Genomic DNA, 113,668 nt, shown 5'->3' on the forward strand with positions numbered 1-113,668 from the left:
GTCCCGGCAACCATTATTAACGGATGCCAAAACAATCACAATTGGCACTGGCTTATCAAACACCCTGTTGAGTTCTCAAAGAACAAACACACACCATGAAACTGGCTCGTTTCCGAGCCCGCATCGTGGGGCTTTGTTTTACCGCTGTGGTGTCCGGCGCTTCCGCGCTGGGCACTTTTACTACGTTACCTGGTCCGTTTGGCGTTGTCAACCCGGTGTTTCCCGGTTTGTCATGCCTTGGGCAGGTTTCCCCGTTGCGGGCGCGCAGCAGTCAACCTGCCGAACGTCGCTCAAGGGATTTGGTAGGCCGGCCGCCGCGACTCTCGTCGCATGCTCGCCCGGTGCCCTACCGGCTCGCAAAGCTTACCCCGTCGGTTTCGCCTCACCAAATCGACCCGTTGTCCGGATCGTTCCGTGTTGCTCCCGCCGTGCAGAGAGAAAGATACGCAGCCCCCGAGTTGAAGGTCAAATCGGGGGCCTGCGTCCCGCGTCACACGACCGCGGAGGTCGGTCAGGAGACCCGCTCGACGCCGGCGAACGTGCGCTTCCCTCGCCGCAACACCAGGAATCGCCCGTGTAGCAAGGCATCCGCGGGCACCGTGGCCTCCACATCGGACACCCGCTCGTTGTTGACGTAGGCACCACCCTCGGTGATCGCCCGCCGCGCCTCGTTGAGGCTGCCCACCAGCCCGGAGTCCCGGAACAGCGCCGCCACCGTCGGCAGCTCGCCCCGCACCTCGACCAGGCCGGCCTCGGCCAGGGCCGACCGCAGCGTCGAGGCCTCCAGCTCGGCCAGCGACCCCCGCCCGAACAGCGCCTGACTGGCCGCGAGCACCTGCTCGGTCTCGGCGGCACCGTGGACGAGCGTGGTCAGCTCCGCCGCCAGGGCCCGCTGCGCCTCCCGGGCCCCCGGCCGCTCGGCCGTCGCGCGTTCGAGTTCCTCGAGCTCGCCGTGCGAGCGGAAGCTGAAGTAGCGCAGGTAGCTCGCCACGTCCCGGTCGTCGGTGTTGAGCCAGAACTGGTAGAAGGCGTACGGGCTGGTCAGCTGCGGATCGAGCCAGACCGAGGCACCCTCGGTCTTTCCGAACTTGGTCCCGTCGGCCTTGGTCACCAGCGGCGTCACGAACGCGTGCACCGGCCCGCCACCCCGCCGGCGGATGTAGTCGACCCCGGCGGTGATGTTGCCCCACTGGTCGGACCCACCGAACTGCAGCGTGCACCCGTGCCGCTGGTGCAACTCGAAGTAGTCGTGCGACTGCAGCAACTGGTAGCTGAACTCGGTGAAACTGATCCCCGACTCGAGCCGCGCCCGCACCACTTCACGGGCCAACATCTTGTTGACCGGAAAGTGCTTGCCCACGTCACGCAGGAAGCTGATCGCCGACATCGACCCGGTCCAGTCCAGGTTGTTGACCAGCGTCGCCGCGTTGTCACCGGCATAGGTGACGAACGGCCGCACCTGCTCGCGGATCTTGTCGACCCACCCGGCCACCACCTCAGGTGGGTTGAGGTTGCGCTCGCTGCTCTCCCGCGGGTCACCGATCTGGCCCGTGGCCCCGCCAACCAACAGCAACGGCCGGTGCCCCGCGAGCTGCAGCCGCCGGGCGGTGAGCACCTGCATCAGGTGGCCGAGATGCAGGCTCGGCGCCGTGGGGTCGAAGCCGACATAGAACGTCACCTGCCCCGAGTCCAGATGCTTACGCAGCTCGTCGAGGTCGGTGGAGTCCTGGATAAGGCCCCGCCACAGCAGGTCGTCGATGAATTCGCTCACGCCTGGATTGTCTCCCACCACCCGCCGGCGGCCGCACCCGGTTTACTGCACGGACAGCACGTCGACGACGAAGCGCAGCGCCCCCGCCGGGTATCCGGACGGCGCGTTGTCTCCGTACGCCATCGCGGCGGGGATGTCGAGCTGCAGCCGGCTACCGGCCTTGGCCCCGACCAGCCCCTTGTCCCAGCCCTCGATCACGCCGCCGGACCCCAGCTGCACCGGGAACGGCTGCCCCGAGTTCCAGGACGCGTCGAACTCCTCGCCGGTCTTGTAGATCACGCCCACGTAGTTGACGGTGACGGTCTGCCCGTTCCGCGCCGCCGGCCCCTTGCCCTCGATCAACGGCGTCACCTTGAGCGCGGTCACGTCGCCCTCCCCCGCCTTCACGACAGGCTTGGTCTTCAGCGCCGGGTCGACATCGGCCGGGATCCCGTTGGCGGCCGGCGCCGCGGCCGAAGCACTGGGCGCGGCCCCCGCGGACGACGCGGTGGGACTGTCGTCACCGCCCTTGGTGAACAACACGATGGCCAGGACGATGGCCACCACAGCCAGCCCGGCAAGCACGACCGCGAGCTGCTGGCGACGCCGCTTGGCCCTGGCGGCCCGCTCGGCGGCGGCCTTTCGGGCCGCTTTGACTGCGGCCTTCCGGTCGTTCCTGGTCTCGACCACCCGGTTGCTCACGGTTGTCAAATCCTCACAGGTAGTGCCCGGCCGACCCGGACCGCTCCGGACACGGTACCGGCGCCAGCTGGGCATCGGCAGGGCCAAAACAGGCCAAGTCCGAATGAGAATCCAACCCGCCACACCAGTCACAGCAACCAGCGGTTCGATCAGCTTCGTGTCGCCCAGCCGCACCGCGGCCCACGGCGTAGGCGGAGTACTTCTCCACTCTCGTACCCAACATGTCTGGGTTTTGGGCTTGCGATTATCTGGTCTGAGGAGTATAGAATTTTTCTGTCCGTTGGAGGTGAGCATCGATGGCCCTGCTCGTTCCAGCCCATTACCACCGTCGTCGGCGGACGCGGCTCGACTACCGCCGCCCGCCCAACCGGCGGCACTGAGCTGACGCCGGACATCCCTCGAGTTCCACGACGACCCAGAGTCGTCGCCCACCAGGTATGGAGGTGTGTTGGTCATGCAGACCCTGCGTTTCGATCCGTTCCGCGACTTCGACCGGCTCGCCGCCGAGGTGCTCGGCACCGCGCGCACGCCATCGCTGATGCCGATGGACTGCCTGCGCACCGGCGAGGCGTTCGTCTGCCGCTTCGACCAGCCCGGCATCGACCCGGAGTCCCTCGACGTGTCCGCGGAGAACGACACCTTGACCGTGCGGGCCGAGCGGCACCGCGAGGACCCGGAGGATTCGACCTACCTGGTCTCCGAGCGGCCCTCGGGCGTCTACAGCCGCCAACTGGTCCTCGGCGACGGCCTCGACGTCGAACAGATCCGCGCCGACTACCGCGACGGCGTCCTGACGCTGACGATCCCGGTGGCGGAGCGGGCCAAGCCCCGCAAGATCGAGATCAACCGCGGCGAATCCACCGCGGTCGGCTCCCACGAGGGCCACAAAATGATCTCCGGCGAGACGGGCGCGGAGGGCGCCGCTACCGACCGCCAGCAGGCCACCGCTTCCCGCTGACGACCCGACCTGACAGCGGCGGCCGGGCAACGTCAATGCCGACCGCCGCCGACCGGACCTGCGACGCCCGACCGCCGCGGACCCGGACCTGCGGAAGCCGGGCGCCCGGGCCGACCCTCGGCTCTCGACTGCTGGACGCCTTACGATGAACGCCTTCGCGATTGCCACTGGGGCGTCGGGGGCTGCCCGGTCACGCGGGACCCACGGGCCCGACCCGGGTCACGCGGACCCCGCATGGCCGGGCCCGACCTCGTCACGCGGACCCCGCGTGACCGGAGCCCGACGCGCGCGGCGGGCGGCCGAACCCCGGCAGGACGGCGACCCCACTGCCCGACCTGCTCTGCCGGACGGCCGGACCTCACCACACCGGCCGAACCGCCGGCGGTGCTCGAGTCGGGATCCGCGTCCGGGTCAGGCCGGGCTCGTGGGTGGCGTCGCCGGGAGGGGCTGGCGGCCGGTGGCTGTCCAGCCACGCAGTGACCAGCGGCGCGCGAGGATCGTGGCGCCGGCCAGAGCCGCCGCGACCATGCCGCATTCGATCGCGACCACCGGCAACGCGTCGCTGTAGTCGACCAGCGCGGCGAAGCCCATCGTCACCGGCGTCACCAGGACACCGGCCAGCGGCACCAGCAAGGCCATCCCGAGGACGGTGTGCCCCATCGACGGCAGGTCCCGCAACCGGAACCACACCGTGAGCAGCGACGAGACGACCACGAGCGCCGCCAGCACGGTGTACGCGGTCAGCACCGCACCGGTCCCCGGCTGCTGCGTCTGCAGAGCCGGCACCGGGATATGCGCGAAGACGATCGCGTAGCCGATCAGGATCCCGGGAAGCGCACCCACCACCGCGGTCAGCAGCAAGCGCCGGAACTCGAAGGGAACCCGCGCCACCCGCGCCTCGTCGGCCAGGCGGCGAGCGAAACCGCGCACATCCGTACCGATCAACTCCGCCGGACCGACCCCTTCGGCCCAGGCCGCGGTCAGGTCGTCACGCAGGTCCCGGCTGAGCCCGGCCAGGTCGGCCGGGTGCACATGTAGGCGGCGCCATTCGCGCTCGGCCCCGGCCATCGCCTGGTCGATCGTCCACAGTGGGATCTCACTCATGGCCGCCTCCTGCGTTGTCGGCGAGGGTCGCGTTGACGGTGTTGACGAACCGTTGCCATTGGGCCTGCCAGGCGGCCAGCCGCTGGTGGCCGGCCGGGGTGACGGCGTAGACCTTGCGGCGCGGGCCGCTCGGGCTTTCCTGCACCTCGTCGACGACCAGGCCCAGGCCGCGCATGCGGGTCAGCAGCGGATAGACCGTGCCGTAGCCGCCCGCGTCCAGACCGGCCTCGTCGAGGCGGCGGACCAACTCGTAACCATGCGCCGGCTCCTTGGCCAGCAACGCGAGCATGCACATGTCGAGGGCGCCGCGCAGCAACTGGGTTTGCCGCTCGGAGCCCTCGACAGGTGTCATGCGAGACATACTAGTGACCGCTATTAGGCGCCGTCAAATAGTGGCCCGCTCGCGGCCGGGCAGCAGCAGCGCGGACAGCGCGGCCGCCCCGACGACCGCGGCCCCGACGAGGACCGCGGGGACCACGCCGTCCACGTACGACTGCGGGCTGGTGTAGCTGCCCTGGCCGGCGAAGACCGAAGCCAGCGCGGCCACGCCGACCGCCACCCCGAACTCGCGGACGGTGTTGACCGTGCCGGACGCGACGCCCTGGGAGGCCGGGTCGACGCTGCTCAGCGCGACCGTGCTCATCGGCGCGAAGGTCAGCCCCATGCCGATCCCGGCCAGGACGAACGCCGGCACCACCGAGCCGAAACCGACGCCGACCGTGGTCTGCAGCGCGACCCAGAGCAGGCCGAGGGCCAGCAGCGCCTGGCCGAGCACGATCAGCACCCGGGGGCCGACCCGGCCGACCAGCAGGCCGGCGATCGGCGCGACCACCATCGGGGCGGCGGTCCAGGGCAGCGTGCGGATCCCCGAGCCGAACGGGCCGTAGCCCTGCACCACCTGGAAGAACTGGGCCAGCAGGAAGACCGAACCGAAGACGCCGGCGGAGAACAGGAACGCCATGATGTTGACCGAGGTGAAGGCCCGCGAGCGGAACAGGCGCAGCGGCAGCATCGGCGCGGGCGCCTTGCGCTCCCAGCCGACGAACGTTGCGAGCAGGGCGCCCCCGGCGATCAGCGTGCCGAGCACCGACAGCGACGTCCAGCCGTCGTCCTGACCGTGCACGACGCCCCAGATCAGGCCGAGCATGCCGACCGAGACGAGCACCAGGCCGAGCGGGTCGAGCTTGCGCGCGCCGCCGTGCGACTCGTTGAGGACGAGCCGGACGAGCACGATCGCGACGACGCCGACCGGCACGTTGAGCCAGAAGATCCAGGTCCAGTGCAGGCCCTCGGCGACCGCGCCGCCGACGACCGGGCCGACCGCCACGCCGAGGCCGCTGATCCCGCCCCAGATGCCGATCGCGGCGTTGCGCATTTTCTCGGGTACGGCGGCCGCGAGCAGCGTCAGCGACAGCGGCATGACCGCGGCACCGCCAATGCCCTGCACCGCGCGGGCGGCGGTCAGCATCCACGGCTCGGTGGCCAGCGCGCAGGCGGCCGAGGCGAGGGTGAACAGCGCGATGCCGGCGACGAAGAGGCGGCGGCGGCCGATCCGGTCGCCGACGGCGGCGGCGGTGAGCAGCAGCGCGGCGAACGGCAGCGTGTAGGCGTTGACGAACCACGACAGGTCGGTGAGCGACGCGCCCAACTCGGACTTGATCACCGGCAGCGCGGTGGTCACGACCAGGTTGTCGAGCGTCACCATGAACATCGGCACACCGACCGCGAGCAGCACGGCGGCCAGCGAACGGGTCCGCGCGCTGGACGGCGCGGCGGCCACGGGTGTGGCGGTGGTGGTCATGACAGCGGCTCCCCTTGTTGTTATCCACTGATAACTTGGAGAGTAGTAATCGACTGATAACATGTCAACAGACTTCGAGGAGGATCCCGTGACCCGCACCCGGCTCACCGCCGCCGAGCGCAGCGAGCAGCTCATCGACGCGGCGATCGTCGCGTTCGCCAAGGGTGGCTACGCCGGCACGACAACCGACGACATCGCGCGCCTGGCCGAGGTTTCCCAGCCCTACGTCATCCGGCTCTTCGGCTCGAAGAAGGCGCTGTTCATCATGGTGATCGAGCACGTCAGCGGCCGGATCCAGCAGGCGTTCCGGGATGCCGCGCCGGCCGAGGGCGCCCAGCTCGCCGACCTGGCCAACGGCTTCGACACGCTGCTGGCCCGGCGTCACCTGCTGCCCGTGCTGCTGCACGGGTTCGCGGCGGCCAACGCCGACGACGAGATCGGCCGCGTGGCCCGCGCCTGCTACGGCGACATCTACACGCTCGTGCAGGAGCTGACCGGCACGACCCCGGCCGAGGCCCGCGACTTCATCTCCACCGGCATGCTGCTCACGGTGCTGGCCTCGATGCGGGTGATCGGCCCGGAGCCGGTCGCCCAGGAGCCGTGGATGATCCAGATGATCGACAGCTTCGAGCACGGCGGCCGCTACAAGCACTGACCGCCCGTCGACACTCGACGGGCGGCCAGGGCGAGCGGTGGGTCAGCGCACCGGACGCGGCAGCCCCATCGGGCTCTCGTTCCACAACCGGTCGAGCGCGGTCACCACGTAGGTGTAGCGCTGGCCGGGTCGGGCCGATGCGTCCACATAGGAGTCGGCGCGGACGGTGCCGATCAGGTGCGTGGCGTCGGCCAGGTCGCAGGCGTTCGGGACGTGCGTGCCGTCGAAGCGGTAGACGGCGTACGACGTCGCCTTGCCGAATGGCCCGACCCCGTCGAGCGGTTGGTGCCAGCGCAGGGTGACCGCCCCCGCGCCGTCGCGGGTGGCCGAGGTGACCACCGGGAACATCAGCGGCTTGTGCGGCAGGTGGGTCATCGTGGGCACCAGCGCCGGGTGGGCGTAGTGCTCGGCCGCGTAGATGTCGGTGGCGCCCAGCTTGTTGGCACGCACCTGCACCGCGCTGAAGTGCACGTGCCCGGAGACGTTGTAGTCCTGCGCGAACGCCAGGTGGTCGGTCATCTCGCGGGGGTCGTTCCAGTTGGTGTCGGCGTTGGCGGCGATCTTGTAGTCGGCCTCACCGATGTAGAGCTGCACGTCGGTGCCGGCGACCACGTCGGACCACCACGGGATCAGCTTGGCGTAGTCGGCCACCGTGAACCCGATGCTCCAGTAGATCTGCGGCACGATGTAGTCGATCCACCCCTCCTTGACCCACTTGCGGGTGTCGGCGGAGATGATGTCGTAGGACTGCGACCCGGCCGTGTCGGAGCCGAGCGGGTCGGCGGTCTTGTTGCGCCAGATGCCGAACGGGCTGATTCCGAACTTCACCCACGGCTTGACCCGCTTGACGGCCGCGCCGAACTCGCGCACCAGCAGGTTGATGTTGTCGCGCCGCCAGTCGGCCTTGTCGGTGAAGCCCCGGTTGTACGCGGCGAACGTCGCGTCGTCGGCGAAGTCCTGGCCGGCCGCCGGGTAGGGGTAGAAGTAGTCGTCGAAGTGCACGCCGTCGACGTCGTAGCGGGCCACCGCGTCGAGCATCGCGGTCTGCACGAACGCGCGTACCTCAGGAATGCCGGGGTTGTAGTAGAGCCGGGCGCCGGCGGCGTTGACCGGGTAGGCCTGCACCCAGTCGGGGTGTTGCCGCACCGGGTGGTCGGGCGCCAGCTTGTTGATGTCGACGCCGGCACCGTCGGGCATCGACACGCGGTAGGGGTTCATCCAGGCGTGGAACTCGAGGTTGCGCTTGTGCGCCTCGTCGATCAGGAAGGCCAGCGGGTCCCAGCCCGGGTCCTGGCCGCGGACGCCGGTGAGAAACTCCGACCAGGGCTCGTGCGGCGACGGCCAGAACGCGTCGGCGGTGGGCCTGACCTGCACGATCACCGCGGTGTGGTGCAGCCGCTGTGCCAGGTCGAGCCAGCCGAGGTATTCGGCCTTCTGCGCGGCGATCCGGTCCGGCGCGGTCTGCGACGCCTTGGTCGGCCAGTCGATGTTGACCACCGACGAGATCCACATGGCCCGGAACTCACGCTTGGGCGCGGCCGGGTTGGTCACGCAGTCGGTCGACGACCGCGTGGGTGCGGCGGACGCCGGCGCGGGCGCGACGGCGAGCAACGAGACGGTCAGCACGGCAGCGCTCAACGCCGCGCCGAGGGGGCGTGTCATACGTGCGTACCTCCATTGAAGATTTTCGCCGTCAGTGACAATCCACTGAAGGAAATCTTCACGGGAAGGGCACCCGAAAGCAAGACCTACTTAAATACGTGTCCTGGGTACGTGCCGGCGGTAGGCGCTGACCGTCGGGTCGCCGGCGATCCAGAACCGCCACTCCAGGTCGTGTGCGCCGGTCACGCCGACCCGGGGTCCGGCCGCGATGGCCGTCGGCGGGACAGGGTCCGGTCCCCAGGACAGTCGCACCGGGCTGGCCCGGTCGAGCAGGTCGAGCCCATAGGCCGAGCGGTCGATACCCAGCGCCGAGCAGAGCCGGGCCGGGCCGCGGGCCAGGTCGACGTCGCGGCGCACGGCGGTGCGGCGGGCCCGAGCGGCGTCCAGCCCGGACACCACCTCGCCGGCCCGCAGCAGCACCGCCGAGGCCACACCGGGGGTGCCGGTGACCACGTTCATGCACCAGTGCATGCCGTAGGTGAAGTAGACGTAGGCGAACCCGGCCGGGCCGAACATGATCGCGTTGCGGGTGGTCTGGCCGCGGTGGGCGTGCGAGGCCGGGTCTTCCCCTGTCCCCGCGTAGGCCTCGACCTCGGTCAGCCGGACGGTGACCCCGCCCGCGGACAGGTGACACCCGAGCAGCTCGCGCGCCGCCTGGTCGCCTCCCCTGGTCAGCACCTCTCGCAGATCCTCCACCAGGCGATCAGATCACAGCCCGGGCCGGCCGCCGCGACCGGCGAGCGTCACCGTGCGGCCGGTCGTGACCGGCTCGAGGTCGGCTCAGCGCGGCACGACGCGCTGCGCGGCCCACTCCCGCCAGCCTTCCAGCTTGTCCTGCACGGACGCCAACTGGTCGGCGACCGGGCCCGGGCCGGTCGAGCCCGGCGTGGTCCGCGACGCGAGCGCCGACTCGACCGACAGGACCGTGCGCACCTCGGGGTCCAGCAGCGGGCTGACCTGACGCAGGTCGTCGTCCGAGAGTTCGTCCATCGCGCAGTCGCGGGCCACGCACAGCGAGACCAGCTTGCCGGTCACCTCGTGCGCGTCGCGGAACGGGACACCCCGCCGGACCAGCCAGTCGGCCACCTCGGTGGCCAGGGTGAAGCCGACCGGTGCGGCGGCCGCGAGCCGGTCGGAACGTACGGTCATCGTCGCGATCATCCCGGCCAGCGCCGGCAGCAGCAGTTCGAGCGTGTCGACCGCGTCGAAGACCGGCTCCTTGTCCTCCTGCATGTCGCGGTCGTAGGTCAGCGGCAGGCCCTTGAGCATGGTCAGCACCGTGACGAGACCGCCGACCAGCCGGCCGGACTTGCCGCGGGCCAGTTCGGCGATGTCGGCGTTCTTCTTCTGCGGCATGATCGACGAGCCGGTCGCGAAGGCGTCGTCGAGCTCGACCCAGCCGAACTCCTGCGAGGTCCAGAGCACCACCTCCTCGCCGAGCCGGGACAGGTGCACCCCGGCCAGCGCGGTGATGAACAGGAACTCGGCCACGAAGTCGCGGTCGGCGACGGCGTCCATCGAGTTGGCCGCCGACGTGGTGAAGCCCAGCTCCTTGGCGACCACCACCGGATCGAGCGGCAGCGACGAGCCGGCCAGCGCGCCGGCGCCGAGCGGCGAGATCGCGGTGCGCTTGTCCCAGTCGCGGAGCCGGTCGAGGTCGCGCAGCAGCGGCTGCACGTGCGCCAGCAGCCAGTGCCCGAAGGTGACCGGCTGGGCGTGCTGCACGTGCGTCATACCCGGCGCCGGGGTCTCGACGTGCTGCGCAGCCTGCTCGACCAGCGCCCCGGCCAGCTCGACCAGCCGGGCGGCGACACCGCGCGCGTGATCGCGTAGATACAGCCGCAGGTCGGTGGCGACCTGGTCGTTGCGGGACCGGCCGGCCCGCAGCTTGCCGCCGAGCGAGCCGAGCCGTTCGAGCAACCCGCGTTCGAGCGCGGTGTGCACGTCTTCGTCGTCGACCGTCGGCCGGAACGACCCGGAGGCGCAGGCGGCCTCCAGGTCGTCGAGCGCGGCCAGCATCTGGCCCAGCTCCTCGGCGTCGAGCAACCCGGCGTGCGCGAGCACCCGGGCGTGTGCCCGGGACCCGGCCAGGTCGTAGGGCGCGAGGCGCCAGTCGAACTGGACGCTCACCGACAGGCGGGCCAGCGCTTCCGCGGGGCCGCCGGCGAACCGGCCGCCCCACAGGCTGGTTCGCGACGCACCAGGATCGTGATCAGTCACGGACACCATTGTGTCGGTCACGCCGACGGGCCACCGAACCGGGCATCCCGGGCGGCCGCCATCCGCGACGGCAGGCCCCAGAGCTGCACGAAGCCCTTGGCCAGCGACTGGTCGAACGTGTCGCCGGTGTCGTAGGTGGCCATGCCGAAGTCGTAGAGCGACGACTCCGAGCGCCGGCCGGTGACGACCGCGCGGCCGCCGTGCAGGGTCAGCCGCACCTCGCCGCTGACGAACTTCTGGCTCTCGTCGATGAACGCGTCCAGCGACGCCTTGAGCGGCGAGAACCACAGCCCGTCGTAGGCCAGTTCGGCCCAGCGCTGGTCGACGCCCTTCTTGAACCGGGCCACGTCCCGCTCGACGGTGACCGCCTCGAGCTCCTGGTGCGCGGTGATCAGCGCGATCGCCCCGGGCGCCTCGTAGACCTCGCGGCTCTTGATGCCGACCAGCCGGTCCTCGACCATGTCGAGGCGGCCGACGCCCTGGGCACCGGCGCGCCGGTTGAGCTCGGCGACGGCCTGGAACGGCGTCACGGTCTCGCCGTCGATCGCGACCGGCACGCCGGCGTCGAAGGTGATCACGACCTCGTCGGGGTCGCGCGGCTCGGCCGGGTTGGCGGTGTAGGAGTAGACGTCTTCGATCGGGGCGTTCCAGATGTCCTCCAGGAAGCCCGTCTCGACGGCGCGACCCCAGAGGTTCTGGTCGATCGAGTACGGCGACTTCGCCGACACGTCGATCGGCAGGCCCTTCTCCTCCGCGTACGCGATCGCCTTGTCCCGGGTCCAGGCGAAGTCGCGGGCCGGGGCGACCACCTTCAGCTCGGGCGCGAGCGCGCCGAGGCCCACCTCGAAGCGGACCTGGTCGTTGCCCTTGCCGGTGCAGCCGTGCGAGACGATCGTGCCGCCGTGCTTGCGCGCCGCGGCCACCAGGTGCTTGACGATCAGCGGCCGGGACAGGGCCGAGACCAGCGGGTAGCGGTCCATGTAGAGCGCGTTGGCGCGGATGGCGGGCAGGCAGTAGTCGGCGGCGAACTCGTCGCGCGCGTCGACCACCTCGGACTCGACCGCGCCGCAGTCGATCGCCCGCTGGCGGATCACGGCCATGTCCTCGCCGCCCTGGCCGACGTCGACCGCCACGGCGATCACCTCGGCGCCGGTCTTCTCGGCGAGGTATGGAATGGCGACGGAGGTGTCGAGACCTCCGGAGTATGCGAGGACGACGCGCTCGGTCATCAGGTGGTGCTCCCTTCGAGTGGTTCTCCGGCCCAGCCGGAAAGCTTGTCGGCCAGGGCGGCTCCGCCCATGGCGTCACGAGAGACGACGAGGATGGTGTCGTCGCCGGCGATGGTGCCGACGACCTCGGGAAGCCCGGTGCGGTCCAGCGCGCTGGCGAGGAACTGCGCCGCACCGGGCGGGGTTCGCAGCACGGCGATGTTGCCGCTCGCGTCGACCCCGGTGAGCAGTTCGCGCAGCAGGCGGATCAGCCGGGCCGACGCGGCCTCCGCGTCGCGCAGCGGTCGCACGCCGTCTTCGGGGATCACGTAGGCGGCCGGGCCGTCGGCGCCGCGCACCTTGACCGCGCGCAGCTCCTCGAGGTCGCGGGACAGCGTCGCCTGGGTGACCACCAGCCCGTCGCCGGCCAGCAACTCGGCCAGCTCGGTCTGCGAGCGGATCGCCTTGGCCCGGATCAGCTCGACGATCCGGGCGTGCCGCGCCGCGCGGGTGACCGGCGACGTCATGCCGACTCACCCAGCAGGAACGCGAGTAGGGCCTTCTGCGCGTGGAGGCGGTTCTCGGCCTGGTCGAGGACCGCGCTCTGGGAGCCGTCGAGCACCTCGTCGGTGATCTCGTGGCCGCGGTGGGCGGGCAGGCAGTGCAGCACGACGGCGTGCGCGGCGGCCTCGGCCACCAGGTCGGCGTCGATCCGGTAGGGCAGGAACGGCGCCATCCGGTCGTAGCCGTCGTCTTCCTGCCCCATCGAGGTCCAGGTGTCGGTGGCCACCACGTCGGCGCCCTGGACGGCGACGTAGGGGTCGGTCATCGTGCGCACCGAGCCGCCGGTCTGCGCCGCGATCTGGGTGGCCCGCTCGAGCACCGCCGGGTCGGGCGTGTGCGCGTCGGGGCCGGCGACCCGCACGTGCATCCCGGCGGTGGCGCCGGCCAGCAGGTAGGAGTGGGACATGTTGTTGCCGGTGTCCCCCAGGTAGGCCAGCACCCGCCCGTGGGTGCCGCCGCAGCGTTCGCGCACGGTCAGCAGGTCGGCGAGCAGTTGGCACGGGTGGAAGCCGTCGGTGAGCGCGTTGACGACCGGCACGGTGGAGCCGGCGGCGATCTCGGCGAGGTGGCTGTCGGCGTACGTGCGGACCACGATCGCGGAGACGTAGCGGGACAGCACCCGCGCGGTGTCGGCGGCGGTCTCGCCGCGGCCCGCGTGCGTGCCGCCGCTGTCTATCACGATCGGGTTGCCGCCCAGTTCGGCGATGCCGGCCGCGAACGACACCCGGGTGCGCAGGCTCTGCTTGTCGAACAGCACCGCGACCGACTGCGGCCCGTCGAGCGTGCGGAACTTGAACCGGTCGGCCTTCATGGTGGCCGCCAGGTCGAGCACTGCCGACTGCTCGGCCGGCGTCAGGTCGTCGTCGCGGAGGAAATGCCTGGTCATGCGAGTACCTCGGAAAGGGCGGAGACGAAGGCGTCGGCCTGGTCAGCGGTCAGGATCAGCGGGGGCGCCAGCCGGATCGCGTCGGGCTGCACGGGGTTGACCAGGAAGCCGGCATCGCGGAGCCGGCCGGCCAGCTCACCGGACACGGGCGAGGTGAGCACGATGCCCAGCAGCAGGCCTTCGCCGCGCACCTCGGCGACCAGCGGGTGGTCGAGCGCCTCGATGCCGCGGCGGAGCCGCTCGCCGACCCGCTTGACCGAGTCGAGCAGGCCCTCGTTGGCGATCGTGCCGATCACGGCGAGCGCGGCGGCGCAGCTGACCGGGTTGCCGCCGAACGTGGTGCCGTGCTGGCCCGGCGCCAGCAGGTCGCCGGCCGCGCCGAACGCGACGCAGGCACCCAGCGGTAGCCCGCCGCCGAGCCCCTTGGCCAGCGTGATCACGTCGGGCTCGACGCCGTCGGCCTGGTGTGCGAACCAGTGGCCGGTGCGGCCGATGCCGGTCTGCACCTCGTCGAGCACCAGCAGCGCGCCGTGCTTCGTGGTGATCTCGCGGGCCGCGGCCAGGTATCCGGGCGGCGGCACGATCACGCCGTTCTCGCCCTGGATCGGCTCCAGGATGACCATCGCGGTCTCGCCCGTGACGGCGGCCGCGAGCGCCGCGGCGTCGCCGAACGGCACGTGGGTGACCTCGCCGGGCAGCGGGCGGAACGGGTCGGCCTTGGCGGGCTGCCCGGTCAGCGCGAGCGCGCCCATCGTGCGGCCGTGGAAGCCGCCCTGGGTGGCGACCACGTGGCCGCGGCCGGTCAGCCGGGAGAGCTTGAAGGCGGCCTCGTTGGCCTCGGCACCGGAGTTGCACAGGAACACCCGGCCCGGCCGGCCCGCCAGCGCCAGCAGCAGTTCGGCCAGGGCGACCGGCGGCTCGGCGACGAAGAGGTTGGAGACGTGGCCGAGGGTGGCGACCTGGCGGCTGACCGCCTCGACCACCGCGGGGTGGGCGTGGCCGAGCGCGTTGACCGCGATGCCGCCGAACATGTCGACATAGGATCGGCCGGCCTCGTCGGTGACCACCGCGCCGGCGCCGCGCACCAGCGCCAGCGGCGGCGTGCCGTAGTTGTCCATCATGGACCGCTGCCAGCGGTCGACCAGGGTCATGCGTTCACCACCATGGTTCCGAAACCTTCCGACGTGAACACTTCGAGCAGCGTGGAGTGGGCGACCCGGCCGTCGACCACGTGCGCGGCCGGCACACCGCCGCGGACCGCGCGCAGGCAGGCTTCCATCTTCGGCACCATGCCGGCCGCCAGGCTCGGCAGCAGCCGCTCCAGGTCGGCGGAGGTGATCTGGGAGACCAGGCTGCCGGTGTCGGGCCAGTCGGCGTAGAGGCCGGCGACATCGGTCAGCACGACCAGCTTGCGGGCCTCCAGCGCGATGGCCAGCGCGGCCGCCGCCGTGTCGGCGTTGAGGTTGTGCAGCACGCCGTCGACGTCGGGCGCGACCGTGGAGATGACCGGGATCCGGCCGGCCGCGATCAGGTCGGTGACCGCCGAGGTGTCGACCGTCGCGACGTCACCGACCTGGCCGACGTCGACCGCCTCGCCGTCGACGAACGCCGGGCGGCGCACCGCGGTGAACAGCCGGGCGTCTTCGCCGGAGAGCCCGACGGCGAACGGGCCGTGCTCGTTGATCAGGCCCACCAGCTCGCGGCCGACCTGGCCGACCAGCACCATCCGCACCACGTCCATCGCCTCGGGCGTGGTGACCCGCAGGCCACCGCGGAACTCGGTGACGATGCCCAGCCGGGCCAGCATCGAGGAGATCTGCGGGCCGCCGCCGTGCACGACGACCGGCTTGAGGCCGGCGTAGCGCAGGAAGACCATGTCGGCGGCGAAGGCCCGCTGCAGCTCGGGGTCGACCATCGCGTTGCCGCCGTATTTGACGACGACGGTCGCGCCGTGGAAGCGCGCCAGCCAGGGCAGCGCCTCGATCAGCGTCGCGGCCTTGACCTGTGCGTCGCTCAGGTCGCGGGACAGGGACGCCGTCATGTCGAGTAGGCCGAGTTCTCGTGCACGTACCCGTGTGACAGGTCGTTGGTCCAGATGGTCGCCGCGGCCTCGCCGGCGTGCAGCTCGACCTTGACGGTCACGTCACGGCCGGTGAGGTCCACCTTGGAGCGATCCTCGGCGGCCCCGCCCGCGCGGCAGACCCAGACGCCGTTGACGGCGACGTCGAGTCGGTCGGGCTCGAACGTGGCGGCCGTGGTGCCCACCGCGGCCAGGATCCGGCCCCAGTTGGGATCGTTGCCGAACAGCGCGGTCTTCACCAGGTTGTTGCGGGCGACCGCGCGCCCGACCTCGACCGCGTCGTCGTCGGAGGCAGCGCCGGTGACCTCGATGGCCACCTTCTTGGTCGCGCCCTCGGCGTCGTCGACGAGTTGGTCGCACAGGTCGCGGCAGGCCGCGGTCACCGCGGTGGTCAGCTCCTCGACGGTCGGCTCGATCCCGCTGGCGCCGCTGGCCAGCAGCAGCACGGTGTCGTTGGTCGACATGCAGCCGTCGGAGTCGACCCGGTCGAAGGTGAGCCGGGTGGCCTCCCGCAGCGCCGCGTCGAGCGTGTCGGTGCCGGCGACCGCGTCGGTGGTCAGCACGCAGAGCATCGTGGCCATCGCCGGCGCGAGCATGCCGGCGCCCTTGGCCATGCCACCGACCCGCCAGCCGCCGCCGTCGACCACAGTGGACTTCGGCCGCGTGTCGGTGGTCATGATGGCCCGCGCCGCCGCGTCGCCGCCGTCGCGGGCCAGGCCCTTGACCGCCGCGCGTACGCCCGGAAGCAGTTTGTCCATCGGCAGCCGCTCGCCGATCAACCCGGTCGAGCAGACCGCGACCTCGCTCGCACCGATCAGCAGCCGCGGCGCGTGCTCGCTGACCAGCGCGGCGGTCTGCTCGGCGGTGGTGTGGGTGTCCTGGAAGCCGAGCGGACCGGTGCAGGCATTGGCGCCGCCCGAGTTGAGCACGACGGCGCGCACCACTCCCCCGCGCACGACCTGCTCGCTCCACAGCACCGGCGCCGCCTTGACCCGGTTGGCGGTGAACACACCGGCGGCGGTCGCGTCGGGGCCGTCGTTGACGACGACCGCGACGTCGAGCACGCCGGCCACCGACTTGAGACCCGCCGCCACGCCGTGCGCGCGGAAGCCCTTGGGTGCCGTAACAGTCATGGCATGACTCCGAAAGCGGACAGGCCGGCGGTCTCCGGCAGGCCGAGCATGAGGTTGGCGCACTGCACGGCCTGGCCGGCGGCGCCCTTGCCGAGGTTGTCGAGCGCGCTGACCACGATCACCCGGCCGGAGTCGCGGTCCACAGTGGCCTGCAGGTGGCAGGCGTTGGAGCCGAGGGTGGCCGCAGTGCGCGGGAAGACGCCCGAGGGCAACACCGTGACGAACGGTTCACCGGCGTACGCGGCCGCGAGCACGTCGGCGGCGTCGGCCACACCGGTCGGCCGGGCGGTGACGGTGGCCAGGATGCCGCGCGGCATCGGCGCCAGCAGCGGGGTCAGCGACAGCGAGCGGGCGCCGCTGGCCTGCTTGATCTCCGGCACGTGCTGGTGCACGCCGGTCTTGTAGGTGGACAGGTCGCCCATCACCTCGGTGGCCAGCAGGTGCGGCTTCGCCGCGCGGCCGGCGCCGCTGGTGCCCGAGGCCGCGACCACGACGACGTCGTCGTCCTCGACCGCGCCGGCCGCGATCAGCGGCGCGAGGGCCAGCGTGATCGTCGCGGCGTAGCACCCGGTGTTGGCGACCCGGGTGGCCGCGGCGATCGCCGCGCGCTGGCCGGGCAGCTCCGGCAGCCCGTAGGTCCAGGTGCCGGCGTGCGGGCCGCCGTAGTAGCTGGCCCACGCCCGTGCGTCGGAGAGCCGGAAGTCGGCGCCGAGGTCGACGACCCGGACCGACTGGGGCAGCTGGGCCGCCACGGCCGCCGACTCGCCGTGCGGAAGGGCCAGAAACACCAGGTCGGCGTCGGCCAGCGCGGCCGGGTCGGTGGCGGTGAGGGTCAGGCCGAGCCCCGCGAGCTGCGGGTGGACGGCCGACAGGGGCGCGCCGGCCTGGCTGTGCGCGGTGACGGCGACGAGGTCGAGCTCGGGGTGCCCGGCGATCAGGCGGACGAGCTCGCCGCCCGCGTACCCACTCGCCCCGGCCACCGCGACCCGGATGCCCATGTCAACCTCCGCATGTCTATGCGGAGAACGGTATCAGCACCCGCTCGCGGATCGCAAGATCATGCAGTCGGGTGTATGGCCAATCACGCGTTCGGACGACGGCGGCGGATCAGCACGCCGGCGCCGATGCCGATCAGCACGACCAGGCTGAATCCGGACAGCCAGGCACCGACGTTGTGCATGGGCATCCGGTAACCGAGCCGCACCGTGTGGGTCCCTTCCGGCACGGCCACCGCCACCAGGCCGTTGTCGGCCGGCACCAGCGGGGCCGGAGCGCCGTCGACGGTCGCCACCCAGCCGTGCTGCAGCGCGTCGGCGACGACCAGGTAGCCGGCGCCCTGCGCGCCGACCCGGGCGGCGATGTCGTCGGTGCCGTCGTCGGTCACCTCGACCGTGGCCGGCCGGCCCGCCGGCGCCACCGGCGGCGCGCTGTCGAGCACCACCTCGTCGGGCCGCAGGCCGGGACCGGTCAGGGCAGACATCCGGGCCGCCGGGGTGGCTCCCACGTAGACGCCGCTGGCCCAGCGGATCCGCGGCAGCGCGGTGGCGCGGCTCCAGACGACCGAGTTTCCGGCGTACGCGATCTTCAATCCGTCGGCGGCCGAGCCGACGACCGAGACGGCCGGCGCCGCGCCGGCAGCGGCGACGGTGAGCGGTTCGTCGACGCCGACCACGGCGACGGTCGGGGTGCCGGCCGGGATGTCGTCGCCGGCGACCGCGACGTAGCTGGGCCGGCCGGCCTGGGTGTCGCGCAGCAGCCGGCTGCCCTTGGCCAGTTCGTGGCCCTGGCGGTCGCGCACGCTGACGTCGATCCGGGCGGTCTTCGGCGCGGCGGCCGGCAGGGTCACGGCGACGCCGCGGACCGGGCCGGTGACCGGCAGGTCGACGGACTGCGGCCGGCCCGGCCGGAGCGTGACCGTCGACCCGTCACCGGCGGTGATCCGCTCGGGCCCGAAGATCCGCGCCTGCGGGGTGGTGACGAAATAGCGCACCGAGAGCCGGTCGAGGACCGGGCTCTGCGCCATCTCCTGGGTGGCCGGCAGCCGCAGCAGCGTGGTGCCGAACTTCTCGCCGGGCAGCCCCTGCACGGTCTGCGCGAACCGCTTGTCGAAGAACCCCTCGCCGGTCAGCGAGCGCAGCCCGGCCGCGCTGTCAGCACCCGGATACATGCCGCCGTCGGCGGACGCGAACCGGTCGTGGCCCAGGTTGGCGGCCAGGTAACGGTGCACGTCGGTCTGCGGGTACCAGGTGTCGCGGTCGACCCGCGGCCAGTAGCCATAGACCGTGAACAGCGCCTGCACCAGGACCAGCAGCGGCACCGCGACCGCCGCGGCCGGAGTCAGCCAACGCCGCCGGACGGATGGCCGCCAGAGCGACCACAGGGCGAGCGCGGTGGCCGCGATGATTGCCAGCCCGGCCGCGCAGCGCACCGCGAAGCTGAGCGGTCGCAGGTCGCTGCCGGGAGCGGCGACCACCCGCCAGCCGTCGAAGAGGGTCAGCGCGAGCGCGAGCACGCCGACCGCGCCGACGCCGATCGCCCAGCGCCGGTGTGCCGCCGGCAACTCGGCGGCCTTGGCCTTGCGCAGCGCGATCTCGAAGCCGACCGCGATCAGCATCGCGATCAGGAAGCCGAGCACGCTGCGGGCCCGGCCGACGAAGTTGTCGGCGAACAGGACGGGCAGCTTCTGCAGGATCGACAGCGGCGGGCCGCCGAGGTAGATCAACGCGGCCCAGACCACGGTGGCGGCGACCAGGTAGGTCCAGACGCCGCGGGGCAGGAACGAGCGGGCGGCCGCCGGCAGCGCGACGGCCAGGAAGAACAGCACCAGGCCGGCGGCGCCCACGTACGAGAGCGCCTCGACGGCGTTGTGCTGCAGCGCGAAGCTGTTGACCCGGCCGAGCGACCACGGCGCCCACGACGTGATCAACGCGGCCGGCTCGAGGTGGTCGGCGCCTGTCTGGCCGCGGTAGCTGAGCTTGGCGTTCTGCATCGAGGCCACGAACGGCAGCAACTGGATAGCGGTGATCATGACGGCGCCGGCCACCGCGCCGGCGGCGGCGAGGATCGGCGCGACGGCCCGCCTCCGGCCCTGGGCCAGCGCCCGCACCACCAGATAGCCGCCCGCGGTCAGCACCGTGTAGCCGGTGACCGCCGGGAAGCCGCCGAACAGCATGCAGGCCAGTGCGACGGCGAGCAGCGCGCCGTCGCGGACCCGCCGTTCGGTGACCAGCCGCTCGGTGGCCCAGAAGACCGCCGGGATGAATGCCGCGACCCGGGTCTGCGGCCAGTTGGTCCAGACGATCATGAACGCGCTGGTCACGAACGCCAGGCCGCCGAGCAGCGCCGCGGCCCTGCCCAGCCGGAGCCGGCGCAGGAACAGGTAGCAGCCGCCGGCGGCGACCAGGATCTCGAGCAGCTTGACGAACGCGGGCGCCATCGACGACGGCAGCACGTAGTAGGGCAGGGTCAGCGGCGACAGTACGGCGTAGTTGGGCACCGACCCGAGCACCCCGCCGCCGCCGACGTAAGGGTTCCACGCGGCCAGGTGGCCCTGCTTGAGTTGCTCGGCGAACAGCGACGTGCCGGGCAGCACCGAGGCGACGATGTCGTTGGCGATGGTGCTGGTGACCTCGGGCTGCGACAGGCCGGCGCCGGCGTAGGGGCTGCCGGAGACGAGCAGGTCGGTGTTGGCCAAGGTGGTCAGGCCGAGCAGCGGGGTGCCGATGCCGACCAGCGCGAAGAGCACCACCGCGGCCAGGGCCACCCGGTCGACGAGTCGGCCCAGGCCGGCGCGCGACGGTGCACCGGCCTCGGCGCTGTCGCGGTCCTGGTCTGCTGACGTGGTCAACGCAGCCGGTCGCATGGGATGTGTACCTGCCCGTAGGGAGCTCCGCGCGGACCGGACAACAGTATCGCCTCAGCTGCGGAGGAATGGGCGCGGCACGCGTGCCTGGCGGTGTGGACCTGTGCCGACCAGCTGGGCGTCGATGGCGTACGGATCTGGTGAACGACCCGGTAGTTGGCGACCGAGGTGACCGCGAGCAACAGGCCGAGGACGACCAGTGGTGCCCACCCGGCCGGCCCGGCGCCGGCCCGTGGCCGCAGCAGCGCGACGAGGGCGACGACGATCAGCATCGACGGCGCGACCAGATAGCGGTTGGGCACCCGGCCCAGCAGCATCGCCTCGGCCGCGTAGAGGCCGGCGGCGTGCAGCAGGGCCAGCACGGCCAGCGTGATCCGCGGCCCACCCGGCTGTCGCCGGCGCAGCAGCGCGCCGGCGCCGGCGCCGAGCAGCGGCACCAGGGCGGCCGCGATCAGCCACGGGTGGTCGGACACGGTGCTGATCGGGTGGGTGATCCAGCGCTCGCCGAAGAACGTCTGCGGCAGCAGCCGGTCGAACACCGAGCCGCCCACCCACAGCGGGTCGACGCGGGTATGGCCGATGCCCCCGCGGTCGGCCTTGCCGGAGGCGAGCCCGGCCAGTTGGATGCCGATGCCGACGACCAGCGCGCAGGCGGCGGCGATACCGGACCGGTCCCGGCGGACGGCGGCCCGCAGCAGCGCCAACGGGAGGAACACGACGGCCAGGGTGCTGGTCAACGCCGCGAGCGCGACCGCGACCGGTGCGCCGATCCGGCCGAACCGGGTGCGCGGCACCGCCAGCAGGATCCAGAACAGCGTGTAGAGCATCGGGAACTGGAGCGTGGCGTTGTTGTTGACGGCCTCGCCGTTGGCCACCCACTGCAACACCACCGGCGCCGCCACGAACAGCCGCAGCGCGGGGTGCGGCAGGAAGCCGGCGGCGCACCGGTAGACGATCGCGGCCAGGCCCAGCGTGCTGCCGATCACCAGCGCCGTGTTGACGGCGGCCCACCAGGAGACCGGGAAGCTGGTGACCACCTCGGCCACCAGTCGGCTGTAGACGCAGAAGTAGCCGTTGATGGTGGTGGTGATCGCGTCGACGAGGGAGCGGTTGGCGGCGTCGCCGAGGAAGTTGGCACCGTCTTCGGCCCACACCGTGTCCCAGGCGCCGACGCCGGAGGTGCGCCAGGCCGGGTAGATGACGCCGCAGAGAAGCACGGCCAGCCCGAGCGGTCGACGGAGCCCCGCGACGCCGGTGGCGGAGGACTCGGGAAACAGCGTCGCGGCCGGTGTCCGCGGTGCCGGTGCCGAGGCTTCTCCCGGCCCGCTGACCCGCTCGTCGACGGTCACAGCGCCGGACCATACGCGATTCGGGCGCGCGCGGGGTACCCGGCCCATCGACGCTCGACTTTCGGCTGTCGCCGACCACCACTACAGTGGCCCGAATGGCCGTCTGCAACGAGACCGACCTGTCCGGCGACGAACTGGCCCAGCTCTACGACGACCGCTTCGACGCGGCCGAGCTGGAGAGCAAGCGCGTGCTGTGGGAAGCACTCTGCCGCGGCTTCTTCGACCGCTACGTCGATCCCGACGACACGGTCGTCGACCTGGCCGCCGGCACGTGCGAGTTCAGCAACGCGATCCGGGCCAAGCGGAAGATCGCCGTCGACCTCAACCCCGACACCCCCAAGTTCGCCGTCGACGCCGACGTGGTGGTCGCACCGAGCGACGACATCGCGGCGATCGACGACGGCACCGCCGACGTCGTGTTCACCTCGAACTTCTTCGAGCACCTGCCCGACAAGCGGGCCCTGCTGCGCACCCTCGGCGAGACGCGGCGGATCCTGCGACCGGGCGGCCGGCTGCTGGTGCTGATGCCCAACCTGCGCTTCGTCGGCCAGCGTTACTGGGACTATTTCGACCACCACCTGCCGCTGACCCACCTGAGCCTGGTCGAGGGGCTGGGGCTGGCCGGCTTCGAGACCGACGAGGTGATCCCCCGCTTCCTGCCCTACACGGTGAAGGACTCCCCGGTGCGGGTGCGGCCCGCGTTCGTCCGCGCCTACCTGCGACTGCGGCCGGCGTGGCGGGTGTTCGGCCGGCAGATGTTCGTCGTGGCCCGCCGGCCGATGCCCCGCTGAGCCCGGCCTACCAGTTCACGATCCGCACTGCCGGCTCGCGGCCGGACGGCGTCGACCGCACCGTCAGATCGGCGAACTCGGCCTTCCAGGCCGCCTTCTCCTCCTCGGACTGGTGTGACCGGATCACCCAGACGACCGCCTCGGGGCTCGACTTGTCGGCCAACCCGATCGCTTCCAGCACGGCCGCGTGGATCGCGGCCGGGTCGCGACCGCCACTGACCACGATCGCGTCGTCGGCGTACGTCGGCCGCCAGCCGACCGCCGAGTTCGGGTCGGGGCGGTGACCCGGTCGTTCCGGCCAGTAGAACGCGAACCCGAACATCGCCGAACCGCTGACCAGCACGATGTCGCCCGGTCGGCGGTTCGCCCAGACGTACGCGGTCGGTCGCCGGGTGTCCTCCGACGTCGCCGAGACGCGTACGCCCAGTTCCGGGTCGTTGCCGTTGAACCGCAACCAGTCCGCGGTCGCCCAGAGGTAGCCGCCGAGCGTCGCGAGGGCCAGCACGGCGGCGACGGCCGTCGCACCAGCCCGCGAACGGCGGGCCAGTAGGCCGCCGGCCGACGTGGCGATGCCGACGACGCCGAGCGCCGCGAAGGCGGTCAGGCAGACCAGCAGGAAGTGTGACGTGCGCAGGTCGAGCAGCGGGTAACGGTGGGCCAACCCGGCCAGCACGCCGGCCGGGAGCAGCAGGGCACCGGCCAGGGCCAGTGCCGGTCGCCCCGACCGGGCGACGGTGACCAGACCGGCGGCGGCCAGCAGGAGCAGCAGCGGCCAGGGCATGCCGAGGAACGGCCGCAGGCCCGTCAGCCTGCCGCCGAGGAAGCCGGGCAGCTGCCCGAAGGTCGGGAAGAAGGGCTCCCAGAAGCTTTCCATCGCGCCGTTGGCTCCGTTGCGGGCCAGCCCGACATAGGCGGCCGCGGACACCGCCAGCATCAGCGCACCGGTGACCGCGGCCTCGACGGCCTGCCGGCGCTGGCCGCGGACCAGCGCGGTGATGACCAGCGCGCCGGCCACGCAGCCGCCGACCAGCACGGTCGGGTGGCTGATCAGAGTCCCGAGGGTGAACGTCGCCAGCAGCAGGCCCAGCCGCCGCCGCGAGTAGGAGGCCTCGACCAGCCCGCCGACCGTCAGCAGGAGCAACGCGACCGTGGCGTCCGCGGTGTACTGCTTGAGGTCGTGGCGCACCTGCTGGGCCGGCAGCAACGCGACCGCGAGGCCGGTGACCAGCCCGGCGACGACCCGGTGGGCCGGCGACGGCCAGCGCGGCACGGCCGCCAGCGCGTAGCCGGCCAGCACCGAGAGCACCAGGAAGCCGATCGGCACCAACCGGAGGTCGTCGACGTCGGGCACGAGACGCAACAGCGCGGTCCAGCCCACCGGTGTCGACCCGGTCACCGCCGACAGGTCACCGAGCGGGAACCGGACCGAAGCGGCGACCCACGCCTCGTCGAGCCAGTAGGGCAGGGCCAGCGCCGCCCGCACGTCGTGGATGGCCAGCGTGGCCGCGATCAGCGCGAGCGGCGGGAGCCCTTCGAGCAGCCGGATCCCGCGCCTGCCCCACGAACCGCCCCGGACGCTGGTGGTCACCGCAGTCGTCTACAGGGGATCCTGACCGTCCACCAGGTGTGTCTGTAGTCGAACCACGGCTTCCCGGGCTGGGCGGCACAGGCCGCCGTCGCCTGGCGGACGGTCTCGTCCCAGCCCTGGCTGGTCGAGCGCCCGTTGGGACCACGCAGGTTGACGGCACAGACCACGGCCAGCAGGACGACGAGGCCGAAGACCGGCACCCGGGTGGCCAGTCGCGGGCGCGCGTCCGTCGCCGCCGGCGCGGCCGCGGGCACCGGCCGGAGCAGCGCGACGAGGGCCACGTAGAGCAGCAGGGCCACCGGGATCACGTAGCGCGGCTGGGTCCAACCCATGTTGGAGACCGCGGCGGCGAAGAACAGCCCGCCGGAGACGATCGCGGCGACGGCCAGCGGCCAGTGCGGGTTGGTCACCCGGCGCACGGCGAGCACCACGACCGTGGCCACGAGCGCCCAGGCGACCAGCGTCAGCACGAGGTGGGCGGCGCCGCTGATCGTCCACGGGACCGGCCAGCCGCTGATGTCGGTGCCGGGACCGCCGAGCCACTTCTCGCCGAGCACGGCCCGCGGCACCGCGCTGTCGGCGTATTCCTTGAGCAGCCACAGCGGGTTGTAGCGGGGTCGACCGACGCCGGCCCGGCTCGAGTCACCGGTGAGCATGAAATAGCCCTGCAGCCCGAGCCCGAAGAGGTAGGCCACGGCCACGGCCCGGGTCACCCAGTCGCGCACCGCCCAGAGCCGCAGCAGCAACAGCGGCAGCAGCACGACCGGCAGGATGCTGCTGGTCGTGGTGTAGAGCGCGACGGCAACGACGACGACCTTGCCGACCGGGGTACGCGGACGCCAGAGCAGCGCCCAGAACAGCGCGTAGAAGGCGAAGAACTGCACGGTGGCGATGTCGTTGTCGGCCTGTGTGTGGCCGACCGGCACCATCACCACCGGCACCGCGACCAGCGCGCGCAGCCACCACTGCTGGAAGAAGCGGCCGCTGGCGGTGTAGGCGACCGCGGCGGCCGTGGTGATCAGGGCGACCGCGATCAGCGTGAGCACCGGCGCCGCCCAGCGCACGCCGAACAGCGTGGCGATCTCGGCGGACAGCCGCGGCCCGACGTGCAGGTAGCCGTTGAACGGGGTGAACACGACCTCGCGGGCCGGTTGGGAACCCAGCGCGCCGGTCAGGAAGCGCTTGGCGTCTTCGATCCAGGTCGAGTTGAGCGCGCCCGGGCCGCCGGTGCGGGAGATGCTGACCCCCATCAGGGCCAGGAAGCCGAGGACGCCGAGCAGCAGCGCCCGGGCGGACGGGCCGGCGGCGGCCGGCTCCGGGAACAGCGACCGGATCCAGGCACCGCGCGGCGGCGAACCGCCGGCCGCCGAGCCCGCGGGCTGGCGACCGGCCTCGGTGGCCTCGGCCAGGCTCACAGCCGACCGTCGTGCACGGCCTGGGTGACCCAGGGGATGACCTCGTCGAGCATGGTCTCGAGGCTGGTCGTGGCTTCGAAACCGAGGACCTCGCGGGCCTTGGTCACGTCGGGCACGCGCTTCTGCACGTCGTACTCGTAGGGGTCGTCGGAAACGACCTGGAACGGCACGTCGGGGCCCTTGATCTTGCGCCAGATCACCTCGGCCAGGTCGAGCACGGTGGTCGACTCGGCGGTAGAGAGGTTGAAGTCGTCGTTGGTGGCGGCCTCGTGCTCCATCGCGACGACGATGCCGCGGGCGAGGTCACCGCCGTAGGTGTAGTGCCGGACCTGGTCGCCGGAGCCGAGGATGTGCAGCGGGTCCTGGCCCTTGACGATCTTCTGCACCAGGTCGGGGACGACGTGCGACATCGCCAGCTTGACGTTGCCGGACAGCACCTCGACCTCGCCCAGAGCCCGGCCCTCACCGACGCCGACGCAGTTGAACGGGCGCACGATCGTGTAGGGCAGCTGGTACTGGTCCCAGGCGGCCCTCGCGTAGTACTCGACCGCGAGCTTCTGGAAGCCGTAGGACGACAGCGGCGGCGGCACCTTGCGCTCGTCGCCCTCCTTGCTCGGCCACGTCTCGGTCGACTCGAAGACCATCGACGACGACATGTAGGTGACCTTCTTGAGCTTGCCGTCGCGGTGTGCCGCGATCGCCGCGTCACACGAGGAGGCCATGATCCGCTCGTTGGTGGCCAGCAGGTCGTAGGCGTAGGCGTGGAAGTAGGAGATGCCACCGATCATCGCGGCGCCCGCGATGAGGTGGTCGCAGTCCATGAGCAACTTGGTCATCAGGTCGACGTCGCGCGCGTCGCCCTCGACGAAGTGGTAGCGCGGGTGGTCGTCGTAACTGCGCGACACCGGGCCGTACTTCGAGTAGTTGTCGAGGCCGACCACCTCGTGACCGCGGCCGAGCAGTTCCTCGACCACATACCCGCCGATGAACCCGGCCGAACCGGTAACCAGGACCTTTGCCACTGCGAGTGCTCTCCTCTATCGAGTTTTCTGGAGGTCGTCGGACAGCGCCGTGCCGGCGCCGCGTTGCGTGGGAGCCTTGGCGCCGAGGCGATCCGGGGTGAGCCGGCGGCCGTAGGCGAAGAAGTACCACCGCAGGTAGCCGGGCATGAACCGGCCGAGGTCGAAGCGGGACTCGCCGAGCTGGCGGTCGAGCCAGATCGTCGGAATCTCGGCGACGGGCCGGCGCAGCCGGGTCGCCTTCGCGGTCAGCTCCAGGCCGATCTCGAAACCGGTCCGCGACTCGATGCCGACCTCGCGGACGAACGCGGTGTCGTAGGCCTTGAAGCTGTTCGTCGCGTCGCGGGTGCCGGCGCGGGCGAACATGTGCAGGGTGCGCCCGGCCCACTTCGACATCAGCCGCTTGAACCGGGGCCCGCCGACCTGCTGGCCGCCGGGCATGTAGCGGGACGCGGCCGCGACGACCACGCCGCGGTCGACCAGCCGGGCCAGGTCGTCGATCTGCCGCGGGTCGTCGCAGCCGTCGGCCATGGTGACCACGGCGACGGGTGCCTGCGCCGCGTCGATGCCGAACCGGATGGCGTTCGCGGGGCCGCGGCCGTAGGTGTTGAGCACGGTGCGGACGCGCGGGTCGTGCCGGGCGATCTCCTGCGCGTACGGCACGGTCGTGTCCTCGGGCATGTCGTGCACCACGAGGACCTCGGCCGGCAGCAGCACCTCGCGCAGGATCCGGTCGAGACAGCGGGTGATGTTCTCACCCTCGTTGTAGACCGGGATGACGACCGAGACCCGCGGCGTCATACCAGCACGCCCCGCCCCGTCAGCCCCCACATGTCGACGATCGGGATGTCGGTGTCGAGGGCCGCGTATTCGGCGTGCGGCGACGCGATCACCAGCAGGTCGGCCCGCTTGAGCACCTCGTCGAGCGGGGTGAACCGGTCGTCGACGATGTGCGGGTCGGTGCAGAGCGTCTCGCGGGTCTTCAGCGACAGGATCTTGCGCAGCTTGTAGGCCAGGCTCTCCCGCGGGTCGTCGCTGCCGCCCTTGAACGCCATGCCCAGGATGCCGACGGTCAGCTCGCCCAGGTTGTAGCGCTCCTCGAGGCGGGAGACCAGGTAGAGCGGCAGGCCCTCGTTGATCAGCATGGCCGAGTGGCCGAGCACGAAGTTGTTGCGGTTGAACGCTGCCAGCTGCATCGTGTCCTTGAACAGGCACGGCCCGGCGGCGAAGCCCGGCATCGGGATGTCGGCCGCGCGCGGGTAGTCGAACGCGATCGCGTGCCGGATCCGGGCGAAGTCGAGCCCGAAGTCGTTGGCCATCATCCAGAACTGGTTGGCCGTCGCGAACTTGATGTAGCGCCAGGTGTTGGTGAACAGCTTGGCCAGCTCGGCCTCTTCGGGCTCGAGCGGCACGATCCGGGTGGTCAGCTTGCGGAACAGCGCCTCGGCCCGGGCCAGCGCCGTCGGGTTGCGGGCGGCGACGATCTGCGGCAGCTCGAAGAGCTCGGTCATCGCCTTGCCCTCGGCGATCCGCTCGGGGCAGAACGCCACGTCGGCGCCGATGCCCTTGCTGGCCAGCAACTTCTCGGTCAGCGCGGTGACGCCCGGGTAGACGGTGCTGCGCAGCACCACCAACTGGCCGTCGCGCAGGTGCTCGGCGCAGCGCTCCAGCGCCCGCGGCACGGCGCCGAGGTCGGGGTTGAGGTGCTCGTCGACCGGGGTGCCGACGACCACGACCAGGTTTTCGGCGGAGCCGACGCTGGCCGGATCGGTGCTGGCACGCAGGCGCCCGGCCGACACCACGTCGGCGAGCACGTCGGCCGCGCCCTCCTCGGCGAACGGCAGCGTGCCCGAGTTGACCACGTCGACCGCGTCGGCGTTGATGTCGTAGAGCACCACCGACAGGCCGCGGGACGCGAGCGCGATGCCGAGCGGGAGGCCGACCCGGCCACATCCGCCGACGACGCAGACGTCTACATCGAACCCGGTAGCCGGCTCATGGGCAGAGGCCACGTGATCTCCCGTGAAAGGTGCGGATGACGACACGCCATTCGGATCGACAACCAACGCAGGCTAGCCGAACGTGAGAGAGCGGTCCAATCCCGCATCCGGCTAACGTCACCACTCTTTCGTGATTCGGCCGCGCACGCGCGAACGGCTGCCGGGATTCATCCGTCCGGCAGCCGCTTTCTCGTGGTCAGGCGCCGCGCAACGTGGCGCCGAACCGGTTGGCCGCCTCGGCGACCGCGGCGTCACGCGCGGCGACCGCCTCGTCGACGGTGAGCGTGCGGTCGGGCGCGCGGAAGGTCAGCTTGTAGGCCAGCGACTTGCGGCCGGCACCGAGTTGCTCCGACGCGTAGACGTCGAACAGCCGCACCGACTCGAGCAACTCGCCCGCGCCGTCGGCGATCGCCCGCTGCACGTCGGCGGCGGGGACGCCGTCGCCGACCACCAGCGCCACGTCGATCAGCGCCGGCGGGAAGCCGGAGACCCGCGGCGCCGGTGCCACCGGCGCGGCCGGGACCGCGTCGAGGTCGATCTCCGCGGCCACGGTCCGCTTGGGCAGGTCGAGCGCGGCCACCACGGCCGGGTGCAACTCGCCGGCCCAGCCGACCACGACGTCGTCGACCGCGATCTCGGCGCAGCGGCCCGGATGCCACGGTGCCACCGCCGCCGACCGCACGACCACCCGCTCGGCCGGGATGCCGGCGGTGTCGAGCACCGTGCGGGCGGCTTCGACGGCGTCGGCCCAGCTGGCCGGGCGTCCGCCGCCCCACCAGCCGGCCGCCTCGGCCTCGCCGGCCAGCACCACGGCGACGTGCCACGGCTGCTCCGGGACAACCGCGTCGGCGGCGGCGAAGACCGACTCGGCCGGCCGGTCGTCGACGCCCATCACGGGCGGCGCGCCGGCGCCGCTGCGTGCCTGGAAGACCACGCCGACCTCGTAGAGCGCGAGGTCGCGGGCGCCCCGGCCGACGTTGCGGCGCAGCGTGGCCAGCAGCGGCGGCAGCAGCGTGGTGCGCAGGTAGGGCTCTTCGTCGGAGAGCGGGTTGGCCAGCCGCACCAGGGCCCGCCGCGGGTCGTCGTCGGGGATGCCGAGCGCGTCGAGCGCCGCGATGCCCACGAACGGGTAGGACAGCACCTCGACGTGGCCGGTCTCGGCCAGCGCGCGGGCCACCGAGCGGCGCCGGCGCTGGGCGTCGGTCAGGCCGCGACCGGCCGGCGCGAGGGGCAGCCGCCCCGGCACCTTGTCGTAGCCGTCCAGCCGGACGACCTCTTCGACCAGGTCGGCCGGGTCGGTGAGGTCGGGCCGCCAGGTCGGCGGCACGGCGGATAGCCGCTGGCCGTCGACGGTGACCGTGCAACCGACGGCTTCGAGCAGGGCGACCACCCGGGCCGGCTCGTAGGGCACCCCGACGCGCCGGGTGGGCAGGTCGACGGCCATCTCGATCGGGCGGCGGGGCTGGACCGCGTCGAGGTCGAGGATCTCGTCGCCGACGGTGCCGCCGCCGTAGGTGGTCATCAGCTCGACCGCCCGCTGCAGCGCGACCAGTGGCAGCGCCGGGTCGACGCCGCGTTCCCAGCGCTTGGCGGCCTCGCTGAACAACTTGTGCCGGCGGGCGGTGCGGCCGACCATCACCGGGTCCCAGTGCGCCGCCTCGAAGAGCACGTCGGTCGTGCCGGGGTGCACCTCGCTGGTCTCGCCGCCCATCACCGCGGCCAGCGAGATCGGGCCGGTGTCGTCGCAGATCACCATGTCTTCGGCGTCGAGCGTGCGGGTGACGCCGTCGAGCGTGGTCAGCTTCTCGCCCGGCGTGGCCCGGCGGACGACCAGCGGGCCGCGCACCCGGTCGAGGTCGAACGCGTGCATCGGCTGGCCCAGCTCGAGCATCAGGTAGTTGGTGATGTCGACCGGCAGCGAGATGGTGCGGATGCCGGCCTGGGCGAGCCGGCGGACCATGAACGCGGGCGTCACGGCGGCCGGGTCGACCTCGCGGACCGCGCGGCCGGCGTACCGGTCGCAGCCGACCGGGTCGCGCACCTCGACCGGGTAGGCCGGCTCGGCCGTCGCGCCGGGCGCCGGCACCAGGGCCGGGTCGCGGAACGGCACGCCCACGGCCAGCGCCAGCTCGCGGGCGATGCCGCGGACCGACATGGCGTACCCCCGGTCCGGGGTGATCTCGACCTCGACCACGACGTCGTCGAGCCCGACCAGCGGGCGGGCGTCGTCGCCGGGCACCGCGTCGGTCTCCGGCGGCAGCACGATGATGCCGTCATCGCGCGCGCCGGCGGCACCGCCGTCGCCCAGTCCTAATTCACTTGCTGAGGTGATCATGCCGGCCGACATGTGGCCGTAGGTCTTGCGGGCGCCGATCTCGAACCCGCCGGGCAGCACGCCGCCGGGCAGGATCACCACGACCAGGTCGCCGGGCGCGAAGTTGCTGGCGCCGCAGACGATCTCCTGTGGCGCGCCGGTGCCGTTGGCCGGACCGACGTCGACGGTGCAGAACCGGATCGGCTTCTTGAAGCCGGTCAGCTCCTCGACGGTCAGCACCCGGCCGACCACCAGGCCGCCGGTCACCGAGCGGCGGAGGTCGACAATGGACTCGACCTCGATGCCGAGGCCGACCAGGGCCGCCTCGAGGTCGTCGGCGGACAGGTCGGCCGGCAGGTCGACGTGCTCGCGCAGCCAGGACAGTCCGACCCGCATCTACAGCTCCATCCCGAATGCGCGCGTGAAGCGCACGTCACCCTCGACCATGTCGCGCATGTCGCTGATCCCGTGCCGGAACATCAGCGACCGTTCGATGCCCATCCCGAACGCGAAACCGCTGAACTCGTCCGGGTCGATGCCGCAGGCGCGCAGCACCCGCGGGTTGACCATGCCGCAGCCGCCCCACTCGACCCACTGTGGACCGTCGCGGTGCTCCGGGAACCAGATGTCGAACTCGGCCGACGGCTCGGTGAACGGGAAGTAGTGCGGGCGGAACCGGGTGCGCGCGTCGGGCCCGAACATCGCCCGGGCGAAGTGGTCGAGCGTGCCGCGCAGGTGGGCCATCGTGATGCCGCGGTCGACGACCAGGCCCTCGACCTGGTGGAAGACCGGCGTGTGGGTCGCGTCGAGCTCGTCGGTGCGGTAGACCCGGCCGGGCGCGATCACGTAGATCGGCGGCGTGCGGGTCAGCATCGCCCGCGCCTGCACGGGGCTGGTGTGTGTGCGCAGCACCAGGCCACTGCCCTCGGGCCCGATGTGGAACGTGTCCATCAGCCCCCGCGCCGGGTGGTCCGGCGGGATGTTGAGCGCGTCGAAGTTGGTCCACTCGAGCTCGGCCTCGGGACCCTCCGCGATCTCGTAGCCCATCCCGACGAACAGGTCGCCGATCCGCTCCATCAGCGTGCTCAGCGGGTGCCGGGCGCCGCGCGGTCGGCGGGCCCAGGGCAGCGTCACGTCGACCCGCTCCTCGGCCAGCACCCGCTGCTCGCGCTCCGCGGCCAGCGCGGCCGACCGGGCGTCGAACAGTTCCTGGATGTGCCGCCGGGCCTCGTTGACCCGCTTGCCGGCGTCGGACTTGGCGGCCGGCGGCAGGGCGCCGATCTCGCGCCGCGCCAGCGACACCGGCGCCCGGTCGCCGAGGTGCAGGTGGCGAAGCTGGGTCAGCGCGTCGGGATCGGCGGCGCCGGCGAACGCCTTGTCGGCCTCGGCGACCGCCGCGTCGAGCGCGGCGGGATCGAGGTAGGCGACCTGCTTGGGGTCATAGGGGTCGTTGCGGTAGGACATGACTCTCCCTCGGCGGGACAACCTCGCAAGTCTACGGGCGGGCCGGTGCCGGGCGGCGCAGGGCTCGGGCGCTGGCGTAGAGGCAGACGGCGGCCGCCGCGGCCAGGTTGAGGCTCTCCGCGCGGCCGTGCAGCGGCACCCGGACCCGGTGGTCGGCGGCGGCCAGCAACGGCTCCGGCAGGCCGTGCGCCTCCGAACCGAACAGCCACGCGGTCGGCCCGGCGAGCCCACCGCTGTCGGCGAGGTCGTCGAGGTCGGAATCGCCGTAGCCGGTCGCCGCGAGCACGGTCAGGCCGTTTTCCCGCAGGCTCGCGACCACCGCGGCCGGGTCGCCGTCGCGGACGACGTCCGGATGGAACACGCTGCCGGCACTGGCCCGGACACACTTCCCGTTGTACGGGTCGACCGCGTCACCGGCGAACACCACCGCACCGGCGCCGGCCGCGTCGGCGGTGCGCAGGATGGTGCCGGCGTTGCCCGGGTCGCGGATCTCGGCGAGCACGGCCACGAGACGCGGCCGCTTCGCGAGCGCGCCGGCCAGGCGTACGCCCGGCTGGTGGCAGACGGCGACGAGCCCCTGCGGCGCCACGGTCTCGGCCAGCGCGGCGATCGCGCCGTCGGTGACCGCGGTCGCCCGCTCCGTCAGCTCCGGGTGCCGGGTGCGGGACTCTTCGGTGGCGAACAGTTCCTTGACGGCTCCCGCGGCCAGCGCCTCGCGGACGGCCTGCGGACCTTCGGCCAGGAACAGGCCGGTCTCGTCACGGTCCTTCCGCCGGTGCAGGCGGCGGGCAGCAATGACCCGGGGTGTCCGCTCGGTGAACGGAACGACCCCGGGTCGCTGGTGCTGCGCCGACAACCGCTTCAGGCGGCCTTCGCCGCGCCGCCGGTGCCCTCGGCCGCGACGGCGGCCTTGGCGACCTCGACGATCGCCGCGAAGGCGGCCTCGTCGTGCACGGCCAGGTCGGCCAGGATCTTGCGGTCGACCTCGATCCCGGACAGCTTCAGGCCCTGGATCAGCCGGTTGTAGGTCATGCCGTTGGCGCGCGCCGCGGCGTTGATCCGGGTGATCCACAGCTGGCGGAAGTCACCCTTGCGGTCGCGACGGTCGCGGTAGGAGTACTGCATCGAGTGCAGCACCTGCTCCTTGGCCTTGCGGTAAAGGCGGGAGCGCTGACCGCGGTATCCGCTCGCGGTCTCGAGCAATGTGCGGCGCTTCTTCTGGGCGTTGACCGCCCGCTTGACGCGTGCCATCGAGTGTTCTCCTTCGGTCGGTGGCGCGCGTCAGCGCCCGAGCAGCTTCTTGATGCGCTTGGTGTCGGCCTTCGAAATCTCTTCGGTGCCGGACAGCCGACGGGTGCGGGTCGAGGACTTGCCCTCGAGCTTGTGCCGCTTACCGGCGGGCTCGTGCACGATCTTGCCGCCGCCGGTGACACGGACGCGCTTGCCCGTACCGGTGTGGCTCTTCATCTTCGGCATCTTGTTACGTCTTCTCCCCTGTCACTCGCCGGGATTTCCGGCGGGCCCGGCCGTGGTAGCCGATGACGCCGCCTCGGCGGCTTCGTTCTCGTCCGCACGCTGCTCGCGGGCCGAGGGCGGCTTGGTGTTCGCGGCCACCGCGGCGGCCTTGGTGGCCCGGTGAGGGGCCAACACCATGATCATGTTGCGGCCGTCCTGCTTGGGAGCGGCTTCGACATATCCCAGTTCCGAGATCTCCGACTCGAGCCGGCGCAGCAGGCGGTAGCCCAGCTCCGGACGACTCTGCTCGCGACCACGGAACATGATCGTGACTTTGACTTTGTCTCCGGCCTTGAGGAACCGCACCACGTGACCCTTCTTGGTCTCGTAGTCGTGCGGGTCGATCTTCGGACGGAGCTTCATTTCCTTGATGACCGTCTGTTGCTGGTTTCGCCGTGCTTCGCGTGCCTTCAGTGCGCTCTCGTACTTGAACTTGCCGAAGTCCATGAGCTTGCACACCGGCGGGCGCGCCATCGGCGCAACCTCGACCAGGTCCAGGTCTACATCCGCCGCCAGCTGAAGTGCGCGCTCCAGCGGGACGATGCCCACCTGCTCGCCTTCAGGACCGACCAGTCGGACCTCTCGTGCCCGGATCTGCTCGTTGACGCGTGGTTCGACGCTGATGAGGCCTCCTCGTTGCCATGCCTGTTGCTGCGGTCGCAGCTTGTGCGCCAACCGAGGAGAAGCAGAAGGCCCCGGCGCATGCCAGGGCCCGCTCGACCGGTCGGCACGCTCACGCGTGCACTCCCGCACCAGAGCCCACAGGCTCGTGATCCGGTGACCGGACCCGGCGCTCGTGATCGAGGCTCGGGTGGGAGCAGGCGCTCCGCTTCACCGCCACCCACGCGCGAACGCGCGGACAGCATGGTCGACGACGACAAGGTTACCAGGTCGGGCGCCACCCCGCGAAACGGGCACCGGTTACACCGGTGACGCCGGGTCCTCCGGCGCTGCCGGCGGCGCCGGCGGCGCGACGTGGGCGGCGGGGTCCGGGCAGATCACCAAGGGGCCAGGATACGGCGGCGGCGGCCAGGCCGCCCCGCCCGGCCACGGCTGCGCCGCACCGGCCGGGGGCTCGAACCCGGGCGCGTCCCCGGCCGATCCCGCGTAGCCGGTCGCGGCCGGGTTTCCCGCACCGGAGGCGTAGCCCGCCGCAGGGGCGTAGCCGGCCGCGGCCGGGTTTCCCGCACCGGGGGCGTAGCCCGGCACGGACATGTAGCCGGTCGCGGGCGCGTAGCCGGCCGCAGGCGCGTAGCCGGCCGCAGGCGCGTAGCCGGCCGCAGGCGCGTACCCGGCCGCAGGCGCGTAGCCGGCCGCAGGCGCGTACCCGGCCGCAGGCGCGTAGCCGGCCGCAGGCGCGTAGCCGGCGGCGTACCCGGCGGCAGGCGCATAGCCGGGGTAGCCGACCGGCCAGGCCGGCGCGGGTGGGCGGGGCACGAAATAGCGGTGGGCCGGCGGCACCGCGATCAGCACCACGATCGCGATCACCAGGAGCAGTTCGAGCACCGTGCCGATGCTCACGCCGCCGAAGACCGCGTCGTCGAAGGCCGTCGTCCGGGAGTAGAGGGTGTCGAGGAAACGCGACTCCTGCCACGGCAGGCCGTCCACCGGTACGTCGTCGACGGGCACGTCGCCGATGCCAGGGTCCGCGAGACCGCCGACGAAGAACGGGACGGCGAACAGGCCGACGACGCACGGTGCCAGGCCCACCAGGAGGTGGGCGCCCCCGCCGACGAAGACGAGCACCCGGGCGACGTTGCGGCCCCGGCGCATCGGCACCGCGGTCGCCGCCAGCCAGGCCGCCATCAGCAGCAGCAGGACGCCGGGGACGACGGCGCTGAAGACGTTGGCCGAACGCTCGTCGCTGATCTCGACCGGGTCCGCGTCGGGCACGAGGGCGACGGCGCGGGAGATCTGTCCGTCGAAGTAGATGGCGTGTGCCACCAGCAGGCCGATCATGCCGAGCAGCAACGCGACCGCGCCGATCTGGAGCCAGAACGCGACGGTCACCGATGCCGGCCGGGGTGGCCGGGACGCGGCCGACGGCTGCGGATCGGCGGTGATCAAGGTCATGGCAGGAGAACCTACGTGCCGGCGACGGCCGTCGATTCCCCCGTTCGGCCAGTGCTAGCGCGGGTGCTCGTGGAACACTTCGGCGCCGGAACCGTTGCGTTTGGCCGCGTACATGGCCTCGTCCGCGTCCCGGAGCAGGGCCTCGATCGGCTTGTCGACGCTGACCGCGACGCCGACGCTGGCCGCCGGGTGCAGGATGTGGTCGTCGATCGACACCGGACGGGCCAGGGCGTCGACGATCCGCCGGGCGGTGTCCGCGGCGGCCCGCTCGGTCGTGTCGACCAAGATCACGGTGAACTCGTCGCCGCCCAACCGGGCGACGGTGTCGGCCGGGCGCACGCTGTGCTCGATCCGCCGCGCGGTGATCCGCAGCAACTCGTCGCCGGCCGGGTGCCCAAACTCGTCGTTGACCTCCTTGAACTGGTCGAGGTCGAGCAGCAGCACCCCGGTGCCCCGGCCGCGGGCGGCGGCGTCGTGCAGTGCCTCCGCGCGCTCGTTGAACAGCGCGCGGTTGGCCAGGCCGGTGAGCGCGTCGTGGCTGGCGTCGTGCCAGAGCCGTTCCCGCAGCGCGACGGTGTCGGAGACGTCGCGCACGTTGAGCACCACCCCGGCGACCGCGGGGTCGCCGAGCCGGCCGGTCGCGATCACCTCCAGCCAGACGCGGGCGCCCCCGGCGCGCCGCACCTCGAGTTCGTCGGTCCCGGTGGTCGACCGGCCGGCCAGCACCGGCGCCAGCAGCCTGTCGAACTGCCGGGCGTCGACCGGGCGCAGGAGGTCGGCAACCGGCCGACCGACGGCGGCCGACGGGTCCTGCCCGAGCACCGGCCACAGGGCCGGCGTCGTGTAGGTGACCACCCCGGCGCGGTCGAGCACCAGGGTGATGTCGGTGGCGTGCTCCACCAGCGAGCGGAACCAGCGTTCCCGGCGGCCGACCGCGTCGACGGTCCGGTCGAGCGTGCCGACCAGCCGGGCGTTCTCGACCAGCAACGCGTCCTGCCGCACGATGATCAGGCCGGCGATGATCACGGTGCCCATGGCGGTGCCCCAACTGCGCGCGCTCAGCCCCTCGTCGGCGAGTTGCGCGATGAGCAGCGCCTGCGTGGTGCCGAGGGCGACCAGCGGCGCCGCGAGCCGGGTGCGGCGGCCCTCGAACAGCGGAGCGGCGGTCGTCAACTGCGCCAGGCATGGCGCGGCGGCGAGCAGCAGCGCCGGCAGCAACCGGATGACCAGCACCCACTCACTGTCGTCGGCGTTCATGACCTGCGGGTTCAGTGCGCGTTCGAGCCCGTGCAGGGCGGCGGCCACACCGATGCAGACGCCGGTGGCGACCGGGAACGGCGCCGCACCGGTGACCAGCAGGTGCGTGACGGCGAACGCCGAGACGAGCAGGATGATCGCGCCGACGGCCGTCCAGACCCGGTCCTCGGGCTGCTCGGCGCTGAGCGCACCGGTCAGCGCGATCGTCCAGATGAAGACCGCGGCCGCCACCAGGACCGTGCCGGCGTCGACCCACAGGTCGCGCCGGGCCGGGCCGCCGCGCTCGATGCAGACGAAGATGAAGGCCAGCAGCCACGCGGATCCGATCGTGACCAGCGCGGTCGGCGCGGTCCAGGCGGTGCTGTGCAGCCCGGGTTCGACGGCCACGTCGACCGATCGCAGCACCGCGGCGGCGACGAATATGACGCCGCTGACCGTGGCCGCCCGCCAGAACTGGCGGGCCCCGGGCGAGTCGCGGCGGCGGTCCGCCAGTTGCCAGGACAGCCCGGCGAACGCGACGAAGCACGCGGACTGGGTCACCCACGAGGTGACCGCCGGAGCCGGGCCGGTGAGGATCAGGATGGTGGCGGTGACGAACGTGCCCAGGAGTAGCCAGAGCCAGGGCCTGGCCAGCACACCGCCGGCGGGCCCCACGCTCCTGCCAAGCTCGGCCGCCGTCAAGCCCCCATGACACCACGCCGGCCGCCGACGCGAGGGACTTTCAGCCCGATTCGGCCGTCGCTGTCGCGTTCTGGTGTGCGGCCAGCAGGTGGCGGAGGGCGCGGACGCCGGCCAGCGCGTACTCCCGGTCGACGAACTGAAGCGCGACGATCGTGACCAGTTCGTCGTCGTGGAGTTCGGCGCCCGCGAACGAGACACCGCGCTCGAAGCGGATCGCCCGGACCACCTCCCAGGGGAGGTCGTAGGAGCCGATGACGTTGCGAATCCGGATGCCCGTGGCGTCGGCGTCGACCCGCGGGCGCAGGAACAGCAGGATGCCGGCGGCGAACGCCAGGCCCAGGCCGATCATCGCGGTCTGGTCGCCGCGCTGGAAGACGGCCTGGCCCTCGCCGGTCGAGCCGGTCAGGCCGAAGCTGACGGCGGTGAAGACGATCACGACGGCCGCGGCCGCGATGATCGCGACCTTGCGGGCCCGCTGCGGGCGGAAGGTCACCGTGCCGGCCGGGTCTGTTGACGCCGTGTCACTGGTCACGGCAGCCCAGTCTGCCACAGCGGGCCGCGGGCCCGGTCAGAGGCGACAGTTGTGGATGCCGGTGACCAGGATCGCGCGGGCGCCCAGGTCGTACAGCTCATCCATGATCTTGTGCACGTCGGTGCGCAGCACCATCGCCTGGACCGCGACCCAGCCCTCGCGGTGCAGCGGCGAGACCGTCGGCGACTCGATGCCCGGCGTGAGCGCGGTGGCCTGCTCGAGCAGGTCGGCCCGCACGTCGTAGGCGAGCATCACGTAGCGGCGGGCGACCAACACCCCTTGCAGGCGGCGGATCAGCTGGGCCACCGGCGCCGAGGAGACCGAGTCCCGCCCGATCAACAACGCCGACGAGGTCAGGATCGGGTCGCCGAGCACGGCCAGGCCGGCCTGGCGCAGGGTGGCGCCGGTCTGCACGACGTCGGCGACCACGTCGGCCACGCCGAGCCGGACCGCGTTCTCGACGGCGCCGTCGAGCCGGATCACCTGGGCGGCGATGTTGTTGTCGGCCAGGTAGCGGTTGACCACCCCCGGGAACGAGGTGGCCACCCGCCGGCCGGCGATCTCGTCGACCGTGGTCAGCGTCGCCGGGCTCGCGGCGAACCGGAAGCTGGCGCCCGCGAAGTCGAGGTCGAGCAGTTCGTCGGCCGGGCTGCCGGCGTCGACCAGCAGGTCGCGGCCGGTGATGCCGAGGTCGAGGTCGCCGGAGCCGACGTAGGTGGCGATGTCGCGGGGGCGCAGGTAGAAGAACTCGACGTCGTTGGACTCGTCGCGGCAGACCAGGTCACGTTCGTCGGTGCGCTGGCGGTAGCCCGCCTCGCGCAGCATCTCAGCGGCCGGACGGGAAAGGGTGCCTTTGTTGGGCACGGCGATGCGCAGCATTTCTGGAGCTCCTCTGGAAGGCGTCGAACCGGTGAGCGGAGGCGGGCTCACAGATGTCGGTAGACGTCTTCCAACTTCAGGCCGCTGGCCAGCATCAGCACCTGGGCCTGGTAGAGCAGCTGCGAGATCTCCTCGGCGGCCCGCTCCGGGCCCTCGTGCTCGGCGGCCATCCACGCCTCGGCCGCCTCCTCGACGACCTTCTTGCCGATCGCGTGCACCCCGCGCTCGAGCGCGGCGACGGTGCCGGAGCCCGGCGTGCCGGCCTCGGCCTTCGCCTGCAACTCGGCGAAGAGTTCCTCGAACGTCTTCACGCAGCCATCCAACCAGGCAGCGACGCGGCCGCCGAACCCGCCCGGGCCTATCCCACCTGGAAGGAATGGTCGTCGGTGCCGCCGCCGGCCGTCACGGTGACGGTGTAGCGGCCGGGCCGCACCGCGACGCCGAGGTTGGCCTCCCCCTGCGCGGGGCTGCCGCCGGTCAGCGCGACGTCCTGCTCCAGCACGACGCGGCCGGTGCCGTCGGTGATCCGCACGTGCGCCGTCGACGCGAAGCCGGCGATGTGCAGGTCGAGATCCGGGCCCACCGTCTCACCCTCCTGGGGGTTGATCAGCCAGACCGGCGCGAGCGTGTCGACGGCGGAGGCACGCCGGAGCGCCGCACCGCCACCGATACGGACGCCCTTCAGCCCGCCGATCGCGGTCACCGTCCAGACCAGTTGCTGCGCCGCGATCGGCGTCAGGCTGGCCGCGCCGGCGAGTCGGACGGTGGCGACGTCGCCCCTGACGGTGACGTCCCGCACCGCGATGCCGGCCGGCCAGGCGGTGGCGTAGTCGGGGTCGGCCGGCGCGCCGCCGAACATCACGCCCAGCGCCGCCCGCGCCTGGTCCTCCACCGAGTCGGACGCCGGCGTCACCCGGTGGAACTCGCGCACCAGCCGGTCGTCGCGGTCGGGGCCGACGTAGTAGACGGCGAGCAGCCGCTCCACCGCGGTCGGCCGGGTCGCCGCGGGCCGCTCGGGCGGCGCCGGCCGCGGTGCGTCGAGCACGAAGAACGCGACCGTCGCGGCCGTCGCGGTGGCCAGGCCGGCGCCGATCCAGGCATTGACAGTGAATCGGGTACGCCGCCGCCGCGTCGCCGCCCGGATCGTGGCCAGGGCGTCCGGCCGCACCTCGACCGTGGCCGCCTCGGTATCCAGCGCGCGCCGGATGATCTCGTCGACGTTCGTCACAGCCGCTCCAGGGTCAGGCGCAGGGCGGCGACGCCGCGGGACAGGTGGCTCTTGACCGCACCGCGGCTGACGCCCATCGCCTCGGCCATCTGCGCCTCGGACAGGTCGGCGTAGTAGCGCAGCACGATCGCCTCCCGCTGGCGCGACGGCAGCCGGCGGAGCGCGGCCACCACCGCCGCCTGGGTGAGCAGGTCGAGGGCGCCGGCCTCGGCGCTCTGCACGTCCGGGGGCGGGCGGCTCGCGGCCAGGTGGGCGTCGACCACCCGACGGTGCCGCAGCGCCGACCGGCAGCCGTTGACGACGGTGACGCGCAGGTAGGCCAGCGCCTTGTCAGGATCGCGGAGGCGGTGCCAACGGGTGTGCAGCCGGACATACGCGTCCTGCACGATCTCCTCCGCCAGGCCGCGCTCGTGCAGCAGCAGGCTAGCGAGCCGCACCATCGGCCGGTAGTGCGCGCCGAAGAGATGGGTGACCGCCTCGTCGGCGTTCCATTCGGTGTTCGGTCGCTCGCCCATGCGGCTCCGGGGACGCGGCGCGGTCAGCTCGGCTCGCACGCGAGGATGACGCGCGGGCCTCGGATCCGGTTTACCGCCCGCCGGGAACGTACGCCATGGGTCGAATGTCCAAATTCCCGACCAGTGTGATAGGGAACTCGATGGACGTTCACCTTCGCGTCTCTAAGCTGTCCCACATGTCCAGGCGAGCTACCCCCCTCGCGGTCGCTGTCGCGGCCGCCCTCATCACCACCCTCGCGGCGTGCGCGCCCGAGGAGACGCCGGAGGCCGCGCCGTCGGGGTCGGCCGCCGCCGCGTCGTGCACAAAGGACTCCCTCCAGACCAAGACCGCCGGCAAGCTGACGGTCGCCACCGACGACCCGGGCTACGAGCCGTGGGTGGTCGACAACAAGCCCGAGTCGGGCGAGGGCTTCGAGTCCGCGGTCGCCTACGCCGTCGCCGAGCAACTCGGTTACGCCAAGGCCGACGTGACCTGGACCCGGGTCACCTTCAACAACGCGATCGCGCCGGGCCCGAAGGCCTTCGACTTCGACATCAACCAGTTCTCGGTCACCCCCGAGCGGCAGCAGGCGGTCGACTTCTCGTCGCCCTACTACCTCGTGCGGCAGACCGTGATCTCGCTCAAGTCGTCGAAGATCGCCAACGCGAGGTCGATCGCCGAGCTGAAGTCGGCGAAGCTGGGCGCCCAGGTCGGCACCACCAGCTTCCAGGCGGTCAACGAACTGATCAAGCCGAGCAGCCAGCCACAGGTCTACAACACCAACGAAGACGCCAAGAAGGCGCTGGAGAACGGCCAGATCGACGGCCTGGTCGTCGACCTGCCGACGGCGTTCTACATGACCGGCGCCGAGCTGACCGACGGCAAGATCGTCGGGCAGCTTCCGCAGGTGGGCACGCCCGAGACGTTCGGCCTGCTGCTCGACAAGGGCTCACCGCTGACCAGGTGCGTGAGCGGCGCCGTCGACAAGCTCCGCGACGGCGGCCAGCTCGCCGGGCTGGAGAAGAAGTGGCTCGCCGACACGGCGGGCGCGCCCGAACTCTCGTGACCCAGCCCCTCTCGGCTGTCCAGCAGGACCGGATCGCCTGGCGGCGACGCCAGACGATCCGGTCGATCCTGGTCGCCGCCGTCTCCACCGCGGTGGTCGGCGTGCTGCTGGTGGTCGCGGTCACCGGCGCGCCCGGCTGGGACCGGGTCCGGCAGAGCTTCCTCGACCCGTCGATCGCCGCCGACGCGCTGCCCGACATCCTGCGCGGGCTCTGGCTCAACCTCCGGCTGCTGTTCTTCTGCGCGCTCGGCTCGCTCGGCCTGGGCCTGGTGATCGCGCTGCTGCGTACCCTGCGCGGTCCGGTCTTCTTCCCGGTCCGCGCGCTCGCGGTCAGCTACACCTACACGTTCCGCGGCCTGCCGCTGATCATCGTGATCTACGTGCTCACCCTGGGCGTCCCCGGCCTGCGCCTGCAGGGCATGCCCTCGGTGCTGGTGCTCGGCGGCGCGGCGCTGGTGCTGACCTACTCGGGCTACATCGCCGAGGTGTTCCGCGCCGGCATCGAGTCGGTGCACCCGAGCCAGGTCGCGGCCGCGCGGTCGCTGGGCCTGAGCTACCGGCAGGCGATGCGCCACGTGGTGCTGCCCCAGGCGGTCCGCCGGGTGGCGCCGCCGCTGCTGAACGACACCGTCGCGCTGCAGAAGGACGTGGGCCTGGTCTCGCTGGCGGGCCCGATCGACGCGGTCCGCGCGGCGCAGATCTCCACCGCCGAACACTTCAACTACACGCCCTACATCGTCGCGGGGGTGCTCTTCGTGCTGCTCGCCATCCCGCTGATCGCGGTCACCGACTGGGTGACGCTGCGGGCCGCCCGCCGGCAGGCCGGCCGATGACCGCCGTGCTGTCGTGCCAGGGCGTCCGCAAGGTCTTCGGGTCGTCCGTGGTGCTCGACGGGCTGGATCTCGAGGTGGCCGAGCACGAGGTGGTGGCGCTGATCGGCGCGTCCGGCTCGGGCAAGTCGACGCTGCTGCGCTGCGTCAACCTGCTGGAAGACCTCGACGACGGCACGATCCACCTGGACGGCTCGCACATCACCGATCCGAGGATCAACCCCGATCTCGTACGCCGGAAGATCGGCATCGTCTTCCAGGCGTACAACCTGTTCCCGCACCTGTCGGTCCTGGACAACATCACCCTCGCGCCGGTCCGCGTGCACAAGCGCCCGAAGGCCGAGGCCCGCGACCAGGCGCTGGCGTTGCTGACCCGGATCGGCCTGGCCGACAAGGCCGACGCCTATCCCGACCGCCTGTCCGGTGGCCAGCAGCAGCGGGTCGCGATCGTGCGCGCGCTGGTCAACTCACCCAGGTTGTTGCTGCTCGACGAGGTCACGTCGGCGCTGGACCCGGAACTGGTCGGCGAGGTGCTCGACCTGATCCGCGACCTCAAGGCCGACGGCATGACCATGGTCCTGGCCACCCACGAGATGACGTTCGCGCGGCAGGTGGCCGACCGCGTCTGCTTCCTCGACGCCGGCCGCATCCTGGAGCAGGGCCCGCCGGAGCAGGTCCTCGACAACCCGGCCGAGCCACGCACCCAACAGTTCCTCCGCCGCCTGGCACCGACCGCGTAGCTTCACCGGCGCTGCGTGTCCAGGACCCGGGCATGGCATACCCATCCCAGGCCAAAGCCGGCGAGAATGTTCGCATAATCAACAGATAGTCACGCTGTGACTACCTAGCGTGCGGAGTGGCGTCGACGGTCCTTGTGGATTCTTCGATATAACCGATTTGTCTCCAATGAGGAGAGATCTCGGATTTCATCGAGGAGAGTCGTGGAACCAGTTACCAAGCGGCGGGTGCGGCGCGCGCTCGGCGTGACCGGCGTGGCCGCCGCGGTCGTGTTGGCCCTCGACGGGTTCGCCGAGGCCCAGCCGCAAGCGGCCGGCACCATCTACGCGTGCGTCAACAACCGGACCGGCGACGTGCGCATCCCCAACCCGTTCAACGGCGGCGGCCAGCGCTGCGACAAGGGCGAGCGCTGGGTGGTGTGGAACGTGCGGGGCCTGCGCGGACCGCAGGGACCCCGCGGCGCTCCCGGACCGCGCGGCCCGGCGGGGCCGCCCGGCCTCACCGGCGGCCAGCCCTTCTCGAACAGCGGCACCATCCCGGCGGGCGCCTCGGACACGCCGGTCACCGTCAACTGCCCGACGGGAATGGTCGCCACCGGCGGCGGGTTCACGGAGAACAGCAACTTCGTGCGGGTGCTCGCCAGTCGGCCCGATCCGCAGTTCGGCGCCGGCCCTGTGACCGGCTGGGTAGCGAATTTCAGCAACTCGGCCGCCGTGCCGGGAACGGGCACCGTCCACGTCGTCTGCTACACCGCGCCGAGCTGACCCTGGACACAAAACAGGGGACGCCACCACCGGTGGCGTCCCCTTGTCCTTCTCAACTATATCCGCGGGTCAAGCGAACCGAATCGGCCCGGGTGCTGATTTTCTGGCTCAGAACCGCCCATATGCTCGCCGGAGCCAATCCACGCACGGAACCCGGGGAGCATCGTGCCCGCAGGCAGGACGCAGGAAATCGCCGCCGAACAGAAGATTGTCGATCGGGTCTACGAACGGCTCGAGGAGTTGCGGGCGCAGGCCAGGGCGCTGGAGGGTGAGGGGCACGGCCGCGCGAGCGGCAGCAGCGTCGTCGGCCTGGTCGAGCGCGACGCGATCGTGCACCGGGCGGCCGTCCGGCTGCACGAGCTCGACACCGAGGAAGACGGTCTGGTGTTCGGCCGGCTCGACTTCGACGACGGGGAGACCTACCACATCGGACGGTTGGGCGTCCGCGACGGTCACGAGCCGCTCCTGGTCGACTGGCGGGCACCGGCCGCCGCGCCGTTCTACCGCGCGACCGCCGGCGAGCCGCTCGGCGTGGTGCGCCGCCGGGTCATCTTCTGCCGCGGGCAGGCGGTGGTCGACCTCGACGACGACGTGCTCACCCCGGACCGGGTCGGCGACCTGCGGGTGCTCGGCGAGGGCGCGCTGCTCGCCGCGCTGCGCCGTTCGCGCGGCCCGCACATGCGCGACATCGTCACCACCATCCAGCGCGAGCAGGACGAGGCCATCCGCGCACCCGCCCGCGGCGTCACCCTGATCACCGGCGGGCCGGGCACCGGCAAGACCCAGGTCGCGCTGCACCGGGCGGCCTACCTGCTCTACACCGACCGCGGCCGGTTCACCGGCGGCCGCATCCTGGTGGTCGGGCCGTCGACGGTGTTCACCAGCTACATCGGCCGGGTGCTGCCCTCGCTGGGCGAGGACAGCGTGCACCTGCGCGCGATCGGCGAACTCGTCGACGGCGTGACCGCCACCCGCCGCGACCGCGCGGAGATCGCCGCGATCAAGGGCAGCGAGCGCATGTTCGACGTGCTGGTCGAGCTGATGTGGCAGACGCCGCCAACCGCACCGGACCGGCTCCGCCTGGTGTACGCCGGCCAGGTGCTCACCCTCGACGCGCGCGACCTGGCCGTGGCCCGCCGGCGGGTGCGGGCCCGGTGCGACAGAGCCGGCACGCCGCCCAACGGCGCCCGCCCGGAGGCCGTCGCCGCGCTGGTCGACGCCCTCTGGACCAAGGTCGACGGGGCCCACCTCGACCGGGAGATGTTCGCCGACGAGGTCGCCGGGCGCGGCGAGTTCGAGCGGTTCCTGCGGGCCTGGTGGCCGCCGCTGACACCGCCGCTGGTGCTCTCCTGGCTGGCCGACCCGGCCCGGGTGGTCGGGGTCGACGACGCCGAGGCACTGGCCGGCTCCTACACCGGCGACTGGTCCGTCGACGACGTACCCCTGCTCGACGAACTGTCCGAACTGCTCGGTGCGCCGCCGAAGGCGCCGAAGGCACCCGCGCCGCAATGGCGACTGCGGGAGCTGACCAGCGACCTGCGGCTGGCCGAGACTTTCGTGCTGAGCTGCGGGCTGCGCGACGGATGGGAGCTGTACGCGCCCGGGCTCGCGACCCCGATCGCGGTCGCCGGGCCGGCGATCGACAACGACGCCTACGGGGTCGCACAGCGCTGGGCCGAAGCGATCATCCTGCGCGAGGGGCACCGGGTGGTCGGCTGGCGGGACGGCTTCGACCCGCACGGCGAAGATGGCTACGTGCCGGTGCTGGCCGACCCGTTGCCGGTCGACGAGCCCGACGACGCTCCTGTGGAGGACCACTATCTGCACGTGATCCTCGACGAGGCGCAGGACCTGTCGCCGATGGAGTGCCGGATGATCGCGCGGCGCGCGGCGTACGCGTCGATGACGGTCGTCGGTGACCTCGGCCAGGCCACCCACCCGCTGGCCGGCGACTCGTGGGCGGAACTGCTGGCCCGGCTGGGCAAGCGCGAGGTGCGGGCGTTGGACCTGCATACCGGCTACCGGGTGCCGCAACGGATCGCCGACTACGCGGCCAAGGCGCTCACGCCGGGCATCGAGCCGACCCGGTCCTACCAGCCCGGCGGCACGCTGTCGGTGCGCCGGGTCGACGACCTCGCCGCCGCGGCGCGGGACGCCGTCGCCGAAGCACCGGCCGGCGCGACGGTCGCGGTCATCGCGGCCGACGACCTGGCCGGCTCGCTCGACCTGCCGGGGGTCACCGTGCTGCCGGCCAGCCTGGTCAAGGGCCTCGAGTTCGACCACGTGGTCGTCGTGGAGCCGGCCGCCATCGTGGCGGCCGAACCCCGCGGCCTGAACCGGCTGTATGTTGCCCTGACCCGCGCGGTCGCCGGCCTGGTGGTGCTGCACCGGGCACCGCTGCCGGCCGAGCTGAGCTAGGGCTCGACCCGCTGCCGGGAGTCCAGGCCCTTGCCGTAGACGGGGTCGCGGCCCGGCACGTGCAGTTCGTGGCCGGTCGCGCGGGCCAGGTAGAGCCGCAGGTCGGCGGCGCTGTCGAGGTCGCCGGGCGTGAACGCCGTCACGCCCGGCGCCGGCCGCGCGAACGCCTCGGCGCAGCGCCGCGGCAACTCGTCGTCGGGAACCTGGGCGGCCACCGCGTCGACGTAGACCGCGCGCCCCTCCCCGATCGCGGCGGTCGAGTCGAAGATGACGAGGGCGACGTCGGGTCGCTCGGCGACGTTGACCGAGTGGTGCGCCAGCGGCGACGACACCCAGTAGAACTCGCGGTAGCCGACGTGGGTGAAGTAGACCGGCGACACCCGCGGCCGGTGGTCGGGCCCGGTGGTGCCGAGCGTCAGATATTTGTTGCTGTCGATGACTCGCCGGGCCCGGTCGTTGAGTTCCTCGGCCGCCACAGGCACCCCTCCCGCATCAGAAGAGCAGCCATCGTCGCACGTTCTAGGAATGCTTGTGGGTGCGCTCGTAGTGGCGGGCCACCCGGGCGCGGTTGCCGCAGATGTTGGGGGTGCACCACTGGCGGCGGGTGGTCTCCGCGAGGAAGAGCATCGAGCAGTCGGGGCTGGCGCAGCGCCGCAGCCGGGCCAGCCGGGCCGGGTCGGCGAGCAACTCGATGGCGCCGCGGGCGGTGGCCGCGAGGGCCGCGTTGCCGCCCTGCTCGGTGTGCCAGCGGACCTCTTCGCGATAGGCGTCGCCGGCCGGGGCCAGCCGCAGGCTGGTCGGCACCGCCGAGGCGGCCGCGTTGACGTCGTCGAGCGAGCCAGGGTCGGGAGTGCGGTGCTCGAGATGGGCGTCGAACAGGTCGCGGATCGCGGTGCGGAGCCGCCGGGTGGCCGGGAGGTCGGGAACGGGACCGGCGGGCAGCCGGCCGGCCTGCAGGCGCCACCAGGCCTGTGCCGTCGCGGGGTCGGCGATCAGGTCGGTCGGCGGGTCGGTCACGAGCATCTTGGTGTCGACCAGGTCGAGCGCCACCAGCGGCTCGCCGCCCATCGGGAAGCCGGCGTGCTGCACGTCGGCCAGGCTTATGCTCACCGGCCAACTTTATCCATTAGGTGAGACGATCGCGAGTTTTCTCGAGAACCGGTTGCGCCCCGTAACTAATGCAAATAGCGTCGAGTTATCCATTAGCGCCGGAGGGAGATACCCGATGGGACTCGGATGGCAGCAGGGCCCGCTCTCGGCCGAGCCGGCCGGCCGGTTCCTGACTCCCGATCCGCTGCCGCCGCGGCTGCTGTTCGCCGAGCCACTGCGCCGGCGGATGCGGGTGCGGTTCGGCGGCGACTGGATCGCCGACAGCGACGAGGTCGTGCTGCTGCACGAACCGGCCCGCTATCCGGTGGCCTACTTCCCGCTGGCCGCGGTCGCGGGCGGCGTGCTGGAGCCGACCGAGCGGGTGACACCGCACCACGACCTGGGCCCGACGGGCTGGTACACGGTGCACGGCGGCGACCAGTTCGCGCCCCGGGCCGCGTGGCGGTTCGTCGACCTCCCCGAGCACGCCGGCGAACTGCGCGATCGGGTGGCGTTCGCGTGGCGGGCGATGGACGCGTTCTTCGAGGAGGACGAGCGGATCGTCGGGCACGCCGCCGACCCCTACCACCGGATCGACATCCGGCGGACCTCGCGGCGGCTGATGGTGCGCGACGGCGACCGGGTGGTCGCCGACACGCGACGGCCGCTGGCGCTCTACGAGTCGGGCTTCGCGCCGCGCTGGTACGTGCCCCGCGCCGACGTCGACCCGGGCGCGCTCCACCCCGTCGAAGGGCAGACCTTCTGTCCCTACAAGGGGCTCGCCAGCTATTACGACATCGGCTCGCACCGCCGAGCGGCCTGGTCCTACCGCGAGGCCTGGCCGGAGGTGCGGCTCGTCGACGGGATGGTCTCGTTCGAGCCCGACCTGATCGAGGTGATGCTCGACGGCAAGCGGCTGGCCCTGGAACCGGGGCAGACCGTGATCCCGCACGGCGTCGACCGCGGCCTGGACCCGGCCGAGATCCTGAAGTCCACATAGGAGAGGAGCACGACCATGACCGCCACCCTGAAGGAACGGACCGTCCTGGTGATCGGGCGGCCCGGCGGGATCGCCCGCGCCATCACCGTCGCCGTCCGCGACGCCGGCGGGTCCGTGGTCGCGGCCGGGCGGGACGCCGCCGCGCTCGCCGACGCCTACGACGACCCGGGCATCGTGCCCGAATCGGTCGACGTGACCGACGAGGCCAGCGTCACGGCACTGGCCGAGCGGCTGGGCGGCGTCGACCACGTCGTCTCCACCGCCTCGGCCCGGGCCCGTGGCGCCGTCGGCGACCTCGACCCCGACGTGGTGACACTGTCGCTGCGCACCAAGGCGGTCGGCGCGATCCTGCTGGCCAAGCACTTCGCGAGCCGGATGCCGGCCGACGGCTCGTTCCTGTTCTTCTCCGGCGCGACCGCGGTCAAGCCGGCCGCCGGCATGCTCGCCGTCGCGGCCACCAACGGCGCCGTCGACGCCGTCATCCGCTCGCTGTCGGTGGAACTCGCGCCGATCCGGGTCAACGCGATCTCCCCCGGCACGGTCGACAGCGGCGCCTACGACGCGCTCGGCGCCGAGAGGAAGGCCGCGCTGTTCGCCACCCGGGGCGCGGCCAACCCGGCCCGCCGCGTGGGCACGCCGCAGGATGTGGCCGACGCCGCCGTCTTCGCCCTCACCAACACCTTCCTGACCGGGGTGTCGCTGGGCATCGACGGCGGAGAGCCGCTGGTGTGACATGTGTGACGAGAGGCGACTCCCGACCGGTCCGGCCGCGGTGACGCCGGCGGTCGGCCCGGTGCCGCCGGTATACCTCGGCCGGCCCGGGGAAGGCGGCTGGTGGCGCCGGCTGCTCCCGCGACGGAAGGATGACCATGGCGACCCTGCTCTCGCTCAACGTCGGGATGCCGAAGAACGTCCCGTGGCAGGGGCACACCGTCTACACCGGAGTGTGGAAGAGCCCGGTCGACGGGCGCCGGATGGTCCGCCGGCTCAACATCGACGGTGACGGCCAGGGCGACAAGAACGGCCACGGCGGTGAGATGCGGGCGGTGCTGGTCTACCAGACCGACTCGTACGCACACTGGGCGAAGCATTTCTCGAAGGACCTCGGCGGCTACGGCGCGTTCGGGGAGAACTTCACCGTCGACGGCCTGCCCGACGACGAGGTGCACATCGGTGACCGCTACCGGATCGGTGACGCCGAGTTCGAGGTCACCCAGCCGCGGGTCACCTGCTTCCGGGTCGGCCTGCGGCTCGGCGAGCCGCAACTGCCGGCGCTGCTGGTCGGCCACCACCGGCCCGGGTTCTACCTGCGGGTGATCACCGAGGGCGAGGTCGGCGCCGGCGACGAGATCGTCCGCACCCGGGTCGGCCCCCACGAGGTGTCGGTTGCCGAGATCGACGCCCTGCTCTACCTGCCGCACCCCGACCACGGCCGGATCCGCGACGCGCTCGACATCCCGGCCCTCAGCCCCGGCTGGGTGGCGTCGTTCCACGAGGTGCTGGCCGGCGGCGGCGGGCTGGCGCCGATCCCGGTCGGGCAGGAGCCGGCGTGGCGCGGCTTCCGGCCGCTGCGGGTCGACCGCCTGGTCCCGGAGTCGGCGACCGTCACGTCGATCTACCTGGTGCCGACCGACGACCGCCCGCTACCACCGCCGAAGGCCGGCCAGTACCTGACGTTGCGGGTCGCACCCGCGGGCAGCCCCGCCCCGGTGCGGTCCTATTCGCTGTCCGACTCTGACCCGCGGGCCTACCGGATCAGCGTGAAGAGCGAGTCGCACGGCCTGGTCAGCCCCTACCTTCAGGCTTCCCTGGGCGTCGGCGCGACGCTCGACGTGGCCTCGGCCCGCGGCGAGTTCGTGCTCGCCGACGGCACCGACCCGATCCTGTTGATCTCGGGTGGGATCGGGGTGACGCCGGTGCTGGCGATGCTCCACCGGCTGGCCGCCGACCACGATCCGCGCGAGATCTGGTGGATCCACACCACCCACGACCGGAGCCAGCACGCCTTCGTCGAGGAGGTGCACAATCTGCTGGCCAGCCTGCCGCACGCCCACGAGCACGTCTTCTACTCCGTGGAGAACCGGCTGACACCGGCCGCGCTCGCGGCGCTGAAACCGCCGCTGAACGCGGACGCCTACGTGTGCGGCCCGGAGTCCTTCATGGACGAGATCCGGGCCGGGCTGATCGACCAGGGCATGAAACCCGATCGGGTACGCACCGAACTGTTCGCCTCCCGCTCGGCGATCAACCCCGGCGTGACCGACGCGCAGCGGCGCAAGCCGCACCCGCCGGAGGGCCCGCCCGGCACCGGCCCGGCGGTCACCTTCGCCCGCAGCGGCCTGACCGTCCCGTGGAACGACGAGCGGGGCTCGCTGCTGGAACTGGCCGAGTCGTGCGACGTGCCGACCCGCTGGTCGTGCCGGACCGGCGTCTGCCACACCTGCGAGACCGCGCTGCTCTCCGGCGACATCGACTACGACCCGGACCCGCTGGAACCACCGGGCCCGGGTGACGCGTTGATCTGCTGCTCGCGCCCGAAGGACGCGGTGGTGCTCGACCTCTAGATCGCGCGGATGGCCAGGGCGGCGTCGAGTGCGGCCAGGGTCGCGGCGTAGCCCTTGTCTTCCGCGGAGCCGGGCAGGCCGGCGCGGTCCTGGGCCTGCTCCAGCGTGTTGACGGTGAGCACGCCGTGCGCGACCGGCTTGCCCGAGTCGAGCGCGACCCGGGTCAGGCCCTCCGTCACCGACTGACACACGTAGTCGAAGTGGGCCGTCGAGCCCCGGATGACCACGCCCAGCGCGACGACGACGTCGTATTTGCGCGCCAGCGCCTGCGCGACCACCGGGATCTCCACCGAGCCGGCCACCCGGGCCACCGCCACGTCGGCCACCGCCGACGCCTTGGCCGCCGCCACCGCGCGGTCGACCATGTGGTCGGTCAGCTCGGCGTGCCAGCGGGCCGCCACGATGCCGACCGTCAGCCCCGAGGCGTCGACGGTGGCCACCGCGGGTTCGCCGAAACCAGCCATCAGAATCCCTCCGCGAGTTCGACGTCATCGAGAGCGTCGAGCAGGTGTCCCATTCGGTCGCGCTTGGTCCGCAGGTAGCGGACGTTCTCCGGGTGTGGGCGGATCGGCAGGCCCTCGCGGCCGGTGATGGTCAGCCCGTAGCCCTCGAGGCCGGCCCGCTTGGCCGGGTTGTTGGTCAGCAGCCGCATCGAGCGCACGCCCAGGTCGTAGAGGATCTGCGCGCCGGTGCCGTAGTCACGGGCGTCGGCCGGCAGCCCCAGGTCGAGGTTGGCGTCGACGGTGTCGCGGCCCAGGTCCTGGAGCTGGTAGGCCTGCAGCTTGTGCAGCAGGCCGATGCCCCGGCCCTCGTGGCCGCGCATGTAGAGCACCACGCCCCGGCCCTCGCTGGCCACCCGGGCCAGCGCGGCGTGCAGCTGCGGGCCGCAGTCGCAGCGCAGCGAGCCCAGCACGTCGCCGGTGAGGCACTCGGAGTGCACCCGCACCAGCACGTCGTCGCCGGCACCGAGGTCGCCGTAGACCAGGGCCACGTGCTCGGCGCCGTCGTGCGCGGCCCGGTAGCCCACCGCGGTGAACACGCCGTGCTCGGTCGGGATGCGCGTCTCGACGACCCGCTCGACCTGCTTCTCGTGGTGCCGCCGGTAGGCGATCAGGTCGGCGATCGAGATCAGCGGCAGGTCGTGCTCGGCCGCGAACGTCGTCAGGTCGGGCAGCCGCATCATCGTGCCGTCGTCGTTGACCAGCTCGCAGAGCACCCCGGCCGGGCGCAGGCCGGCGAGCTCGGCCAGGTCGATCGCGGCCTCGGTGTGGCCGGGCCGGCGCAGCACGCCGCCCGCCTTGGCCCGCAACGGCACCACGTGCCCGGGGCGCGAGAGGTCGCTCGCGGTCGTGTCGGCCGAGGCCAGCAACCGGATCGTGTGTGCCCGGTCGGCGGCCGAGATGCCGGTGCTGACGCCCTCGCGGGCGTCAACCGTCACCGTGTAGGCGGTGCCGCGGCGGTCCTGGTTGGTGTGGTACATCGGCGGCAGCTCGAGCCGGTCGGCGTCGGCCTCCACGAGCGGCGCGCAGATGTAGCCCGACGTGTAGCGGACCATGAACGCGAGCAGCTCCGGCGTCGCCAGCTCGGCGGCGAAGATCAGGTCGCCCTCGTTCTCGCGGTCTTCGTCGTCGACGACCACGACCGGCCGGCCCGCGGCGATCGCCGCGACGGCCTCTTCGACAGTTGACAGCGTCATGACCTCTCCCCAAGAAGTCGCTCCACATACTTGGCGATGATGTCGACCTCGAGGTTGACCAGGTCGCCGACCTGCTTGTGACCGAGCGTGGTGAGCGCGAGCGTGGTCGGGATCAGCCCGACCGCGAACGTGTCGTCACCGGCCTCCATGACCGTCAGCGACACACCGTCGACGGTGATCGAACCCTTCTCCACCACGTACCGCCGGATCGCCGGCGGCAGCTCGAACCGCACGGTCGTCCACTGCTCGGCGGGCTCCCGCGCGATGATCCGGGCGACGCCGTCGACGTGCCCCTGCACCAGGTGGCCGCCGAGCCGGCTGTCGAGCCGGGCGGCCCGCTCCAGGTTGACCGGGTCGCCGGGCTCGAGCTCGCCGAGCGACGTGCGGCGCAGCGTCTCGCCCATCACGTCGGCGGTGAACCCGTCGGCGGAGATCTCGACCGCGGTCAGGCAGACGCCGTTGACCGAGATCGAGTCGCCGTGCTTGAGGTCGTCGACGACGGTCTTGCCGCGGATGGCGATCAGGCCGGAGTCGTCGCCGGTCGCCGTCCAGCCGACCATGTCGCCGAGCTCCTCGATGATGCCGGTGAACATGCGGGTCAGCCCTCCTTCTTGCGTGGCACAGCGGTGAACCGCAGGTCAGGGCCGACCCGCGTGACATCGGTGAGGTCGAGGTCGATGACCTCGGCGATGGTGGAGACGCCGGCGTCGGCGAGCGCCGACGGGCCGGCGCCGAGCAGCTTCGGCGCGACGTAGCCGACCACCTTGTCGACCAGGCCGGCGGCGAGGAACGCGCCGGCCAGCTTCGGGCCGCCCTCCAGCAGCACCGAGCGGACGCCGCGCACGTGCAGGGCGGCGAGCAGCGCCTGGAGGTCGACCTTCCCGTCCGGACCGGTGCCGACCTCGGCTGCGGTCGCCACCCAGGTGGGGGCCGCGTTGTCGCGGACCTTGGCATCGGCGGGGGTACGCCCGTTGCTGTCGACCACGACCCGCAGCGGCTGCCGGATCGCCAGCGAGCCGTCGCGCAGGTTGCGGGCCGTCAGGCGGGGGTCGTCGGCGAGCACGGTGCCGACGCCGACCATGACCGCGTCGCTGGCGCAGCGCAGCCCGTGCACGTCGATCCGGGCGGCCTCGGAAGTGATCCACATGCTGGTGCCGTCGGCCGCGGCGGACCGCCCGTCGAGGGTCGCGGCGTACTTCCAGATCAGGTAGGGCCAGCCCCGCCGCACGCTGGTCAGCCAGGCGATGTTGCCGGCCTCGGCCTCGTCTTCGCGGACGCCCATCCGCACCTCGACGCCGGCGGCCCGCAGCGTCTCGGCGCCGCCCCGGGCGACCGGGTCAGGGTCGGCGACGCCGACGACCACCTTGGCCACGCCCGCGTTGATCAGGGCGCGGGTGCAGGGGCCGGTGCGGCCGGTGTGGTTGCAGGGCTCCAGGGTGACGATCGCGGTGCCGCCGCGGGCCCGGTTGCCGGCCTGCGCGAGCGCGACGATCTCGGCGTGTGGCCCGCCGGCGTACGCGTGGAATCCCTCGCCGACCACCTCGCCGTCGGCGTCGAGCAGCACGCAACCCACGACCGGGTTGGGGCTGGTGGTGCCCAGCCCGCGTGCGCCCAGCGCAATCGCGCGTCGCATCGCCTCGTCGATGGAGACGCCGCCGCTCGCCATGCCCGTTCCTTCCCGTTCGCCGTGGTCACGCGGCGCGGGCGAAAGGAGGCATGCATGAGGGGGCTCGGAACGACGGCAACGGCCGACCGTCCCGACGACGGCGCCACCGACAATGGCGCGGCCGTCCGCCCTCGCGCTGTCTCCCATCCGGACTGTCTGGGTGCCGCGAGGGCGCCCAACCGTCGGCCCCGGATTCTCACCAGGTCCACCGGTCGAAAGGTTCTCGACCGGGTCGCGGGCTTACCGAGGGGCCAGGCCCCCGGATCACCGCCGGTTCGGAATTTCACCGAGTCCCGCCAGCGCGTGGTGGGTACTTAAGTCTTACACGCAATCCGCGGATCAGCGATCGTGAGGCGACCTACCTCACACCGCGCCCGAGAATCGGGCAAACCGGTCAACCGGCGGCGAGCCTGCGGTCGACGGCCACGTAGGAGCCGGGCTGGCTCTTGGCCACGCCCTTCATCTCGTTGGCCAGCGCGATGATCTCGCGAGGGTCGGTGAACCGCCGCTCGCCGCTGGACAGCGCCACCCCGATCGAAAGCGTCACCAGGGCGGCCCGCTGGATGTTGTTGCGCCGGTCGCGCACCTCGACGTAGCCACGGGCGGCGTCGCGCTCGTCGTACAACCCGTCGGTGGTCTTCTCGAAGTCGAGCACGGCCTTCTCGGACAGCGGGCGCACCTGGTGCGGCGCGCAGACGATCACGAAGTCGTCGCCACCGATGTGGCCGAGGAACGCGGGCGGCATGCCGGCGACGGTGACCGCCCGGTGCAGGCTGCGGGCCAGCGCGCTGATGAACTCGTCGCCGCGGCCGAAGCCGTAGACGTCGTTGACGCTCTTGAACCGGTCGATGTCGATGTAGGCGACCGCGTAGTCGGCGCCGCTGCGCACCCGGTCGGTGATCTCGCGGCCGATCCGGGTGTTGCCCGGCAACCCGGTCAACGGCGAGACCTCGCGGTATTCGCGGTTGCGGCGCAGCGTCGACTCGACCCGGGCGACCAGTTCGGAGGTGTCGAACGGCTTGACCATGTAGTCGTCGGCGCCCGCGGTCAGGCCGAAGACCTTGTCGACGGTCAGGCCCTTCGCGGTCAGCATGATGATCGGCAGCGCGGCCGTCATCGGGTCGGCGCGCAGCCGCCGGGTCAGCTCGACACCGTCGATCCGCGGCATCATCAGGTCGACCACGCACAGGTCGGGCTTGATCCGCTCGATCAGTTCCAGCGCCTCGACACCGTCGCGGGCGTGCATGACCTCGAAGCCGTGCAGCTTGAGGCTGATGCCGACGAACCGGGCGATGTCTTCGTCGTCGTCGACGATCAGGATGAGACCGAGCCGGTTGGCGGTCTCGAGCGCGACCTCGGTGCGTTCGCTCATCAGGGCCCGACCACGCCGCTGGCGGCGAGGGCACGCAACCGGCGGATGGCGGCGGCGGGGTCGTCGGCGCCGTAGACCGCGGTGCCCGCGACGAACGCGTCGGCGCCGGCCTGCGCCGCCTGCTCGATGGTGTCGTCGGCGATCCCGCCGTCGACCTCGATGCGCAACTCGAGGTGGCCGCTCTCCCGGGCGGTGCGGGCCTGCCGCACCTTTTCCAGCAACTCGGGCAGGAACCGCTGGCCGCCGAAGCCGGCCTTGATGGTCATCACCAGCAGCGTGTCGAAGCTGGGCAGCAGGTCGAGGTAGGGCTCGATCGGCGTGTCGCGGTCGATCGCCAGGCCGGCCTTGGCGCCGGCCGCGCGCAGGTCCTTGGCCAGCGCGACCGGGTTGTCGCAGGCCTCGACGTGGAAGGTGACGTTGTAGGCGCCGGCGTCGGCGTAGGCCGGTGCCCAGCGCCGCGGCTCGTCGATCATCAGGTGCACGTCGAACGGCAGCTGCGTGATCGGGCGCAGGCTCTGGACGACCGGCAACCCAATTGTCAGGTTGGGCACGAAATGGTTGTCCATGACGTCGATGTGCAACCAGTCCGCCTCGGGCTCGACGAGGCGTACCTCGTCAGCGAGATGGGCGAAGTCAGCCGCGAGGATGCTGGGCGCCACGATCGGCGACGGTCGGGTCACACGGGCCAGTGTACGAAGCCGGGCCCGTTCCCCGTAGGGTTGCCCTCAACCCGGCCCTGGGGAGGGATGAGCGGATGCGACGCGGGTGGGCTCTGGGCCTCGCGGGCCTCCTGGCAAGCCTGGCGTTGACCGGCTGCGGCAGCAACCCGGCCGGCGTCGACGGCGACATCAGCGACGACTGGCGGCCGATGAGCGAGCCCAAGCCGTTCGTCCCCGACAACGAGGTCTGTCACACGTCGGCGGTCGAGTCCGGCTACCTGGCCGCCTACGCGCCGGTCGACTGCGCCACCACCCACGTGACCGAGACGGTCCACGTCGGAGCGTTCGACGGCACGGGCGGCAAGCCACCCGCACCGGGCGAGAAGAGCTATCAGACGGCGTACGCCGAATGCGGCGCGAAGGCCACCGCCTTCCTCGGTGGCGACTGGCGCAGCGCCCGGCTCAACTTGGGCCTGGTGCTGCCGGCGCCCGAGGCGTGGCAGGGCGGCTCCCGCTGGTTCCGCTGCGACCTCGCCGAGACCCGCTCCCTCGACGACAACAGCATGGCGTCGCGCGACGGCTCGCTGAAGGGCGCGCTGACCAAGCCGTCGGCGCTGCGATACGGCTGCTTCACGCCGAAGATCGCGAAGGAGGTGGTGCAGGAGATGGTCGCCATCGCCTGCACCAAGTCGCACCGCAGCGAGTTCGTCGGCGTCTACGCCGCGCCGGAGAAGTCCTACAAGTCGTTCCTCGACGACGAGGAGACGATCCACAAGGCCTGTCTCGACATCGTCGCGACCTACGCCAAGCTGCCCAAGGACGGCAACCTGCCGGCCCGCACCGGCACGATCTACTACTACCCCACCACCGCCGAGTGGGACCAGGGCAACCGCGGCGTGAAGTGCTTCTCCTGGGACAGCGGCCGCACCTTCACCCGCTCCATCAAGAACGGCGGCACCGGCCTGCTGCCGGTCAACTAGTCCGCCGGAGCACCGCCAGGAACATCGCGTCGGTGCCGTGGCGGTGCGGCCACAACTGCACGGTGGGGCCGGTGCCCAGCCCCGGCATGCCGGCGGGCAGCAGCGGGCGGGCGTCGACGAAGTCGACGGCGATGTCGGAGCGGCGGGTGCCCTCGGTGACCGAGACGTGGGTCTCGACGGTGTGCGGCGAGCAGGTCACGTAGCCGACCACCCCGCCCGGGCGGACCGCGCGCAGGGCCGCGGTCAGCAACTCGCGTTGCAGCCGGGTCAGCGGCGGCAGGTCGCTGGGCTGGCGGCGCCAGCGGGCCTCCGGGCGGCGGCGCAGCGCGCCCAGGCCGGTGCACGGCGCGTCGACCAGCACCCGGTCGAAACCCTCCTCGGGCAGGTCCGGGTCGCGGCCGACGGTGCGGCCGTCGGTGTGCAGCACGGTCGCCGGGAAGCCGGCCACCGCCTGGGAGACCAGGCCGGCCCGGTGCGCGGTCACCTCGACCGCGGTCAGGTGGGCGCCGCGTTGCGCGGCGAGCGCGGCCAGCAGGCCGGCCTTGCCGCCGGGGCCGGCACACAGGTCGAGCCAGCGCGTGTCGGTGCCCTCGACCGGCGCGTCGGCCAGCGCGGCGGCGACGAGTTGGGAGCCCTCGTCCTGCACGTGTGCCCGGCCGTCGCGGATCGCGGCCAGGTCGCCGGGTGCGCCGCCGGGCAGGTAGACCGCGTAGGGCGAGAAGGCGCCCGGCGCACCGCCGACTTCGTCGGCCAACTCGACCGCGTCGGCGCGGCCGGGCCGGACGCACAGGTGCACGGCCGGCGCCTGGTTGTCTTCGATCAGCAGCCGGGTGGTCTCGTCGACGTCACCGCCGAGCGCCTCCTGGAACGCCCGGACGATCCACTGTGGGTGGCTGTAGGCCAGCGAGAGGTGACCGATCGGGTCGGTCTCCGGCGCCGGCGCCACCTGCTCGATCCAGGCGTCGAGGTCGCGGCCGGCCACCTCGCGGAGCACCGCGTTGGCGAAGCCGGCGGCGCCCGGCGCGACGGCCTTGACCAGGTCGACGGTGGACGACACGGCCGCGTGCGACGGCACCCGGGTGTAGAGGACCTGGTAGACACCGAGCCGCAGCGCGTCGCGGGCCGGCGGGTCGATCCGGTCGACCTCGCGGCCGGCGGCCACGGTCAGGATCGCGTCGATGGTGCCGCGCGAGCGCAGCGTGCCGTAGGTCAGTTCGGTCGCGAACGCCGCGTCCCGGCCGCGCAGGTCGCGGTCCCGGAGCATGCCGGGCAGGACCAGGTTGGCGTACGCGTCGTCGCGGTGCACCGCCGCGACCGCGTCATAGGCGGCCTGCCGCGCCGGGTCGACGGCGTCCCGGCCCCGGGCCGGTCCCCCACGTTCCCGGCCGCCACGATCCCAGCCACCCCGCCCGGCACCGCGGTCTGAGCCACCGCGCCCGGCGCCACCCCGATCCGAGCCACCGCGCCCGGCACCACCCCGGTCTGTGCCACCGCGGCCCGAGCCACCCCGCTCCGCGCCACCGCGGCCAGACGCGCCCTGCTCCGCGCCACCGCGGTCCGGGCCGCCCCGCTCCGCGGCTCCGCGGTCCGGGCCGCCCCGCTCCGCGCCACCGCGGTCAGACGCGCCCTGCTCCGCGCCACCGCGGTCCGGGCCGCGCACGTAGGCGCTCACGCGAACCGCTCGCTGGACTCGACGCGGACGCCGCGTGCCCAGTCGGCGGCCGGCATGGCCCGCTTGCCCGCGGCCCGCACCTCGCCCAGCGCGACCGGCGTGGTGGCCGTGCCGACCAGCACCCCGGTGCGGTCGACCAGCAGGTCGCCCGGTTTGAGCGCGGGGCCGTTGGCGACGGGCCGCACCGGGCCCAGCTTGACCCGGTCTTCACGGAACGTGGTCCACGCGCCGGGCGCGGGCGTGCAGGCCCGGATCCGGCGGTCGACGGCGAACGACGGCTCGTCCCAGCGCACCTGGGCGTCGTCGACGGTCAGCTTGGGCGCGAGGCTCACCCCCTCGGGTGGCTGCGGTTCGGCCCGCGCGGTGCCCGCCTCGATCGCGTCGAGCACCGCGACCAGCAGCCCGGCGCCCGACTCGGACAACCGCTCCAGCAGGTCGCCGGAGGTGTCGGTGGGCCGGATCTCGTCGGTCAGCGTGCCGTAGACCGGGCCGGTGTCGAGGCCCGCTTCGAGTTGGAACACGCTGGCTCCGGTGATCTCGTCACCGTGCAGCACCGCGTGCTGCACCGGTGCGGCGCCGCGCCAGGCCGGCAGCAGCGAGAAGTGCAGGTTGACCCACCCGTGCCGAGGGATCTCCAGCGCGGCGGGCGGCACCAGGGCGCCGTAGGCCACCACCGGCACGCAGTCGGGTGCCAGGTCGCGCAGCCGCTCCTGGAACTCGGGCTCGCGCGGCCTGGCCGGCGTCAGCACCTCGACGCCGTGCTCGTCGGCCCACGCCCCGGCGGGCGAGCGGACGAGGTTGCGGCCGCGGCCGGCGGGCGCGTCGGGCCGGGTGACCACGGCCAGCAGCTCGTGGGAGGACGCCGCGATGGCGTCGAGCGCGGGCAGCGCGACCGCCGGCGTGCCGGCGAAGACCAGCCGCATCAGCGCGCCCCGCCCAGGCCGAAGGCGTGCGGGCTGGTCTTGACGACCGGTGGGGCGCCGGCGTCGTACCACTCGGCCTGCCGGATTTCCCTCATCGCCTCTTTGCGGGCCTCGCTGTCGAGCCGGTCGAGGAAGAGCACCCCGTCGAGGTGGTCGGTCTCGTGCTGCACGCAGCGCGCCATCAGGCCGGTGCCGACCAGCTTGATCGGGTCACCCCACTGGTTGAAGCCGGTGGCGACCACGTTCATCCGCCGCTTGGTGTCGACGTAGATCCCGGGAATCGACAGGCACCCCTCGGGACCGTCCTGCTCCTCCTCGTCGGGGAAGCTGACCTGCGGGTTGACGATGTGCCCGACGACGTCGTCGACGTCGAAGGCGAACACCCGCAGGCCCACGCCGAGCTGCGGCGCGGCGAGCCCGGCCCCGGACTGCTCCTGCATGGTCTCGACCAGGTCGGCGACCAGCTTGCGCAGCTCAGCGTCGAAGTCGACGACCTGGTCGGCGGGGGTGCGCAGCACCGGATCGCCGAACAGGCGGATGGGCTGGACGGTCACGTGGAACTCCTCGTTCGGATCGCTCGCGCGGAATCCCGACAAGTCTACGGACGTCTAGAACAGGTCCGTCGCGTCGACCTGGATACGCACGGCTTGGGGGGTTTTGCGGGCACTTCTCATGCCGGCCGCGGCGTGCAGGGCGGCGGCCACGTCGGCGGCCCGGCCGCGCGGTGCGCGTACGAGATAGCGCTCCTGATCCTGGTCTGCGGGCACCGGGCCGAGCACCTCGGCCTCCGGCGGGAGCTGGACGGCGGCGAGCAGGTCGGCGACCGCCTCCGCGGTGCCGGTCAGGCTGGTCATCCGGGCCGCGGGCGGGAACCGCAGCTCGCGGCGTTCGCCCAGCTCGCGGGAGGCGTACCAGCCCGGGTCCCAGCGCAGCAGGGCCTGCACCACGGGCACACTCCCGTCGGCCACCACCACCACCCGGCCGCCGGCGCCGCCGGCCCGGGCCAGCGCGGCGGCGGTCATCCAGCGGCGCAAAGCCTCCTCGCCGGAGCGCAGGTCGGCCCGGGTGAGCAGGGCCCAGGTGTCGAGCAGCAGCACCGCGCCGTAGCCGCCCTCGGCGACCGGCTCGGCGCCCGGCGTGGCGACCACCACGGCGGCCGCGGCGGGCACCTCGGTGAGCACCTCGTCGCGCCCGGAGGTGCGGACCGGGATCTCCGGGAACGCCCGGCCGAGCTCTTCGGCGGTCCGGCGGGCGCCGGTGACCGAGGCCCGCAGGCCGCGGGCGCCGCAGTGCGGGCAGACGTGGTCGCCGGCCACCCGGCCACACCAGCGGCAGGCCGGCACCGCGTGCGAGGAGCGCAACGCGAGCGGCCCGGAGCAGGCGGTGCAGCGGGCCGGGGTGCGGCAGGTGGCGCACGCGACCGACGGCAGGTAGCCGCGGCGCGGCACCTGGACCAGCACCGGCGCGTCGGCCTTGAGCGCCGCCCGGGCGGCATCCCAGGCCAGGCTGGGCAGCCGCGCGGTCGCGGCGCCGGGATCGCGGGCCAGCTGCGGGTCGTCGCCGGTGGGCGTGATGACGGGGGTACGCCGCCGCGTGGTCGCGCGGTCGCCGGCCACCTCGCGGGCCCAGCCGGTCTCCAGCAGGAGCTGCGCCTCGGCGGTGCGGGCATGCCCGGCGACGAGGGCGGCCGCGCCGGCCCGCTGGGCCCGGGTGAGCAGCACCTCCCGGGCGTGCGGGTAGGGCGCCCGCGGCTCGGCGTGCATGTCGTCGCCGTCGTCCCAGATCACCACGAGCCCGAGGTCGTTGACGGGGGCGAACGCGGCCGCCCGGGTGCCGGCGACCACCCTGACCAGGCCCCGGCTGGCGGCCAGGAACGCGCGGTAGCGCTTGGCCGGCCCGAGCCCGGCGGCGAGCGTCACGTGCCGCTCCTTGCCGAGCGCGGCGGTCAGCGCCCGGTCGAGCCGGTCGAGGTCGCGGGCGTCCGGCACGACGGCGACGACGCCCTTGCCCGCGGCGAGCGTGGCGGCGGCGGCCTCGGCGAGCCGGGCCGGCCAGTCCTCTCCCGGCAGCGCCGACCAGACGGCGCGGGGGTTCTTGCCGTCGGCCAGGGCTCGCAGGAATCCCTCTCCCGCCTGGTAGTCGGCCCAGCCGGTGCCGGCCGGTGGCGGTGGCGGCGGGTCGTCGGTCTCCGTTGGCGGCGGTGCCTGCTCGGCCCGGGCGTGCCGGGGCGGCACGGCGAGCCGGAGCACGTCGGCCAGGCTGCCGGCGTAGCGGTCGGCGATCGCCCGGGCCAGCCCGGCCACCTCCGGCGTCAGGACCGGCTCGGGTGAGACGAGCTTCTCAAGGTAGGCCAGCTTGGGCACGGCCGACTCGGCGGCACGGTCGATCAGCCAGCCGTCGACGAGCTGGCCGGCGAATCGCACCTTGACCCGGGTGCCGGCCCGCGCGGTCTCGTGCAGGTCGGCCGGCACGAGGTAGTCGAAGAGTCGGTCGAGGTGCGGCAACGGCACGTCGACGCACACGCGGGCCACCGGCAGCTCGGCTGCGGGCTGCCGCTCGGCGCGGGTGCTTCGGTTCGCCACCGCACCATCTTCCTCCGCGGCGGCCGCGACCCGCCGGGCGCGGGCGCGCCTTCGTCACGCCGTATCGTCGGCGTCCTTCTCGGCCCTGGTCCGGCGGTAGAGCCATACCGCGACAACGGCCATCACGGCAGCGAACAGACCCTGGGCGAAACGCCATCCATCGAACCCGCCGCCCCAGAGGGGAATACCCAGGAAGAAGACCGCGCCGGCGCCCATCACCACGGCCCACATGAGCAGGAACCGCCGCCACCGGGCCTCCGGCGGGCTGGTCGACGGCGGACGCCTCACCGGTAATCCTCTTTCGGTCGGTGGGCAGGCCGAATCGGGAAGATGTCTGACACCAACGTGATGGCGAAGCCGACCGCCGCCGTCAACAGCGCCCAGAGGATCGCGGCCCGCGTGGAATCGTCGGTGAGCGCCAGCCGCAGCAGCGTGTCGAACGGCCAGCCGAGAAGGAACCAGCCGAGCGCGAGCCGCAGGACCGTCCGTGCGCGAGGCGTACGCATGACATCGGATACCCCTCGTCGCGAGATCGACAAACGGATCAACGCCTGGACCGGCGGTGCGCGACGAAGCCCACAAAGCCGAGGGCGGTCAGCACCACGCCCCACACCACGCTGGCCACGCCGTTGGGGCCGCTCGTGGAACCGTCGACGCTGCCGAGGTCGGACAGGAACGCGGCCGGGTCGGCCGGGTCGACGCGCAGGGTCATCGTCGGTTCGGAGGCCAGGCCCCGGACCGTGGCGGTGAAGGTGCGGCCGTCAACCTGGTAGGTCACCGTCGTGCGGTCGCGGCTGGCGCTGCTGCCCCGGTCGCGGTCGGTCACCGTGGCCGTGACCGGCACGCCCACGACCAGCAGGCGATCTCTCTTGCCCCGGTCGGCGTGCAGGTCGACGGCGCTGACCACGGCGAGCGCCGGGCCCCCGACGAGCAGCAACCCGTAGACGACCAGCCACGGCCAGCCGTGACCCCGAGCCCGCGCCATCACCACTCCCGCCGTCGATGGAACGGCATCGTCGCATCATGGTGCGACGCCGAACGGGGCGGGCCCGCGCGAACGGGCCCGCCCTGCCGGTCAGTGCGCGGCGAGCAGCCGTTTCTCGTCGTCCGTTGACAGTGGCTCCTCGACCGGCCCGCCGCGCCCGGTGTCCCAGGCCAACACGTCGGCGACGGTCTCGCCGACCGGGCGGGTGGTCAGGCCGGCCGCGCGGGCGCGGCTGCCGTCGACCAGGTTGGCCGCGCTCCACTGCGGATCACCGATCCAGAGTGGTACGCCCATCCACGGGTCGACGCCCGCGGCGAGCAGTTCCGCCGTGGACATCCAGACGACCTCCTGGTCCGAGCCGGCCGCCGCGGCGCACGCGTCGAGCAGGTCGGCCATCGGCACCGGCGGTGCGACCACGTTGAACACGCCGGACGGCGTGGCGCCGACCAGGAACGCGGCCAGGTCGCGGACGTCGATCCACTGCATCGGGTCGGTCGGGTCGCCCGGCGCCAGGATCGGCCCGCTCCGGGTGAACCGGCGCGGCCAGTAGGAGAACCGCTCGGTCTGGTCGTGCGGCCCGACGATCAGGCCCGGCCGGCCGACCAGCGCGCGGTCGCCGTAGTGGTCGAGAACGACCCGCTCGCAGGCCGCCTTGCGGCCGCCGTAGGAGTCGTCGCGGAGCAGCGCGGCGCCCTCGTGCGGCGGGACGCTCTGGTCGGCGTAGACGGATACCGACGAGACGAAGACGTAGCGGTCGACGGCGTCCCGCAGCGCCGACGCCGACCGGGCGACCACGTCCGGGAAGTAGCCGGCGCAGTCGACCACCAGATCGAACCGCCGGCCCGCGAGGGCCGACAGGTCGACCGTGCGGTCGCCCACCACGGTTTCCAGGTCGGGATAGAGCTCCGGGGCGGTCTGGCCCCGGTTGAAGAGGGTTACCTCGGCGCCCGCGGCGAGCGCCTGGTCAGTGACGGCACGACCGACGAAGCGGGTGCCGCCCAAAACCAACACGTGCATGTCAGGGATGTCCTTTGCAGGCAGTAAGTCAAAGTCGATTCGGGGCATGCGAAAAGAGGCTGTGCGCGATGCATAACCCCACCCCGGATCAACTCGGTGCCTGCTGGCCGACGCAGCATACGCGAAAGCGGGCCCACCGTAGTGGACCCGCTCGAGCGTCAGGACCGGCTCAGAGGCCGGCGGCGTTCTTCAGGTCGGCCGCGCGGTCGGTGTTCTCCCAGGTCAGGTCCGGCAGCTCGCGGCCGAAGTGGCCGTAGGCGGCGGTCTGCTGGTAGATCGGGCGGAGCAGGTCGAGGTCGCGGATGATGGCGGCCGGGCGCAGGTCGAAGACCTCGCCGATGGCCTTCTCGATCCGGTCGACCGACACGTTCTCGGTGCCGAAGGTCTCGACGAACAGGCTCACCGGGTGGGCCTTGCCGATCGCGTAGGCGACCTGCGCCTCGCAGCGCTCGGCCAGGCCGGCGGCGACGACGTTCTTGGCCACCCAGCGCATCGCGTACGCCGCGGAACGGTCCACCTTGGACGGGTCCTTGCCGGAGAACGCACCGCCGCCGTGGCGGGCGTAGCCGCCGTAGGTGTCGACGATGATCTTGCGGCCGGTCAGGCCGGCGTCGCCCATCGGGCCGCCGATCTCGAAGCGGCCGGTCGGGTTGACCAGCAGCCGGTAGCCCTCGGTGTCGAGGCCGAGGTTGTCGAGCTCGGGCGCGATCACGTGCTCGCGCACGTCGGGGGTGAGCAGCGACTCGAGCGAGATGTCGGCGGCGTGCTGCGACGAGACCACGACCGTGTCGAGGCGGACGGGGCGCAGGCCGTCGTACTCGATGGTGACCTGGGTCTTGCCGTCGGGCCGCAGGTAGGGCACCGTGCCGTCCTTGCGCACCGCCGACAGGCGACGGGCCAGCCGGTGGGCCAGCGCGATCGGCAGCGGCATCAGCTCGGGCGTCTCGGAGCACGCGAAGCCGAACATCATGCCCTGGTCGCCGGCGCCCTGGCGGTCGAGCGCGTCGCCCGCGCTCTCGCCGTCGCGCAGTTCGATCGCGGTGTCGACGCCCTGCGCGATGTCGGGCGACTGCGAGCCGATGGAGATGCTCACGCCGCAGGACGCGCCGTCGAAGCCCTTCTTCGACGAGTCGTAGCCGATCCCGAGGATGGTCTCGCGGACGATGGTCGGGATGTCCGCATAGGCCTGGGTCGTCACCTCGCCGGCGACGTGGACCTGGCCGGTCGTGATCAGGGTCTCGACCGCGACCCGGCTGCGCGGGTCCTGCGCCAGCAGCGCGTCGAGGATGCCATCGCTGATCTGGTCAGCGATCTTGTCCGGGTGGCCCTCCGTAACCGACTCGGACGTGAACAGGCGACGTGCCACGGTGCTCCTCACAAACTCGGGTCCGGCCCCAAAGTGCGCCACGCCGACAGCCTCCTGCGGCGGCACCCTGGTTAAGACGTACTCGTCAAGCGTGTTGTTACCAGATCCCAGACGGCGTCGGCCAGGTCTTCCTTGGGTTGCGGCGGAAAAACCGTCTCCGAGCCGTCGGCGCCCAGCACCGTCGCGGTGTTGGCGTCGGACCCGAAGACTTTATCGGTGCCGACCTGGTTGACGACGATCAGGTCGGCTTTCTTGCCGACGAGTTTTCGCCGCGCGTTGGCCAGCGCGGCCTCGGTCGACACCGTCTCCGCGGCGAAGACCACCAGCACCTGGCCGGCGGGCTTGCGCTCGCCCAGTTCGGCGGCGATGTCGGGGTTGAGGGCCAACTCGATCGGCGCGGGACCCTCGCCCGGCACTTTCTTGATCTTCTCGGACGCGTAGACCGCCGGGCGGAAGTCGGCCGGGGCCGCGGCCATCACCACGGCGTCGGCGCCGGCGGCCGCCTCGACGGTCGCCTTGCGCAACTCTTCGGTGGTGCCGACCACGACGAGGTCGACGCCGGCCGGCGGCGGGAGGGTCGGGTTGGCGCTGATCAGGGTGACCCGGGCGCCCCGGGCGGCGGCGGTGCGGGCGAACGCGTAGCCCTGCTTGCCGGAGGACCGGTTGCCGAGGAAGCGCACGGGGTCGAGCGGCTCGCGGGTGCCGCCGGCGGTGACCACGACGTGGCGGCCGGCGAGGTCACTCGGGGCGGGGCCGCCGCGGGACAGCGCCCGGCGGGCGATCGCGAAGATCTCGGCCGGGTCGGGCAGCCGGCCCTTGCCGGTGTCGGCGCCCGTCAGCCGGCCGCTCGCCGGCTCGATGACCAGGACGCCGCGGGAGCGCAGCAGGGCGACGTTGGCCTGGGTCGCCGGGTGCTCCCACATCTCGGTGTGCATCGCCGGTGCCAGCACGACCGGGCAGCGCGCGGTCAGCAGCGTGTTGGTGAGCAGGTCGTCGGCGAGCCCGTGGGCCGCCTTGGCGATCAGGTCGGCGGTGGCCGGAGCCACCACCACCAGATCGGCCTCTTTGCCGAGGCGCACGTGCGGCACCTCGTGGGCGTCGGCCCACACGTCGTCGGCGACCGGCTCGCGGGACAGCGCGGCCCAGGTCGGTGCGCCGACGAAGCGCAGCGCGGACGCGGTGGGGATCACCCGCACCCGGTGCCCCGACTCGGTGAACAGGCGGAGCAGCTCGGCGGCCTTGTAGGCGGCGATGCCGCCTCCGACGCCGAGAACGACCCGGGCGGTCATGACCTAGGGGTTGTCGGTCGGCTCGGCCGTCAGCAGGCCGGCGTTGATCTCTCGCATCGCGATGGAGAGCGGCTTCTCCTGCGGCGTGGTCTCCACCAGCGGGCCGACGTATTCGAGCAGGCCCTCGCCGAGCTGGCTGTAGTAGGCGTTGACCTGGCGGGCGCGCTTGGCCGCGAAGATGACCAGGGCGTATTTCGACGTGGTCTTCTCGAGCAGCTCGTCGATCGGCGGGTTGGTGATGCCTTCAGGGTTGGTGGCGATGGATCCCACGGAAAACAAACCTCAAAGTTCTCAACCGCCACGCGGCGGTCGGGCCGGGGTCAGGAATGACGAACCGAGTAATCCTACCAGCTCATCGGCCGCCCGCCCGGCGGCATGGTTGATGATCGCCGCCGCGATGCCGTCGCCGGCCGAAACGCGATCGTCCGGCGTCAGCAGCAGCACCACCCGGGTGTCCGGCACGGCCTGGGTGACCAGTTCGGCGCCGCGCGGGTCGATGGACAGCAGCACGGGCTCGCCGGCGGCGAGCCAGGCCTCCACGGGACGGCGGGGGGTGCCGTAGCGGTGGTGCCGGATCGCCGCCGACTCGATCAGACCCTGCTCGTCGACCATGCGGTCGAAGGCGGCCTCGTCGACGAACGTGTAGTGGACGCCGTCGACCTCGTGGTCGCGCCGGCGCCTGGTGGTGACCAGCACGGGCATCCGCACCCACGGCGAACGCGCCCGGACCAGCCGGATCACGGCGGCCCGCCCGGCCTCGGAAGGACCGGTCAGGACCGTGAGCCGAGCCGCCGGGCGCGCCTCGTCATGCATGGTCACTACTTCGTTCTACCCGCGGGACGGGTCAGCTGCCGGCGAACTCTCCAAGGAGCGCCTTGCGCTGCTGGTCGCCGAGGCCACGCAGGCGGCGGCTGTCAGCGATCTTGAGCTTCTCCATGATCTGGGTAGCCCGGATCTTGCCGATACCCGGCATCGCCTGCAGGACGGCCGAGACCTTCAGCTTGCCGACGACGTCGTCAGCCTCGGCCCGGTCGAGCACGGCGGAAAGGGTGGTCTTGCCCTGCTTGAGCTGCTCCTTCAGCTCGGCGCGGGCTTTGCGGATCTCCGCTGCCTTTTCCAGCGCTGCCGCGCGCTGTTCGGGGCTCAGTGACGGGAGCGGCACCAGTTCTCCTCAGGTCCTACCGCGATCGGGAATTTCCGCCGCGGTCGTGAAACGTGGGGTGGCCGTGAACCAAAGGGGCATGTGGTTCCCAGCGCCGGGAAAACTAGCGGCCCGATTGGTTTTCGGCAACGTCGGCGCGCGTTGATCACGAAATCTTGATCCCGCGTGTCACCTCGTTCGAGGGGCCAGAACGGCGCGGCACTGGGTCAGCGCGTCGGCCACCGCGCTGCGCAAATCGGACACCGATGGCCCCCGGGCGAGGATCTCCCGCGAGTAGGACGGAAGCACCCAATCAAGATCATTGCCGAAGACGGTACGCAGGTCGGACGCGGTGGCGCCCTGGGCGCCCAGGCCCGGCGCGAGGATCGGGCCGTTGACCCGGGAGAGGTCGTGGCCGGTGTCGCCGACCGTCGCGCCGACCACCAGGCCGAAGCTGCCGAGCGGCTCGACACCCTTGTTGAGCTGGGAAATCTCGTCGATCACGGTCTGCGCGACAGTCCGACCGCCGGGACCGACGGCGCGCTGAACGGCGGCGCCTTCGGGGTTCGAGGTGAGCGCCAGAACGAACACTCCGCCATCGTGCGCGAGCGCCGCGTCGAACATCGGGCGCAGCGAACCGACGCCGAGGTACGGGCTCGCCGTGATCGCGTCGGCACGCAGCGGGCTCGCCGGGTCGAGATAGGCCGCGGCGTACGCGGCCACCGTCGAGCCGATGTCGCCGCGCTTCACATCGAGGAGCACGAGTGCGCCCGCATCCCGCAACTGTCGGATAACCGACTCAAGGACGGCCACCCCTTGAGAGCCGTGCCGCTCGAAGAACGCGGACTGCGGCTTGACCACCGCAACCCGGTCGCCGAGGGCCTCGACGACCGTTTCCGCGAATCGGGCCAGCCCGTCGACGTCGTCCGGGAGTCCCCAGGACGCCAGCAGACTTGGATGAGGATCGATGCCGACACAGAGCGGGCCACGGGTTCGGAGCGCCTCGTGGAGACGTACACCGAAGGCTTTTGTCATGATTGTCCTTTCTGCGCGGCGATCCGCCGGACGAGTGCCGGGCCGTGGTAGATGAAGCCCGAGTAGACCTGCACGAGGCTCGCGCCGGCGTCGAACATCCGGGCCGCGTCGTCGGGCGACATGATGCCGCCGACCCCGACGACGGGCAGCCGTCCGCCGGTCTCCGTGTGCACGAACCGCACCACCTCGCGGGCCCGGTCCGTCAGCGGCCGCCCGGACAGGCCGCCGGCCTCGGCCCCGGTGGCGGCGTCGGCGGCGGCCAGGCCGCTCCGGCCCAGCGTGGTGTTGGTGGCGATCACGCCGGCCGCACCGCGGGCCAGGCAGACCTCCAGGAGTTCGGCGATGGCGGCCTCGGACAGGTCCGGGGCGATCTTCACCAGGATCGGCTTCTCGCCCACCAGGGCGCCCAGCAACGCGTCGATCGAGTCGCGATCCTGCAGCGACCGCAGCCCGGGCGTGTTGGGCGACGAGACGTTGACCGCGAAGTAGTCGCCGTGGTCCCGCAGCAGCTTGTAGGACGTCAGATAGTCGTCGACGGCGTCCGCCAGCGGCGTCACCTTCGACTTACCAAGGGAAATGCCCAGCGGCACGCCGACCGGCGCGTTGCGGGCTCGGCCCGCGTCGGTTGCCGCCAGGCGGGCGGCGAGGGCCGCCGCGCCCGCGTTGTTGAAGCCCATCCGGTTGACGATCGCCTCGCTGTCGCGCAGCCGGAACAGCCGGGGCTTCGCGTTGCCGGGCTGCGCGTGCGCGGTCACGGTGCCGACCTCGACGAAGCCGAACCCGAGCGCCGGCCACGCGGCCAGCGCCACGCCGTTCTTGTCGACGCCCGCCGCGAGCCCGACCGGGTTCGGGAACTCCAGGCCGAACACGGTGCGGGGGTTACGCACCGCGTAGCGGGCCGCCATGATCCGCCGCGCGGCCGGCGGGAGGCCCGCCAGCCGCGTCAGCGTCCACTCGTGCGCGGCCTCGGCGTCGCCGGAGCCGATCCGGAACAGCGCGGGCCGGACGACCCGCTCAAACAGCACGCCCGCCCCGCAGCGCGAGATGGAGGTCCTGCAGCGGGCGGACGGTCATCTCGCCGCGGATCAGCGCCTCGATGCCCATCACCGCGGCCGCCGCGCCCGGCACCGTGGTGATGCACGGGATGTCGGCGGTCACCGCCGCGCTGCGGATCTCGTAACCGTCGGAGCGCGCCGAGGCGCCGGAGCCCTGCGGCGTGTTGACCACCAGGGCGACCTCGCCGTTGCGGATCAGGGTGACCGCGTCGGGGCCGTCGCCGGCCTCTTCCCAGTGCTTGCGGATGATCTCGCAGGTGATGCCGTGCCGGCGCAGCACCTCGCCGGTGCCGACGGTCGCCACGATCTGGAAGCCGAGGTCGGCCAGCCGCTTGATCGGGAAGATCATGCTGCGCTTGTCGCGGTTGGCGACCGAGACGAAGATCCGCCCCGAGGTCGGCAGTGAGCCGTACGCGGCGGCCTGGGACTTCGCGTACGCGTTGCCGAAGGCGGGGTCGATGCCCATCACCTCGCCGGTCGACTTCATCTCGGGGCCGAGCAGCGAGTCGACCCCCCGACCGGCCGGGGTGCGGAACCGCTTGAACGGCAGCACCGCCTCCTTGACCGCGGTGGGGCCGTCGGCCGGCAGGTCGCCGCCGTCGCCGGTGGGCGGCAGCAGGCCCTCGCCGCGCAACTCGGCGATCGTCGCGCCCAACATGATCCGGGCGGCGGCCTTGGCCAGCGGGACCGCGGTCGCCTTGGAGACGAACGGCACCGTACGCGACGCGCGCGGGTTGGCCTCCAGCACGTAGAGGGTGTCGTCCTTGAGCGCGTACTGGACGTTGAGCAGCCCGCGCACCCCCACGCCCCGGGCGATCTGCGCCGTGTAGCGGCGCACCTCGGCGATGTGCGAGGCGGCCAGCGTGATCGGCGGCAACGCGCAGGCCGAGTCGCCGGAGTGGATGCCGGCCTCCTCGATGTGTTCCATCACGCCGCCGAGGTAGACCTCGCCGGTCGCGTCGCAGAGCGCGTCGACGTCGATCTCGATCGCGTCGTCGAGGAAGCGGTCGACCAGCACCGGGTGGGCCGGCGAGATCTCGGTGGCCCGGTTGATGTAGGCGGACAGCGTCGGGTCGTCGTAGACGATCTCCATGCCGCGGCCGCCCAGCACGTAGGAAGGGCGCACCAGCACCGGGTAGCCGATCTCGTCGGCGATCGCCTTGGCCTCCTCGTAGGAGGTGGCGGTGCCGTGCGCCGGCGCCCGCAGCCCGGCCTTGCCGAGCACCGCGCCGAACGCGCCCCGGTCTTCGGCCAGGTTGATCGACTCCGGGCTGGTGCCGACGATCGGCACGCCCGCGTCCTTGAGCCGCTGGGCCAGGCCGAGCGGGGTCTGGCCGCCGAGTTGCACGATGACGCCGATCACGCCCGGCCCGCCGGCCGCCTTGCCGGACTCGTTCTCGGCGTTGACCACCTCGAGCACGTCCTCGAAGGTCAGCGGCTCGAAGTAGAGCCGGTCGGCGGTGTCGTAGTCGGTCGACACCGTCTCCGGGTTGCAGTTGACCATCACCGTCTCGTAGCCGGCGCCTTCGGCTGTCCCCAACGCGGCACCGCTGCGCAGTGCCTGAACCGCGTGCACGCACGAGTAGTCGAACTCGATGCCCTGCCCGATCCGGTTGGGCCCGGAGCCCAGGATCAGCACCTTGGGCCGGTCGGAGGGCGCGACCTCGGTCTCCTCGTCGTAGGACGAGTAGTGGTAGGGCGTCTTGGCGGCGAACTCGGCCGCGCAGGTGTCGACCGTCTTGTAGACCGGCCGCAGCCCGAGCCGGTGCCGGAGCCGGCGGACGCCGTCCTCGCCGGCGAACTCGGGGCGCAGGGCCGCGAGTTGCCGGTCGGAGAGGCCGGCCCGCTTGGCCCGGCGCAGCAGCGCCAGGTCGAGCACCGGCGCCGCGACGATCTCGGCGCGCAGGTCGACCAGCGACGCGATCTGGTCGAGGAACCACGGGTCGATCCGGCCCGACGCGGCCGATACCTCGGCCACCGTGGCGCCCAGCCGCAGCGCCCGCTCGACCGTGTAGAGCCGGCCGTCGTGCGGCGTGGCCAGGTCGTCCAGAGTGGACGCCAGCGTGGCGCCGGCCGGGTCCGGGGTGGTCCAGAAGCCGGCGCTGCCGGTCTCCATCGAGCGCATCGCCTTGTTGAGCGCCTCGGTGAAGTTGCGGCCGAGGCTCATCGCCTCGCCGACCGACTTCATCGTGGTGGTCAGCTCCGGGTCGGCGCCGGGGAACTTCTCGAACGCGAACCGCGGGATCTTCACCACCACGTAGTCGAGCGCGGGCTCGAACGCGGCCGGCGTCTCCAGGGTGATGTCGTTGGGGATCTCGTCGAGCGTGTAGCCGATGGCCAGCTTGGCGGCGATCTTCGCGATCGGGAAGCCGGTCGCCTTCGACGCCAGCGCCGACGAGCGCGAGACGCGTGGGTTCATCTCGATGACCACGAGCCGGCCGTCGTCGGGGTTGATCGCGAACTGGATGTTGCAGCCGCCGGTGTCGACGCCGACCTCGCGGAGCACCGCGATGCCAACGTCGCGCAGCTTCTGGTATTCGACGTCGGTCAGCGTCATCGCCGGCGCGACGGTCACGCTGTCGCCGGTGTGCACGCCCATCGGGTCGAGGTTCTCGATCGAGCAGACCACCACGACGTTGTCGTGCTTGTCGCGCATCAGCTCGAGCTCGTACTCCTTCCAGCCGAGCACGCTCTCCTCGATCAGCACCTCGTGCACCGGCGACTCGGTCAGCCCGGCGCCGGCGATCCGCTCGAGATCCGCGGCCGTGTGCGCCATGCCGGAGCCGAGGCCGCCCATCGTGAACGACGGCCGGATGACCACCGGCAGGCCCAGCTCGCCGACGGCGGCGCGGACCTCGTCCATCGAGTCGCAGACCCGGGAGCGCGGCGTCTCGGCGCCGGCCTTGGCCACGATCTCCTTGAACTTCTGCCGGTCCTCGCCGCGCTGGATCGCGTCGATGTCGGCGCCGATCAGCTCGACACCGTATTTGTCGAGGATGCCCATCTCGTGCAGCGCGACCGCGGCGTTGAGCGCGGTCTGGCCGCCCAGGGTCGGCAGGATCGCGTCGGGCCGCTCCTTGGCGATCACCAGCTCGAGGAACTCCGGCGTGATCGGCTCGATGTAGGTGGCGTCGGCGAACTCCGGGTCGGTCATGATGGTCGCCGGGTTGGAGTTCACCAGCGAGACGCGCAGGCCCTCGGCCCGCAGCACCCGGCATGCCTGGGTGCCCGAATAGTCGAACTCGCACGCCTGCCCGATGACGATCGGCCCCGAACCGATCACGAGCACGTGCGACAAGTCGCTGCGCTTAGGCACTGACCTTCTCCCCCGCGATGAGCTCCCGGAACCGATCAAAGAGGTAATCGGCGTCGTGCGGACCGGCGGCCGCTTCCGGGTGGTACTGGACGGTGAAGGCCGGCACGTCGTGTGCGCGCAGCCCTTCCACCACGTTGTCGTTGAGGCAGACGTGCGACACCGCGACGTCGCCGAAGTCGGTCGCCACCGAGCCCTCCAGGGGCGCGTCGACGGCGAACCCGTGGTTGTGGGCGGTCACCTCGACCTTGCCGGTGGTGCGGTCGAGCACGGGCTGGTTGCTGCCCCGGTGACCGAAGGCCAGCTTGTAGGTGCCGAAGCCCAGGGCCCGGCCGAGGATCTGGGAACCGAAGCAGATGCCGAACAGCGGGATCTGGCGGCGCATCACCTCGCGGGCCAACTCGACCGCGCCGTCCGCGGTGGCCGGGTCGCCCGGGCCGGGTGAGAGGAACACGGCGTCGGCACCGGTCGCCAGCAGGTCGTCGATCGAGGAGCCGGCCGGCATCACGTGGGTGGTCACGCCGCGGGCGGCCAGCCGCCGGGCGACGTTGCGCTTGATGCCGAGGTCGACCGCCGCGACGGTGAACTCATGAGTGCCAACAGCGTTCACCGTGTAGGGCTCGGCCGTGGTCACCTGGGCCGACAGGTCGGCGCCCACCATCTCGGGTGCCTCGCGCACCTTGCGCAGCAGCGCTTCCGGGTCGTCGGTGACGCTGGAGACGCCGACCCGCATGGCGCCGCGGTCACGCAGGTGCCGGGTCAGCGCCCGGGTGTCGACGCCGGCGATGCCGACCACACCCTCGGCCGCCAGCCGGTCCTCCAGGTCGCCGGTGCGCCGCCAGTTGGAGGCCAGCCGGGCCGGGTCGCGCACCACGTAGCCGGCGACCCAGATCTTCGCCGACTCGTCGTCGTCGTCGTTGACCCCGGTGTTGCCGATGTGCGGCGCGGTCTGCACCACGACCTGGCGGTGGTAGGACGGGTCGGTGAGCGTCTCCTGGTAGCCGGTCATCGCGGTGGTGAACACCGCCTCGCCGAAGGTCTCGCCCACGCTGCCGTAGGACTCACCGTGGAATGCCCGGCCATCTTCCAGGACGAGCAGCGCCGGGCGCCTCATTTGACTGCCTTTCCGTCCAGCACCGTCGGCTCGCCGCGCAGGAACGTCGCGACGATCCGACCCGGCAGGGTCATTCCCGCGTACGGGGTGTTGCGTGACCGGGACGCCGACGCCGAGGGGTCGACCTCCCGGCGCGCCGCCGGGTCGACCAGCGTGAACGTCGCCGGCGCCCCGGCCGCCGGCAGGTGGCCGTGGTCGGCCAGCCCGGCGATCCGGGCCGGTGCCAGCGACATCCGGTCGGCGATCAGCGGCCAGTCCGGGCCGAGCACGTCGAGCACCACGGACAGGGCAGTCTCCAGACCGAGCATCCCCGGCCGGGCGTAGCCCCATTCGCATTCCTTGTCTTCGACGGCGTGCGGCGCGTGGTCGGTCGCGACGATGTCGATGACGCCCTCGGCCAGCCCCTTACGCAGCGCCGCGACGTCGGCCTGGGTGCGCAGCGGTGGGTTGACCTTGAACACCGGGTCGTACGAGCTGGCCCGCTCGTCGGTCAGCAGCAGGTGGTGCGGCGTGACCTCGGCGGTCACCCGGACGCCGGCCGCCTTGGCCTGCCGGATCACGTCGACCGAGCCGGCGGTGCTCACGTGGCACACGTGCAGGCGGGCGCCGACGTGGCCGGCCAGCAGGGCGTCGCGGGCGATGATCGCCTCTTCGGCGACCGCCGGCCAGCCGGTCAGGCCGAGCCGCGCGGAGACCTCGCCCTCGTGCATCTGGGCGCCCTCGGTCAGCCGGGGTTCCTCGGCGTGCTGGGCGATCACGCCGTCGAACGCCTTGACGTATTCCAGGGCGCGGCGCATCAGCCGGGGGTCGGAGACGCAGTGCCCGTCGTCGGAGAAGATCCGCACGCTGGCCGCGGAGGTCGCCATCGCGCCGAGTTCGGCGAGGTGCTGGCCGGCCAGGCCGACCGTCACCGCACCGATCGGCTGCACGTCGACCAGGCCCGCCTCGCGGCCGAGCCGCCAGACCTGCTCGACCACGCCGGCGGTGTCGGCCACCGGCGAGGTGTTGGCCATCGCGCAGACCGCGGTGTAGCCGCCCAGGGCCGCGGCGCGCGAGCCCGACTCGACGGTCTCGGCGTCTTCGCGGCCGGGCTCGCGCAGGTGGGTGTGCAGGTCGACCAGGCCCGGCAGGGCCACCAGGCCGGCGCCGTCGACGACCTCGGCACCGGGCGCCGACAGGCTCTTTCCGGCCTGCGCGACGACGCCGTCGCGGACCAGCAGGTCGGTCGGCTCGGCGCCGGCGACGCTGACCCCCTTGACCAGGTACGTGGTGCTCATTTGCCCCCCAGGAGCAGGTAGAGGACGGCCATCCGGACCGAGACGCCGTTGGCGACCTGTTCGACGATCGTGGAGCGGGCCGAGTCGGCCACCTCCGGGGTGATCTCCATGCCGCGGACCATCGGACCGGGGTGCATGACGATCGCGTGCTCGGGCAGCCGGCGCATCCGCTGGGCGTCCAGCCCGTAGCGGCGGGCGTACTCCCGGGTCGACGGGAAGAAGGAGTCGTTCATCCGCTCGCGCTGGACCCGCAGCATCATCACCACGTCGACCTCGGGCAGCACCGCGTCGAGGTCGTAGGAGACCCGCAGGTCGGGCGAGAGCGCCGGGGCGACGTCGACCGGGATGAGCGTCGGCGGGCCGACCACGGTCACCTTCGCCCCGAGCGCGGTGAGCAGCAGCACGTTGGAGCGGGCGACCCGGCTGTGCAGCACGTCGCCGACGATCGCCACGTGCAGGCCGGCGATCCGGCCGAGCCGGGAACGCATCGTGTAGGCGTCGAGCAACGCCTGGGTCGGGTGCTCGTGCGTGCCGTCGCCGGCGTTGACCACGGAGCCGCCCACCCAACTCGCCAGCCGGTGTGGGGCACCGGAGGCCGGGTGCCGGACGACCACGGCGTCGGCGCCCATCGCCTGCAGGGTCAGCGCCGTGTCCTTGAGGCTCTCGCCCTTGGAGACGCTGGAGCCCTTGGCCGAGAAGTTGATGACGTCGGCGGAGAGCCGCTTGGCCGCCGCCTCGAAGGAGATGCGGGTGCGGGTCGAGTCTTCGTAGAAGAGGTTGACGACCGTGCGACCCCGCAGCGTGGGCAGCTTCTTGACCTCGCGGCCGGAGACGGCGGCCAGCTCGGCGGCGGTGTCCAGCACCAGGATCGCCTGCTGGCTGTCGAGGTCGGCGGCCGACAACAGGTGCTTGATCATGAGGGCTCCTCGCCGATCAGCTTGACCTCGTCGCTGCCGTCGGTCTCGGCCAGCGTGACCTTGACGCTCTCGGTGCGCGCGGTGGGGATGTTCTTGCCCACGTAGTCGGCGCGGATCGGCAACTCGCGGTGGCCCCGGTCGACGATCACCGCGAGCTGCACCGAACTGGGCCGGCCGAGGTCGGAGAGGGCGTCGAGGGCGGCGCGCACGGTGCGGCCGGAGAAGAGCACGTCGTCGACGAGGATCACCCGCCGGCCGTCGATGCCGCCGGGCGGCATGTCGGTCGGGCCGAGCGCGCGGGTGGCGCGCAGCCGGAGGTCGTCGCGGTAGAGAGTGACATCGAGCACACCGACCGGGACGTCGACGCCCTCGAAGGCGGCGATCCGGGTGGCCAGCCGGTGCGCCAGCGGCACACCCCGGGTCGGGATGCCGAGCAGGACGGTGCCGTCGGCACCGTCGGTCTTTTCGAGGATCTGGTGTGCGATCCGGTCGACGACCCGCTGCAGATCCGTCTCAGTGAGGATGACCTTCACAGACGGTGGCGAACCGGACGTCGTCGAGGATGGGGCGGCCTTGGGATAGGCCACGGCGGACCTCCTTCCCCGCCTCACTGGACGGGTCGTTAAAGGATGTCTTCGGCGAACCGTCGATCACGTTACCAGCGCAGACTGCCGGGGTATGCGCAGCGTGCCGTGCGTAACACCGGCGCGAGTCGTTGATGCATGGTGCACGAAAATTCGGACAAGAGAAGACAGTCATCCCAAGTGATGGGTAATGAGCACTTGACCAGTTCTCTCATTCCCCGTACCGTCACGCTCCGTAGCGAACGCTGGGGAGAACCCCGGGTACCAGCACTGGGAGAGTCGTCAATGCCTTCTGAGTACGCCAAGTCGTTGGGTGCGCGCCTGCGCTCCATCCGCCAGCAGCAGGGCCTCTCCCTGCAAGGTGTGGAGGAGAAGTCGAACGGTCGCTGGAAGGCGGTCGTCGTCGGCTCCTACGAGCGCGGCGACCGGGCCGTGACGGTGTCCCGCCTCGCCGAGCTGGCCGATTTCTACCGGGTGCCCGTCTCGGAACTGCTGCCCGACGGCAGCGGCGTCCGCCACGAGCCGACCAACAAGATCGTCCTCGACCTGGAGCGCCTCTACGACGACGCCTCCGAGGACCTGGCCTACGTCGCCCGTTACGCGCGCGCCATCCAGCAGCAGCGCGGTGACTACAACGGCCGGGTGCTCTCGATCCGGGCCGACGACCTGCGCGCGCTGGCGATCGTCTACGACTCGTCGCCGTCGGGGCTCATCGAGCGCCTCAACGAGCACGGTGTCCTGGTCGCCGACCCCCGCGCGTTCTTCGCCAGCTAGTCCCCTTCCACGCCAAAGGGCCCCTGGCCACCGCTACCGCGGTGGAAGGGGCCCTTTGTCGTCGTTAGCGGGATGCGTACTCGGCGATCCGGCCAAGCAGGCCGTTGAGGAACCGCGGGCTGTCGTCGGTCGACATCTGCCGGGCCAACTCGACCGCCTCCGAGATCGCGACGGCGTCGTCGATCTCGTCGACGTAGAGCAACTCGTAGACGGCGATCCGGGCCAGGTTGCGGTCGACCACCGGCATCCGGTCGATCGTCCAGCCCTCGGCGTAGCTGCCGATCAGCTCGTCGATCCGGTCGAGGTGCGCCGCGACGCCGTTGACCAGGCCCAGCGCGTAGTCGAGGTGACCGGGCAGCGGGCGCTCCAGTCGCGCGACGTAGTCGGTGAGCACGTCACCGGCCGGCCGGTCGCGCAGGTCGGCTTCGAACAACACGTCGAGGGCCCGCTTGCGCGCCTTGCGGCGGGCGGGCATCGAGGTCTTGGGGCCCTCCGCCATCAGGCGCGGCCGAGGTAACGGCCGTCGCGGGTGTCGACCTTGATCTTCTCACCGGTGGTGATGAACAGCGGGACCGAGACGGTCGCGCCGGTCTCCACCGTGGCCGGCTTGTTGCCGCCGGTGGAGCGGTCGCCCTGCAGGCCGGGCTCGGTGTAGGTGACCTCGAGCACGACGCTGGTCGGCAGTTCGACGTAGAGCGGGACGCTCTCGTGGGTGGCGACGATGGCCTCGGCCTCGGGCAGCAGGTAGTTGGCCGCCTCACCGACGGTGCCGCCGCTCACGTGGATCTGGTCGAAGGTGTCGAGATCCATGAAGACGAAGTCTTCACCGTCGGCGTAGAGGTATTGCATCGTGCGCTTGTCGACGGTGGCGGTTTCGACCTTGGTCCCCGCGTTGAAGGTCTTGTCGACGACCTTCCCGGAGAGCACGTTCTTCAGCGTGGTGCGCACGAAAGCGCCACCCTTGCCGGGCTTGACGTGCTGGAACTCCACGACGGACCACAGCTCGCCGTCGAGGTTGAGGACGAGACCGTTCTTCAGGTCGTTAGTGGTGGCCATTTCCTGCCTTGATCTTCACTCGGCGGACAGACGCTACGAGTCTACCGGCCATCAACGGATGCCATCTTCCTCGGGTGTCCGAGCCGGTCGTCACCGACATCGCCGGCCAACTGGGGCGGTGCCGGGCCTGGGGGGTGGCCGGCACGATGTGTGTCGCGCTGGGCGGCCTGGGCGCCGGCACCGGGCCGTCCGAGGGGCCGCTCGCCCGCCCCGACCTCCCGGTCGACCTGTTCAACGCCGGCGTCGCGGTGGCCTCCTTCGGTCTCGTGCTGCTCGTGGTCGCCTGGTGGCGGCTGGGCAGGCTGGTGCGCCAGCGGCCGCCCCGGGTGGACGAACTGCTGGCCACGCTGATCATGTGGGCCGCGCCACTGCTGATCGCGCCGCCGGTGTTCAGCCGCGACGTCTACAGCTACCTGGCGCAGGGCGCGATGGTCCGGGCCGGGCTCGACGTCTACCACGCCGGCCCGGCCGCGCTGGGCGGCCCGTTCGGCCTGGAGGTGCCGGCGATCTGGCAGCACACCCCGACGCCGTACGGCCCGGCGTTCCTGCTGCTGGCCACCGCCGCGGCCACCCTGGCCGGCGGGCACGTGACGCTGGGCGTACTCCTGATGCGGTCGGTGGCCCTGGCCGGGGTGACGCTGCTCGCCCTGACCGTGCCGCCGCTGGCCCGGCGGTGTGGCGTGCCGCCCGCCGCCGCGCTCTGGCTGGCCGTGCTCAACCCGCTGGTGCTGCTGCACCTCGTCGGCGGCGCGCACAACGACGCGATCATGCTCGGCCTGCTGGCCGCCGGCCTGGCCCTGGCGATGGCCGGGCGGCCCGCGCCCGGCGCGCTCGTCGTCACGCTCTCGGCCCTGGTCAAGGCGCCGGCCGCGGTCGCGCTGGCCGCGATCGCGGTGATCTGGGCACAACGGGCCGGCGCGCGATGGCGCGCCGTCGTCGGCACCGCGGCGGTCGCCGGCGGCACGACGGTCGCGGTGACCTGGGTCGCCGGCACCGGGTTCGGCTGGATCGGCGCGCTGCGTACCCCGGTGACGGCCGACAGCTGGTCGGTGACCAGCGTCCTCGGCCGCGCCAACGCCGACCTGCTGACCGCGCTGGACGCTTCGCTCGGCACCGCGCCGATGACCGCGTGGCGGCTCGCCGGCATGTGCGCGGCGGTCGCCGCGGCCCTGCTGGTCTGGTACCGGCGGCGGACGCTGGGCCCGGTGCGGGGCGTCGGCCTGGTGCTCGGCGGCGTGGTCGCGTTCGGCCCGGCGGTGCGCCCCTGGTACCTGCTCTGGGCGGTGGTCCCGCTGGCCGCCGCCGCGCCGCACGGGCGGGCGGGCCGGTTCGCCGCGGCCGCGTGCGCCGTGCTCGCGCTGGTGGTGCTCCCCGACGGCTTCGCGCCGACGGCCGGGACGCTCGGTTTCGCCGTACTCGGTGGCGCTCTGGCGGTTGCCCTGCTGGTGATGACCGCCTTCGCGCCGGACGACGACCTGGCGCCCGGTCTGGCCCGATGACCGCCTCGCGCCGCACCCTGGCCGTCCTGGCCGGGCTGGCCGTGCTCTGGGTCGTCGTGGTGCCCGGCCGCCGCGGCTTCTTCGACGTCGGCGTCTACTACGGAGCGGTGCGGCACGCGCTGGCCGGCGGGCAGCTCTACGACTACCTACGACCGGGCACGGTGTACGGCTTCACCTATCCCCCGTTCGCGGCGCTGCTGTTCGTCCCGCTGGCGCCGCTGCCGTGGCACACGGTGATCGCGGTCAGCATCGCGGTCAACGTGGTCGCCGGCGGGCTGGTGATCCGCTCGCTGGCCGGTCCCGGCTGGCGCCCATGGCTGTTCGTGGCGCTGCTCTGCGTGTTTCTCGCGCCGGTCCGCGACACGGTCAGCTTCGGCCAGGTCAACCTGGTCCTGCTGGCCCTGGTCTGGTGGGACCTGCGCCCCTCGCCCCGGGTCGGCGTCGGCATCGGGCTGGCCACCGCGGTCAAGCTGACGCCCGGCCTGTTCCTGGCCTACCTGGCGGTGGCCCGGCGCTGGCACGCGTTCTGCGTGGCGACCGGCACGGTTGCCTCCGCCGTGCTGATCGCCGCCGCGCTGGCCCCGGCGGCGTCGCGGACATTCTGGACCGAGGCCCTCTGGAACACCGGCCGGGTCGGCGACCTGGCCTACGTCTCCAACCAGTCGCTGCGCGGCCTGGTGGCACGGGCGGGCCTGCCGGGGTGGTGGTGGGTCGCCGCGGTGCTGGTCGTCTGCGCACTGTGGACCGTGCGGGTCCGCCGGGCGGCCGCGGCCGGCGACCACCGGGCCGGTTTCGCCCTGACCGGCGTGACGACCTGCCTGATCAGCCCGGTGACCTGGGTGCACCACCTGGTCTGGCTGCTGCCCGCCCTCCACCTGGCCTGGACGGGTGCCCGCGGCCGGCTCGCCCGCCCGCTGGTCGTCGCCGCCTACGTCTTGCTGTGCACCAGCGCCGTCTGGCTGTGGGCCGGCGGGGGCCCGTCGCCGGCCGCCGTCCTGGGCAGCAACCTGTATGTCTGGATCGCCCTCGGCCTGCTCGCGTTCCTGCCCGTCGACGGCTCAGGCATACATCAGGTGCAGCATCATCCCCGCCTGGGCGTGGGCCAGGTTATGGCAGTGGTTGGCCCACACTCCGGGGTTGTCGGCCACGAACGCGACCTCCCAGACCTCGCCGGGCCGCACGTCGAACGAGTCCAGCCACAGTGGACTGCCGGTGGCCCGCCGGCCGTCGCGGGACAGGACCAGGACGTGATGGCCGTGCAGGTGCCACGGGTGCACCACCGTCGACCGGTTGACGATGGTGAACCGGACGATGTCGCCGTCCTGCACCACCTCGGGCGGGATGTCCGGATCGGCGGCGCCGTTGACCGTGTGCGCATACCGCGGGAGCAGGCCGTGCAGGTCGAGCCCGCGGTCGAGCACCAGCGTGAACGTCTTGTCGAACCGTGACCACGGCACCTGCGCGGCGCTGCCGTAGGCCAGTGGGTCCAGCACCGGCCAGTCCAGGGTCGCCGCCGAGACCGGGCCGGTCGAGTAGACCAGCCGCCCGTCGACGAACAGCCCGACCGGCGCCGCGGGTGCGGTGAACACCAGGTCGTAACGGCCGCCCGCGGGAACGAGCACCGCGGTGTCCACAATCGACCCTGGACCGGCGAGGTCCGCACCGTCGATCGCGGCGACCCGGAACGCCGTGCCGGCCAGGGCGTAGCGGTGTGTCGTGCTGTCGGTGTTGAGCAGCCGCAGCCGCACCGGCTCCCCCGGCTTCGCCGGCTCGGTGCGCGGCTCGGGCAGGCTGTGGCCGGCCAGGGTGTGCACGGGCACCGTGACGTCGACCCCCGTGGCCGGCGTCGGGCGCACCACGAGAACGCCGTAGAGCCCCATCCGGACACCGACGTCGGACGCCTCGTGCGTGTGATACCAGTAGGTCCCGGGCTGGTCGGCCCGGAACCGGTAGACGAACTCCTGGCCCGGCAGCACCGCGGCCTGCGTCACACCGGGCACCCCGTCCTGGTCAGTGGGCACGTCGTAGCCGTGCCAGTGCAACGTGACGCCGCGCGCGATGTCGGTGTTGCGCAGGGTCACCTCCAGGACGTCGCCGACGGTGGCGGTCAACTCCGGCCCGGGAACCTGACCGTTGAACGCCCACGCCGCGACCGGCCGGCCGGCCACCCGCACCGTCGCGGTGGCCGCCGTCAGGGTGAACCGCCTGGTCGGCTCGCCCACCGGCGCCGCGGCCGGATAGCCGTGCTGGTGCGCGGTGGTCGCGCCGGTGGCGTCCGCGGGCGCAACCGCCAGGCCGATGCCGGCCAGCATGGCCACCGCGGCGACCAGGAAGGTTGCCCGGGACGGGTTGGCGCCGAGCACGCGCCGCGACAGCGCGGTCGCGGCGGCGGTGCCGCCGGCCGCCAGCAGTCCGGCCGCCGGCGAGGCCGGGTAGCCGTGCAGGACTGTCACCAGCAGCGCGCTGGCCTCGGCGTACCCGGCGAAGAGCAGCGGCAGTGCGGCGGGCCGGATGTCGACCGGTGCCCGGACCAGCCCCTGCCCGGCCACGACCACCGCCGCGAGCGACAGCGGAGCGGCGATCAGCACCTTCTCCGCGGCGAACCACCAGCCGGCGCCGGCCAGTGCGGTGACCGTTGCCGCCCGCCCGAGGGTCGCGAGCAGCCCGAACGCGGCCAGCGCGAGCGCGATCGGGCGGCGCCCGGCCGCGGCCGCGGCACCACCGCCCAGCCACCCGGCGGGCGCCAGGACGCCGACGACGAGGTCGGCGGCCAGCAGCGAACCGGTGCTCATGCCACCGCCACCGGTTCGGCCAGCTTCCGTGCCGCGCGCAGGACGCCGACCACGACGTGCACGGCGATGATCCCGTTGACCGCGTGCAGGCCGCCGATGGTCAGGCCCAGCGGGGTGCTGCCGCCGGCGTCGTCGGTGAACGCGTGCACCAGCGTGACGAGCAGTTCCTGCAGGATGACGAAACCGAGCGGCAGCAGGGTCAGGCCGATGACCCGGCCCGGCGCCTTGGCCAGCGCGGCGAACAGGGCCGCGAGCAGCGTGAGGGCGGGGATGACGGCCAGCCCGTTGACGCTGTGCAGGGCATAGCCGCCGTCGTGGGCGGGTTCGGTGAACGCGCCCACGGCGGCGAAGACGAACTGGAGGGCGAAGGCGGCGAGCAACAGGGCACTGGCGACGACGAACGCTCTGCGCATGGTGGTCTCCGGTTCAGCCGGCGAAGGTCGGGAGGGTGTGTTCGATGTGCATGGCGTCGATGCTCGGCCGGACTTGACGGGAAAGCGTCGTGCGGCCGCAGGCAGTTGACCCACCGCGGATACCACGACCGCGGTACGCCGGATCTACCGCGAGCGCGGGATGACCGGTGCCGGCGGCCGTTCTACAGTGCGATCATGCGCCCGGATCTGCCGTACGCCCTCGCCGGTGTGATCCTCGGCGTCCTCGTGCTCGGCGACGCCGCGATCACGCCGGACGCGGCCGTGGTGCGTGCGCTCGACGTCGTCCTGGTCCTGGTGATGGTGGCGGCCGTCGCCGCGTGCCGGCGCTACCCACTGGTCGCGCTGGTCGTGGTGACCGGGTCCATGTTGGGCTTCTACGTCCGGGTGCACGGTGGGGTGGCCGCCGCGTTCGCCGTCCTCGGCACGGTCTACCTGGCCGCGTGGCGCGGCCACCGCGCCGCCGCCGGGCTGGCCAGCCTGGTCTTCCTCGGCGGCTTCCTGGCCCGCGACGTCTCCCTCGCGCCGGCCGACCTGGTGATTCTCGAACGCACCTCGCTGCTGTTGGGCTGGTTCGTGGCGGCCAACGTCGGCGGCCTGGTCGCGCGCCAGCGCCGGGCCTACCTCGAACAGGTCGAGCAGCGGGCGGTCGAGGCCGAACGCACCCGCGACGAGGTGGCGTTGCGCCGGGCCGGTGAGGAACGGCTGCGGATCGCCCGCGACCTGCACGACTCGCTGACCCACAACATCTCGCTCATCAAGGTGCAGGCCGGGATCGCGGTGCACCTGGCCCGCAAGCGCGACGAGGAGCCGTCGAGCGCGCTGCTGGCGATCCAGGAGGCCAGCGGCGCCGCGATGCAGGAGTTGCGGGCGACGCTCGACGTGTTGCGGGCGCCGTTCGACGCCGATCCGGTCGGGCTCGCCCGGGTCGGTGAACTGGCCGAGCGGACGCTGGCGGCCGGCGTGCCCGCGCACCTGACCGTCGTGGGTGACCCGCGGGAGGTGCCGGCCGAGGTCGACCAGGCCGGCTACCGCGTCGTGCAGGAGGCGCTGACCAACGTCGCCCGCCACGCCGGGCCGGCCACGGCACAGGTCCGGATCGAGTACGCGCCGGCGCTGCTGACCGTCTCGGTGACCGACGACGGCCAGGCGTCGCCGGTGCGGCCGACGACGCCGGGTGTGGGCCTGCGCGGGATGCGGGAGCGGGTCACCGGGCTGGGCGGCACGCTGGACGCGGCGCCGTGCGAGGGCGGCGGGTTCGCCGTGCGGGCCACGTTCCCGCTGGACGTGCCCTCGTGATCCGGGTTCTGCTGGCCGACGACCAGGCCCTGATGCGGGCCGGCTTCCGGGCCCTGCTGGAGGCCGAAGACGACCTGGCCGTGGTCGGCGAGGCGGCCGACGGCGCCGCGGCCCTCGCGGAGGCGCGCCGCCTGCGGCCCGACGTCGTGCTGATGGACGTGCAGATGCCCGGCCTCGACGGTATCGAGGCGACCCGGCGGATCGCCGCCGACCCGGCCCTGAGCGGGGTGCGGGTCCTGATCCTCACCAACTACGGCCTGGACTCCTACGTCTTCGCGGCGCTGCGGGCCGGTGCCAGCGGGTTTCTGCTCAAGGACGCCGACCCGGCCGACCTGCTGCAGGCCGTCGCCGTGGTGGCCCGCGGCGACGCGCTGCTCGCCCCGGCCGTGACCCGCACGCTGATCAGCGAGTTCGTCACCGGCCCGGCGCCGGCCGACCCGGCCGCCGGCCGCCAGGTGCTGACCGCCCGCGAGCAGGAGATCGTCGAACTTGTCGCGCGGGGGCTGAGCAACGACGAGATCGCCGGACGGATGGTGATCAGCCCGCTGACCGCCAAGACCCACGTCAACCGGGCGATGACGAAGCTGCACTGCCGCGACCGGGCCCAACTCGTGGTCTGGGCCTATGAGTCGGGCCTGATCACACCGCGACGGCGGTGAACGCCTCGGCCAGCAGGGCGTCGCCGGGCCCGTCGAGCACGTCGGTCGTGGCCAGCGCGTCGAGCACGATGAACCGCAGCCGGGAGCCGCGGGCCTTCTTGTCGACCCGCATCGCGGCCAGCAGGTCGGGCCAGGCCTCCGAGCGGTAGCCGGTCGGCAGGCCCAACGCGGTCAGGACCGCGCGGTGCCGGTCGGCCGTGGCATCGTCGAGGCGGCCGGCCCGGCGGCTGAGCTCGGCCGCGAAGACCAGGCCCACGGCGACCGCGTCGCCGTGTCGCCAGGTGTAGTGCTCGACCTTCTCGATCGCGTGGGCCAGCGTGTGGCCGTAGTTGAGGATCTCGCGCCGGCCGGACTCCTTGAGGTCGCCGCCGACGACGTCGGCCTTGACCCGCACGGCGTATTCGATCAGGGTGCGGACGGCCGGCCCGGCCGGGTCGGCGGCCGCGCGCGGGTCGCGCTCGATCAGGTCGAGGATCGCCGGCTCGGCGATGAACCCGCACTTGACCACCTCGGCCAGGCCGGCGGTCAGGTCGGCCGGCGGGAGCGAGTCGAGCGCGTCGAGGTCGCAGAGCACCCCGGCCGGCGGGTGGAAGGCACCGACCAGGTTCTTGCCGGCCGCGGTGTTGATGCCGGTCTTGCCGCCGACGGCCGCGTCGACCATGCCGAGCAGCGAGGTCGGCATGGGCACCCAGCGGACGCCGCGCAGCCAGGCCGCGGCGACGTAGCCGCCCAGGTCGGTGGCCGCGCCGCCACCGACCGGCACCACCGCGTCGGAGCGGGTGAAGCCGGCCGCGCCGAGGCGGTCCCAGCAGGCGGCGGCCGTCTCGATCGTCTTGCCGCTCTCGGCGTCGGCGATCTCGATGCGGGTCACCTCGCGGCCGCCCGCGCGCAGCGCGGCCTCGACGCTGTCGGCCCGGGCCGCGAGCGGCGCCGAGGCGAGCACCGCGACCCGCTCCGCGCCCGGCAGCAGGGCGCCGAGCTGATCGGTGAGCCGGCGCCCGACCACCACGTCGTAGGCCTGCTCACCACCGACCGGGATGCGCGTGATCTCTTCCATCAACCCATCGTCTTCTGACCGTCGATCGACTCGCGGATGATGTCGGCGTGTCCCGCGTGTTGGGAGATCTCGGCGATCACGTGGAGGAACACCCGGCGGACCGACCACGACGCGCCCGGCTCGAACCAGGGCGCCCTGGGCAGCTCGTGGAGCCTGTCGAGGTCGAGCGTCTCGACCAGCGTGTCGGTGCCGGCCGCGGCCTCGGTGAAGTCGGCCACCACGTCGGCCAGCGTCGCGCCGGCCGGCATGGTGAAGCCGCTGGCCCAGTCGACCTCGATCTTCTCCATCTCGGCGGCGCCGCCGGCCGCGAACGCGCCCCAGCGCCGCTCGGTGTCGGCGACGTGCCGGAGCAGCCCGACGAGGCAGAGCGCGCTCGCGGTCGGCGTCGACCGCGCCTGCTCGTCGGTCAGGCCGCCGACGGTGAACAACAGAAACCCGCGGTGCCGCCGCAGGGAAGCCAACAAATCGGCACGCTCAGAACCCATGCCGACGACTGTATGCGGCGGCACCGACATTCTCAGCCGCGCACCGGAGCCGGGTCGCCGAGCGCGTGCGCCGGCATCTCCAACTCGGTGCCGTGCGCTTCCTGCCAGTCGTACACCTTGGTCATGGTCACGGTCGAGGCGAAGAACTCGCGGGCCGTCAGCCCACCGACCACCGGGTCGTTGTCCTGCGCCAGCAGGGTTCCCGGCACCAGGTTGGAACCGGCCCGCAGCGCCGCGCTGAGCCGCCGGTGCCCGTCGACGACGAAGAACCGCGAGTCGGCGTAGCCGATCGAGATCGGTTCGAGCGAGTCGGTCGCCACCGCGGTCTCGTCCATCCCGCGCAGCGCGGAGATGTCGCCCGTCGGGTAGATCCGGGCCGGGTCGAGCAGCAGCAGCGGCGGGCTGTCGGCGAGCACCCGCGCGCCGAGCCGGCCCTCGATCGCGCCGACCACCAGGTCGATGACCTCTTCGGGACGGGCCCGGGTGGTGTCGCAGACCAGGTCGTAGTTGCGCAGGTTGTGCTTGTCGGCGTGGTAGCGGGTCAGGAACCGCTGGCGCTCGCTCTCGCTGCGGCTGCGCAACCGGTCCTTGGCCTCTTCGAGGGTGGCGTAGTTCTCCACCTCGTTGGCCGGCCGGCCGAGCACCCGCCGGGCGGCCACGGTCGGGTCGGTGATCAGGTGGACCTTGAAGCCCTTGGTGAAGAAGAACCAGGCCAGCCGGCTGTCCATGATGACCCGCTCACCCGACTCGGCGATCTCCCGCTGCATCGCGTCGACGGTTCCGTCGATCACGTCGTCGAGCTCGGCGTGCAGGTTGAGCTGCAGCGCTGTCATGCCCCGCTGGCGGGCCATCTCACGGTAAAGGTCTCCGACACTGATCCGGCGCAGATGGAGACGCTCCGCCAGGCCTACCGACACGGTGCTCTTGCCGCTTCCCAAATCACCGTTGACGGTGATGGACCGCTGGTTGCCCATGCGCCTCGATCCTCGAAGTAGAGGACGGAATTGCCCGAAGGGCGAGACACGTCCGCTTTACGCCAATCTCCAAAATTTTAACACCCGTCCAGCGGCCCGCCGATCGCCCGTTTGCTCGACCCGAGCGTCCTCTGTGGAGATTCAACGCGCCGCGTGCTGGATCAGTAGCTCGCCGTGTGCGCGCACCGCGTCCCGCAGCTCCGGCGGGCCGACGATCCGGAACGGCCAGCCCAATCCGGCCAGCATTTGCGCCATTCCGGGCAGGCTCTGGGCCCGGGCCCGCATCAGCACGCCGTCGGCGGTCTCGGTGATCTCGGCAACACTGGCCGGGACCCGGCGCCGCACCTGGGCCAGATCGGCCTCGAACAGCACCTCGACCTCCCACGTATAGGGGACACCGGCCAACGAACGGGTGACATGCCCGACCGCGTCGAACCCGTCCGGAACGGTGAACGTCGCCTCGCCCAGGTCGACCGCGGCGATCCGGTCGAGCCGGAAGGTGCGGATCTCGCCGCGCCGGTGGTCGAAACCCGTGAGATACCACCGCCCGGCGTGGAAGACCAGGCCGTAGGGGTCGACGTCGCGCAGCGAGACCGCACCCCGCCAGGACCGGTAGGTGATGCTGACGCGCCGGGTGGCCCGGGCCGCGGCGCCGAGCGCGAGCAGCGTGGTGGTCGCCGGCCGCGCCGCGGTCGCGCTGCGATTCAGCGTGAAACCGAGGCTTTCCTGCACGCCCGCCAGGCGCTCGGCCAGGTTCGTCGGCAACACCCGCCGGATCTTCGCCAGCGCCGGCCCGGTCGCCGGCGCCTCGGTGGTCAACCCGAGGTGTTCGGCCGCGATCAGGCCCAGCACCACGGCGGCCGCCTCGTCGTCGGTGAGCATCAGCGGCGGCAGCTTGTAGCCCGGGCTCAGCCGGTAGCCGCCGTAGCGGCCGCGCGCGGCGGTGACCGGGATGCCCAGGTCGGCGAGCGTGGTGGCATAGCGGCGCACGGTGCGCTCGTCGACGCCGAGCCGGGCGCCGAGATCGGCGCCGGTCAGGTGGTGGTGGGTCTGGAGCAGCTCCAGCATGCCCAGGACCCGGGAAGCGGGATGTGACACCCGTCACGCTCCTTATCCGGACCGAAAGCGTCCGGATGTCACTCTACGCTCGCCACCATGACTGAGACATTCGTGTTGGTGCCCGGCATGTGGCTCGGCGGCTGGGTGTGGAACGAGGTCGCGACGCGCCTGCGGGCCGCCGGCGACGTCGCGATCCCGGTGACGCTGACCGGCGTGGGCGAGCGAGCCGGCGTTGACTCCGATCTCGAGCAGCACGTCACCGACATCATCGACGCCGCGCGCGGCCACGACGACATCGTCCTGGTTGGACACAGCTACGGCGGGATGCCGGTCAGCGCGGCCGCTACGCGGATCCCGGTCTCCCGAGTGGTCTATGTGGACAGTGGACCGCTGCCGGACGGCACCCGGCAGCTCGACATGTCCGGGCCGCCGCCGGAGTCGACCGATCCGGTGCCGCCGCCCTCCTGGGAAGCGAACGACGCCGACCCTTCGCTGGTCGGTCTCGACGAGCAGATGCTGGCGCTGCTGCGCGAACGGTCGACCACCCACCCCTACGCATCGGTGGCCCAGCCGCTTCGTCGCGGCGGAAATCTGACCGCTCCGGCGACCCTGATCGCGTGCATGTTCTCGCCGGAACAGATCACGCAGATGCGGGCCGCGGGCCACCCGTTCTTCGCGGCGATGGGCGACGACGTGGTGATCCGGCCGCTGCCGACCGGCCACTGGCCGATGCTGTCGGAGCCGGCCCGGCTGGCCGAATTGCTCAGGGCTTGAGCCGCGCGGCGATCTCCTCGGCGACCTCGTCCGGGCTGCGCCCGTCGGTCTCGACGCTGATCGCCGCGACCGACTCGTAGAGCGGCATCCGCTGGTCGAGCAGGTATTTCAGGGTGGCACGCGGGTTGATCGCGAGCAGCGGCCGCCCGGCGCTGAGGCCGACCCGCTTGACCGCCTCGCCGAGGCTCACCACCAGGTGCACGACCTGGTGCCCCGCGAGCAGGGCCCGGTTCTCCTCGGCCATGATCGCGCCGCCGCCGAGGGCGAGCACACCGTCGAAGTCGCCGACCGCGGCGGCCACCGCGGCCCGTTCGAGGGCCCGGAAGTGTTGCTCGCCCTCGTCGAGGAAGATCTCCGGGATCGGCTTGCCGGCGGCCGCCTCGATGTCGGCGTCGGTGTCGCGGAACGCCACGCCCAGCCGGGCGGCCAGCGCCTCGCCGGTGCTGGTCTTGCCCGCGCCGGGCGCGCCGACCAGGATCGCCCGCGGGCTCACCGGATCACCAGGTTGTCGAGGTAGCCGGCCAGGTTGCGGCGGATCTCGACGATCGAGTCGCCACCGAACTTCTCCACCGCGGCCTCGGCCAGCACCAGCGCGACCATCGACTCGGCGACGATCGCGGCGGCCGGCACGGCACACACGTCGGAGCGCTGGTTGATGGCGGTGGCCGGCTCGCCGGTCGTGACGTCCACCGTCGACAGGGCCCGGTTGAGCGAGGAGATCGGCTTCATCGCGGCGCGTACGCGCAATGGCTCGCCGGTCGTGATCCCACCCTCGAGCCCGCCGGCGCGGTCGGTGACCCGCTTGACCCCGTTGGCAGTCGGGATGATCTCGTCGTGGGCCCGCGAACCGCGGGACCGGGCCTGGGTCCAGGCGTCGCCGACCTCGACCCCCTTGATCGCCTGGATCGACATCAGCGCGGTGGCCAGCCGGGCGTCGAGCTTGCGGTCCCACTGCACGTGGCTGCCCAGCCCCGGCGGCACGCCGTAGGCCAGGACCTCGACCACTCCGCCGAGGGTGTCGGCGTCTTTCTTGGCCGCGTCGACCTCGGCGACCATCCGCGCGCTGGCGTCGGGGTCGAGGCAGCGCAGCGGGTCGGCGTCGATCCGCTCGGCGTCTTCGGGCCGCGGATGCAACCCCGGCTTGGCCGCGACGCTGCCGAGCTCGACGACGTGCGACACGATCTCGATACCGAGCCCCTGCCGCACCAGTTCCCGCGCGACGGTGCCGACCGCCACGCGGGCGGCGGTCTCCCGCGCACTGGCCCGCTCGAGGATCGGCCGCGCGTCGGTGTAGCCGTATTTCTGCATCCCGGCCAGGTCGGCGTGCCCCGGTCGGGGGCGGGTCAGCGGTGCGTTGCGGGCCTGGGCGGCCAGCAGCTCCGGGTCGACCGGGTCGGCCGACATGACGGTCTCCCACTTGGGCCACTCGGAGTTGCCCACCCGCACGGCGACCGGGCTGCCGAGGGTGACCCCGTGCCGCACGCCGCCGAGAATCTCGACCACGTCCTGCTCGAAGGCCATCCGCGCGCCACGCCCGTAGCCGAGCCGGCGGCGGGCGAGCTGCCGCCCGATCTCGGCGGTGGTCACCTCGACCCCGGCCGGCACCCCTTCGAGCACAGCGACCAACGCCGGCCCATGCGATTCCCCTGCGGTCAGCCAGCGCAACACGGTGGTAAGTCTTCCACGGCGCTCGCACGCGGCCACCATCCGGTCACCCGGTCACAGGATCCACCCGTCAACGAGGTCAGGAACGGGACCGGTAGAGCGCGTCGCGCATGGCCTCGGTCGGGGGTTCGACGCCGGTGAAGAGGCGGAACTGGCCTTCGGCCTGGGCCAGCAGGAGGTCTCGGCCCGACAGGATCTGGCTGCCTGAGCGGGCGGCGGAATCCGCCAGCGGCGTGGGCCACGGGTCGTAGAGGGCGTCGAAAAGGATCGTCGCCTTGCGCCAGGTGGCGTTGATCGCGATCGGATCGGCCACGCCCTTCGGGACCGTGGAGATGACCACGTCGGCATCCAGCGACGCCGCCGCGTCGGGCCACAGGGCCGGGTGCAGCGGCAGGCCGAGGTCGGCGGCCACCGCCGACAGTTCCTCGATGGCCAGCGGGCGGCGGGCGACCACGGTCACCGACGAGGCCGCCAGCTGGGACGCGGCGGCCAGGGCCGCGCGGGCGGTGCCGCCCGCGCCCAGCACGGTGAAGCGGGCGCCGGCCGGCACGCCGGCGGCCATCAGCAGGTTGACCATGCCTTCGACGTCGGTGTTGGTGGCATACCAGCCATCGCCGCGGCGGACCAGCGTGTTGGCCGCGCCGACCGTGGCCGCGACCCGGGAGATCTCGGTCGCCACGGTCAGCGCCACCTCTTTGAGCGGCATGGTCAGCGACAACCCGGCCCATTGCGGGCCGAGGCCGGCGACGAAGCCGGGCAGGCCGGCCTCGTCGCACTCGATCGCCGTGTAGGACCAGTCGGCCAGGCCCAGCGCCGCGTAGCCGGCGTTATGGATCAGCGGGCTCAGCGAGTGGGCGATGGGCTTGCCCAGGACCGCGGCACGGGTCAATTGATGATCCCGGCCTCGCGGGCCTTCTGCTTGTTGGCCTCGTGCTCGGCGTCGGTCACCGCGAAGGCCGAGTGGCCCTGTGCGTCGATCGCCACGAAGAACAGCCACTTGCCGGCCGGCGGGTCCATCGCGCCCTGCAGCGCGTCCTTGCCGGGACTGTCGATCGGCGTGGGGGTCAAACCCTTGTAGTAGTGGCTGTTGTATTTGTTGCTCGCGTCGGCGTAGTCGACGTCGGTCATGTCCTTCGAGGCCTTGGTCTTCTTGCCGGCGACCTCGAGGCCGTAGTTGAGCGTGACGTCGAACTGGAGCGGCATGTCCTTGTCGTAGACCCGGTTGTAGGCGACTCGGGAAATCTTGCCCAGGTCGTCTTTGTTGCCGGCCTCGGCCTGGGCCAGCGACGCGACGATCAACGCCTCGTAGGGCGCGATGCCGCCGCGCTTGGCCTGCACGGTGTCGGCGAACTTCATGTCGCCGGTGACGGTCAGGAACCGGTTGACCATGATGTCGAGGATCTGCTTGGCCGTGGGCTTCGGCGGCATCTCGTAGGTGTCCGGGAACAGGAAGCCTTCGAGCGACTTCGTCACCTTCTTGCCGTCGCGGCGTTCGAACCAGAACGGCGGGATATCGAACGAGTCGACGTTCTTCGCCGCGGTCTGGAAGTCCTTGACCGGGATCTTGGTCTGCTCGGACAGCTTCTTGAAGGTGCTCAGCATGGTGAGGCCTTCGGGCACCGTCACGCCGTTGACGATCTTGTTTTTCGGGTCGACCAGGACCGCCAGGGCGGCCTTCGCGCTCATCTGCTTGTGCAGCCCGTACACGCCGGGCTGGATGTTCTTGCTCCGGCTGTCCGCGTCGGCGGCCTCGATGAACGCCTTCGCGCTCTTCACGACGTCGGCCGCGACCATGAGGTTGGCGATGTCGGTCGCGCTGGCGCCCTGCTTGACCTCGATGTTGACCTTCTCGGCCGTGCCCGCGCCGTCGTAGTCGGCCGTGACGAAGTAGGACTGGATCCGGTCGAAGCCGTACCAGGCCCCGACGCCCAGCACACCGAGCAGCACCAGTGCCATGAGGAAAGCGACGGCAGTCTTGCCACCGCCGCCCTTGCGCTTCTTCTTCCCGACGTTCTTGCGGTATCCACGACGATGCCGGCCCTTGTCGGACCGTTCCTCGAACGCGAGGTCAAGGTCGTCGATCACGTTCGCCTCCGCTGCGCGTCCAGCCAGCCCTGCAGGATCTCCACCGCGGCCGCCTGGTCGACCACCGCGCGTTGGCGCTTTCCCCGCACGCCACGCTCGGCCAGCCTACGGGTTGCGACGACGGTGGACAGCCGCTCGTCTGCCAGCCGGACGGGCACCGGATCGATGACCGTCGCCAACCGCAGAGCATAGGCCCTGGCCCCGACCGCCGCCTGTCCGTCCTTGCCGGCCAGCGTGACGGGCAGGCCGACCACCACTTCGATGATCTCGTGCTCGTCGACTAGTCGGGCAATTTCGGCGATATCTGCAGGAACAGCGTCTTTTCCGACATTCAGGTCACGACGCAGCGTCACCAGCGGCGTAGCGAGAATGCCGTCGGGGTCGCACCTTGCGACCCCGACACGCACGTTACCCACATCAACACCGAGTCGTACACCCCGGGGAAAAGCGGTCAGACCGTCACGCTCCGTCAATAGCCTTTTCCACAGCAGCCAGGAGGTTGGCCGCCTCGGACGCCGGGACGCCGCCGCCCTGGGCCAGATCGGCGTTGCCGCCACCCCGGCCGGACAGGGCGCCCTTGACCAGGTCGCCGGCCGACAGGCCGCGCGCCTTGGCGGCCGCGTTCGCCGCCACCACGAGCGACGCCTTGCCGCCCGACCTGGCCGCCACCGCGACGATCGCGGCCCGCGCCGGGTCGATCTTGCCACGGATCTCCTGCGCGAGGGTACGCACGTCGTTGCCCGCGGCACCCTCGGGCGCCTCGGTGCCCACGAACGCCACGCCGCGGATGTCGACCGCACCGGCCGCCAGCGCCGCGGCACCGCCCAGCACCAGCTGGCCCCGGAGCTTCTCGAGCTCCTTCTCCGCGTCGCGGAGCTGGCTGATCGTCTGCGCGACCCGCTCGGCGACCTGGTCGCCCGGCACCCGGTAGAGCTCGGCCAGCCGGGCCACCATGAGGTGCTCGCGGGCGAGGTGCTGGAACGCGTCGATGCCGACCAGGGCCTCGACCCGGCGTACGCCGGAACCGATCGACGCCTCTGAAAGGATCTTGACAAGGCCGAGCTGGCCGGAGCGGGCCACGTGGGTGCCGCCGCACAGCTCGCGGGCGTAGTCGCCGACCTCGACGACCCGCACCTCGTCGCCGTATTTCTCGCCGAACAGCGCCATCGCGCCGAGCCGCCGCGCCTCCTCCTGCGAGGTGATGAACGCGTGCACCTCGAGGTCGCCCAGCAGCACCTCGTTGATCTGCTGCTCGACGTCGGTCAGCACGCTCGGCGGCACCGCGGCCGGGGTGTTGAAGTCGAACCGCAGCCGGCCGGGCGCGTTGAGCGAACCCGCCTGGGTCGCCGACTCGCCCAGGAAGTTGCGCATGGTCTGGTGCACCAGGTGGGTCGCCGTGTGCGAACGGGAGATCGCCTTGCGGCGGGTGATGTCGATCTCGGCGAAGCCGGCCTCGCCGACCCGGACCTCGCCGCGGACCACCTTGGCGCGGTGCACGACCAGGCCGGGGACCGGCGACTGCACGTCGAACACCTCGACCTGCCCACCGCCGACGGTGACCAGGCCCATGTCGGGCTGCTGGCCGCCGCCCTCGGCGTAGAACGGCGTCGCGTCGAGGACCAGCTCGATGGTGTCGCCCTCGCCGGCCGCTTGGAGGGCGCTGCCGCCGCTGTCGAGCACGGCCCGCACCCGCGACTCGCGGCTGACCTCGGCGTAACCGGTGAACTCGACCGGGCCGCCGGCGTCGAGGACCGCGCGGTAGGCGGACAGGTCGACGTGGCCGGTCTTGCGCGCCTGCGCGTCGGCCTTGGCCCGGGTGCGCTGCTCGGCCATCAGCCGGCGGAAGCCGTCGGCGTCGACCTGCAGGCCCTGCTCGGCCGCGATCTCCAGGGTCAGGTCGATCGGGAAGCCGTAGGTGTCGTGGAGCTGGAAGGCCTGGTCGCCGGAGAGCGTCGTGCCGCCGGACCGCTTGGTCTCGGCCACCGCGGTGTCCAGGATCGTCGTGCCGGCGCGCAGCGTCGACAGGAAGGCCTCTTCCTCGGCGTACGCGTAGTCGGCGATCCGGCCGAAGTCGCTGGCCAGCTCCGGGTAGGACGGCGCCATGCAGTCCCGAGCGACCGGCAGCAGCTCCGGCAGCGAGCGCTCCTGCCAGCCGAGCAGCCGCATCGACCGGATGGCCCGGCGCATGATCCGGCGCAGCACGTACCCCCGGCCCTCGTTGGAGGGTGTGACCCCGTCGCCGATCAGCATCAACGAGGTGCGCACGTGGTCGGCGATCACCCGCAGCCGCACGTCGTCGGGGTGCGACTCGGCGGCGACGTGGCTCGGCGCGGCGCCGTAGCGCTTGCCGGTCAGCTCGGCCGCCCGGTCGAGGATCGGCCGGACCTCGTCGATCTCGTAGAGGTTGTCGACGCCCTGCAGCAGCGACGCGATCCGCTCCAGCCCCATGCCGGTGTCGATGTTCTTCGCCGGCAGCTCACCGACGACGTCGAAGACCTCTTTGTTCTTCACGTTGGTGATCTCGTACTGCATGAAGACGAGGTTCCAGAACTCGAGGAAGCGGTCCTCGTCGACCTCGGGGCCGCCCTCGGGGCCGTAGGCCGGGCCACGGTCGTAGTAGAGCTCCGAGCACGGGCCGGCCGGCCCCGGGATGCCCATCGACCAGTAGTTGTCCTTCTTGCCTCGGCGGACCAGCCGCTCCGACGGGATGCCGGTCTGCTTCCAGATCTCGATCGCCTCGTCGTCGTCGAGGTAGACCGTGGCCCAGATCTTCTCGGCGTCGAGCCCGAAGCCACCCTCGCTGACCGGCTTGGTGACCAGGTCGAAGGCGAGCGGGATCGCGCCGGCCTTGAAATAGTCGCCGAACGAGAAGTTGCCGTTCATCTGAAAGAACGTGCCGTGCCGGCTGGTCTTGCCGACCTCGTCGATGTCGGGTGTGCGGATGCACTTCTGCACGCTCGTCGCCCGCTGCCACGGCGGCGTGCGCTGGCCCAGGAAGTAGGGCACGAACTGCACCATGCCGGCGTTGACGAACAGCAGGTTCGGGTCGTCGATGGCGGGCAGCGGGGCGCTCGGGACCACGGCATGGCCGTTGGCCTCGAAGTGCGCGAGGAACCGCCGCTTGATCTCCGCCGTCTTCATCGGGTGCCTTCCTAAGTGATGTTTCGTTGCCGTGGGTGCGGCCCGCTGGTCGGCTCGTCGAAGTCGACCTCGATGTCGTCGCCACGCAGGTCTTCGAACTGGTCCTCGAACGCCACGCCGTTGGCGAAGGCCTCGTGGATCTGCTGTTCACGCTCGGCCATGCCGGCGCGGACGTCGTCGACGAAGGCCCGGACCGACTCGACCAGCCCGCCCGCCGACTCGGACACCGACGAGGCGATGCCCGCCGGGCTGTATTCGTTGGCCTTCTGGGTCAGCTTGCGCACGACCAGCGCGCCCACCGCGAGGCCGACGCCCAGCCAGAGCAACCGTTTCATGGTTCCATCCTTCCTCGGCGGCCCGCGCCGGGTTCAGCGCGCGGCGGCCCGCTTGGCGGCGCGGCGCTGCTGCTTCAGGGTGGCGCGCACCTCGCGCTCGTCGTCGGCGTGGCGGCGGGCGGCGGCGGCCCGGCGCACGCCGTAGCCGAAGGCGGCGACCTTGACCAACGGGTTGGCCGCGGCTGCCGAGACCACCGTGGCGAGGTTGGCGACGTTGGCCGTCACGTTCTGCGCGTGCCCGGTCATCGTGTCGATCTTGGCGAGCTGCACGTTGACCCCGTCGAGCGAGGTGTGCACCTGGCTCAACGCCACGTTCACGCCCTCGATCGTCGTGTTGGCGTTGGCCAGGATCGGGGCCGTGCGGTCGTTGAGATCGTTGATCGCGTTCGTCGCGGCGTCGATCGTCTTACGCAGGCGCAGGATCGGCACCGCGAGCACCAGCACCAGCATCAGGAACGCGCCGGCCACGACCAGCCACGCGACTTCTCCACCGTCCACCCGAACCTCCTCCACGACGTGCCCCGTGCGCCAACGTGCAGACCCTACCGTCCGTAACGCCGCACGGCCTCACGACGGTGCGGCCGTCGGGGCGAGGCCATAGGGCGTCTCACCGACCTCGCCCGGATTGACGTCGGGCAACGGCCCGGTGCGCTCGTCGGCGATCGCGTTGCGGACCTTGATGGACACGTCGGAACCCTTGCAGTCCTCGGCGCTGAGCCCGACCGGCGGCCCCGGGCTGGCGCCCGCTTGCGGCTCCACCCCGATGGGCACGTTGCCGCAGGCCGGGGCGCGTACCCACAGATCCATGGTCAGCTCGTCGCGGGTCCAGCAGGTGTAGCTGCCGTCAACCTTGGTCTCCGGACACTTCGCCACCTTCCAGCTGGTCCAACCGGCCTGCTGGAGCGCCTGGTGGTAGACCTTCGTGGTCTCCTCGGGCCCCTGCGTCGAGTGCGTGGTCCGCTCCCGGAACCGGCACTCGGTCAGGCACCAGCGGTTGCCGTCGGTGCGATCCTCGGGCTTGGTGTTGGCCCAGTCCGGCACGCTCATGCTGTCGAGGGCGGTGAACACCGGATCACGCGACTCGGCCTTGGCCCACGAATAAAGCGGAAGTGCGACGAGGACCATCAGGATCGCGAGTACGAGCACGCCGAGCCGAACATTCCGCGGTTCCCGGATCTGCTCCCTGAATTGCATGGCTCGTGCCGCCGCCAGCGCGTTCTTGCGCTGGGGTGTGGTGTCGGCGGGCAGCGCGCCAGGCACGCTGGCCCTGGCCGCGGCGGGCTCGATGGGCTGGCTGGTGTCCGGCGGGAGCGGGACCGCGGCCGAGCGCCGGACGGCGTCCGGTGGGGGCTGGTCGGGGGCGCCGGGCGGGGCCGGCGGGCGGGCGGTGCCGGCCGCCGTGGGTGGGCGGGTGGCCGGTGCGGCTGGCGGGGTGGCCGCGGCACGCACCGGGACGGCGGCGGCCGGCGGGCGGGGCATGCCGTCCGGGGCGTCGCCGGGCAGGCCGGGGCGGCCGCGGGTTCCTGGCGCGTTGGGGCCAGGGCCGCCGGGGCCGTTCGGACCGGGGCCGTTCGGGCCGGCGCCGGCGCCGTGGCCGGGGGCGTTGCCGGGGCCGGGCGCGTTGCCGTGGCCGGGGCCGGGGCCGTTGCCGTGGCCGGGGGCGTTGCCGGGTCCGGGGCCGTTGCCGTGGCCGGGGCCGTTCGGGCCGGGGCCGTTCAGGCCGGGGCCGTTCAGGCCGGGGCCGTTCAGGCCGCCCGGTCCGTGCTGACCGGCTGGTCCGGCGGGGCCGAGTGGTCCGTGCTGACCTGCCGGTCCGAGTGGTCCGTGCTGACCGGCTGGTCGGGCGGGGCCGAGTGGTCCGGCTGGTCCGGGCGCTCCTGGCCCGGGTTGGTCGGGCGGGACCGACGGGCGGGCCGTCCCGGTCGCGTCCGGGATGCCGGCAGCGCCCATGGGGCGGTTGCCTGTGCGGGCGCCACCTCGTGCGGGCGGGGTGCCCGGTTGGGCTGTACCCATCGGTGGGCGGGCGGCTCCCGATGCGTCGGGCCGACCGGCCCGGTTGCCACCGGGGCCGGCCTGATCCGGTGCGAACGGCGGACGCACACCGCCCGTGCCGTCCCGCCCGGCTCCGCCGCGGACGCCCGGCCTTCCGGGCACCACCACCCCGCCGGTTTCCGTGCCGGGTCGCCCGGGCCGGCCCGGTCCGTCGGCCACCGGTGCACGGCCACCGGGAGGCCCGGCGCTGTCGTTGAACCGTCCGCGCGCACCACCGAGCGCGCCGGTGTCGGTGTCACCGGCACGACGGCGCCGGCCACCGGCCGCACCGACGTCGCCGGTGTTGTCGGCGACATCGTCCGCCGCCGTGCCGTGCCGGCTGGCGCGACCCGGGCCGTCGGTTCCGGGCACGCCGCCTGACGGCGCCCCGGTTATCTCGCCGGTGCCGCCGTGCCGGCCGCGCGGCCCGGCGGCCGGGTCGGCAACGCCTTCCGGCGCGGCCCGCCGCCCCGATGGCAGGCTCTCTGCGCCGGTAGCGTCACCGCGGAACCGGCTCCGCGCGCCTGTGGGTCGTCCGGCGCCACCGTCGACGGGAGCATCCGGGCCGGCCGCACCACCGCGGCCTGCCGAGCGTCCACCCGCTGCGGGACTGTCCGGAACCTCCGGGCCGCCGCTGCCACCCGGCCGGCCACGACCGCCGGACGTCTCCGGACGCCCGGGAACGGCCGCGCTGCCACCCAGCGGCAGATCCGGGCCGGCCACTGAGCCCCGGCCGCCCGGTCGCCCGCGCCCGCCGAACGCCTCGCCGCCCTCACCGGGCGCCAGGTCCGGACCGCCGACGCCACCACGACCAGCCGGCCGGCCACGACCCGCGACTCCGTCGCCGGGTGCGACCTCCGGGCCAGCCACACCGCCACGGCCGACCGGACCACCGGGCCGCCCACGACCACCGAACGACTCGGCCGGCCCAGCGCCCTGCACGCCATCGCCAGGCGGCACTCCGGGGCCGCCACGCTGGCCCGGCCGCCCACGACCACCAAAGGTCTCCGCCCGACCAGCACCAGCAACGCCGTCACCGGGCGGCACATCCGGCCCGGTGGCACCGCCACGCTGGCCAGGCCGCCCACGACCACCAAACGTCTCCGCACGGCCAGGCCCGGCCACACCGTCATCCACCGGGCCTGGCACAGCGCCGCGGCCGGGGCGGCCGCGGCCACCGAAGGTCTCCGGATCGTCCGCCGGGGGCTCTGGCGCGGCACGGCGACCCTGCCGGGGCGGCCCGGACTCGCGGCCCGGCACCACCGGCGGTGTGATCACCGGCGACATCCCGCCGGTGGCCGTCGGGCCGGCCGGCGCGCCGTTCCACCCCGGCGCGCGTTCGGTCGGTGGCGGCGTGGCCGCTCCCCCGGCGAACCGGCTGCGGGCCGGATCGGCCCCGGACGTCGGCACAGCCGGGCGACCGGCCTGTTCGCGCCGCGCCCACCCGGACGTCTGCCCACCAGGATCTTCGTCACCTTCGGGCGCACGTCGCCGCCCACCGGCGGCCGGTCGCACCGATCCGGTGCCGGGCTCGGGATCCGGCGCCGCGCGCCGACCCGTCGACTCGGCCGCCGGCGAACCGACGGCGCCCGCACCGGCCCGCCACCCGGAAGTCTGCTCGCCGCCCGTGCCCGGCGGCACAGCCGGAGCGTTGCCCGACTGGGGAACGCCCCCGGACTGATCCGGCGGCGCCGAGAACCGGCTGCGCGCCGCACCACCGCGCCCGCGCCCACCGGAAACGGGCGCGGCTGGCATTCCTCCGGTCGCGTCCGCACGCGGATCGCGCTGCGCACCCCACTGCCCGGTGTCCTGTCCGGGCGGCACACCAGGCTGCCCGGCCGGACCACCGTCGCGACCCGGCGGCACACCTGGCCGCCCGGGCGGTCCGAACTGGCCACGATCCTGGCTCGGCGCCATGCCGGACCGCCCCGCGCCAGCACCGTCGCGACCCGACGGCACACCTGGCCGCCCGGCCGGACCAAACTGGCCACCGTCCTGAACCGGCGGCACACCAGGCCGCCCCGCCGCAGCACCGTCGCGACCCGGCGGCACACCAGGCCGCCCGGGCGGTCCGAACTGGCCACCATCCTGAACCGGCGGCACACCCGGCCGCCCCGCCGCAGCACCGTCGCGACCCGGCGGCACACCAGGCCGCCCGGCCGGACCAAACTGGCCACCATCCTGAACCGGCGGCACACCCGACCGCCCCGCCGCACCGTCCCGGCCCGGCGGCACACCAGGCCGCCCGGCCGGACCAAACTGACCACCGTCCTGAACCGGGGGCACGCCAGGCCGCCCGGCGGGGCCAAACTGGCCGGTGCCGTCCTCGGGCCGGCCGGGCACTCCGCCGCCGTGTCGTCCGCCGGGCTCGGCATCGCGTGGCGGCCGGCCTGGTGCACCGCCGCGTGGGCCGCCGGGCGGCGGCACGGGCGCGCCGGCGGGCCGGGCCGGGTCGCCCGGGATGCCGGGCGGCAGCGGCGCAGCAGCGCCCCGCGGCCCGGGCACGGCGCCGGGCGGCACCGGCGGTCCACCTGCGGGCGGACCGCCCGCGAAGCGTGCGGGAGGTTCAGGCGCAGCGGGACCGCGCGCACCGGCGTCGGGTCGACCGCGACCCGTCCGCCCCGGCGGCGCCGCATCGGCGGGCCGCCCGGCGGGCGCGTCCGGTGCGAACCGTCCCGGCGGGCCCTCCGCAGGCCGCGCGCCCGGGTCGGCCGGGCGCCCGGCGGGCTCCCCACGACCGGCACCGTCCGGGAAACCGGCACCGTCCGGGAAACCGGCACCGTGGCCGGGCGGCGGCGCCACCGGCCCCGGCGGACGTCCTCCGGGTGGCGGCGCGCCAGCGTCTTCGCCGCCCGGCCCGATGTCCGCGCGCTCTTCCTTGGCCGTACGCAGGTCAGCCAGCCAGCCCAGGTCTTCGCCCCGGGTCGCGTCGGCCTCTTCGCCGTCGTCGCGACCCCGGCCCCATCGCCGGCCCTTGGCCGGCGGATCGCGCCGATCGTCGCTCACGCGCTCACCTCATTGCTCGTCGTGCCGGGGGACGGCACGATTCGTCGCCACAAACCTCGCCAATGGGACACCGGCGATGTGGAGAGATCGAGATCGCGACCAAGCCCGCAATCCCGGTTCACCCAACCTCGCCCTCGTCGTCGCCACCCTGTCGCCGGGCCTCGCGCCCCGCGGGAACAGCCTCACCCACCGACGGCTCGGCCGCGACCCCGGTCCCACCGGACCGCGCCTTCGCGTCACCGGCGGATTCGGCGCCATCCGCACCGCCGCCCCGCGACGCACCCGAGCCGCTACCCGCGGCCCGCGGCGGCCCCTGGCCATCGCCGCCGCCGGCGCGGGACGAGCCCGGACCATCGGCGCCACCGGCGCGGGACGGGCCCGGACCATCGGCACGCGACGGGCCCGGCCCATCGGCGCCACCGGCACGGGACGCGCCCGGGCCATCGCCGCTCGCAGGCGGCGTACCCCCGCCGTTGGCATCGGCAGCGCGGCGCCCCCGCTCGCCGCGGAGGATGCGGCGGATCGTCGGCAGCCGCATCCCGACGGCGCGCTCGTCGCCGTGGTCGCCCGGCTGGTAGTAATCGACGCCGACCAACTCGTCCGGCGGGTACTGCTGCGTGAGCACGCCCCGCGGGTCGTCGTGCGGGTATTGGTAGCCCTTGCCGTGGCCGAGCCCCCGCGCGCCCTGGTAATGAGCGTCGCGCAGGGCCCGCGGCACGCTGCCGCCCTTGCCGGCGCGCACGTCAGCTAGGGCCGCGCCGATCGCCGTCGTGGCGCTGTTGGACTTGGGCGCGGTGGCCATGTGGATCACCGCCTGCGCCAGGTTGAGCTGCACCTCGGGCAGGCCCACGTATTCCACCGCGTGCGCCGCCGCGGTGGCAACGGTCAGCGCCGTCGGGTCGGCCATGCCGATGTCTTCGCTGGCGAAGATCACGATGCGCCGCGCGATGAACCGGGCGTCTTCGCCGGCCACCAGCATCCGGGCCAGGTAGTGCAGTGAGGCGTCCACATCGGAGCCGCGCATGCTCTTGATGAACGCGCTGATCACGTCGTAGTGCTCGTCGCCGTCGCGGTCGTAGCGGACCGCCGCCACGTCGACGGCCTGCTCAGCGGTCTCCAGGTCGATCTCGGTGGCGCCGCGGGCCAGCGCCGACCCGGCCGCCGCCTCCAACGCCGTCAGCGCCTTGCGGACGTCGCCTGACGCGAGGCGTACCAGATGATCTTCTGCTTCGATCGTGAGAGTGACCTCGCCGCGGAGGCCGCGCTCGTCGGTGAGCGCGCGGCGCACCAGGCCCCGCACCGCCGTCTCGTCGAGCGGCTGCAAGGTCAACAGCACACATCGGGACAGAAGCGGTGAAATCACCGAGAAGTACGGATTTTCCGTCGTCGCCGCCAGCAGCGTCACGGTCCGGTCCTCGACCGCCGAGAGCAACGAGTCCTGCTGTGTCTTGGAGAACCGGTGCACCTCGTCGATGAACAGCACGGTCGGCGGCCCACCGGCCCGGCGCTCGCGGCGCGCGGTCTCGATCACGGCCCGCACGTCTTTGACGCCCGCGTTCAGCGCCGACATCGCCACGAACCGCCGGTCACTCGCCTGGGCGACCAGGTGCGCGATCGTGGTCTTCCCGCTGCCCGGCGGCCCCCACAGGATCACCGAGAGGGGTGTCGCGCCGCTGACCAGTTGCCGCAACGGCGCACCAGGCGCGAGCAGGTGATTCTGGCCGACCAACTCGTCGACGGTGCGCGGGCGCATCCGCACCGGCAGGGGCGCGTCGGCACCCGGATCCGCGAAGCCGCTAGCGCCGACGGCGTGCTGGGGTGCGGTGCGCACCCCGCCACTGTCGGCGACCGAGAAAAGGGCGTCGGGCTCCATCAGGAGAACAGTACCGGCCGGGCCACAGGTGCCGGAAATGCGAAGTAGGCGAAGACACGACGAGGGGCCCACTTTCCGTGGGCCCCTCGCGTTGTCGTGGGTCAGCCGCGACCCGGCCGGCGGCCGTAGAAGCGACGGCCGGTGCCGGTGCGGGGCCCCTGGCCGACGCCGCCGAGGTAGAGCGCGAGCAGGGTGAGACCGATCAGCACCAGGGTCTGCCAGTTGAAAAGGTCGGGAGCGCCCAGGTCGGTGTCGAACAGGTCGAGCAGCAAGGCGAAACCGAAGACGATGGCCGCGACGATGGCGAGCATCTCTATCCTCCTGAAAGGGGGCCGCGCCCGAGGGGTTCGAGCGGTGGCCGATCAATACCCACTCGGGTCCCCGGGCAATCTCGACGTTCGATCAGCTACGTTGCGGTGATGGCTGAAGCTCTCGTCGGCCGCGACGCCGTGCTGGCGGCGACAGACGCGCACCCCTACGCCCTGCTCACCACGGGCGGCGGCGAAGGCGTGACCGGTGTCCAGGACGGGTCCACAGTGGTCTGGATCACGCACGGCTCGGTGGTCTGCGCACTCGGCGACGGCGCGGTGGCCGCCGCGACCGCCGCGCGTCTCGCCGGCGAACGCAAGCCCGGCGCGCCAGGTTGGTGGCATCTGCCGCGGCTGGCCGGGGAGACGCCGGTCGCCGTGCGGGTCCGCGACGAGTGGGACTTTCGTTGGACCCGCCAGGCCCCGCCGGAGCGGATGGGTGAGGAGCGGGCGGCGCCGGTCGTCGACGACGCCGGCATCACCGCGTTGCTCGACCTCGCGTTCCCCGGCACCACCACCAGACCGGGCGATCCGCGGGTACGCGCCTGGTGGGCGATCCGCGACGGCGGCCGGGTGGTCGCCTGCGCCGCCGACCGCAGCCGCGGCGGCGTCGGCTTCCTTTCCGGCATCGCCGTGCACCCGGCCGCGCGGGGGCGCGGGCTCGGTGCGGCGCTCACGGCCGCGCTGACCCGGCGGCTCGTCACTGAGTACGGCACCGCCGCGCTGGGCGTGATGAGCGACAACCTCGTGGCGAACCGGATGTACGAATCGCTGGGGTACGTCTCGTCGACGCCCCGCACGTCGGTCGGTCTCGCCTAGCCCCAGTCCGTCCATGGTGGTCAGTGCGGCGCCAGCACCTCGGCGGCTGGCCGCAAGGGTGTCTTGAGCAACTCGCGGGCCCGGGTGGTGTCGAGCACGACCATGGCGGCGCGCGCCGTGCCCGACTCGGCGACCGTGGCGGTGCGCAGGCCGGCCGGGTCGAGGCCATGCGCCCGTGCGACGAGCACGCCGAGTTCGGCGCGGCTCAGGCGTTCGGGGCCGGCGACGTTGAGCACGCCCGCGTAGCCGCCCGCCGCCAATTCCAGCACCGCACCGGCCAGGTCTTCGACGCCAACCGGGGTGCGGAACTCGTCGCGGAACAGCCGCATATCGTCCGCCGGGTCGAGGGCCCGCAGGCATTGCGCCACCTGGTGCGACCGGGCATCCGGCCCGATGATCAGGGAGCAGCGCACGACCGCCGCGTCGGGTGCCAGTGCCCGCACGGCGGTCTCCGCGGCCGCTTTCGCGGCGCCATAGGCGAAGACCGGGCTCGGATCGTCGTCGTCACCGTAGGGCTCCGGCCGTCCACCGTGGACGGCGTCGCTGGACATGTGGACCAGGCGCGCGCCGGCCCGCGCGGCAGCCGCCGCGACGTGCGCCGCGCCGGTGGCCGTCGTCGCCCATTCGGCGTAGGCGTAGGCGACGTTGACCACCGTGGCCGGCCGCACAGCGGCCACCAGCCGGTCGACCGCGGCCCGGTCGCGCACGTCGAGCCGCTCCCAGCGCACGCCGGGCTCGTCGCCCGCCCCCCGCCAATGGGTGGCCACGACCGTGGACCCGGCCGCGACCGCCTGCCGGCACACCTCACCACCGAGGTAGCCGCTGCCACCCACGACGAGCATCGTCACCGCGCTGCGTACCCCCGCCCGCTCCTGCCCTCCACCCGCCCGCGCCCGCCGGTCAGGGCGTGTGCTCTACCGCTACGGCCACACCCGCGGTGCCGACGTTGGCCGCCGACGTCGGCTTGGGCTTGGCGTCGACGCCGGCCTCGAGCCGCTGCTGGCCGGTGATCGGCGTCGGCGCGCCGGTCAGCGGGTCGTAGCCGCCCCGCGTCTTGGGGAACGCGATCACCTCGCGGATCGAGTCGGCGCCGGCGAGCAGCATGCAGACCCGGTCCCAACCGAACGCGATGCCGCCGTGCGGGGGCGGCCCGTATTTGAAGGCTTCGAGCAGGAAGCCGAACTTGTCGGCCGCCTCGTCGTCGGTGATCCCGAGCAGGGTGAACACCCGGCGTTGCACGTCGGCCCGGTGGATACGGACGGAGCCGCCGCCGATCTCGTTGCCGTTGCAGACGATGTCGTAGGCGTAGGCCAGTGCCTGGTCGGGCGCCTCCTCGAAGCGGTCCATCCACTCGGAGTTGGGCGAGGTGAACGGGTGGTGCACGGCCGTCCAGCCGCCGTCGTCGTCTTTCTCGAACATCGGCGCGTCGGTCACCCAGCAGAACGCCCACGCGTCGGGGTCGGCCAGGCCGGCCCGGCGGGCGATCTCGATGCGTGCGGCGCCGAGCAACTCCTGGGCCTCGCGCCGCTCGGCGGCCGCCGCGAAGAAGATGGCGTCGCCGGGCTTGGCACCGACCGCGTCGGCGAGCCCGTCGAGGTGTGCCGCGCTCAGGTTCTTGGCGACCGGGCCGCGGGCCTCGCCGGTCTCGGCGTCGAGCACCACGTAGGCCAGGCCGCGGGCGCCGCGCGCCTTGGCCCAGTCCTGCCAGCCGTCGAGCTCCTTGCGGCTCTGCGACGCGCCGCCCGGCATGACGACCGCGCCGACATAGCCACCGGCGGCGATCGCTCCGGCGAACACCCGGAACTCGGTGCCGCTCAGGTAGTCGGTCAGCTCGGTCAGCTCGACCCCGTAGCGCAGGTCGGGCTTGTCGGAGCCGTAGCGGGCCATGGCGTCGTGCCAGGTGATCCGCGGGATGGGTCGCTCGATCCGGTGACCCGCGAGCTCTTCCCAGAGCGCACCGACGATCGCCTCGCCGAGGTCGATCACGTCGTCTTGGGTGATGAACGACATCTCGATGTCGAGCTGGGTGAACTCGGGCTGCCGGTCGGCGCGGAAGTCTTCGTCGCGGTAGCAGCGGGCGATCTGGTAGTAGCGCTCCATGCCGGCCACCATCAGCAGCTGCTTGAAGAGCTGCGGTGACTGCGGCAACGCGTACCAGCTGCCGGGTTGCAACCGCACCGGCACCAGGAAATCGCGCGCGCCCTCGGGCGTCGACCGCGTCAGGGTCGGCGTCTCGATCTCGTTGAAGTCGCGCGCGTGCAGCACCTGGCGGGCGATCTGGTTGGCCCGGCTGCGCAGCTTGAGCGCGTTGGCCGGCCCGCTGCGCCGCAGGTCGAGATAGCGGTGGCGGAGCCGGATGTCGTCGCCCGCGTCGATGTTGTCGTCGACCGGCAACGGCAGCGGCGCGGCTTCGGACAGCACCTCGAGCCCGGTCGCGTTGACCTCGACCTCGCCGGTCGGCAGGTCGGGGTTCTCGTTGCCGGCGGGCCGCCGGGCGACCTCGCCGACCACCTTGACGCAGTATTCGTTGCGCAGGTGGTGGGCGTCTTCCTCACGGAAGACGACCTGCGCCACGCCGGACGCATCGCGGAGGTCGACGAAGATGACCCCACCATGATCACGGCGGCGGGCCACCCACCCGGCCAGGGTCACCGCGCTGCCGGCGTCCGTGGCGCGCAGGCTTCCGGCATCATGGGTACGGATCACGGCGGTCGCTCTCCTCGACAATGGGGTACGGCGTTGCGCGCTCGATTCTCGCAGGGCTGGTCGGTCGCGAAAGTCCGCACCCCCCTGGCCTGTGGATAAGGTTTGGTGTCGTGGGTTATCCACAGGCCACCAAAATTCGTCGTACATGAGTTCTAAGGTTTTCGCGTGTCCGTCGAACGCTGGTCCCCCGACAAGGTGCTCTCGCTCGCGCCCGACCACGGTGCGGCCAAGAGCGCCCGCGGCCTGATCACCGCTGCCCACTGGGCCGGTCAGGGCCGCTTCGACGACATGCTCTGGGGCCTGTGCCGTGGGTCCGGTGCCCGGCCTTATCAGGTCTGTGTCGATCTGACCGGTCCTGCCTACCGGTGCACCTGCCCAAGCCGCAAGATCCCCTGCAAACACGCCCTCGGCCTGCTGTTGCGCTGGGCCAACGGCGGCGTCCCCGAGGAGGCCGAACCACCCGAATGGGCCGCCGAGTGGCAGGCCGGCCGGGCCGCGCGGGCCCAGCGGGCCGAGGGGCGGGCGGCGCGGGCTCCGCGTGCCCCGGGCGAGGGCCTGGCCGACCCGGTCGCCGCCGAGAAGCGGGTCAAGCAGCGCGCCGATCGCGTCGAAGCGGGCCTGGTCGAGCTCGACCGCTGGCTGGCCGACCAGATCGAGCAGGGTCTGGCGGCGTCCGAGCAGGCGGGCTACCGCCCGTTCCAGACGATGGCCGCCCGCCTGGTCGACGCCCAGGCGCCCGCCATCGCGGGCGCCGTCCGCCGCCTCGGCTGGGTCGTCGGCGTCGGCGCCAACTGGGCTGACCGGCTGCTCGGCGAGTTCGCCCTGCTGCGCCTCCTGGTCGTCGCCCACGGCCGCCTCCCGGCCCTGCCACCGGGTTTGGCCGCGACGGTCCGGTCCCGGGTCGGCTACCCGGTCGCGGCCGACGACGTGCTGGCCGAGCCCGAGATCCGTGACCGCTGGGAGGTCCTGGGCCGCATCGACACCGCCGACGATCGCCTGACCAGCCGCCGCACCTGGTTGCGCGGCCGCCGGTCGGGCCGGTTCGCGTTGGTCCTGACGTTCGCGCCGGTCGGCCAGACGCTGGCGGCCGATCTCGAGCCCGGCACCACGGTCGACGCGGGCCTCTGCTTCTACCCCGCCGCGGTGCCGCGGCGCGCCCTGGTCAAGGCCCGCTACGGCGAACCGGTCCGCACGCTCGACGCCCCGACCGGCGCCCTGCCCGTCCGCACCGCGGTGGCCGAGCACGGCCGCGCGGTGGCGGCCGAGCCGTGGCGCGAGTCCACCCCGATGCTCCTGGCCGACGTCGCACCCAGCGAAGACGGCGCGCTCCTCGTCGACCCGGCCGGCGACGCCGTCGCCCTCCACCCCGACGACGACCGCCCATGGTGGCTGGTCGCGGCCGCGGGCGCCCGCCCGGTCGTGGTCGCCGGCGAATACGGGCACGCCGGCTTCCGACCGCTCGCCGCCTGGCCCGAGGGCCGCCACGTCCCGGCCACGCCCGGCGAACCCCGCGTCGCGCCGGCCGGCCCGCCGGAACTGCCGCCCGACCTCTTGTCGGCCGCGCTGGTCGGCACCGCTCGACGCCCCTGGTCGGCCGACCACCTCGACCTGGCCGACGGCCACCGCCTGTCCCTCGTGGTCTCCCGCGATCCGCACGACCCGGGCCCCGACAACAGCCCCGGTCCCCCGTTCGGCGTCGCAACCGACGGGCCGGCAGCGCCCGAGTCGAGATCGCCCGCCCCGACCGGGTCACCGGCCCCACCGGATCTGCCGGGCCGGCGGGCCGCCGATGCCGAAGATCCGGGCGCGGGCGACGACGCGAATGGCGCCCGGTCCGGTGGGCGGTGGGTCGGGTCCGGTGAGTCCGCGCGATCGCTGCTCGAAGCGGCCGCGGTGGCGCTCACCTATCGGCGGGCCGGCGAGACGCCGCTGGCCGGCCGGCCGACGATCGCGCCCGCTCCCGACGAGAGCCGACCGGTCGTGCCGGAGCCGGCCGCCGCGCGGCTCGACCTGCTGCTCACCGACGGCGCGACCGGCTGGGGTGGCCCCGCGCAGCGGGCGGTGCTGGGCCAATGGCTGATCGAGGCGGGCCGGCGGCACCTGTTGGTGCCGCCCGAGACGCTGCCGATCCTGCTCGACCTGGGCCGCCGTGACACGGCACTGCGCCCGGCCCTCGGCGCCGTCACCGGGCGCCGCGGCCACTGGCTGGCCCAGCGGCAGTCCGACTGGCGCTATTTCCGCGACGTGGGCGGCGAGGCCGTCGACACCGACCCGCACGACTGGCTCACCGGCACGCCGGGCGAGCGCCTCGCCTATCTGGTCGCCCTGCGCTCCACCGACCCCGCCAAGGGTCTCGAGTTGCTCACCGAGACGTTCGACGGCGAGCCGCCGCACGACAGGGTGCTGCTGCTCGGCGCTCTCGAGACCGGCCTCGCCGCCCGCGACGAGGCGCTCATCGAGCACGCCCTCGACGACCGGCGGCGCGAGATCCGGCAGGTGGCCGCGGAGTTGCTGCGCAAGCTGCCCGGCTCCGCGCTGGGCCGCCGGATGGCCGAGCGCACCGCCGCGAGTGTCCACTTCGCCGACGGCGCGCTGACCGTCATGGCACCGGCGAGCATCGACGGCTCGATGCTGCGCGACGACGTCGACCCGTCACCGCCGCGCGGCGTCGGGCTCGGTGCCTGGCTGCTCGAAGAGATCGTCTCGGCCACACCGCTGCCGTTCTGGGCATCGCTGACCGGCAGCGACCCGGCCGGCGTGCTCGCGCTGCCGGTGGCCGACGGCTGGCAGCCCGTCCTCCTGCGGGGCCTGGCCCGGGCCACCGCCGCGCAACGCGATCCGGCGTGGGCGGCCGCGCTGCTCGACCTCGTCGACACCGGCAGCGCGGGCGTTGGCGACGACGGCCTCGGCGAGCGGCTGACCTGGCCGCTGCTGGAGGTGCTGCCCGGCGCCGAGCGCGGGCGCCGTGTGGCCGCCGCCCTGCGCCGTGACACCGCCGCCGGCATCCGGCTACTGCACTTCTGTGCCGACGACTGGTCCGAGGAGCTGGCGGCCGCCGCCCTGCGGGCGATGGCCGCCCTGGCACTCGACAATGCCTGGCAGCTCTCCGAGCTGTGCCGGCTCGCGATGCCGGCCATGCCGACGTCGTTCGTCGGGCGGGTCGAGGCGCTCGTCCGTTCCCTTGACGGCCTGCCCGAAGGCCGCCGCTCAGCCCGCTACCTCGCCCAGCTCGCCGCCGTGCTCGGCTTCCGCCACGACATGATCGAGGAGTTCGCATGACCGCCCTGCGCCCGCACGCGGAACAGTTCTACGCGGAAGAGCTGGCCGCGCTGGCCGCCGACGACGACCGCTCCCGCCCGCCGGGCTGGCGGCTGTCGCCGCAGGCTGTGGTCACCTACCTGCTGGGCGACGGCGGCAAGATCTCCCCCAAATACGTCGGCTCCCGCCGGCTGATGGAGGTCGCGGTCGCCACCCTGGCCACCGACCGCGCGCTGCTGCTGCTCGGCGTGCCCGGCACGGCCAAGACCTGGGTCTCCGAGCACCTGGCGGCGGCCATCTCGGGCGACTCGACACTGCTGGTCCAGGGCACCGCGGGCACGCCGGAAGAGGCGATCCGCTACGGCTGGAACTACGCCCGGTTGCTCTCCGAGGGCCCGTCGCCGGCGGCGCTGGTCCCGAGCCCGGTGCTGCGAGCGATGGAGACCGGAGCGATCGCCCGCGTCGAAGAGCTCACCCGGGTGCCCTCCGACGTCCAGGACGCGCTGATCACCATCCTGTCCGAGAAGACGCTGCCGGTCCCCGAGCTCAACACCGAGGTCCAGGCCCAGCGCGGCTTCAACGTCATCGCGACCGCCAACGACCGCGACCGCGGCGTCAACGAACTCTCCAGCGCCCTGCGGCGTCGCTTCAACACCGTGGTGCTGCCGGTCCCCGCCACCGTCGACGAAGAGGTCGACATCGTCACCCGGCGCGTGGCGCAACTCGGCCGCTCGCTCGACCTCCCGGAGACGACCACCGCCCTCGACGAGATCCGCCGGGTGGTCACGGTCTTCCGCGAGCTGCGCGGCGGCCAGACCGACGACGGCCGCACCAAGCTCAAGTCGCCGACCGGCACCATGTCGACAGCCGAGGCCATCTCCGTCGTCACCAACGGCATCGCGCTGGCCGCGCACTTCGGCGACGGCGTCCTGCGTGCGGGCGATATCGCGTCCGGCATCGTCGGCGCCGTGGTCAAGGACCCGGTCTCCGACCGCGTCGTGTGGCGCGAATACCTGGAGACCGTCGTCCGCGAGCGCCCCGGCTGGGCCGACTTCTACCGAGCCGCCCGCGATGCCTGAGCGCTACTACGGCATCCGCCACCACGGGCCCGGCTCCGCCCGTGCGGTCATCCGCGCGCTGGAGGAGCAGCGCCCCGACATCCTGCTCGTCGAAGGCCCACCCGAGGCAGACGAGTTGATCCCCTGGGTCGCCGACGACCGCCTCCAACCACCCGTCGCCCTCCTCGGCTACGCCGCCGACAACCCCCGCCGCGCGGCGTTCTGGC

Annotated in this window: 106 protein-coding genes, 1 pseudogene and 1 riboswitch (1 of these 108 cut by a window edge); of the genes and pseudogenes, 22 read left to right on the forward strand and 85 right to left on the reverse strand. The window is 72.7% G+C overall.

Annotated elements, in window-relative coordinates; translation table 11 throughout:
* Window positions 1-511: 511 nt before the first annotated feature.
* Both tyrS and AB0J74_RS24670 read right to left on the reverse strand, forming a co-directional pair.
* Window positions 512-1,771, reverse strand: coding sequence for a tyrosine--tRNA ligase (gene tyrS, locus AB0J74_RS24665; RefSeq protein WP_363451767.1), 1,260 nt, complete (start codon window positions 1,769-1,771; stop codon window positions 512-514).
* 42 nt (window positions 1,772-1,813) lie between these two features.
* Window positions 1,814-2,452 (reverse strand): FKBP-type peptidyl-prolyl cis-trans isomerase, encoded by a 639-nt coding sequence (locus AB0J74_RS24670; RefSeq protein WP_363451769.1) that lies wholly within the window; start codon window positions 2,450-2,452, stop codon window positions 1,814-1,816.
* 454 nt (window positions 2,453-2,906) lie between these two features.
* Between AB0J74_RS24670 and AB0J74_RS24675 the strand changes: the two genes are divergently transcribed.
* Window positions 2,907-3,410: an HSP20 family small heat-shock protein gene (locus tag AB0J74_RS24675; protein ID WP_363451771.1), complete on the forward strand. Its 504-nt coding sequence runs from the start codon at window positions 2,907-2,909 to the stop codon at window positions 3,408-3,410.
* Window positions 3,411-3,821: 411 nt separating this feature from the next.
* Here the strand turns inward: AB0J74_RS24675 and AB0J74_RS24680 are convergent, their stop codons facing one another.
* From AB0J74_RS24680 to AB0J74_RS24690, 3 genes are read right to left on the reverse strand one after another with little or no spacing between them, the layout of a single operon-like run.
* A complete protein-coding gene (locus AB0J74_RS24680) occupies window positions 3,822-4,514 on the reverse strand; it encodes a hypothetical protein (protein WP_363451774.1) in 693 nt (230 codons plus the stop codon).
* Complete coding sequence (locus AB0J74_RS24685; RefSeq protein WP_363451777.1) at window positions 4,507-4,866, reverse strand: PadR family transcriptional regulator; 360 nt, start codon at window positions 4,864-4,866, stop codon at window positions 4,507-4,509. The genes AB0J74_RS24680 and AB0J74_RS24685 overlap by 8 nt, the downstream gene beginning before the upstream one ends.
* Window positions 4,867-4,899: 33 nt before the next feature.
* Complete coding sequence (locus tag AB0J74_RS24690; protein WP_363451779.1) at window positions 4,900-6,315, reverse strand: DHA2 family efflux MFS transporter permease subunit; 1,416 nt, start codon at window positions 6,313-6,315, stop codon at window positions 4,900-4,902.
* Between the two features lie 61 nt (window positions 6,316-6,376).
* Here AB0J74_RS24690 and AB0J74_RS24695 point away from each other — a divergent pair, with 61 nt between their 5' ends.
* Window positions 6,377-6,970: a TetR/AcrR family transcriptional regulator gene (locus AB0J74_RS24695; RefSeq protein ID WP_363451781.1), complete on the forward strand. Its 594-nt coding sequence runs from the start codon at window positions 6,377-6,379 to the stop codon at window positions 6,968-6,970.
* Window positions 6,971-7,012: 42 nt separating this feature from the next.
* Here AB0J74_RS24695 and AB0J74_RS24700 read toward each other — a convergent pair whose 3' ends face one another.
* The 12 genes from AB0J74_RS24700 to AB0J74_RS24755 all read right to left on the reverse strand — a co-directional run bounded on the left by AB0J74_RS24700 (window position 7,013) and on the right by AB0J74_RS24755 (window position 21,934).
* Window positions 7,013-8,632, reverse strand: a complete 1,620-nt coding sequence (locus AB0J74_RS24700) for a family 10 glycosylhydrolase (RefSeq protein WP_363451783.1) — start codon at window positions 8,630-8,632, stop codon at window positions 7,013-7,015.
* A gap of 90 nt (window positions 8,633-8,722) precedes the next feature.
* The gene (locus AB0J74_RS24705) at window positions 8,723-9,328 is read right to left on the reverse strand and encodes a DNA-3-methyladenine glycosylase (RefSeq protein ID WP_363451785.1); all 606 of its coding nucleotides are present in this window, start codon (window positions 9,326-9,328) and stop codon (window positions 8,723-8,725) included.
* A gap of 84 nt (window positions 9,329-9,412) precedes the next feature.
* Window positions 9,413-10,861, reverse strand: coding sequence for an argininosuccinate lyase (gene argH / locus AB0J74_RS24710; RefSeq protein ID WP_363452226.1), 1,449 nt, complete (start codon window positions 10,859-10,861; stop codon window positions 9,413-9,415).
* Between the two features lie 8 nt (window positions 10,862-10,869).
* The gene (locus AB0J74_RS24715) at window positions 10,870-12,081 is read right to left on the reverse strand and encodes an argininosuccinate synthase (RefSeq protein WP_363451787.1); all 1,212 of its coding nucleotides are present in this window, start codon (window positions 12,079-12,081) and stop codon (window positions 10,870-10,872) included.
* Window positions 12,081-12,587, reverse strand: coding sequence for an arginine repressor (locus AB0J74_RS24720; RefSeq protein ID WP_363451789.1), 507 nt, complete (start codon window positions 12,585-12,587; stop codon window positions 12,081-12,083). Before AB0J74_RS24720 ends, AB0J74_RS24715 begins: the two co-directional genes overlap by 1 nt.
* On the reverse strand, window positions 12,584-13,510 hold the full coding sequence (gene argF, locus AB0J74_RS24725; protein WP_363451791.1) for an ornithine carbamoyltransferase: 927 nt from the start codon (window positions 13,508-13,510) through the stop codon (window positions 12,584-12,586). The genes AB0J74_RS24720 and argF overlap by 4 nt, the downstream gene beginning before the upstream one ends.
* Entirely contained in the window at window positions 13,507-14,661 is a 1,155-nt protein-coding gene (locus AB0J74_RS24730) for an acetylornithine transaminase (RefSeq protein WP_363451793.1), read from the reverse strand. Before AB0J74_RS24730 ends, argF begins: the two co-directional genes overlap by 4 nt.
* Window positions 14,658-15,551, reverse strand: coding sequence for an acetylglutamate kinase (argB, locus tag AB0J74_RS24735; RefSeq protein WP_363451795.1), 894 nt, complete (start codon window positions 15,549-15,551; stop codon window positions 14,658-14,660). The genes AB0J74_RS24730 and argB overlap by 4 nt, the downstream gene beginning before the upstream one ends.
* Window positions 15,548-16,723 carry a bifunctional glutamate N-acetyltransferase/amino-acid acetyltransferase ArgJ gene (gene argJ, locus AB0J74_RS24740; protein ID WP_363451797.1) on the reverse strand — a complete coding sequence of 392 codons (1,176 nt, stop codon included), beginning with the start codon at window positions 16,721-16,723 and terminating at the stop codon, window positions 15,548-15,550. The genes argB and argJ overlap by 4 nt, the downstream gene beginning before the upstream one ends.
* Window positions 16,720-17,721 carry an N-acetyl-gamma-glutamyl-phosphate reductase gene (argC, locus tag AB0J74_RS24745; RefSeq protein WP_363451799.1) on the reverse strand — a complete coding sequence of 334 codons (1,002 nt, stop codon included), beginning with the start codon at window positions 17,719-17,721 and terminating at the stop codon, window positions 16,720-16,722. The genes argJ and argC overlap by 4 nt, the downstream gene beginning before the upstream one ends.
* Before the next feature lie 83 nt (window positions 17,722-17,804).
* Complete coding sequence (locus tag AB0J74_RS24750) at window positions 17,805-20,585, reverse strand: YfhO family protein (RefSeq protein ID WP_363451801.1); 2,781 nt, start codon at window positions 20,583-20,585, stop codon at window positions 17,805-17,807.
* A complete protein-coding gene (locus tag AB0J74_RS24755; RefSeq protein WP_363451803.1) occupies window positions 20,567-21,934 on the reverse strand; it encodes a hypothetical protein in 1,368 nt (455 codons plus the stop codon). Before AB0J74_RS24755 ends, AB0J74_RS24750 begins: the two co-directional genes overlap by 19 nt.
* 95 nt (window positions 21,935-22,029) lie before the next feature.
* On the opposite strand from AB0J74_RS24755, the gene AB0J74_RS24760 reads away from it, so the two are divergent.
* Complete coding sequence (locus AB0J74_RS24760; RefSeq protein ID WP_363451805.1) at window positions 22,030-22,725, forward strand: methyltransferase domain-containing protein; 696 nt, start codon at window positions 22,030-22,032, stop codon at window positions 22,723-22,725.
* Between the two features lie 7 nt (window positions 22,726-22,732).
* Here AB0J74_RS24760 and AB0J74_RS24765 read toward each other — a convergent pair whose 3' ends face one another.
* From AB0J74_RS24765 to AB0J74_RS24850, 18 genes are all read right to left on the reverse strand, one after another.
* Window positions 22,733-24,313, reverse strand: a complete 1,581-nt coding sequence (locus AB0J74_RS24765; protein WP_363451807.1) for a hypothetical protein — start codon at window positions 24,311-24,313, stop codon at window positions 22,733-22,735.
* A complete protein-coding gene (locus AB0J74_RS24770; RefSeq protein WP_363451809.1) occupies window positions 24,310-25,728 on the reverse strand; it encodes a hypothetical protein in 1,419 nt (472 codons plus the stop codon). The genes AB0J74_RS24765 and AB0J74_RS24770 overlap by 4 nt, the downstream gene beginning before the upstream one ends.
* Entirely contained in the window at window positions 25,725-26,750 is a 1,026-nt protein-coding gene (locus AB0J74_RS24775) for an NAD-dependent epimerase/dehydratase family protein (protein ID WP_363451811.1), read from the reverse strand. Before AB0J74_RS24775 ends, AB0J74_RS24770 begins: the two co-directional genes overlap by 4 nt.
* A 15-nt stretch (window positions 26,751-26,765) precedes the next feature.
* Complete coding sequence (locus AB0J74_RS24780; RefSeq protein ID WP_363451813.1) at window positions 26,766-27,548, reverse strand: glycosyltransferase family 2 protein; 783 nt, start codon at window positions 27,546-27,548, stop codon at window positions 26,766-26,768.
* Window positions 27,545-28,759: a nucleotide sugar dehydrogenase gene (locus AB0J74_RS24785; RefSeq protein WP_363451815.1), complete on the reverse strand. Its 1,215-nt coding sequence runs from the start codon at window positions 28,757-28,759 to the stop codon at window positions 27,545-27,547. The genes AB0J74_RS24780 and AB0J74_RS24785 overlap by 4 nt, the downstream gene beginning before the upstream one ends.
* Window positions 28,760-28,943: 184 nt before the next feature.
* Window positions 28,944-31,457: a phenylalanine--tRNA ligase subunit beta gene (pheT, locus tag AB0J74_RS24790; protein WP_363451817.1), complete on the reverse strand. Its 2,514-nt coding sequence runs from the start codon at window positions 31,455-31,457 to the stop codon at window positions 28,944-28,946.
* On the reverse strand, window positions 31,458-32,525 hold the full coding sequence (locus AB0J74_RS24795; protein ID WP_363451819.1) for a phenylalanine--tRNA ligase subunit alpha: 1,068 nt from the start codon (window positions 32,523-32,525) through the stop codon (window positions 31,458-31,460).
* 31 nt (window positions 32,526-32,556) lie between these two features.
* Complete coding sequence (locus tag AB0J74_RS24800) at window positions 32,557-33,381, reverse strand: RNA methyltransferase (RefSeq protein WP_363451821.1); 825 nt, start codon at window positions 33,379-33,381, stop codon at window positions 32,557-32,559.
* 5 nt (window positions 33,382-33,386) lie between these two features.
* The gene (gene rplT, locus AB0J74_RS24805) at window positions 33,387-33,776 is read right to left on the reverse strand and encodes a 50S ribosomal protein L20 (protein WP_363451823.1); all 390 of its coding nucleotides are present in this window, start codon (window positions 33,774-33,776) and stop codon (window positions 33,387-33,389) included.
* A gap of 30 nt (window positions 33,777-33,806) precedes the next feature.
* Complete coding sequence (rpmI, locus tag AB0J74_RS24810) at window positions 33,807-34,001, reverse strand: 50S ribosomal protein L35 (RefSeq protein ID WP_089255971.1); 195 nt, start codon at window positions 33,999-34,001, stop codon at window positions 33,807-33,809.
* A 21-nt stretch (window positions 34,002-34,022) separates the two neighbouring features.
* A complete protein-coding gene (gene infC, locus AB0J74_RS24815; RefSeq protein ID WP_363452228.1) occupies window positions 34,023-34,664 on the reverse strand; it encodes a translation initiation factor IF-3 in 642 nt (213 codons plus the stop codon).
* 297 nt (window positions 34,665-34,961) lie between these two features.
* Window positions 34,962-36,113 carry a hypothetical protein gene (locus tag AB0J74_RS24820; protein ID WP_363451825.1) on the reverse strand — a complete coding sequence of 384 codons (1,152 nt, stop codon included), beginning with the start codon at window positions 36,111-36,113 and terminating at the stop codon, window positions 34,962-34,964.
* Between the two features lie 54 nt (window positions 36,114-36,167).
* Window positions 36,168-38,051, reverse strand: a complete 1,884-nt coding sequence (locus tag AB0J74_RS24825; RefSeq protein WP_363451828.1) for a diguanylate cyclase — start codon at window positions 38,049-38,051, stop codon at window positions 36,168-36,170.
* 40 nt (window positions 38,052-38,091) lie between these two features.
* Window positions 38,092-38,583 (reverse strand): PH domain-containing protein, encoded by a 492-nt coding sequence (locus AB0J74_RS24830; protein WP_363451830.1) that lies wholly within the window; start codon window positions 38,581-38,583, stop codon window positions 38,092-38,094.
* A 36-nt stretch (window positions 38,584-38,619) separates the two neighbouring features.
* On the reverse strand, window positions 38,620-39,462 hold the full coding sequence (hisG, locus tag AB0J74_RS24835; RefSeq protein ID WP_363451832.1) for an ATP phosphoribosyltransferase: 843 nt from the start codon (window positions 39,460-39,462) through the stop codon (window positions 38,620-38,622).
* Between the two features lie 47 nt (window positions 39,463-39,509).
* Complete coding sequence (locus AB0J74_RS24840; protein WP_116070035.1) at window positions 39,510-39,773, reverse strand: phosphoribosyl-ATP diphosphatase; 264 nt, start codon at window positions 39,771-39,773, stop codon at window positions 39,510-39,512.
* Window positions 39,774-39,820: 47 nt separating this feature from the next.
* Complete coding sequence (locus AB0J74_RS24845) at window positions 39,821-40,690, reverse strand: GerMN domain-containing protein (protein WP_363451834.1); 870 nt, start codon at window positions 40,688-40,690, stop codon at window positions 39,821-39,823.
* Entirely contained in the window at window positions 40,687-41,205 is a 519-nt protein-coding gene (locus tag AB0J74_RS24850) for a SigE family RNA polymerase sigma factor (protein ID WP_363451836.1), read from the reverse strand. The genes AB0J74_RS24845 and AB0J74_RS24850 overlap by 4 nt, the downstream gene beginning before the upstream one ends.
* 176 nt (window positions 41,206-41,381) lie before the next feature.
* Here AB0J74_RS24850 and AB0J74_RS24855 point away from each other — a divergent pair, with 176 nt between their 5' ends.
* The 5 genes from AB0J74_RS24855 to AB0J74_RS24875 all read left to right on the forward strand — a co-directional run bounded on the left by AB0J74_RS24855 (window position 41,382) and on the right by AB0J74_RS24875 (window position 47,001).
* A complete protein-coding gene (locus AB0J74_RS24855) occupies window positions 41,382-42,251 on the forward strand; it encodes an ABC transporter substrate-binding protein (RefSeq protein ID WP_363451838.1) in 870 nt (289 codons plus the stop codon).
* A complete protein-coding gene (locus AB0J74_RS24860; protein ID WP_363451840.1) occupies window positions 42,248-43,084 on the forward strand; it encodes an amino acid ABC transporter permease in 837 nt (278 codons plus the stop codon). Before AB0J74_RS24855 ends, AB0J74_RS24860 begins: the two co-directional genes overlap by 4 nt.
* The gene (locus AB0J74_RS24865) at window positions 43,081-43,821 is read left to right on the forward strand and encodes an amino acid ABC transporter ATP-binding protein (RefSeq protein ID WP_363451842.1); all 741 of its coding nucleotides are present in this window, start codon (window positions 43,081-43,083) and stop codon (window positions 43,819-43,821) included. The genes AB0J74_RS24860 and AB0J74_RS24865 overlap by 4 nt, the downstream gene beginning before the upstream one ends.
* A gap of 201 nt (window positions 43,822-44,022) precedes the next feature.
* Window positions 44,023-44,583 (forward strand): hypothetical protein, encoded by a 561-nt coding sequence (locus AB0J74_RS24870; RefSeq protein WP_363451844.1) that lies wholly within the window; start codon window positions 44,023-44,025, stop codon window positions 44,581-44,583.
* Between the two features lie 165 nt (window positions 44,584-44,748).
* Complete coding sequence (locus AB0J74_RS24875; protein WP_363451846.1) at window positions 44,749-47,001, forward strand: UvrD-helicase domain-containing protein; 2,253 nt, start codon at window positions 44,749-44,751, stop codon at window positions 46,999-47,001.
* On the opposite strand, the gene AB0J74_RS24880 is transcribed toward AB0J74_RS24875, so the two are convergent.
* A complete protein-coding gene (locus AB0J74_RS24880) occupies window positions 46,998-47,477 on the reverse strand; it encodes a pyridoxamine 5'-phosphate oxidase family protein (protein ID WP_363451848.1) in 480 nt (159 codons plus the stop codon). The two genes, AB0J74_RS24875 and AB0J74_RS24880, sit on opposite strands and share 4 nt — an antisense overlap.
* 43 nt (window positions 47,478-47,520) lie before the next feature.
* A complete protein-coding gene (locus AB0J74_RS24885) occupies window positions 47,521-48,111 on the reverse strand; it encodes an ABATE domain-containing protein (protein WP_363451850.1) in 591 nt (196 codons plus the stop codon).
* 115 nt (window positions 48,112-48,226) lie between these two features.
* Here AB0J74_RS24885 and AB0J74_RS24890 point away from each other — a divergent pair, with 115 nt between their 5' ends.
* The 3 genes from AB0J74_RS24890 to AB0J74_RS24900 all read left to right on the forward strand — a co-directional run bounded on the left by AB0J74_RS24890 (window position 48,227) and on the right by AB0J74_RS24900 (window position 51,654).
* Window positions 48,227-49,090 carry a DUF427 domain-containing protein gene (locus AB0J74_RS24890; RefSeq protein ID WP_363451852.1) on the forward strand — a complete coding sequence of 288 codons (864 nt, stop codon included), beginning with the start codon at window positions 48,227-48,229 and terminating at the stop codon, window positions 49,088-49,090.
* A 15-nt stretch (window positions 49,091-49,105) separates the two neighbouring features.
* Window positions 49,106-49,822 (forward strand): SDR family oxidoreductase, encoded by a 717-nt coding sequence (locus AB0J74_RS24895; protein WP_363451854.1) that lies wholly within the window; start codon window positions 49,106-49,108, stop codon window positions 49,820-49,822.
* Window positions 49,823-49,959: 137 nt separating this feature from the next.
* Window positions 49,960-51,654: an MOSC and FAD-binding oxidoreductase domain-containing protein gene (locus AB0J74_RS24900; RefSeq protein WP_363451856.1), complete on the forward strand. Its 1,695-nt coding sequence runs from the start codon at window positions 49,960-49,962 to the stop codon at window positions 51,652-51,654.
* On the opposite strand, the gene ribH is transcribed toward AB0J74_RS24900, so the two are convergent.
* The 6 genes from ribH to rpe form a co-directional block, all read right to left on the reverse strand.
* A complete protein-coding gene (gene ribH, locus AB0J74_RS24905) occupies window positions 51,651-52,118 on the reverse strand; it encodes a 6,7-dimethyl-8-ribityllumazine synthase (RefSeq protein ID WP_363451858.1) in 468 nt (155 codons plus the stop codon). The genes AB0J74_RS24900 and ribH overlap by 4 nt on opposite strands.
* Window positions 52,118-53,350, reverse strand: a complete 1,233-nt coding sequence (locus AB0J74_RS24910; protein ID WP_363451860.1) for a bifunctional 3,4-dihydroxy-2-butanone-4-phosphate synthase/GTP cyclohydrolase II — start codon at window positions 53,348-53,350, stop codon at window positions 52,118-52,120. The genes ribH and AB0J74_RS24910 overlap by 1 nt, the downstream gene beginning before the upstream one ends.
* The gene (locus AB0J74_RS24915) at window positions 53,347-53,943 is read right to left on the reverse strand and encodes a riboflavin synthase (protein WP_363451862.1); all 597 of its coding nucleotides are present in this window, start codon (window positions 53,941-53,943) and stop codon (window positions 53,347-53,349) included. Before AB0J74_RS24915 ends, AB0J74_RS24910 begins: the two co-directional genes overlap by 4 nt.
* Before the next feature lie 5 nt (window positions 53,944-53,948).
* Window positions 53,949-55,016 (reverse strand): bifunctional diaminohydroxyphosphoribosylaminopyrimidine deaminase/5-amino-6-(5-phosphoribosylamino)uracil reductase RibD, encoded by a 1,068-nt coding sequence (ribD, locus tag AB0J74_RS24920; protein ID WP_363451864.1) that lies wholly within the window; start codon window positions 55,014-55,016, stop codon window positions 53,949-53,951.
* A gap of 131 nt (window positions 55,017-55,147) precedes the next feature.
* Window positions 55,148-55,321, reverse strand: a riboswitch (FMN riboswitch).
* 89 nt (window positions 55,322-55,410) lie between these two features.
* Complete coding sequence (locus AB0J74_RS24925; protein WP_363451866.1) at window positions 55,411-56,388, reverse strand: response regulator; 978 nt, start codon at window positions 56,386-56,388, stop codon at window positions 55,411-55,413.
* Window positions 56,388-57,068, reverse strand: a complete 681-nt coding sequence (gene rpe / locus AB0J74_RS24930) for a ribulose-phosphate 3-epimerase (protein WP_363451868.1) — start codon at window positions 57,066-57,068, stop codon at window positions 56,388-56,390. The genes AB0J74_RS24925 and rpe overlap by 1 nt, the downstream gene beginning before the upstream one ends.
* Before the next feature lie 74 nt (window positions 57,069-57,142).
* Here rpe and AB0J74_RS24935 point away from each other — a divergent pair, with 74 nt between their 5' ends.
* A complete protein-coding gene (locus tag AB0J74_RS24935; RefSeq protein WP_363451870.1) occupies window positions 57,143-58,027 on the forward strand; it encodes a septum formation family protein in 885 nt (294 codons plus the stop codon).
* Here AB0J74_RS24935 and AB0J74_RS24940 read toward each other — a convergent pair.
* From AB0J74_RS24940 to pyrR, 20 genes are all read right to left on the reverse strand, one after another.
* On the reverse strand, window positions 58,020-59,699 hold the full coding sequence (locus AB0J74_RS24940; RefSeq protein WP_363451872.1) for a transcription antitermination factor NusB: 1,680 nt from the start codon (window positions 59,697-59,699) through the stop codon (window positions 58,020-58,022). The genes AB0J74_RS24935 and AB0J74_RS24940 overlap by 8 nt on opposite strands.
* On the reverse strand, window positions 59,696-60,622 hold the full coding sequence (fmt, locus tag AB0J74_RS24945; RefSeq protein ID WP_363451874.1) for a methionyl-tRNA formyltransferase: 927 nt from the start codon (window positions 60,620-60,622) through the stop codon (window positions 59,696-59,698). Before fmt ends, AB0J74_RS24940 begins: the two co-directional genes overlap by 4 nt.
* A complete protein-coding gene (gene def / locus AB0J74_RS24950) occupies window positions 60,622-61,176 on the reverse strand; it encodes a peptide deformylase (protein WP_363451876.1) in 555 nt (184 codons plus the stop codon). The genes fmt and def overlap by 1 nt, the downstream gene beginning before the upstream one ends.
* A 54-nt stretch (window positions 61,177-61,230) precedes the next feature.
* On the reverse strand, window positions 61,231-63,144 hold the full coding sequence (locus AB0J74_RS24955; protein WP_363452230.1) for a primosomal protein N': 1,914 nt from the start codon (window positions 63,142-63,144) through the stop codon (window positions 61,231-61,233).
* Between the two features lie 114 nt (window positions 63,145-63,258).
* Window positions 63,259-63,492, reverse strand: coding sequence for a hypothetical protein (locus tag AB0J74_RS24960; RefSeq protein ID WP_363451878.1), 234 nt, complete (start codon window positions 63,490-63,492; stop codon window positions 63,259-63,261).
* Window positions 63,489-63,710, reverse strand: a complete 222-nt coding sequence (locus tag AB0J74_RS24965; RefSeq protein WP_363451880.1) for a hypothetical protein — start codon at window positions 63,708-63,710, stop codon at window positions 63,489-63,491. The genes AB0J74_RS24960 and AB0J74_RS24965 overlap by 4 nt, the downstream gene beginning before the upstream one ends.
* A 38-nt stretch (window positions 63,711-63,748) precedes the next feature.
* Window positions 63,749-64,189, reverse strand: a complete 441-nt coding sequence (locus AB0J74_RS24970; RefSeq protein ID WP_363451882.1) for a hypothetical protein — start codon at window positions 64,187-64,189, stop codon at window positions 63,749-63,751.
* A 90-nt stretch (window positions 64,190-64,279) separates the two neighbouring features.
* The gene (locus AB0J74_RS24975; RefSeq protein ID WP_363451884.1) at window positions 64,280-65,206 is read right to left on the reverse strand and encodes an NAD-dependent epimerase/dehydratase family protein; all 927 of its coding nucleotides are present in this window, start codon (window positions 65,204-65,206) and stop codon (window positions 64,280-64,282) included.
* A 169-nt stretch (window positions 65,207-65,375) separates the two neighbouring features.
* Window positions 65,376-66,572, reverse strand: a complete 1,197-nt coding sequence (metK, locus tag AB0J74_RS24980; RefSeq protein ID WP_363451886.1) for a methionine adenosyltransferase — start codon at window positions 66,570-66,572, stop codon at window positions 65,376-65,378.
* Between the two features lie 71 nt (window positions 66,573-66,643).
* A complete protein-coding gene (coaBC, locus tag AB0J74_RS24985; RefSeq protein WP_363451888.1) occupies window positions 66,644-67,861 on the reverse strand; it encodes a bifunctional phosphopantothenoylcysteine decarboxylase/phosphopantothenate--cysteine ligase CoaBC in 1,218 nt (405 codons plus the stop codon).
* Window positions 67,862-67,864: 3 nt separating this feature from the next.
* Complete coding sequence (rpoZ, locus tag AB0J74_RS24990; RefSeq protein ID WP_089255590.1) at window positions 67,865-68,131, reverse strand: DNA-directed RNA polymerase subunit omega; 267 nt, start codon at window positions 68,129-68,131, stop codon at window positions 67,865-67,867.
* Window positions 68,132-68,152: 21 nt separating this feature from the next.
* Window positions 68,153-68,680: a guanylate kinase gene (locus tag AB0J74_RS24995; protein WP_363451891.1), complete on the reverse strand. Its 528-nt coding sequence runs from the start codon at window positions 68,678-68,680 to the stop codon at window positions 68,153-68,155.
* Window positions 68,681-68,705: 25 nt separating this feature from the next.
* Window positions 68,706-69,023 (reverse strand): integration host factor, actinobacterial type, encoded by a 318-nt coding sequence (gene mihF / locus AB0J74_RS25000; RefSeq protein WP_116070005.1) that lies wholly within the window; start codon window positions 69,021-69,023, stop codon window positions 68,706-68,708.
* 168 nt (window positions 69,024-69,191) lie between these two features.
* Window positions 69,192-70,037, reverse strand: coding sequence for an orotidine-5'-phosphate decarboxylase (gene pyrF, locus AB0J74_RS25005; RefSeq protein ID WP_363451893.1), 846 nt, complete (start codon window positions 70,035-70,037; stop codon window positions 69,192-69,194).
* The gene (locus AB0J74_RS25010; protein ID WP_363451895.1) at window positions 70,034-71,062 is read right to left on the reverse strand and encodes a quinone-dependent dihydroorotate dehydrogenase; all 1,029 of its coding nucleotides are present in this window, start codon (window positions 71,060-71,062) and stop codon (window positions 70,034-70,036) included. The genes pyrF and AB0J74_RS25010 overlap by 4 nt, the downstream gene beginning before the upstream one ends.
* Window positions 71,052-74,408: a carbamoyl-phosphate synthase large subunit gene (carB, locus tag AB0J74_RS25015; protein WP_363451897.1), complete on the reverse strand. Its 3,357-nt coding sequence runs from the start codon at window positions 74,406-74,408 to the stop codon at window positions 71,052-71,054. Before carB ends, AB0J74_RS25010 begins: the two co-directional genes overlap by 11 nt.
* Entirely contained in the window at window positions 74,401-75,519 is a 1,119-nt protein-coding gene (gene carA / locus AB0J74_RS25020; protein ID WP_363451899.1) for a glutamine-hydrolyzing carbamoyl-phosphate synthase small subunit, read from the reverse strand. Before carA ends, carB begins: the two co-directional genes overlap by 8 nt.
* Window positions 75,516-76,796: a dihydroorotase gene (locus AB0J74_RS25025; protein WP_363451901.1), complete on the reverse strand. Its 1,281-nt coding sequence runs from the start codon at window positions 76,794-76,796 to the stop codon at window positions 75,516-75,518. Before AB0J74_RS25025 ends, carA begins: the two co-directional genes overlap by 4 nt.
* On the reverse strand, window positions 76,793-77,713 hold the full coding sequence (locus AB0J74_RS25030) for an aspartate carbamoyltransferase catalytic subunit (protein WP_363451903.1): 921 nt from the start codon (window positions 77,711-77,713) through the stop codon (window positions 76,793-76,795). The genes AB0J74_RS25025 and AB0J74_RS25030 overlap by 4 nt, the downstream gene beginning before the upstream one ends.
* A complete protein-coding gene (gene pyrR / locus AB0J74_RS25035) occupies window positions 77,710-78,300 on the reverse strand; it encodes a bifunctional pyr operon transcriptional regulator/uracil phosphoribosyltransferase PyrR (RefSeq protein WP_363451905.1) in 591 nt (196 codons plus the stop codon). Before pyrR ends, AB0J74_RS25030 begins: the two co-directional genes overlap by 4 nt.
* Before the next feature lie 282 nt (window positions 78,301-78,582).
* Between pyrR and AB0J74_RS25040 the strand changes: the two genes are divergently transcribed.
* Complete coding sequence (locus tag AB0J74_RS25040; protein ID WP_116069997.1) at window positions 78,583-79,071, forward strand: transcriptional regulator; 489 nt, start codon at window positions 78,583-78,585, stop codon at window positions 79,069-79,071.
* 64 nt (window positions 79,072-79,135) lie between these two features.
* Here the strand turns inward: AB0J74_RS25040 and nusB are convergent, their stop codons facing one another.
* Both nusB and efp read right to left on the reverse strand, forming a co-directional pair.
* The gene (nusB, locus tag AB0J74_RS25045) at window positions 79,136-79,546 is read right to left on the reverse strand and encodes a transcription antitermination factor NusB (protein ID WP_363452232.1); all 411 of its coding nucleotides are present in this window, start codon (window positions 79,544-79,546) and stop codon (window positions 79,136-79,138) included.
* Between the two features lie 23 nt (window positions 79,547-79,569).
* Window positions 79,570-80,127, reverse strand: coding sequence for an elongation factor P (gene efp / locus AB0J74_RS25050; RefSeq protein WP_363451908.1), 558 nt, complete (start codon window positions 80,125-80,127; stop codon window positions 79,570-79,572).
* A gap of 74 nt (window positions 80,128-80,201) precedes the next feature.
* Here efp and mptB point away from each other — a divergent pair, with 74 nt between their 5' ends.
* Window positions 80,202-81,626, forward strand: coding sequence for a polyprenol phosphomannose-dependent alpha 1,6 mannosyltransferase MptB (gene mptB / locus AB0J74_RS25055; RefSeq protein ID WP_363451910.1), 1,425 nt, complete (start codon window positions 80,202-80,204; stop codon window positions 81,624-81,626).
* Window positions 81,623-82,444: pseudogene (locus AB0J74_RS25060) on the forward strand (glycosyltransferase 87 family protein); the annotation flags it as partial. The gene mptB and the pseudogene AB0J74_RS25060, both read left to right, overlap by 4 nt.
* 240 nt (window positions 82,445-82,684) lie before the next feature.
* Here AB0J74_RS25060 and AB0J74_RS25065 read toward each other — a convergent pair.
* Window positions 82,685-84,418, reverse strand: coding sequence for a multicopper oxidase family protein (locus tag AB0J74_RS25065; RefSeq protein ID WP_363451912.1), 1,734 nt, complete (start codon window positions 84,416-84,418; stop codon window positions 82,685-82,687).
* Window positions 84,415-84,831, reverse strand: coding sequence for a DUF6220 domain-containing protein (locus tag AB0J74_RS25070; protein ID WP_363451914.1), 417 nt, complete (start codon window positions 84,829-84,831; stop codon window positions 84,415-84,417). Before AB0J74_RS25070 ends, AB0J74_RS25065 begins: the two co-directional genes overlap by 4 nt.
* Window positions 84,832-85,026: 195 nt before the next feature.
* Here AB0J74_RS25070 and AB0J74_RS25075 point away from each other — a divergent pair, with 195 nt between their 5' ends.
* Together AB0J74_RS25075 and AB0J74_RS25080 are read left to right on the forward strand one after the other, a co-directional pair.
* Window positions 85,027-86,148: a sensor histidine kinase gene (locus AB0J74_RS25075; protein WP_363451916.1), complete on the forward strand. Its 1,122-nt coding sequence runs from the start codon at window positions 85,027-85,029 to the stop codon at window positions 86,146-86,148.
* Window positions 86,145-86,807, forward strand: a complete 663-nt coding sequence (locus AB0J74_RS25080; RefSeq protein ID WP_363451918.1) for a response regulator transcription factor — start codon at window positions 86,145-86,147, stop codon at window positions 86,805-86,807. Before AB0J74_RS25075 ends, AB0J74_RS25080 begins: the two co-directional genes overlap by 4 nt.
* Here AB0J74_RS25080 and aroB read toward each other — a convergent pair.
* The 4 genes from aroB to AB0J74_RS25100 form a co-directional block, all read right to left on the reverse strand.
* Window positions 86,788-87,864 (reverse strand): 3-dehydroquinate synthase, encoded by a 1,077-nt coding sequence (gene aroB, locus AB0J74_RS25085; RefSeq protein ID WP_363451920.1) that lies wholly within the window; start codon window positions 87,862-87,864, stop codon window positions 86,788-86,790. The two genes, AB0J74_RS25080 and aroB, sit on opposite strands and share 20 nt — an antisense overlap.
* Entirely contained in the window at window positions 87,864-88,349 is a 486-nt protein-coding gene (locus tag AB0J74_RS25090; RefSeq protein ID WP_363451922.1) for a DinB family protein, read from the reverse strand. Before AB0J74_RS25090 ends, aroB begins: the two co-directional genes overlap by 1 nt.
* Window positions 88,350-88,381: 32 nt before the next feature.
* Window positions 88,382-89,323: an AAA family ATPase gene (locus AB0J74_RS25095; protein WP_363451924.1), complete on the reverse strand. Its 942-nt coding sequence runs from the start codon at window positions 89,321-89,323 to the stop codon at window positions 88,382-88,384.
* 141 nt (window positions 89,324-89,464) lie between these two features.
* Window positions 89,465-90,421, reverse strand: a complete 957-nt coding sequence (locus AB0J74_RS25100) for a YafY family protein (protein WP_363451926.1) — start codon at window positions 90,419-90,421, stop codon at window positions 89,465-89,467.
* A gap of 57 nt (window positions 90,422-90,478) precedes the next feature.
* On the opposite strand from AB0J74_RS25100, the gene AB0J74_RS25105 reads away from it, so the two are divergent.
* Window positions 90,479-91,156, forward strand: a complete 678-nt coding sequence (locus AB0J74_RS25105; protein WP_363451928.1) for an alpha/beta hydrolase — start codon at window positions 90,479-90,481, stop codon at window positions 91,154-91,156.
* Here the strand turns inward: AB0J74_RS25105 and AB0J74_RS25110 are convergent.
* From AB0J74_RS25110 to AB0J74_RS25165, 12 genes are all read right to left on the reverse strand, one after another.
* Window positions 91,146-91,649, reverse strand: coding sequence for a shikimate kinase (locus AB0J74_RS25110; protein ID WP_363451930.1), 504 nt, complete (start codon window positions 91,647-91,649; stop codon window positions 91,146-91,148). The two genes, AB0J74_RS25105 and AB0J74_RS25110, sit on opposite strands and share 11 nt — an antisense overlap.
* Window positions 91,646-92,824 carry a chorismate synthase gene (aroC, locus tag AB0J74_RS25115; protein WP_363451932.1) on the reverse strand — a complete coding sequence of 393 codons (1,179 nt, stop codon included), beginning with the start codon at window positions 92,822-92,824 and terminating at the stop codon, window positions 91,646-91,648. Before aroC ends, AB0J74_RS25110 begins: the two co-directional genes overlap by 4 nt.
* Window positions 92,825-92,900: 76 nt before the next feature.
* On the reverse strand, window positions 92,901-93,710 hold the full coding sequence (locus tag AB0J74_RS25120) for a shikimate dehydrogenase (protein ID WP_363451934.1): 810 nt from the start codon (window positions 93,708-93,710) through the stop codon (window positions 92,901-92,903).
* Window positions 93,707-94,906: an endolytic transglycosylase MltG gene (gene mltG, locus AB0J74_RS25125; RefSeq protein ID WP_363451936.1), complete on the reverse strand. Its 1,200-nt coding sequence runs from the start codon at window positions 94,904-94,906 to the stop codon at window positions 93,707-93,709. Before mltG ends, AB0J74_RS25120 begins: the two co-directional genes overlap by 4 nt.
* Entirely contained in the window at window positions 94,903-95,361 is a 459-nt protein-coding gene (ruvX, locus tag AB0J74_RS25130) for a Holliday junction resolvase RuvX (RefSeq protein WP_363452234.1), read from the reverse strand. The genes mltG and ruvX overlap by 4 nt, the downstream gene beginning before the upstream one ends.
* Before the next feature lie 4 nt (window positions 95,362-95,365).
* Window positions 95,366-98,047, reverse strand: a complete 2,682-nt coding sequence (gene alaS, locus AB0J74_RS25135) for an alanine--tRNA ligase (RefSeq protein ID WP_363451938.1) — start codon at window positions 98,045-98,047, stop codon at window positions 95,366-95,368.
* An 11-nt stretch (window positions 98,048-98,058) separates the two neighbouring features.
* The gene (locus AB0J74_RS25140; protein WP_363451940.1) at window positions 98,059-98,382 is read right to left on the reverse strand and encodes a hypothetical protein; all 324 of its coding nucleotides are present in this window, start codon (window positions 98,380-98,382) and stop codon (window positions 98,059-98,061) included.
* A 33-nt stretch (window positions 98,383-98,415) separates the two neighbouring features.
* Window positions 98,416-98,880 carry a DUF948 domain-containing protein gene (locus AB0J74_RS25145; protein ID WP_363451942.1) on the reverse strand — a complete coding sequence of 155 codons (465 nt, stop codon included), beginning with the start codon at window positions 98,878-98,880 and terminating at the stop codon, window positions 98,416-98,418.
* A 69-nt stretch (window positions 98,881-98,949) separates the two neighbouring features.
* Window positions 98,950-99,861: a hypothetical protein gene (locus tag AB0J74_RS25150; protein WP_363451944.1), complete on the reverse strand. Its 912-nt coding sequence runs from the start codon at window positions 99,859-99,861 to the stop codon at window positions 98,950-98,952.
* A 944-nt stretch (window positions 99,862-100,805) separates the two neighbouring features.
* Window positions 100,806-101,591 (reverse strand): hypothetical protein, encoded by a 786-nt coding sequence (locus AB0J74_RS25155; protein ID WP_363451946.1) that lies wholly within the window; start codon window positions 101,589-101,591, stop codon window positions 100,806-100,808.
* Between the two features lie 1,946 nt (window positions 101,592-103,537).
* On the reverse strand, window positions 103,538-105,292 hold the full coding sequence (locus tag AB0J74_RS25160; protein ID WP_363451948.1) for an AAA family ATPase: 1,755 nt from the start codon (window positions 105,290-105,292) through the stop codon (window positions 103,538-103,540).
* Between the two features lie 101 nt (window positions 105,293-105,393).
* Window positions 105,394-105,603: a hypothetical protein gene (locus AB0J74_RS25165; RefSeq protein ID WP_363451950.1), complete on the reverse strand. Its 210-nt coding sequence runs from the start codon at window positions 105,601-105,603 to the stop codon at window positions 105,394-105,396.
* A gap of 108 nt (window positions 105,604-105,711) precedes the next feature.
* On the opposite strand from AB0J74_RS25165, the gene AB0J74_RS25170 reads away from it, so the two are divergent.
* Window positions 105,712-106,419 carry a GNAT family N-acetyltransferase gene (locus tag AB0J74_RS25170; RefSeq protein WP_363451952.1) on the forward strand — a complete coding sequence of 236 codons (708 nt, stop codon included), beginning with the start codon at window positions 105,712-105,714 and terminating at the stop codon, window positions 106,417-106,419.
* A 20-nt stretch (window positions 106,420-106,439) separates the two neighbouring features.
* Here AB0J74_RS25170 and AB0J74_RS25175 read toward each other — a convergent pair whose 3' ends face one another.
* The gene (locus tag AB0J74_RS25175; RefSeq protein WP_363452236.1) at window positions 106,440-107,261 is read right to left on the reverse strand and encodes a sugar nucleotide-binding protein; all 822 of its coding nucleotides are present in this window, start codon (window positions 107,259-107,261) and stop codon (window positions 106,440-106,442) included.
* 58 nt (window positions 107,262-107,319) lie between these two features.
* Entirely contained in the window at window positions 107,320-109,125 is a 1,806-nt protein-coding gene (gene aspS / locus AB0J74_RS25180) for an aspartate--tRNA ligase (RefSeq protein ID WP_363451954.1), read from the reverse strand.
* A gap of 165 nt (window positions 109,126-109,290) precedes the next feature.
* Here aspS and AB0J74_RS25185 point away from each other — a divergent pair, with 165 nt between their 5' ends.
* The 3 genes in view from AB0J74_RS25185 to AB0J74_RS25195 are tightly spaced (each overlapping or abutting the next) and all read left to right on the forward strand, a layout consistent with a single transcriptional unit that may run on beyond the window.
* Window positions 109,291-112,404, forward strand: a complete 3,114-nt coding sequence (locus AB0J74_RS25185; RefSeq protein ID WP_363451956.1) for a DUF5691 domain-containing protein — start codon at window positions 109,291-109,293, stop codon at window positions 112,402-112,404.
* Window positions 112,401-113,462: an AAA family ATPase gene (locus AB0J74_RS25190; protein WP_363451958.1), complete on the forward strand. Its 1,062-nt coding sequence runs from the start codon at window positions 112,401-112,403 to the stop codon at window positions 113,460-113,462. Before AB0J74_RS25185 ends, AB0J74_RS25190 begins: the two co-directional genes overlap by 4 nt.
* A protein-coding gene (locus AB0J74_RS25195; protein WP_363451960.1) for a DUF5682 family protein crosses the window boundary here: on the forward strand, window positions 113,455-113,668 show its beginning. 2,339 nt of this gene lie beyond the right edge of the window; 214 of the gene's 2,553 nt are visible here — the first part of the coding sequence; the start codon lies at window positions 113,455-113,457; the stop codon falls past the right edge of the window. Before AB0J74_RS25190 ends, AB0J74_RS25195 begins: the two co-directional genes overlap by 8 nt.

Source organism: Asanoa sp. NPDC049573 (assembly GCF_040676615.1).
Lineage (GTDB): Bacteria > Actinomycetota > Actinomycetes > Mycobacteriales > Micromonosporaceae > Asanoa.

What these genes read in the sequence shown, in the direction of transcription:
- rpmI (WP_089255971.1), bottom strand. Translation starts at nt 34,001, where the DNA reads ATGCCGAAGATGAAGAGCCACACCGGTACGGGCAAGCGCGTCCGTGTC.
- AB0J74_RS24910 (WP_363451860.1), bottom strand. Translation starts at nt 53,350, where the DNA reads ATGACGCTGTCAACTGTCGAAGAGGCCGTCGCGGCGATCGCCGCGGGC.
- AB0J74_RS24685 (WP_363451777.1), bottom strand. Translation starts at nt 4,866, where the DNA reads ATGACACCTGTCGAGGGCTCCGAGCGGCAAACCCAGTTGCTGCGCGGC.
- AB0J74_RS25075 (WP_363451916.1), top strand. Translation starts at nt 85,027, where the DNA reads ATGCGCCCGGATCTGCCGTACGCCCTCGCCGGTGTGATCCTCGGCGTC.
- AB0J74_RS25165 (WP_363451950.1), bottom strand. Translation starts at nt 105,603, where the DNA reads ATGCTCGCCATCGTCGCGGCCATCGTCTTCGGTTTCGCCTTGCTGCTC.
- AB0J74_RS24730 (WP_363451793.1), bottom strand. Translation starts at nt 14,661, where the DNA reads ATGACCCTGGTCGACCGCTGGCAGCGGTCCATGATGGACAACTACGGC.
- argC (WP_363451799.1), bottom strand. Translation starts at nt 17,721, where the DNA reads ATGGGCATCCGGGTCGCGGTGGCCGGGGCGAGTGGGTACGCGGGCGGC.
- pyrF (WP_363451893.1), bottom strand. Translation starts at nt 70,037, where the DNA reads ATGACAAAAGCCTTCGGTGTACGTCTCCACGAGGCGCTCCGAACCCGT.
- AB0J74_RS25065 (WP_363451912.1), bottom strand. Translation starts at nt 84,418, where the DNA reads ATGAGCACCGGTTCGCTGCTGGCCGCCGACCTCGTCGTCGGCGTCCTG.
- AB0J74_RS24915 (WP_363451862.1), bottom strand. Translation starts at nt 53,943, where the DNA reads ATGTTCACCGGCATCATCGAGGAGCTCGGCGACATGGTCGGCTGGACG.
- AB0J74_RS24680 (WP_363451774.1), bottom strand. Translation starts at nt 4,514, where the DNA reads ATGAGTGAGATCCCACTGTGGACGATCGACCAGGCGATGGCCGGGGCC.
- alaS (WP_363451938.1), bottom strand. Translation starts at nt 98,047, where the DNA reads ATGAAGACGGCGGAGATCAAGCGGCGGTTCCTCGCGCACTTCGAGGCC.
- AB0J74_RS24750 (WP_363451801.1), bottom strand. Translation starts at nt 20,585, where the DNA reads ATGCGACCGGCTGCGTTGACCACGTCAGCAGACCAGGACCGCGACAGC.
- AB0J74_RS24720 (WP_363451789.1), bottom strand. Translation starts at nt 12,587, where the DNA reads ATGACGTCGCCGGTCACCCGCGCGGCGCGGCACGCCCGGATCGTCGAG.
- AB0J74_RS24675 (WP_363451771.1), top strand. Translation starts at nt 2,907, where the DNA reads ATGCAGACCCTGCGTTTCGATCCGTTCCGCGACTTCGACCGGCTCGCC.
- AB0J74_RS24795 (WP_363451819.1), bottom strand. Translation starts at nt 32,525, where the DNA reads ATGTCCTACCGCAACGACCCCTATGACCCCAAGCAGGTCGCCTACCTC.
- ribD (WP_363451864.1), bottom strand. Translation starts at nt 55,016, where the DNA reads ATGGCGAGCGGCGGCGTCTCCATCGACGAGGCGATGCGACGCGCGATT.
- nusB (WP_363452232.1), bottom strand. Translation starts at nt 79,546, where the DNA reads ATGCCCGCCCGCCGCAAGGCGCGCAAGCGGGCCCTCGACGTGTTGTTC.
- AB0J74_RS25090 (WP_363451922.1), bottom strand. Translation starts at nt 88,349, where the DNA reads ATGGGTTCTGAGCGTGCCGATTTGTTGGCTTCCCTGCGGCGGCACCGC.
- rplT (WP_363451823.1), bottom strand. Translation starts at nt 33,776, where the DNA reads ATGGCACGCGTCAAGCGGGCGGTCAACGCCCAGAAGAAGCGCCGCACA.
- AB0J74_RS24935 (WP_363451870.1), top strand. Translation starts at nt 57,143, where the DNA reads ATGCGACGCGGGTGGGCTCTGGGCCTCGCGGGCCTCCTGGCAAGCCTG.
- AB0J74_RS25140 (WP_363451940.1), bottom strand. Translation starts at nt 98,382, where the DNA reads ATGAAACGGTTGCTCTGGCTGGGCGTCGGCCTCGCGGTGGGCGCGCTG.
- AB0J74_RS25150 (WP_363451944.1), bottom strand. Translation starts at nt 99,861, where the DNA reads ATGCCCCGCCCGCCGGCCGCCGCCGTCCCGGTGCGTGCCGCGGCCACC.
- AB0J74_RS24925 (WP_363451866.1), bottom strand. Translation starts at nt 56,388, where the DNA reads ATGAGCGAACGCACCGAGGTCGCGCTCGAGACCGCCAACCGGCTCGGT.
- AB0J74_RS24690 (WP_363451779.1), bottom strand. Translation starts at nt 6,315, where the DNA reads ATGACCACCACCGCCACACCCGTGGCCGCCGCGCCGTCCAGCGCGCGG.
- AB0J74_RS24780 (WP_363451813.1), bottom strand. Translation starts at nt 27,548, where the DNA reads ATGACGCCGCGGGTCTCGGTCGTCATCCCGGTCTACAACGAGGGTGAG.
- argJ (WP_363451797.1), bottom strand. Translation starts at nt 16,723, where the DNA reads ATGACTGTTACGGCACCCAAGGGCTTCCGCGCGCACGGCGTGGCGGCG.
- argB (WP_363451795.1), bottom strand. Translation starts at nt 15,551, where the DNA reads ATGACGGCGTCCCTGTCCCGCGACCTGAGCGACGCACAGGTCAAGGCC.
- AB0J74_RS25190 (WP_363451958.1), top strand. Translation starts at nt 112,401, where the DNA reads ATGACCGCCCTGCGCCCGCACGCGGAACAGTTCTACGCGGAAGAGCTG.
- AB0J74_RS24975 (WP_363451884.1), bottom strand. Translation starts at nt 65,206, where the DNA reads ATGCACGTGTTGGTTTTGGGCGGCACCCGCTTCGTCGGTCGTGCCGTC.
- argH (WP_363452226.1), bottom strand. Translation starts at nt 10,861, where the DNA reads ATGGTGTCCGTGACTGATCACGATCCTGGTGCGTCGCGAACCAGCCTG.
- AB0J74_RS24855 (WP_363451838.1), top strand. Translation starts at nt 41,382, where the DNA reads ATGTCCAGGCGAGCTACCCCCCTCGCGGTCGCTGTCGCGGCCGCCCTC.
- AB0J74_RS25095 (WP_363451924.1), bottom strand. Translation starts at nt 89,323, where the DNA reads ATGGGCAACCAGCGGTCCATCACCGTCAACGGTGATTTGGGAAGCGGC.
- AB0J74_RS25070 (WP_363451914.1), bottom strand. Translation starts at nt 84,831, where the DNA reads ATGCGCAGAGCGTTCGTCGTCGCCAGTGCCCTGTTGCTCGCCGCCTTC.
- efp (WP_363451908.1), bottom strand. Translation starts at nt 80,127, where the DNA reads ATGGCCACCACTAACGACCTGAAGAACGGTCTCGTCCTCAACCTCGAC.
- aroB (WP_363451920.1), bottom strand. Translation starts at nt 87,864, where the DNA reads ATGGAAGAGATCACGCGCATCCCGGTCGGTGGTGAGCAGGCCTACGAC.
- hisG (WP_363451832.1), bottom strand. Translation starts at nt 39,462, where the DNA reads ATGCTGCGCATCGCCGTGCCCAACAAAGGCACCCTTTCCCGTCCGGCC.
- AB0J74_RS24895 (WP_363451854.1), top strand. Translation starts at nt 49,106, where the DNA reads ATGACCGCCACCCTGAAGGAACGGACCGTCCTGGTGATCGGGCGGCCC.
- AB0J74_RS24970 (WP_363451882.1), bottom strand. Translation starts at nt 64,189, where the DNA reads ATGGCGCGGGCTCGGGGTCACGGCTGGCCGTGGCTGGTCGTCTACGGG.
- argF (WP_363451791.1), bottom strand. Translation starts at nt 13,510, where the DNA reads ATGACCAGGCATTTCCTCCGCGACGACGACCTGACGCCGGCCGAGCAG.
- AB0J74_RS25160 (WP_363451948.1), bottom strand. Translation starts at nt 105,292, where the DNA reads ATGGAGCCCGACGCCCTTTTCTCGGTCGCCGACAGTGGCGGGGTGCGC.
- AB0J74_RS25025 (WP_363451901.1), bottom strand. Translation starts at nt 76,796, where the DNA reads ATGAGCACCACGTACCTGGTCAAGGGGGTCAGCGTCGCCGGCGCCGAG.
- fmt (WP_363451874.1), bottom strand. Translation starts at nt 60,622, where the DNA reads ATGCGGCTGGTCTTCGCCGGCACGCCGGCGGTCGCGCTGCCCGCGCTC.
- AB0J74_RS24820 (WP_363451825.1), bottom strand. Translation starts at nt 36,113, where the DNA reads ATGACCTTGATCACCGCCGATCCGCAGCCGTCGGCCGCGTCCCGGCCA.
- AB0J74_RS25105 (WP_363451928.1), top strand. Translation starts at nt 90,479, where the DNA reads ATGACTGAGACATTCGTGTTGGTGCCCGGCATGTGGCTCGGCGGCTGG.
- AB0J74_RS25170 (WP_363451952.1), top strand. Translation starts at nt 105,712, where the DNA reads ATGGCTGAAGCTCTCGTCGGCCGCGACGCCGTGCTGGCGGCGACAGAC.
- AB0J74_RS25175 (WP_363452236.1), bottom strand. Translation starts at nt 107,261, where the DNA reads ATGCTCGTCGTGGGTGGCAGCGGCTACCTCGGTGGTGAGGTGTGCCGG.
- coaBC (WP_363451888.1), bottom strand. Translation starts at nt 67,861, where the DNA reads ATGACCGCCCGGGTCGTTCTCGGCGTCGGAGGCGGCATCGCCGCCTAC.
- AB0J74_RS24850 (WP_363451836.1), bottom strand. Translation starts at nt 41,205, where the DNA reads ATGGGCGAGCGACCGAACACCGAATGGAACGCCGACGAGGCGGTCACC.
- AB0J74_RS24900 (WP_363451856.1), top strand. Translation starts at nt 49,960, where the DNA reads ATGGCGACCCTGCTCTCGCTCAACGTCGGGATGCCGAAGAACGTCCCG.
- AB0J74_RS24865 (WP_363451842.1), top strand. Translation starts at nt 43,081, where the DNA reads ATGACCGCCGTGCTGTCGTGCCAGGGCGTCCGCAAGGTCTTCGGGTCG.
- AB0J74_RS24760 (WP_363451805.1), top strand. Translation starts at nt 22,030, where the DNA reads ATGGCCGTCTGCAACGAGACCGACCTGTCCGGCGACGAACTGGCCCAG.
- AB0J74_RS24700 (WP_363451783.1), bottom strand. Translation starts at nt 8,632, where the DNA reads ATGACACGCCCCCTCGGCGCGGCGTTGAGCGCTGCCGTGCTGACCGTC.
- carA (WP_363451899.1), bottom strand. Translation starts at nt 75,519, where the DNA reads ATGAGGCGCCCGGCGCTGCTCGTCCTGGAAGATGGCCGGGCATTCCAC.
- pheT (WP_363451817.1), bottom strand. Translation starts at nt 31,457, where the DNA reads ATGCGGGTCGGACTGTCCTGGCTGCGCGAGCACGTCGACCTGCCGGCC.
- ribH (WP_363451858.1), bottom strand. Translation starts at nt 52,118, where the DNA reads ATGGCTGGTTTCGGCGAACCCGCGGTGGCCACCGTCGACGCCTCGGGG.
- AB0J74_RS24965 (WP_363451880.1), bottom strand. Translation starts at nt 63,710, where the DNA reads ATGCGTACGCCTCGCGCACGGACGGTCCTGCGGCTCGCGCTCGGCTGG.
- AB0J74_RS25040 (WP_116069997.1), top strand. Translation starts at nt 78,583, where the DNA reads ATGCCTTCTGAGTACGCCAAGTCGTTGGGTGCGCGCCTGCGCTCCATC.
- AB0J74_RS24715 (WP_363451787.1), bottom strand. Translation starts at nt 12,081, where the DNA reads ATGACCGAGCGCGTCGTCCTCGCATACTCCGGAGGTCTCGACACCTCC.
- AB0J74_RS24890 (WP_363451852.1), top strand. Translation starts at nt 48,227, where the DNA reads ATGGGACTCGGATGGCAGCAGGGCCCGCTCTCGGCCGAGCCGGCCGGC.
- AB0J74_RS25030 (WP_363451903.1), bottom strand. Translation starts at nt 77,713, where the DNA reads ATGATCAAGCACCTGTTGTCGGCCGCCGACCTCGACAGCCAGCAGGCG.
- AB0J74_RS24695 (WP_363451781.1), top strand. Translation starts at nt 6,377, where the DNA reads ATGTCAACAGACTTCGAGGAGGATCCCGTGACCCGCACCCGGCTCACC.